The sequence below is a fragment of the Rhodococcus sp. DMF-1 genome, assembly GCF_021441945.1.
In the GTDB taxonomy this organism is placed as follows: Bacteria; Actinomycetota; Actinomycetes; order Mycobacteriales; family Mycobacteriaceae; genus Rhodococcus; species Rhodococcus ruber.
In genome coordinates this window covers 3258479-3373821 of the sequence record NZ_CP090442.1, presented here as the reverse complement: position 1 = coordinate 3373821, position 115343 = coordinate 3258479, and the positions used below count along the sequence as shown (strand labels likewise).

The following is a 115343-nucleotide window of genomic DNA, read 5'->3' as shown; positions in this document are numbered from 1 at the left end:
GGCGTTGCGTGACAATCGGAGCGAGCGCAGTTCCTGATCCATGGCGCGGACGATCCACTGGTGCGTACGCAGTAGGGCCATCGTAGTGGCGAATTCCAGTTCGCCCGAATCCCGCCGTTCCGTCCACTCGGCGCGCATCCAGTCGATCACGTCGCGGCTGTCGTCGGCAGGGGCCGGCCGTTCACTCGCCACTGCGCGTCCTCTCGTCGTCGCCGAATCGCGTCTCGGACCGACAGCCGGTCGTATCGGGATTCGATGATAGCGACATGGGCATGGACTGCCGGCGTGCGAACGGCTCTCAGCTGTTCGAGAGAACGATCTTCCCGAACCCGCTTCCCTGTTCGAGGTGCTTGTGTGCGGCGGCCGCTTCGGCGAGAGGGAACACCGCGCTGATGGGCAGTGGGGGAACGGTTTCGGCGTCCAGCAGACGTAACAGGCCCCTGAAGTCGTGCGGGCTGCCCATCGTGGTCCCGATCAGTTCGTACTGCCCGAAGTAGAACGGGCGGACGTCGAGGGTGGCGCGTTCGCTGCGTGATGCCCCCAGCACGACCAATCGACCACCCGGCCGCAATGCTGCGACGGACTGTTCCCACGTCCCGACGGAATCCAGGACGAGATCGAAGCCCCGGCCGCGGGGTGAGAGTCGGCGCGCGGCGTCCGGCCATGCCGGGTCGGTGTACAACACGCCGTTCGTCGCACCGAGCTCTTGCGCCTGCGCGATCTTGGAGGTGGACGAGGAGGTGACGGTGACGCGCGCACCCACGGCGGCCGCGAGCATCACGGCCATGGTCGCGACGCCGCCACCGGCGCCGAGAACCAGGATGTTTTCGCCGGCGCGGAGTCGGCCGCGTGTGAACAGGGCGCGGTACGTGGTGAGTCCGACCAGGGGCAGTGCAGCGGCCTGCTCCCAGGTGAGGTTGCGGGGCTTGGGAGCGACGCAGTCCTTCGGGACTCGGACCAACTCGGCGTAGGTGCCGCGCTGGTGATCCCCGAGGATCTCCCACTGCGCCCCTGGGGCCGCTTCACGATCGCCCCACCACAGCGACGGGAGCACGAGGACGTCCTCGCCGGTGTCCGTGCGGATACCCGCGCCGTCCGCGCCGAGAATGTGGGGCAGGGGTGACGAGTATTTGCCCTGTCGCACCAGGACGTCGTGCCAATTGAGTGCGGCGGCCTTCAGTCGGACGGTGACCCACCCCGGGCCGGTTGTCGGATCGGGGACCGACTGCCACCTCAAGACATCGGGTCCCCCGAACTCCTGCATCACCACGGCGTCCATAAAGATCCTTTCGGTCGTACCATTTGCACGATACTGCACACCCCTGCGTTGTGGCGACGGGCAGGCCGCGCTCCTCACCGGCGCCGATCCGAGGGACGAGCCGGTGGGCGCCGTCGGGATCGGTTCGTTCCGGCCTCACCCCCGCTGGCTACGAGGATCTCCACAGCGGTCGTCGGTGTCGCTTGCGGTCGATCTCGGTCAGGCCGCCCCAGATGCCGTACTGCTCGAAGTGGGCCAGTGCATGCTGTCGACATCGGAGAAGCACGGGGCATGGCTGACACACGCGCTTCGCCTCGGTTTCGCGCAGCGCTCGTTCGTGACCGGATTCGTTCTCCGGTCCGAAGAACAGCGAGGGGTCCGCATCCCGGCAGCGGCCGTCCCGCTGCCAGTCCGCGACGGCGACGACGACCGAGGCTGTCATGAGCACTCCCTGGGGCTGTTGCGGGTCGGAAGGGGTGTCCTCCGCCGGTCAGTGGACCGCACTGCAGGTGATGGTGGCGGTGGTGCACGTCTTTCCGGCTGTGGTGCGACTGGAGACCTCGACGATCCCGAGGCTGCGACCCCGGTGCGCAACCTTCGGCGCGAAGGTGACGGGTTCGTCCGACGGACACGGGCGCAGATACGAGATGTGGATCGAGGTGGTGCGGAACTCCGCGTCGGTGGGTAGCGCGGCCGAACCCGTGATCTCGGAGGCGCACAGGAGCACACCGCCGTGGATGTTGCCCATCGGATTCGCGAGCGTCGGAGACGGGCCGAACTCGATCCCATTGGCCCCCCGCGCGTGCTCTGCCCCCAGCAGGTCGATGATCGAGTGGGCACGGAGTCGAGAGTCCAGGTCGTCGGGGGAGACCACGGGTGCGCCCGGTGGGTCGGTGAGCGGCACGGTCTGAAGGCGGGTGGACCCGCACGCAATCAGACGGCCGTGCGCGTCGACGACCCGACCACCGGCCAGCCCCGTCTGCGCCCCTCGATCGAGAACCCAGCTCTCGGCGCGGAGAACCGATCCGTCGACCGGTGGGTCCGCTACGAAGTCGAGATGGATTTCGGTGCTCACGGCCCAGAATCCTTCGGGGGTCATTCCATTGACGAGATGTCCCATCACGTCGTCCATCGCGACACCGAGAGTTCCTCGGCACGGTCGTCCGAGTTCGTCGGCAAGCCATGGCCCCGTGACCATTTCGGTGTACCCGTTGGTGTCGTCCCCGGTCACGTCGGCGACTCGAAACAGTCTTTCGGCGCCGGTGGAAAAGAATCGGAGCGCGGTGGGGTTGTCGGTGGTCATGGCTCTCCTGACGGACGTGCGGTGTCGCCGAGTGCGGGAACGCGCCCGAGGGCCTGACCGCCGGAGAGTGGTCTCCGGCGGTCAGGCCCGTCGGGGTGGGAAGCTCAGACGCCGCGTTGAGCCTTGGCGGTCTCGCTTGCGGCCTTACTGCGTTCGCGTGCGGCGGCCCAGTCCGCGTCGGTCATGGAGGTCAGACCGGCGAAAGTGCCGGGGCCGGCGAGCATCTGGCCGCCGTCCATGGCGATGGTCTGGCCGGTGAGGTAGTCGCAGGCGTCGGACAGCAGGAAGATCGTCAGGTTGGCAAGTTCCTCGATGGTGCCCATCCGCCCCATCGGGACCTGGTCGGCCTGAGTGGCGCCGACCGCGCTCTTGTCGGTGGGGTTGAGCATCTCCCAGGCATAGTCGGTGGGGATCGGACCCGGGGCCATAGCGTTGAGGCGGATTCCGTAACGCGCCCATTCGACCGCGAGGGACATCGTCATCGAATGCACGGCCGCCTTGGCCATCGCGGAGGGGACGACGAACGCCGAGCCGCTCCACACCCAGGTGGTCAGCGTGGACAGGACCACGCCTTTGGTGCCGCCCTCGATCCAGCGGCGACCGGCGGCGTGGGTGGTGTTGAACGACCCGTTCATCACGGTGGAGGTGACGGCCTCGAAGGCTCGCGGGCTGAGTGATTCGGTGGGGGCGATGAAGTTGGCGGCGGCGTTGTTGATCACGCCGGTGAGCGGGCCGTGCAGGGTCCAGATCTCGTCCATCGCCGACGACACCAGGTCGGCGTTGCGGACGTCGACGGTCTGCCAGTGGACCGAGCCGGGTCGCGAGACGGACGCCTCGGTGGCGGCTTCTTCGAGGACGGCGGGCCGGCGACCCCAGAGGTGGACGTCGGCGCCGTGGTCGACCAGGTGGCGGGCGACGCCGCGACCGAGGCCGGTTCCGCCGCCGGTGATGAGGATTCGCTTGCCGGCGAGAGCCTCGGACGTGAACGGGGAGGTGGTCATGCCAGGGGTCCTATCGGTCGGGGGATCGGGAATCACAGTCCCAGGCTCTTGCTGATGATTTCGCGCTGGATCTCGTTGGTGCCGCCGTAGATCGTCGGTGCGAGGGATCGACGCACCTGCTCCTCCATCCCGTATTCGCGGGTGTAGCCGTAGCCGCCCATCATCTGCATGGCTTCGAGGGTGGTCTTCTTCGCGATCTCGGTGCACTTGAGCTTGGCCATCGAGCCCTCACGGTTGAGATTGTCCTCCTCACCGGCGTCGATGCGTTCGGCGACCTCGTAGACGAAGGACTTCGCGAAGGCGATCTCGGTGGCGAGGTCGGCGATGCGGTGACGGATCGCCTGGAAACTGCCGACCTTGCGACCGAACTGCTCGCGTTCGGTGACGAACGCGATGACGTCGTCGAGCGCGCGTTCGGCCGCACCGAGCGACATCGTGGCGATGATGAGCCGCTCGACGCTCAGGCCGCGCATGAGGTGGCGCCACGCCTGGTTCGGAGTGCCGACCACTGCGGTGACCGGGACGGCCACGTCGGTGAAGTAGAGGTCGTTGCAGGTGCGGGCCTCCATGGTGGCAATACCGTGGATCTCGAGGCCCGGAGTATCGGTGGGCACCATGAACAGGGTCAGACCCTCGTGCTTGGAACCGGAGGAGTCGGTGCGGGCGAGCAGCAGGACGTGCTCGGCGACGTGGGCTGCGGAGATCCACGTCTTCTGGCCGTTGATCACGTAATGGTCGTCGACGAGTTCGGCCTTGATGCGGACGCCGCCGAGGTCGGATCCCGCCCCGGGCTCGCTCAGGGCGATCGCCTCGAGCTTGCCCGCGGCCATATTCGAGACGATCGTGCGCTTCTGCTCCTCGGTCCCGTAGCGCAGGTACGTCTGGGCGGCGGTCAGGCCGGTCGAGTAACCGGTGATGGGGGCGAGGCCGCGAGAGGTCTCCTCAAGGAAGATGCACTCCTCGATCATCCCGGCGCCGCCACCGCCGAATTCCTCGGGCAACGACACCGCGAGCCAGCCGAGCCCCGCAAACTTGTCGAGGATGACCTGGCTGTTGGCCACGGTGCCGTCCGCGGTGAGAGCATCGCGTTGTTGAAGAGTTTTGCACTCGGCGTCGCAGAACTCGCGGACCGCGAGTGCAAACTCCTGTTGTTCTCGGCTGAAGCGCATGTCGACAACTGCTCTCTGTGAAGGACCGGGGAGGACGACAGAATCGGGAAGGTAGGTCACCGGGCGGCGGGACGGTGGTGTCCCGCCGCCCGGGAGCTGGGGGCGGTCAGGCGCCGCGGAACTTCGAGAAGTCGGGCTTGCGCTTCTCGTTGAACGCGCTGATGCCCTCGAGTGCCTCGGCGGACTCACCGAACAGCTTGAGCGTGGAGTAGGCCATGTTGCCCTGGGCGATGAAGTGCTCGGTGTCGGCGTTGAGCGACTGCTTGAGCACCTTGAGCGAGGTGGGGGAGAGCTGCAGGATCTCGTCGGCCCACGCCCGGACCTCGGCGCGGAGCTGGTCGGCGGGCACGACCTTGTTGACCAGACCCCATTCCAGGGCCTGCTGGGCGCTGTAGCGGCGGCACATGAACCAGATCTCCCGCGCCCGCTTCTCGCCGATGGCGCGGGCCAGGTAACCGGTGCCCAGGCCGGCGTCGAAGGATCCGACCCGCGGGCCGTTCTGTCCGAAGATGGCGTGCTCGGCGGCAATGGACATGTCGCACAGCAGGTGCAGCACGTGTCCGCCGCCCACGGCGACACCGTTGACGGCGGCGATGACGGGCTTCGGGGTGTCCCGGATGACACGGTGCAGGGCCTCGACCTCGAACAGGCCGCTGTCGGACGGGCCGTAGTCACCGGTCTCCATGCGCTGCTTCTGGTCGCCGCCCGAGCAGAAGGCCTTCTCGCCGGCGCCGGTGAGTGCGACGGCGCCGACCTCCGAGCTGCCCCAAGCCGCCTTGAAGGCCTTGACGAGCTCGTCGACCGTGCGGGCGCGGAAGGCGTTGTAGCGATCCGGCCGGTTGATCGTGATCCAGGCGAGCCCGTTGTCGACCTCGTACGTCACGTCCGTGAATGCGGTGAAATCAGTCATCGACCTGCTGGTCCCTTCCTGCTCTGGTGGCTCGCCGTCGCCGCGAGAACAGGTCGCGGGGACGGGGTCGTCGGGTTTGGTCCGACCGTATGACAAATGTATCCGCGTTAACGATCGTTTTCAAGGGGTGGGTTGCGAGCTGCGGCCCGAGGCCGAGGGGGGGAACCGCGCAGTATGCCCACGGCTGAACCGGGGCGGAGGACGATCCCGGTCGAATCCTCGCGGGAGTTACCTGCAGGAATCGACATTCGCGACCGGTTCGAGGTGCGTCGCGGGGGACCGACCGACCGTAGGGTTCGCTCGTCGCTGTGCTCCCGACCGGGCGCGTTCCGCCATGCCCTCATCCACGGAGAATGAACTTCATGGAATTCGACGTCACGACACTGCACGCCCGCTACGCGGATCAGCGTTGGAATCGGATGGCCGTGGGCGACCTGCTCGACCGGCGGGTCTGGCCGCCGGCGAACGCGTTCTGCTCTACTACGCGAACTCCGTCGAGGCTGTGGTGACGATGTTCGGTATCGCCAAGGCCGGTCTCGTCGTGGTGCCGGTCATCGACCGGCTCGATTCCGCCGCGACCTGATCCCCATCACTCCGCACAGCGGCGCCGGCCAGCCGACCTCCTCGGTGGCCGCGAGTTCCCGATCGACTGCCTCCGCGACGTCCGGGGCGAACGGAACGACGCGCCGGGTGGTGAGGTCGACATGGGGTGCGACGACCTCGAGTGTGTTCGCCAGCGCCTCGGCCGTGTCGTCGACGAGCAGGGCTATGCCGTGGATGATCTTGTCGGAGCGTTCGACGACCCGGAAGTAGGCCGAGATTCGGTGGCCGACGTGCACTTCCGCGTAGTACTTCAGGTGATGCTCCGCGGTGAAGAAGCCCTGCCTGCGTGTGGCCCGGTAGTCGTCGGTGAGACCGATCCTGCGGAACGCGGTGTCGATCGCTTCGGCACCCAGATCCAGGTAGTGCCGGATGTTCATGTGACCGTTGGCGTCCTCGAAGTCCGGCGGGACGACGAACGGGCCGTACTCGCGAGGAAGACGAACGACCTGGTCGTAGGTGGGCAGGGTGACGGTGGCGGTCATCGGTCTCCTGACGGGTGCATCCTGACGGCGGTCGGTTGCCGGCGCGTCCATGCCTTCGAGGCGCGACCGTCGGCATGCGCCGTCCCTGTCGCTCGGCCCGCGTCGCACGGCCGGAAGCGTTCCCGCAGTATAACGATCGTTCACACATCGTGCTAAACTCGGCGAGTGGACAGGAGCCGGAAGATTCTTGACATCGCCGCAGAACTGTTCTACGAAAAGGGATTCCACGGAACGAGCGTTGACGAGCTGGGTGCTCGTGCGGGACTCACCGGGCCGGCGATCTACCGGCACTTCTCCGGCAAGGACGAAATCCTGGCCACCCTGTTCGACGAGGCGATGGACGAGCTGATCCGCGCCGCGGAGCCCATGGACGAGGACGCCGACAGCGACTTCGAGCGTCTGGTCCGCCATCATGTCGAGTTCGCGATCCGGCACCGACACCTGGTCAATGTGACCCAGCGTGAAGACCGGTCACTCGTGGACCCCTGGCGCCGCAAGGTCAATCGCCGGCGCAAGCTCTATGTCGGCTGTTGGGAAACCGCGGTGGCCCGGTGTCTCCCCCGGGCGACACCGGCGGAGGTCGCCGTGGCGACCCAGACCTGCCTGGGCACGATCTTCTCGATCGCCTACTGGCCGACCAAGGTCAGCCGCACCCCCGGGCTGGCCGACCTGATCGTCCGTCTCACGAACGAGGGGCTCGACGCCTTCCGTGGCTGACCACCGTCGCTGCCCGACTCCCTGGGGCCGATGCTCGTCGGCGATCGGCGCGGTGGTCGGCGAGGTGGTTCCGCCGCCGAACGATCACGTTGTCACGGCGCTCGTATCTTTGTCGTCCAGGTCGGCTTCACCGACGAACTGCGCTGCGAGGCGGTGTGTGCGGAGTCGGATCCCGAGGTGCGGCGATCAGCTCTCGACGAGCAGCTTCCGCACGGCGGCGGCGTGCTCGACGGATGCCTCCATCGAGGTTGCGGCGGGGATGAGCGTGATGCTGTCCGCTCCTGCGTCGACGAACGGGCGCAGCCACTCGGCGACCTGTTCGGGCGTGCCGGCCGGTGCCAGGTGCCGGAACTTGTCCCGGGGAAGGTGGTAGAGGGCCTGCATCTGCTCGCCCACCAGGCGGTCGGCCGTGGCGGCGTCGTCGTCGAGTCCGCACCACACGTTGACTCCGAAGGTGCTCAGCGTGCGGTTCTCGCGGGCGGCAGCGTCGAGAATCGCGGTGCGTGTCTCGCCGAATCGGCGGGGCGTCGAAAAGATGGCGAGCCATCCGTCGCCGTACTTCGCGGTTCGACGGATCGCGGCGTTGCCTCGGCCGCCGATGACGATCGGCACGGTCGGTTGGGGCGCGGGCAGGATCCGGGCACGGTCGAGGGTGAAGAACTCTCCGGTGTGGGTGACCTCTTCGCCGGACAACAATGCCCGGAGAACCTCGAGTGTTTCGTCCAAGCGGCGACCCCGGGTGCGTGGGTCCACTCCGGAGTTGGAGATCTCCGATCGGTCCTCGCCGCCGACTCCCGCGCCGAGGATCAACCGCCCTGGGGCGAGCTGCGCGATGGTCGAGATCTGTCGAGCTGCGAGCATCGGATGCCGCAACCCAAGCAGGTAGACGCCGATGACGACGGAGAGCGTGTCGTGGGCTGCGAGCACCGAGGTGGCGGAGACCGTCCCGTCGAAGCCGGTACCGCCGTGGAAACTGATGTGATCCCCGACCGTGATGTGGTCCAACCCGGCATCGGCGACGGACGCGAGCAGTCGTCGCCGGGCGAGCGGGTCGGGAACCAGTATGGAATCTGTGATCGACAAACCGACTTGGACGGTCACGCGACCCCCTTCCGAAGTATTGGACTGACCATAGGTCCGAAATCGTCGAGTGGCAAGAGGGCGCCTCGCGGGTGTCGATCGACGTGTCGATCCCCGGCTCGGCATCAGCGCGGTTCGACAGGAGCAAGCACTGCGTGCCGACCGATCGCCGTTCCCGACGCTGCGGCCGAACTTGTCCGCCCCTCCGGCATCCGCACATGGCCTGGCGTGGGCCGATTCCGAAGATGCGAGCAAGTCCGCGCGCCCCCTATTGCCTCACGTCAAGATGCGCGCGAGGTGCGCTTCGTTGACTCATTCAAGGATGCGCGCCTGGAGGAGGGCTCGACGATGGGGGTACGCCCCGGGCCGGCCTTGGCGGTGGTGAGCGTGAGCAGCTCGGCGGTCAGGGCCTGAATCTGCCGCTGGATCGCTGCCGGGTTGAGCGTGACGTAGGTGCCGGCGAGGATCGCCTTGTCCTCGGCGGTGACGGCATCGTGCCGCTCGACGCGACGATGCGGAGTGGTCGCGGTGTCGTACTTCTTGGTCACCTTCGCCCCGTCACGTACCTTCGATATCAGCTTCTGCTGCGGGCAGAAGAAGTTCGACAGACTCGATTGAAGAACCCAAATACCGTTGAGCACCAACAACTCTGCCGATGTGTCGTAGCGGTGGTAGCCGACCACGGTCCGTACAATCGCCCAGTTCTTCTGCTCGACGTGCGCGCCGTCGTTGGAGTTGCCGGGCCGGGACCGGGTGAAGGTGATCTGCCGCTGCGCGCACCAGGCGAGCAGGTGATGGTTGATGAACTCGCTGCCGTTGTCGGAGTCGACCCCGCGGATCGGGAACGGCAGGATGCCGGCGATCTCCTCGAGGGCGGCGAGCACCCACTTGCGCGCCTTGTTCGGCACGCTCCGGTTCTCCGTCCACCCGGTGGCGATGTCGGTGACCGTCAACGTGTAGGCATGGTCGCCGACCGCGTTGCCGCCCTCGTGCCCGACCAGGTCGATCTTGCGCGTTCCCGGGCACGGCGTCGCCCCACTGCGCCCACGTGCGGATCGGGATCTGCGACTCGAGCACCCGACCCCGGCTTGGTGTGCGCTCTGCCTTTCGGATCGAGCCTGCGCCGGTCCTCGGCAAGCCGGCGGTCGATGGTCGCCGCCGACATCGACACCAACAACTCTGCGGTGGCGTCGTCGATGCTCAACTCGCCGAACCGACGCAGGATCGGCACCAGGTCCGGCAGCACCGCCGCGAGGCGCTTGCCCGCCGGCGCACCGAGCACCGCCCAGCAGAACCGCAGCGCCGCAATCACGTCGGAGCCGTACTTCGGTGATCTCGGGGTGCGTCGCCTGACCGCGGTGGGCCGCAACGCCTGCATCAACGCCTTGCGGGCGTGATTGCGGTGCCAGCCGGTCGTGGCACACAACTCGTCGAGGATGACACCCTTGGTGGCCTTGTCGGCCCGGGCGTACCGCGTCGCGATCGTCTTGGTCACGGCCTTGCGTTGACTCATCGACAGCCCCATCGTCCGGGCCTACCGCCCGGCCCAGGCCGGACACGGCAGGCGCACCGTACGCGCGCATTCTCATTTGAGGCAACGACTACCTCTACGCGCGCATTTTGGATGAGTCAACGCGCGCCCTTGACACCCTCCGTGCCCCGCCCTCAAACTGACAACGTGCGTAGTCAAACTGAGCTCGTGCCGCTCGGGCCCGACAGCCTGACGTGGAAGTACTTCGGTGGCTGGCGCGGAATGGTGTTCGGGCCGTGGGCCGGGTCGATGCAGAACATGCACCCCGGTCTCGGCGCGGCCGTGGAGGAGCACTCGCAGTTCTTCGACGAGCGGTGGGAACGGCTGTACCGCTCGCTGTACCCCATCTACGGGGTCGTCTTCGACGGGCCGCGCGCCCCGGAGACCGCCACGCGGGTGCGCGGCTACCACGACACGATCAAGGGGATCGACAAGCAGGGCCGGCGCTACCACGCCCTCGACCCCGACACGTTCTACTGGGCGCACTCGACGTTCTTCTACAGCCTCGTCGTCTCGATCGAATGGTTCGACGGCCCGCTCCCGCTCGCCGACAAGCACCGGCTGTTCGACGAGCACGTGCAGTGGTACCGGCTCTACGGGATGTCGATGCGGCCCGTCCCCGACAGCTGGGAGGACTTCCTGCGCTACTGGGACCGCATGTGCCGCGAGGTGCTCGAGGACAACAAGGCGACCCGCGACGTGCTCGACCTCTCGCACCTGGGCCGGCCGCCGTTCCTGCGGTGGATGCCCGCGAGCGTATGGGCGGTGCTGCGGCCGCCGGTGACCCACGGGTTCCTCTGGCTGACGATCGGCCTGTACGATCCGGCGGTGCGCGACCTGCTCGGGTATACCTTCTCACGCCGGGAGCAGCGCCTGCACCGCCTCGTCGGCCGATCGATCGGGCTGGGGGAGAAGCTCGTTCCCCGGCGCTACCGCTACCATCCGCGCGCTCGCGCCGGCTGGGACCGGGCCCGGGGCCGCGTCCCGGCGGACGCACCCGTCGTGCACACCCCCGACCGCAACCTGCCGCCGGCGCACCTGTTGGACAGCCCCATGTACTACACGGGGACACACGAGACCGTGGGCAGTGCCCGGCACTGACCCGCAGCGCCCGACATCCCCGCTCGGTCTGGTGCTCGGCGCCCCGATCACCCTCGTCCTGCGGTCGGTGTCCCCGGCGCGCGGCCGCACGATCGGCCGCGTACTGCGCTCCTCGCCCGTGCACCTCGTCGCGAATCCCTTCGTCGCCCTGGCCCTCAACGTCGGCGGTCTGGCGGTTCTGTACTTCTCGCCGCTCTACGTCGCGACCACCCGGAACGAGTTGCTGCACGTGCTCGTCCACGTCCACTTCCTGCTCGCCGGCTGCCTGTTCGCGTGGGTCGTCGCCGGCCCGGATCCCGCCCCGCGCCGTCCCTCCGTGCCGGTGCGGCTCGTGGTGCTCGGTCTCGCGATCACCGCGCACGCCGTCATCTTTCAGGTGATGTACGCGGAACTGTTCGTCCAGGTTCCGGTTCCCGCGGCGCAGCTGCGGGGAGCCGGCGAGCTCATGTACTACGGCGGGGACATCGCTGAACTGCTCCTCGCCGTCGCGCTGCTGTTCACGTGGCGTCCTCGGCCGGTTCGTGACGAGACGGCACGCGCCGTCGATCCTGACGGACGTCAGCCCTTGCCGACCCGGTCGGTCCTCTCCGTGCGCGCGCCCTCGGCGCGAAGATTCAGCACCCGCCACAACTGATTTGGTAAAGTGCAAGTAATGCACCAATGGCACGCGCTCGACACCACCGCAACGCTGGATCGTCTGGGCACCTCGCCGACCGGGCTGAGCTCGGACGAAGCGGAGCGGCGGCTGACCGAGCACGGTCCGAACGAGCTGCCGCGTCCCCCGTCGGACCGCTGGTGGTGGCGGCTGCTACGGCAGTTCCACAACGTCCTGCTCTACGTGATGCTCGGCGCCGCGGTCATCACCGCGTTCCTGCAGCACTGGATCGACACGGCGGTGCTGCTCGCCGCCGTCGTGATCAATGCGCTCCTCGGATTTGTGCAGGAGGGGCGGGCCGAATCGGCGCTCGACTCGATCCGGGCGATGCTCGCACCCCGCGCCCGCGTGCACCGGGACGGACGGATCGTCGATCTCCCCGCGGCCGACCTGGTGCCCGGCGACGTCGTCCGGCTCGTCTCCGGAGACCGGGTGCCCGCCGACCTGCGGTTGATCCGCGTGCGCGAACTCCGAGTCGACGAGGCGGCCCTGACCGGGGAATCCGTCCCGGTGGACAAGACGTCCCGCCCGGTGCACGCGGACAGCGAACTCGGGGACCGCCGGTCGGCCGCCTACGCCGGAACCGTTGCCGTGTTCGGGCAGGGTGACGGCGTGGTCACCGCCACCGGTGTCCACACCGAACTCGGCCGCATCAATGCCCTCCTCGCCGGAATCCCGAAGACCACGACGCCGCTGCTGCGGCAGATCGGCCGGTTCGCCCGGTGGCTGGCCGTGGTCATCCTGGTCGTCGCTGCGGCGACGTTCGTACTCGGAATCGCGTGGCGCGGCGAATCCCCGGCGCAGATGTTCACCCTCGTCGTCGCGCTCGCCGCCTCGGCCATCCCCGAGGGGCTGCCGGCGATCATGACGGTCACCCTCTCGCTCGGGGTGCAGCGGATGGCCCGGCGCAACGCGGTGATCCGGCGACTACCGGCGGTCGAGACGCTCGGTTCGGTCACCGTGATCTGCTCCGACAAGACCGGCACGCTCACCCGCAACGAGATGACCGTGCAGAAGGTGTTGTGCGCGCACCACCGCATCGACGTCGGCGGGATCGGCTACGCCCCGGTCGGGGCGCTGACCGCCGGCGAAGGCACCGTCGCGGATCGGGCATCCGTCCCCCCGCTGGATCTGGCCGTGCGGGCCGGTGTGCTGTGCAACGACGCGCGCCTGCTCGACGTGGACGGGGCATGGCAGATCGAGGGCGACCCCACCGAGGCGGCGCTGCTCGTACTCGGACGCAAGGCGGGGCTGACTCAGCAGGACGCCGAGCACGCCTGGCCGCGTCTGGACGTCGTGCCCTTCGAATCCGAACACCGATTCATGGCCACCCTGCACCGCGCCGACGACGATGTGCACGAGCGGATCTTCCTCAAGGGCGCGCCGGAGAAGGTGCTCGCGGCGTGCACCCATCAGCTCGAGAAGGACGGCTCGCGGACCGTCGTCGACACGGCCTACTGGAGCACCCGCGCGACGGAGACCGCCACGCAGGGACTGCGCGTGCTGGCCCTGGCCTACCGGGACCGCGACGCCGTCGGTGCCACCCTCGACTTCGAGGACGCCGAGCACGACTTCACCCTGCTCGCGCTTGTCGGGATCATCGACCCGCCCCGCGAGGAAGCCGTCGTCGCGGTCCGCGAATGCCACCGGGCGGGCATCACGGTCAAGATGATCACCGGCGATCACGCCGACACGGCCGCTGAGATCGGCACCCAGATGGGACTGGGCATCGGCTCGCGGCCCGTCACCGGCGCCGAGATCGAAGCACTCGACGAACCTGCGCTGCGGCGCGTGGTCGCCGACACCGACGTGTTCGCCCGGGCCAGCCCCGAACACAAGTTGCGCCTGGTGCGGGCACTGCAGGAGAACGGCCACGTGGTGGCGATGACCGGCGACGGCGTCAACGACGCCCCGGCCCTCACCCGCGCCGACGTCGGTGTGGCGATGGGTGCCGGCGGCACCGAGGCCGCCAAGGAAGCCGCCGACATGGTGCTGGCGGACGACAACTTCGCGACGATCGCCGCGGCGGTGCGCGAGGGTCGCGGCGTCTACGACAACCTCAAGAAGTTCGTGCTGTTCATGCTGCCCACCAACGGCGGCGAAGCACTCGTGGTGATCGCCGCGATCCTGTTCCAGCTGACGCTGCCGCTCACCCCGGCCCAGGTGCTGTGGATCAACCTGGCCACGGTCAGCACCCTGGGCCTGGCACTCGCGTTCGAACCGACCGAGGCGTCCGTGATGCGCAGGCCGCCGCGTCCGCCCACCGAGTCGCTGTTGTCGGCGTTCTTCGTGTGGCGCGTGGCGATGGTGTCGGTGCTCATGATGGCCGGCGCGCTGGGGCTGTTCCTGTGGGAGCTGGAAGCGGGTACGACTGTGGAGGTGGCCCGCACGATCGCGGTCAACGCGATCGTCGTGGCCGAGATGTTCTACCTGATCAACAGCCGCCGCATCGAGGGCTCGGTCCTGAACCGGGAGGGGCTGTTCGGCAACCGCTACGTGCTGGGTGCGATCACCGCCTGCATCGGGCTGCAGCTGCTCTACACCTACACGTCGTTCTTCCAGACCGTGTTCGGCTCCGCGGGACTGACGCTCGTGGAGTGGGCGAAGGTGCTCGGCGTCGGGCTGACGGTCTTCTTCGTCGCCGAGGCGGAGAAGTGGGTGGTCCGCCGCATCCGTGCCCGACGTGCCGAGTCGTGAGCACGATGGACACGTCCCCTCTTCGGCACATCCTGGTCGCCACCGACCTGTCCGACGGCGCGGCCGACGCGGTGCGCCGCGCTGCACAACTCGCCCGCGAGCACCACGCGCAGCTCACCGCCGTGCAGGTCGTGCCGTCCCCGGCCGCACCGGAAACAACGCGGCGCGCGCACACTCTCCTGACGGACCATCTGCGCCGCTGCGGCGGGGACATCGAGGGCGTGGTCCGGGCCGGTGAGGTCGCCTCCACCGTCGGCGCCCTCGCCCGGGAACGCGACACCGACCTGCTGGTCGTCGGCGCGCACGGAGCCCGCCGGCTCGCCGGAGCGTTGCCGGGCAGCACCGCCGAACGTCTCGTCGGCACCAGCACCGCGCCCGTACTGGTGGTCAAGAATCCACCGGCCGGCCCCTACCGGACCGTCCTCCTGGCCGTCGACACCTCTCGTGCCGCCACCTCGGCCGCCCACACCGCCGCAGCCTGGACCCCCGAGGCCGACCACGTTCTCGTACACGTGTCCGTCGTGATGGGCGAACAACTCATGCGACTGCACGGCGCCGACGACGCCGCGCTGGCGCAGCTGCGGCACGTCAGCACCGAACAGATCCGCCTCCACCTCGACGAACTCGCCGCGACCCTGATCCCCGAGCCCGCCGACACCCGCATCGAATCCGGCCATGCGCCCTCGATGATTCCGGAGATCGGAGCCGAGCATCGCGCCGAGCTGATCGTCGTCGGAACCGGGGAGCGTTCCGCCCTCGAATACGCAGTGCTCGGCAGCGTCGCCCAGCACGTGCTGCGACACGCCACCACGGACGTCCTGGTGGTGCCGGACACCGGTGCTCGCGCCAGGTGATCGGGCCCCGTCCGTAGCGTTGGCGCCCAATGTTCCGGCAAGCGTGCACTTCTCGTGCCACCGCCCGGCGTGTCGTCACGAGAAGTGCACGCTCGGGCGCGGGGGGCGCGCCCAGCCTCACACAGACGCGAGCACCTCGTCGAACAGTGCGGCGTAGCGTTCCTGTGCGGCGCGGCGCCGCGTGGGCACGTGCTCGGTGGGAATCCGGTCGGCCGGCGCCTCGTAGTCACGCAGGATCAGCTTGGCGACGGTGTCGCGGTGCACCTCGTCCGGGCCGTCGTAGAGCCGCGCGGCGCGCGCCGCGCGGTACATGAAGTCGAGCGGCAGGTCGGAGCTGTAGCCGAGGGAGCCGTGGGTCTGCACGGCGCGGTCGATGATGTCGTGCAGGATCTTCGCGCCGAAGTACTTGATCATGGCGATCTCCTTGCGGGCCGCCTTGGTGCCCTGGGTGTCGATCACCCAGGCGGCCTGCAGCGTCATCAGCCGCAGTGCCTGCATCTCGGCGGCGGAGTCGGCGATCCAGTTGCGCACGGTCTGCTTCTCGCCGAGGACGCTGCCGTGCGCGAAGCGGTAGGTGGCGCGTTCGCACATCATGTCGAAGGCGCGGTTGGCCTGGCCGATCCACCGCATGCAGTGGTGAATGCGGCCGGGGCCGAGCCGCTTCTGGGCGATGAGGAAGCCGTCGCCGGGATTGCCGAGCAGCGCGTCGGCACCGACCCGCACGTCGCGCAGGGTCACCTCGCAGTGCGAGCCGTAGGTGTTCTCGCGCGGCGACGGGTTCTCCATCGAGGCGATGTCGCGCACCACGTCCAGGCCGGGGGTGTCGATGGGGACGATGAACTGTGAGGCGCGGCGGTGTCGCTCGGCGTCGGGATCGGTGACGGCGACGACGATGACGAAGTCGGCGGTCGAGGCGTTGCTGATGAACCACTTGTCGCCGCTCAGCACCCAGTCGTCGCCGTCGCGGACGGCGGTGGTCTGCAGGTTGGTCGGGTCGGCGCCGGCGTTGTCCGGTTCGGTCAGGGCGAAGGCCGAGTACTTCTCACCGGCGAGCAGCGGGTCGAGCCAGCGGCGCTTCTGGTCGTCGGTGCCGACCGCGGCGAGGATCTCCGCATTGCCGGAATCCGGTGCCTGGCAGCCGAACACGATCGGACCGAGGGGTGACGAACCGAGGATCTCGTGCATCAGACCGAGCTTGACCTGGCCGTAGCCCTGTCCGCCGAGTTCGGGGTCGAGGTGCGCGGCCCACAGCTGCTGCGTCTTGACCTTCTGCTGCAGCGGAGCAATCGCGGTGAGCAGTTGCGGCCAGGTCAGCTCGAGGGTTTCGAGCGGACGGATCTCCTCGCGCACGAAGGCGGTCATCCAGTCCAGCTTCTGCTGGAATTCGGGTTCGGTGGAGAAATCCCATGCCATGTGTGTCTACCTCCGGGGTCGGCGGGTCAGTCGAGGAAGCGCAGGGTGCGCTCGAACAGGTGGAGGGCGTACCGGTGCAGCCGGTCGCCGACCGGGCGGGGGGCCTGCCCGGAACAGGCGCGGGCGTAGGTGCCTTCGAGGATGATGCCGAGTTTGAACGCGGCCAGCGCGGTGTACCAGTCGAGGGCGGCGAGATCGCGGTCGGTGTTCTCGGCGTACCGCCGCACCAGTTCCGCACGGGTGGGCAGTCCACCGGCGTCGGCGAGGCGGCTTTCGAGCAGGTCGGGCTCGCCGTCGGTCTCGGGCCAGATCGCGAGCATCCAGCCGAGGTCGAGCAGCGGATCGCCGACGGTGGCCATCTCCCAGTCGACGATCGCATTCACCGTGGGGGCGATCCGATCGAACATGACGTTGGAGACGTGGTAGTCGCCGTGCAGGATGCCGGGTGTCCACTGCCGGGGCCGGTTGTCGTCGAGCCACGACGCGAGGCGGTCGACGCCGGGCAGCAGCACCGTGGGATATCCGGACAGCAGCGTGTAGGACTCGAGTTCGCTGGTCCAGCGGCCCACCTGCCGTTCGAGGAACCCCTCCGGGCGTCCGAATCCCGTCAGACCGATCGCGGCAGGGTCGACCCGGCCGAGTTCGGTGAGCGCGTCGACCATTGCCAGGCCCATGCGACGGCGGGTGTCCCGGTCGGCGGCGTGGGCGGGGGACAGGCTCTCCGCTGCGTTGTAGCCGTCCACAGCGTGCATCAGATAGAAGACGGCGCCGAGGACGTCGGTATCCTCGCACCCGGCGATGAAGCTCGGGTGCGGCACCGCGGTCCCGGCCAGGGCACGCAGCAGGGTCATCTCCCGCAGCATCATCCGGTTCGAGTGCGGGCGAAGGTGTTTCGGTCCGCGGCGGAGAACGTAGCGGGTTCCCGCCCGCTCGAACGCGAGCATGATGTTCTGCGTTCCGCCGCCGATCGGGGAGACCTCGGTGAGGTCGCCGGCACCGAGGCCGCTTGCGTCCATCCAGTCGCGCAGCGCGGGGAGATCGATCCCCGTCAGTTCGCTGTCTGTCGTATCGGTCGGCATACCACGACGGTATCGGCCGGGTCCGGTGGGGGCAGTGCGGCTTTCGTCGCTCGTTGTGGGTTTCCACAACCGCCGTGGGAGTAGGGTCCGCGCTGGTCAGCGGCCGGAGAAGTCGAGGATCTGGAAGGCGAGCCGCGCCGAGAGCATGACGTCGAGACTGGCCGGATCGAGCCGGGTCAGTTCCTTGATCTTGCCCATCCGGTAGCGCACCGTGTTCTCGTGCACGTCCAGCGTCTGTGCGGCGCCCTGGACCCGCCCCTCGGCGGTGACGAACGCGCGCCACGTGTCGAGCAGGACGCCGTCGTCGGCCGTCTGCACGGCGTGCAGGTACTCGTGCGCGAAGTGCACCGCCTCCTTGACCCGGCCGGAGCTGACGACCAGCCGGAACAGTCCGAGCTCGGTGACGTCGAGGACCCCGGCGGACCATTCGAACGACCGCGCGATCTCGGCGACCTCCCGCATCTCCCGGGCGGCCTGCGAGAAGTCGGTGACCTCCCGGCACACACCGGAGATGACGGTGGCGCCGGTCGCCAGCTGCGGCTGCAGCGACGCGCGGATCCGCGACACCGCGTCGCGCACCCGCTGCAGTTCCTCCGCGCAGCCACCGTCGGGCAGCGGCACGAGGACGATCACGCTGCCGGGCAGTTTCACCGCCGCCGGCTCGTCGATCCCGAGCACCTCCTGGAAGCGGCGGGTGACCAGACGCTGCGCGGCGGAGGCGGACATCCGCTGGTTCGCCGCGAGGGTGAACCGGACCAGCACGTGCGGATACGTGAGGTCGATACCGAACTGCGGGCCGCGCCGCACCAGGTGTTCCTTGTCGCGGGTGTTGCGCAGCAGATCCGACAGGTAGTCGTCGCGGGCCTGGCCCTGGGTCTCGATCTGCCGGCGTTCGGAGAGGATCTGCAGGGACAGCACCGTCGCGCCGTGTTCGGCGATGTTCGCGTCGACCTGCTCGAGCGAACGGCCGACCTCGACGATGCCCAGGTAGCCGTTGGGTTTGCCCTCGATCATCAGCCGGCACAGCAGATGCCGGCGGCCGAGGCCGACGGACAACGTGGGCGGCACCACGGCCGACGGCCGGTCCGGGCTCAGGCCGGCGAGTTCGGCCTCGACCGAGGGCATGCGCCGGATCTGCTCCGAGATCACCGGGGCGCGGTCCAATCCGAGGGTGACCGGCGCCGCCCAGGCGAGTACCCGGAAGTCCTCGTCGTAGAGGACGACGGGCTTGGTCGACAGGTCGCTGAGCAGCCGCACCACGCGCTGGATGTCGGCGCCCTCGAGCACGGCGTTGGTGAGCTTGCGGTGCACGTCCGCGAGGTAGGCGAGCGTGTTGCGGCTGCGGGTGATCTCCGAGGCCTGTGCCCGCAGCCGCGAGTTGAGCATCGCCTGGGTGAGGAACAACGCGCTGAGCTGGGCGAACATCTCGGCGATCTCGATGTCCTCGGCGGTGTAACGGCGGGGAAGATCCTTGTTGTCGACGAAGAGCAGGCCGATGACCTCTCCGTCGAACACCAACGGCACCCCGAGCATGGCGCGGACCCGCCAGTGCTCCATGGTCCGGCGATGGGGGCGCGGGTCGTTGGGGACGTCCTCGATGAGCACCGACCGGGCGGTCTCGATGATCTCCCGGCTGAAGTGGTCGCCGGCGATCCCGGATTCCTGGCGCTTGACGGCTTCGGTGATGTCACCCTCGTCGGCGCAGTGTCCCGCGGCGCCGCGGAACCGGCCGTCGGGGCGTCTGAGGTAGAGCGAACTGCGGGACACCCCGAGCACGGTGCACAGTTTCACGCACACCGAGCGCAGCAGCTGTTCGAGGTCGGCGTCGCCGATGGCTTCCCCGGTGATCTCGGCGAACGCGGTGATGACGTCGCGTTCGCGGGGCCGGGTCGCGGGGTGGGCCACCAGGGTGGGCGCGTGGGCGGCGGTCGGGACCGTCGCACGGGCGGGGCCGTGCTCAGGCGTCGTCGGCTCGACGTTCCCGCTCGGCAGCGCCATGCGTCTACCTCATCTCCCGGCGCCCGAGGGTGCGGCGCCGCCACGTGTCGATGTTGTTCATTATCACAATCTACGGGAAATCAGGTCGCGATCACAGTCGCCAGTGCGCCGTCGAGCTCGTGGCCCATCCGGTCCCGCTTGGCCCGCAGGTAGCGCACGTTGTGTGCGGTGACGACGGTCGGCAACGCCACCCGGCCGACGATCTCGATCGAATAGCCCTCCAGCCCACCGAGTTTGCCGGGATTGTTGGTGATCAGCCGCATCCGCCGCACGCCCAGGTCGGCGAGAATCCGGGCGCCCACCCCGTAGCTGCGCGAGTCGTCGGGCAGACCGAGCGCCCGGTTCGCATCGACGGTGTCGAGGCCCTGCTCCTGCAGCGAGTACGCGCGGATCTTGTGGGCCAGCCCGATGCCCCGGCCCTCGTGGCCGCGCAGGTACACGAGCACCCCGCACCCTTCCCGGGCGATCTCGGCGAGCGCACGCTCGAGCTGCGCCCCGCAGTCGCATCGCAGCGAACCGAGGATGTCGCCGGTCAGGCACTCGCTGTGCACCCGCACCAGCACCCCGTCGGAGGTGCGTCCGGCGGCGGCGACGTCGCCCATGACCAGCGCGAGATGCTCGGTGCCGTCGAGCACCGACCGGAACGCCACGGCCCGGAACTCCCCGAACTCGGTGGGCATCGTCGCCTCGGCGACGAGCTCGACGAACGGCTCCGTCGCAGCCCGGTATCGCACCAGGTCGGCGATCCGCAGCAGGGGCAGGCCGTGCTCCCGGGCGAACGCGACGAGATCGGCGCCGCGGCGCATCGAGCCGTCCTCGGCGACGATCTCCCCGATCACCCCCACGTCTCCGGCCCCGGCGAGACGCAGCAGATCCACGGTCGCCTCGGTGTGCCCGGCGCGGGCGAGCACCCCGCCCTCGCGGGCGCGCAGCGGGAAGACGTGGCCCGGCCGGCGCAGATCCGCAGGTTCGGTCGTGTCGTCGGCGAGTGCCCGCACGGTCGCGGCCCGGTCCTGCGCGCTGACCCCGGTCCCGGTGGAGACGTGGTCGACGGTGACGGTGAACGCCGTGCCGTGCGCGTCGGTGTTGTGTTCGACCATCAGCGGCAGGTCGAGGGTGTCGGCGCGGTGCGCGGTCATCGGCGCGCAGACGATGCCGGTGGTGTGCCGGACGATGAACGCCATCTGCTCGGCGGTCATCGTGGCGGCGGCCGCGACGAGGTCGCCTTCGTTCTCCCGGTCGTCGTCGTCCACGACGACGACCATGCCGCCGGCGGCGAGGGTCTCGACCGCGAGTTCGACGTCCTGAGCGGGGCTGGTCCGTGGCATGGCGACTACTCCTGTTCTGCGCTGTGGGTGCCGAAGGTGCGCCGGTGGTACGTCAGCGGCGGATGGTCGACGCGGGCGGCGGCTTCGACGTGCCCGAGGACGACGACGTGGTCGCCGCCGTCGACGAGGTCGGCGACCCGGCACGCCAACCACCCCGGCGCCGCGTCGACCCGCGGCACCCCGGCCGACAGCGACCAGTCGACCCCGTCGAACTTGTCGGTGCCCTTGCGGGCGAACGTCAGGGCGAGGGCGTCCTGGCCGTGGCCGAGGACGTTCACCCCGAAACGTCCTCCGGACCGCACGACCGTGAGCAGGTCGGACCCGCGGTCGAGGGCCACCAGGACCATCGGAGGATCGAGCGACAGCGAGGCGAAGGCGCTGACGGTGGTGCCGTGCGGGCGGGCACCGTCGAGTGCGGTCACCACCGTCACCGGGGTGCACACACTGGCCATCACGTCCCGGAACTCGGCGGTGAACTCTTGGGCGGCAATTGGATTCATCTCGTCCTCCGACGGGGTCGGCCGGAGCGGTGCCCGACGGGACCGGGCACCGCCCCGAACGGCTCAGGCGTTCGCCGGAACCGGCGCCTTCATCTTGTGGAGCTCGGGGACGACCTTCTCGCCGTAGAGCTTCAGGGCCTTCTCCGCCTGCTCGATCGGCAGGCCGCCGAACGCGAACGCCGCATTGGCGAAGAAGTCGCCGATCATCTCGTGCCGGGCGGCGTACTTCTCGACGATCTGCTCGGGCGTGCCGTACACGTTGGCCTCGACGTACGCGTCGGCCGCGGCTTCCATTCCGGCCTCGCGGATCATGTCGGCGCCGACCTGGTAGGTCTCGTAGCCCTTCGTCTCGCGCCAGTGCTCGCCGGCGAAGTCGTAGTGCTTGATCACCGACAGGAAATACCGCGCGACGTGCTCGTAAGCGAGGCGACGGGCCTCCTCCGCGTCCTCGTGGCAGATCACGAAGTCCTGGATAACCGGCGGCAGCGGCTCGGTGTTCCAGCGCTCGCGGTACAGGTCGCGCCACCGATTGATCGCCTCGGCGTGCTTACCGAACTCGAACTGCATGAACGTCATCATGCGGACGCCGAGATCGGCGATGACCGGAACCGAGTCGGGCGACATCGCGGCGCCGAACAGGCGGTCGCGTCCCCACTCGTAGGCCGGGTTCGGGGCCGGACGGATCTCGACGCGCTGCTGCGGGTAGAACTCGCCGTCGGGCTGGTCCACCACACCGGTGCGCAGCCCCTCGATCGCGAGGTTGGCGGCTTCGATGAACCGTCCACGCGCTTCGTCCATCGGGATGCCGAACGCGTCGTACTCCATCTTGGCCAGTCCGCGGCCCATGCCGAACAGGGCGCGACCCTCGGACATCATGTCGAGCATCGTCATCTTCTCGACGACGCGGACGGGATTGTTCCACGGCAGGATCACCGCGCCGGTGCCCAGCTTGACGGTCGACGTGCGGGCCGCGAGGTACGACATGATCTGCATGTTGTCCGGGCACATCGAGTAGTCGTCGAAGTGGTGTTCGGCGGACCAGACGGCATCGAAGCCGTACTTCTCCGCGGCGACGCCCATCTCGAGTTCGCGGACGAACACTTCCTGGTCGCTGACGTTTTCGTGGTAGTTCTGGAACACGAGCAGCATGCCGACGTCCATGGACGTAACTCCTTGCGTGAGGGGGGATGGAGGGAGACGGGAAGCGGATCAGGGTGCGAGGAACACGGCCCGGGTGTGTTCGGTGTCGAGGTACTCCTTGACCGACTGGATCAGGCCGTCCCGGATCTCGAAGACGAAGTGGTAGAGGTTGTTGTAGACGCGGCCGTTGGCCATCTCCGAGTACGACTCGGTTTCGACGGCGACCCGGTCGCCCTCGGCAGTCCATGCCCGCGGGGTCAGGGCGATCGCCCCGGTCCTGGTGGTCGCGGACAGGCCCGAGAGCATCTCGCGGAACTCCTCCTTGGTCTTGGTCCCGGAGATTCCGTCGATGGTGCCGGCCACCCACCACGTGGCGGTGGGGGCGAGGTAGCCGAGGATCGCCTCGACGTCGCCGGAGGTGAACACCTCCATGAACTCGGCGACGAGCTTCTTGTTGGCCGCTTCGAGGCTTCCGGCGGTCGCGACGTTGTCCATCTGAGCTCCTTCGAGTGAGGACTTGGACGAATCAGGGAGCGGGGGAAGAACTTCCCAACTGCTGCCTCCGACGGTATCCGGAAGACTGTGGTATGGGTCACGCCGGTTTTCCGGTCGTTGTAGGCCGCTACAACGACCGGACGGTCACGCCCGCGAGCTGAACGAGGACATCAGCCCACCGTCGGTGGCCACCACCGAGCCGGTCATGTACGGCGCGTCCGCGACACCCACGACGACCTGCGCAATCTCCTCGGGGCGGCCCGTTCGGCCCATCGGGATCGCCGCGACGACCCGCTCCCGGGCCCGGCCCGTCAACGCCGAGGTCATGTCGGTGTCCACGAAACCGGGGATGACGAGATTGACGCGGATGTCCCGCGGTGCCAGCTCGACGGCGAGCACCTGGGTCAGCCCACTCAGCCCGGCCTTCGCCGCACCGTAGGCGACGTCGCCCGGGAATCCCCGGAAACCCACCACCGCACCGACATTGACGATCGCCGCCCCTGCGGACAGCCGCGGGACGACGGTCCGGGCCACCTCGAACGCGCCGGTGAGGTTGGTGGCCAGCACCTCGTCCCAGTGGGCGCGGGGCAGATCGTCGATCCGGCCGCCGCGGTGCACACCCGCGGCGTTGACCACGACGTCGAGCGCCCCGAACCGGTCGAACACCGCGTCCACCCCGAGCCCGACCGACGCCGCATCGCTGATGTCGGTGTTGATCTCCACTACCCGGTCGGGGTGCGTCCACGGCGCCGTCGCCGGCTTCCGGGCGAACACCGCCACGTTGTCGCCGCGGGCGGCCGCGGCCTCCGCCACGGCCCGCCCGATGCCCCGGGAACCGCCGGTGACCAGCCACGTCCTGACGCCGCTCATCGGTTCAGGAATCCTGTCAACGCGGCGAGGTAGCGGTCGCGCTCCTCGAGGAACGGGGCATGCCCGCTCGACGGGAACTCCACGACCTCGGCGCGGTCGTTGAGCGCCGGCACCGCCTCGGCGCCGGAGAACGGCACGAACGCATCGAGCCGCCCGTGGAGCAGCAGGATCGGCACCTCCAGCGCCGCGATCTCCTTGCGCAGATCGATCGTCGCCAGATCGCGCAGCGAGTCGTCGCCCCGCGGACCCATCGACATGAACATGTCCCAGATCGACTCGAGCACGGCCTCGCCGGGATCCTGGGCGCACACCGCCGCGGCGACCCCGCGGAACGTCTCGGCCCGGTTCGCGGCGGCGCCGGCGAGCACACCCTCGACGTCGGCGACCGTCCCCCCGTGCGGCCAGTCGTCGGTGGCGGTGTACCGCGGCGACGCCCCACCGGTGAGCACCAAGGCCGACGCCCGCTCCCCGAGCTGCGCGGCGGCCGCTGTCGCCACCGCCCCGCCGAGCGACCAGCCGTTGATCACCGGCCGGTCCAGGTCCAGGTGCTCGACCAGCGCCACCACGTCGGCGGCCAGCGCGGCGATCGACACGTCGTCGAAGTCCTTGTCGGATCGGCCGCAGCACCGCAGGTCGAGCGTCACGACCTCGTTGCCGTTGGCGCGCAGCGCCGGCAGTGTCGTGTCCCAGGCGCGGGCCGTGGCACCCCAGCCGTGGATCAGCACGATCGGCCGACCCTCCCCGCGGTGGTGTTCGAAGTAGATCCGGCGGTCGTTCTCGACGGGCAGATAACCCATGATGTCCTCCTGTGCGAGTGGGGAAGTGGGATCGAGCGGATGGGAAAGCAGAGGGGTGGCCGGGTCGGGCCGCAGGGCCCTCGGCACCACGGCCGGGCGATCCCGGAACCGGGGCATGACGTGTTCGGCGAACAGCTCGAGCGACCGCATCACCTTCTCGTGGGCCAGGCCGCCGAACCGCATCCAGCAGATCAGGTGCTGCAGGCCGGTCTCGTCGTGCAGCGACTCGAGTTGCCGGGTCAGGCCGTCGGGATCACCGACGTACACGACGCCGCCGTCGCGCAGCCCCTCGACGGTCATGCCGCCGGCCTCGTCGGCCGCGGCGACCAGCTCGGCGTAGCGTTCGTAGGTCGCCGGCACGTCCGGGCCCTGCGGCACCGCCGCGAGCGCCGCATCGAAATACCAGGTCAGGGCGTCCCGCGCGTTCTCGACCGCGACGTCCTCGGTGTCGGCGAGGTGGATCTGCCAGTTCATCGGGAAATCCAGGCTCAGCACGTCCCGGCCGAGGTCGCGCAGCCGTCGTTTGGCGTCGACGACGAACGCGTTCAGCTCCGGCATCGTCATCAACGTCGGCGTGACCAGCATGTTGTAGCCCTGGTCGGCCGCCAGATCCAGGGTCTCCGGGCTGATCGAGGCAATGTAGATCGGCGGGGTCGGCCGCTGCACCGGGGTCGGGCGGCAGTCGACCTTGTCGAGGTCGAAGTGCTTGCCGTGGTAGGAGAACGGCTCGCCGGGCTTCTTGCTCCACAGGCCCCGCACGATCTCGAGCGCCTCGACGAACACCTCGCGACTCTCGCCCTGCAGATCGGCGACGCCCATGTTGTGGAACTCGTCCGGCTGGTAGCCGCGCCCCACCCCGAAATCGAGGCGGCCACCGGAGATGACGTCGACCATCGCGTAGTCCTCCGCGATGCGCACCGGCCAGTCGAACGTCAGGTTGCTCACCGCGATGCCGATCCGCATCCGTTCGGTGCGGGCGGCGATCGCCGCCGCCGCCACCTGCGGCGACGGCATCGACCCGTAGTCGCTGCCGTGATGCTCGGCCAGCCACACCTCGTCGAAGCCGAGCTGCTCGGCGTAGGCGATCTGTTCGAGCATCTCGCGGTAGGCCCGGGAGAAGTCCCGGTCCGGGCATTCGAGGACGTAGAAGATGCCGAACTTCACGGTGTGCCTCCTCGGGACGACGCCTCCGGCGGGGCCGCCCGCACCGCACCGGTGGACCCGACGCTAGAGCGGTGCCCGGTTCAGGCGGGGAATCTGGCTCCGCCGCCGTTGTGGGAGTCCACAAACACCGGGGCGTCGGCGGTGCTGCGCAGGCGTTTCTTGTCGACCTTGCCGACACTGGTGCGCGGCAACGACTCGACGACCACCACCTGCTCGGGCACCCACCAGCGGGGTGCGAGGTCGGCGAGCGCGGTACGCACCGCCTCCGGGTCGAGAATCTGCCCTTCCTCGGCGACGACGAACGCCAGGGGCCGCTCCTGCCACTTCTCGTGCGGCACCGCCACGACCGCGGCGTCGGCGACGTGCGGGACCTGCGTCAATGCCTGTTCGAGCGCCATCGAGCTGATCCACTCGCCGCCGCTCTTGATCAGGTCCTTCGCCCGGTCGACGATGGTGAGATAACCCTCCCCGTCGATGGTGGCGATGTCGCCGGTGCGCAACCAGCCGTCGACGAACGCCTCCGGGTGCTCGTCGCGGAAGTACCGTTCGGCCACCCACGGGCCCCGCATGAGCAGCTCGCCCCGATCGACACCGTTGTGGGGAACTACAGCGCCGTCGTCGTCGACGAGCTTCCACCGCAACCCGGGCAGCAACCGCCCCTGCCGGCGGATGTACTCGTAGCGCCTGCCCGGATCGTCGTCGGCGGCGCGGGGAGGCCGGGCGAACGTGCCCATCGGCGACATCTCCGTCATACCCCAGCCCTGATAGGCCGGCACCCCGAGGTCCTCCTCGATGCTGCGGATCAGTTCCGGGGTCGGGGTCGAGCCGCCGAGCACCAGTGCGCGCAGACTCGTCAGGTCCGCTCCCGTCGCCAGGGCGTGGCGCACCAGCTCGACGGCGACCGTCGGCACCATCCCGACATAGGTGACGCGTTCGGCCTCGAGGATCCGGGCGATGTCCGGCACCGCGGGGTGCGGTCCCGGCAGCACCTGGTTCGCGCCGGTCATCAACGCCGCGAACGGAATTCCCCACGCATTGGCATGGAACATCGGCACGACGTGGCAGACGGTGTCGCGCTCGCAGATCGCGTGCCCGTCGGCCAGGCACGCGGTGAACGTGTGCAGGTACAGGCCGCGGTGCGAATACCCCACCCCCTTGGGGAAACCGGTGGTGCCGGACGTGTAGCACAGTGCCGCGAGGTCGTTCTCGTCGCGGGGAACCGGCTCGGTCAAGGGTGCGGCGGCGTCGGTGAGTGCGTCCTGGGCGGGCAGGTCGATCCCGTCGCCGTCGGTGGTGACGACGAGCATGCCGGGCCGCCGGGCGCGGGCGGTGTCGAGCAGCGGCAGCAGCGCGGTGTCGACGAAGATCATCCGGTCGTCGGCGTGGTCGACGATGTAGGCGATCTCGTCGGCCTCGAGCCGCAGGTTGACGGTGTGCAACACCGCACCCGCCAGGGGCACCGCCAGGTACAGCTCGAGGTGCCGGCGATGGTTCCAGGCCAGCGTCGCCACCCGGTCGCCGGGCCGCACCCCGAGTTCGATCAGGGCCGCCGCCAACCGGAACACCCGGTCGGTGTAGTCGCGGTACGTGTACCGCGAGATCGCCCCGCCGTCCTGGTACTGCGTGATCGTCTTGGCCGAGAACAATTCCCGCGCGCGATACAGGAAGTCGGTGATCACCAGCGGGCTGCCCGGAGACGGGGTCATGCAGGCACCTCCTGCCGGGCGGCGGCCACCGCCGACCGGACCTCGGGCATCACCTTCGAGGTGAGCAGCTCGATCCGGGCCGAACCGCTGTCGACGGATTCCCCGGGCAGCTGCGCCCAGAAGTGCACGTCCTTGACCTGCGGCCGGGCCACGAGCAGGGCGGTGAGTTCCCGCACCGCGGTCGCCGCGTCCCACAGCTGGAACGCCCCCGCGTCGACGAGTGCCTGCGGCGAGTCGAACAACGGGGTGGACTCCGGCGGCCCGAACGCCCCCATCCGGATGTAGCCGTTGATCTGGTACAGCGCGTGCTCCCCGATCCGGGCCCATTCACGTTCCGGATCGTCGGCGATCACCGCCCACTGCCCGGCGTAGATGCGGCCGGCGTCGCGGGGGCGCCCGTGCCGCTCGAGTGCGTCGAGGTACGTCTCGTGGTGCGCGTTCTGGGTGCTGAGGAACCCGTCGGCGATGCGTGCCGCCCGGTCGATGGCCGGGTCGGCCATCGCGCCGACGAGCACCTGCGGGGTGCGTTCCGGCTGCGGCGTCACCGGCAGTGCCGGGAAGTCGAAGCGGCTGCCCCGGAACTCGACGCAGTCGCCGTCCCACGCCTGCCGGATCAGCGCGATGCCCTCCTCGAGCAGGCTCGGGCGGTGCCGCAGCGAGCGACCGAACGCTTCGAACTCCGGCTGCCAGTACCCCTGCCCGACTCCCAGATCGAAGCGGCCCGCCGTCAGGAGCGACACGGTGGCCGCGTCCTCGGCGAGCCGGATCGGGTTGTGCAGCGGGGCGACGATCAGATTGGTGCCGATGCGCAGCTGCTCGGTGTGCGATCCGATCGCGGCGGCGAGCACGAACGGCGACGGGGTGTAGCCGTCCTCCATGAAGTGATGCTCGGTCAACCACACCGAGCCGATCCCACAGCGTTCGGCCCAGGCGATCTGTTCGAGGCTCTGCCGGTAGAAGTCGGTGAAGCTGCGCGGCCATCGCGTGGGGTTGCGGAAGTCGTACCACAGGCCGAAAGTGCAGTGCTCGTCGTTCACGGTGCGCGTCCTTCGAGTCGGATCGGGCTATGTCGCAGATCACACCCTGGTGGCATGAGGCCCGACGGTGAAGAGGGGAATGGGAGGGCGATTGTGGGTGAATCCAACCGTGCTGCCGGATCCACCCACACTCGCGCGGCGGTCCGTCAGAAGTTGCCCTTGGCGGCCCACCCGCCGTCGACCGGGTAGATCTCGCCGGTCAGGAAGCTGCCCTCCCGCATCAGGTAGGCGACCATCGACGCGATCTCCTCCGGCCGGCCCAGACGCCGGACGATGTGGGCGTTGGCGTTCGCGGCGCGCATCTCGTCGGTGATGTCCGCCAGGATCGGGGTGTCGATCGTGCCGGGGCAGATCGCGTTGATGAGGACGTTCTTGTCGCCGTACTCGAACGCTGCCTGCTTGGTGAGGGAGACGACGCCGCCCTTCGCCGCCGAGTACGAGGCGAGGTTCGGCAGGCCGCGCAGCGCCGCCATCGACGCGATGTTGACGATCCGGCCGCCGCCGCGCTCGATCATGTTCGGGATCACCGCCTGCATCCCGAGCCACACACCCTTCAGGTCGGTGCCGATGACGTGATCCCACGCCTCCTCGGTGAGCCCGACGACGCTGTCCTCGCTGATCATGTTGACGACACCGGCCACGTTGGCGAGCAGGTCGACGCGGCCGTGCCGCTCGATCACCTCGCGGACCGTGTCGGCCCAGCTGCTCCGGACGCGCACGTCGAGGGCGTGCGCTTCGGCCTTGCCGCCGGCGGTGAGGACGGCGTCCACGGTCGCCCCGGCGTCCTGGATGTCCGCCGCGATCACCGTCGCGCCTTCGGCGGCCAGTCGCTGGGCGGTGGCTGCGCCGATTCCCTGCGCGGCGCCGGTGACGATCGCGATCTTCCCGTTCAGTGTCATCGTCGACTTCCTTCTGTTCGATGGAGGCCCGACGTCCTCGGTGTGATGCAGGACACGTCGGTGCCGCCGACAGTAGGGATCGGATGTCCCCGGCGACACACCGTTGCGGGGAGGTGTTTGGAGGCATGCACAACGGACGGGTCCGGGGGCTGCGAGCGCGCACGCCACCGAACCGCACGGCGAGTGAGCACTTCTCGTGCCACTGCCCGGCGTGTCGTCACGAGATGTGCGCAGTCGGCGCTCGCGTCAGTCCGGGTGAGCCTCGTGCCACGCCTGCCACACCTCGGGGCGGAGCCGGCCGCGGTCCGGCACGGGTAGGCCCTGCGTGCGGGCCCATGCTCGCACCTCGGCTGTCGACGGTGTCGTGGGGGCGGGTGCGGCGATGCGGGCGATCGCCGGGCTCTCGGTCTCGGCCCAGACGTACGCGGCCGCGAGGTACCGGTAGGTCCACTGTTCCGCGAGGGCGCGGGTGTCGCAGAACACGATCGGCACGTTCGGCCAGCGCACCTGCAACTCGGCCAGACCGTCGGCGACGGTCGCGGGCCGCACCCGGTCGAGGGCGAAGATCGCCGAGTAGCGGTCCTCGACGACCACCGCGGCGCGCGGCAGCGCGGCCAGCTCGGCCAGTGCGTAGCGCAGCGTGCCGTTGGTCAGGCTGCCTACCAGGTCCGGCACCGACTTGCGCTCGACCGAGGCCACGAGTCGGTCGTCGTGGAAGACGCCGTAGTCGCCGCACGGCAGCGCCCGCTTGGTGAGGACGACCTGCTGGTCGGCGAACCGGTAGGCGTAGCGCTCGTGCGAGTCCACGACGATCGGCAGGTCGGCGACGCCTGCGGCGCGGGCGGTGGGGGTGCGCACATTGGGGCGGGCCTGTTTGCGGGTGCGCGGGGACTGCCAGAACACGACGTCGCGTCCGCGGGCGGTGGTGTACACGATCTGCGACCGGTTCTCCCGGCCGCGGTCGAGCACCAGGTCGATCGCCGCGCCGCGGCGTGCGCACGACCGGACGGCGACGCGTTCGACGACCTCGGGGTCGGCGGGCCATTCGTCGCTCGGCACGGGGTGGCAGTAGAGCGCCTTCGTGCGCGGCCAGGTGCCGGAGGTGCGGAACACCAGTCCGCCGTCGAGGGGCACGCGCAGCAGGTAGCCCAGCTTGGACGCCGGGTCGGGGTTCACCGCGATCACCATCTCCACAGGTGTCAGGTTCTCACTCCGGGCGAGCACGCGGAGATGTTGCCTGCCGCTTCGGCCACGCTCTTTGCTCCGAATTCGAGCTTCCGACTCGGCCGCGACTGCGCAGTTGTCGTCGCCCGCATCGGCGTGGCGCCACGACAACTGCGCAGTCGGCGAGCGATCAGTGGGTGGCGAGCGCGACCCGGCGGCGGTCGTCGGCCCGCACACCCCCGCCGGGGGGAAGATCGATCCGGACGTGATGGAGCGTTCCGGTGAACGCGAACCGGCCGAACTCGGCGGTCTCCTCCGCGACCGGGCTTTCCGGGACCACTGCCGCGTAGAGGGGGACCAGCGCCGTGACGTAGACGGCGAGGAACGAGCACGACTTCGTGCCGTCCTTCGGCCGGAGCACGACCGCCGAGCGCCTCGAGCAGATGAGGGAGCAGTACCCGCCGGTGCTTCCCGCACCGGCGCGTGATGGAGCGGGTGTCGATCCTCGGCGACGTTCCGCGCTGACCCCCGGCACTGCGAGGCCGGTGACCGCGATGCCGGTCACCGGCCTCGTCACATGTTCGGGCGCACGATGCAGCGGAAACCGATGTGGCACGTGGACGTCTCGACCGACTCGCCCTGCCGCGCCGCCGGGCGGTAGCGGAGGCAGTAGTTCGGCGCGCACAGGTGCGACCCACCCTTGATCACGCGCCGCGGGTACGGGCCGGACTCGGCGCCGGCACCCGTGCGGGGATTGCTCGGGATGCAGCAGGCATGCGCGGGGGCGGTGTCCCGTCCGTCGGCGCCGTGGTGCGCGGTGTAGTGGTCCGTCGTCCACTCCCACACGTTGCCGGCCACGTCGACCAGTCCGTACCCGTTGGGACGGTAGGACCCGACGGGCGAGGTCCCCACGAAGCCGTCCTCGCCGGTGTTCTCCCACGGGAAGCGGCCCTGCCAGGTGTTGGCGCGGTAGCGGCCACGCGGAGCGAACTCGTCGCCCCACACGAACCGCGCCCGATCCAGGCCGCCGCGCGCGGCGAACTCCCATTCCGCCTCGGTCGGCAGCTCCTTACCGGCCCACTGCGCGTAGGCGAGCGCATCGAAGTACGACACGTGCGCGACCGGGTGACGGTCGCGTCCGGCCACGGTGCTGCCGGGCCCCTCCGGGTGCCGCCACTGCGCGCCCGGCGTCCACGCCCACCAGCGGCGGTAGTCGTCGAGCGGCACCGGCCCGGGCGGCGGCACGAACACCAGCGACCCGGGCACCAGCAGGTCGGGTTCGGCGTCGGGGTAGTCCTTCGGATCGGGTGCCGTCTCGGCGGTGGTGACGTGCCCGGTGTCCTTCACGAACCGCCGGAACTCGGCGACGGTCACCGGGTGCTCGTCCATGAAGAACCCGTCGACCCGGACCTGGTGCACGGGACGCTCCTCGGGATAGAACTCCTCCGACCCCATCCAGAACGTTCCGCCGGGGATCCAGGTCATGTTCTTCGGCGGGGCGGACGTCGCTGGGTGAGTGGCCATGCACTCCAGGTTCGCAGAGTTGGACGCAGAGTGGGCGGGGGTGTCCCGCCGGCAGGTACTTCGCACGCCCTCACGTGACGCTGTAACACCGAATCGGACAAACCGATACACCGGCCGGTGCCAGATATCCCCAGCCGGCATCGCCTGTGGTTGTGCGAAAGGACATGTTCGTGATTCTTGCTTCCACCTTCCGGCCCTGGCTGCGTCGTCTGGTCACAGTCGGTACGGTCACTGCCGCGGCGGTCGGCCTCGGGGTGCTCGGAGCGCCGGCCGCATCCGCCGCGACGTTCACCCCGACGGTGGGCTTGTACGACATTCCAGGCATCCTCACCGGGCAGAGTGGGTCGGCCGCCAACATGTCCCCGTTGATCAACGCCTCGGTGTTCGTCCGCACTGATCCCGATTCGCCTGAGATTCCTCCTTTTCTGGGTATCAGCGTCGACTTCTGCCCGTGCACGGTGCACTGGCGCAACGAGACCACCGGAGCCGGTGGCACGACCAAGCCGTACACCGATCTGCTGCCGTCGCAGACAGGTTCGGGCACGATCACTGCGAGGGTGACCATCGACCGGGTCAGCGTCACCCTGCAGTCGGGCACCGCGACGTGGGTTGCCCCCTGAGGCTGCACTCCGCATGTTCGGCGGCGCCGGTGCCGGGCCGCACGGACTCGGTCCCGTCAGGCGGGAGGCTCCCACGGATCGGCCTGCAGTAGCACGGCAAGGTGACGGAGTTCGTCCTGGACCTGTCCTGTGAGTCCCTGAACGTGATGACGGAGACGCTCGGAGCCTGCACCTGGTGCGGGGGCGGCGTCAGGTATTGCGTCCGGCGCCACGGTCGGGGGCGCTCGTGCCCCGGTTCCGGATATGCCGTGGGCGAGCGCGCAGGGGCACGGTGCCCGTCGGGCCGGCAGTGTGAGGGGTGAGGTTGGTGGGCGCCGCACCGGTCGGATCCGGGCCGAGCCGGCCCAGGAGAGAGGGCCGACTGCGGGAGGCCGCGTACTTCGGGACGCGGTCCACGAGCGTGGTGCGTTCCTCTATCGCGGTCGGCTCAGGCTCGCAAGGACGGCCTTCGCCGCTCGCTCTCCCGATGTGGCTGCGTCGGCGAGCGACGGCAGATCGAGCTGGTAGTCGCCGGCGAGATGAATGGCTTCGAGCGGATCCCGCAATACCGGAAGGGTATTCCTCCGCCCCGGCGCCCAGAAGGGGACGACCCGCCGGTGCCGCCGCACGATGCCCTCGCCCAGTTTCCCCTCCAGCTCGGGATACACGACGAGCAGGTCCTTCGCGAATCGCGACACGATCTCCTCGTCGGACAGGTCGAACAACGCGTCGGCCCGAGCGCCGCCGGCGAAACAGGCCAGTGCTCCGCGCGGCTTGCGCTCGCCATCGCGCCGCATCGCCGCGGCGTGGTTGAACATCGCCTGGAACGACAGCTGCGGAGTCGAGACGGCGAAGTGGTCGTCCCAGCGCTGCGGCCCGACTTCGTCGGTGAAGAATCCGACGATCACGTACCGGCCGTAGGTGATGTCGTTGAAAGCGTTCCGGTACTGCTGCGGGAGGTCCGGAATGATGCGCTCGGCGATGTCGGCGGGCGCGGTCACGATCGCGCGCTTCGCCCGCAACCGCACCGGCCGTTCACCGTCGTGGTAGTCGACGACCACACCGTCACCGGTCTGCCGCACCGACTGCACCACCGACTCGAGCCGGATCCGGCTACCGAGATCCTCCGCCAGGACGTCGGTCAACGTCTGATTGCCGCCCACCGGCAGTGAGAAGTTCGGGATTTTCTCCGGGTCGGCCAGCGCGAGGCCCACCGAGGTGACGAACTGGGTGGCGGCCGTCTCCTCCACCTCGCATCCCATCCACTGCGCAGACCATGACCGGACGATGGCCTGGGCCAGCTCCGACCGGACACCCTTCAGTAGGTACGACGCGAGCTTGGTGTCGAGCTTGTCGCGAACCCGTTGTGCGATACGGCTCTGCGACTCGAGGAACGGCATGACCGAGAGGATGCGCGCACCGACGACGGCCATCCCGAGACGGTCCATCGTGGTCATTCGCGTCCGGAACATGAGCGCGACGGGGTTCGAGGTGTCGACCACCCCGCCGTTCAGGTACAGCGCGACGCTCTTGCCTGCGAGCGAGTCCCTCTCGATGCCGTGGCGGTCGAGGGCATCGATCAGTGTGCCGGTGCCCTCGGTGAACTGGGTGCCGACGTTGATCCAGTAGTCGCCCTGCCGGACGGTCTCGACCCGTCCGCCGATGCGATCGGTGGACTCGAGCACAACCACACCGGTCTCTGGCGCCAGCGTGGTTGCCGCCGTCAATCCCGCCATTCCGGCACCGACGACGACCACCTCGGTGGTTTCTTCCTGCATTTCGTGGGTTGTCATTTTCGTTTCCTGGCTGTAGAGCGGCGGGAGGGAAGGGCCGGCGAATCGCGGGACGACTCAGGCCGTGACGGGAGCGCCGTCGTCGACCGCTTGGGCGTCGACACGCTTGTTGTATGCGTCGAACGCCCGGTAGGCACGGTAGTAAGCGAACATCTGCAGGCCCCACGTGGACAGCGCGAAGATGTAGAAGATCGTATGCTCCGCATCGTCGCCCGGGATATGGACGAAGTCGTAGGTCGCGGCTATGACGAATCCGCATGCGGTGGCGACGGCAGCCCACACGGCATGCCCACGCTCGCCGATGCCCCACAGGCGCTTGACGAAGTAGATCAGGAAGATCGTGGTGAGCACGTTGACTACGATGTAGAAGATCTTGCCGGCGGTGCCGATCTCCTCGGCGAACCGGCTGAGGACGAAGCCCGCCACGGCCGCGAGAGCGAACGCGCCGACGTCCACCGCCACGGACGGCCTGTATCGGTGGGTGACCTTCATCAGCCCGAGGACCAGGATCAGCGTGATGCCGATGGATCGGGAGAAGGCGTCCAGGAAGTACGCTGCGGCGTACATCGGACTGTCGTGACCGGCTTTGACGAGGCCGTAGATCAGGAAGTTCGTACCCGACGTCGCGACGATGATCCACTCGATGCCGAGCAGATAGTTCTTGTAGTTCCGAATGAACTTGACCCCGTAGGTGAATCCGACGGCGATCATCCAGATATCGGCGACCGCGAAGAGCAGTTCTCTCATGGACATGATTGCTCCTTGAATGGTGCCATCGGCCGACCGGCGGCGATGGTCATCTCGTGAAGGCCGCCAGGCGATCGGAGGCGCGATCGGCGAGCCAGCCCGCATACAGGGCGGGTCCGCTCACGAAGCTGCGCCGGAAGCGCTTGCGGCCGCGCCAGATCGCTGCCAGGTCGTCGTGCAGCGGCGCGCCGCCGATCCGGTCTGCCAGCAGGTGGCCCACGTACTGAGCCTGGGCGAAACCGTGGCCGTTGCAGGCGAGCGAGTAGAGCACGTTGTCGGTAGCTTCGCCGGCGACGGGCAGCCACGTGGAGCTCATGCCGATCCAGCCGCCCCATGCCTTTTGCGGTTCGATGTCGCGCAGGCCCGGGAATCGCTCGTGGAATCCGCGGACGAGGTCTGCGGCGACGCGCCGGTCGGGGGTGCGATCGGGCAGCGGGTTGCGGCCGGTCTGTAGGCGGCGGGTGCCGAACACGATGGTGCCCCGTGGGGTCACGCGGTAGTTCTCGAGGATCATGTGCAGTGTGACCATCGGGGCGCGGCTGGTCCAGCCGATCTCGTCGAGCCGTTCCGGTGCGACGGGTTCGGTCTCGACCAGAGAGGTCCACACCGGAGTGGCGAGATTCGTCGGCGCGATGGACAGGCCTGCGCTGTGGGCGTTGGTGGTCAGCAGCGCCTTGCGAGCCCGAACCCGACCCTCCGGGGTCTCGACGGTGACCCCGCCACCCCAATCGGTGACGTCGCGGGCGGGAGTGTGCTCGTGAACGCGCACGCCGGCCGCGATCGTCGCGGCCCGCAGGCCGAGGACGAACTCACCCGGATTGAGGGTGCCGCCGATGCCTTCACGCACTCCGCCCAGGAAGCCGTCCGGAAGGCCCGCCTCCCGGCCCTCGACGAATTCGGCCGACGATCCGGCTTCGGCCAGGACCTTTGCGTTGCGGCGCGCGCGCCGCAACTGCCCATTGGACACTGCGGCCATCACGATGCCGGCGTGCTGGTAGCCGCAGTCGATCCGGTGGTGGGTGATGACGTCCTCGGCGAAGTGCACCGCGTTCTCGGCGTACCGGTACAGGGAGCGCAGCCGCTCGGACTCGAGCAGTAGTCCGAGTAGCTCCGGATCGGCGGCGACCGAGTTCGTGATGTATCCGGCGTTGCGGGAGCTGGCGCCCCAGCCAAGGGTCTGTGCCTCGAGGAGGACCACGTCGGCGCCCTTCTCGGCGAGGCGGAGTGCGCCCGACATACCGCCCCCGCCGCCTCCGATCACCACGACATCGCAGTCGATGTCACCGGTCAGGGGTGGTTCGACGGTGGCGGGCGGTGGGGCCCAACCCGTCTCGTGGATCAGTTTCATGACGCTCGCTCCTTCCCGGCGGGGATGACCGCGGTGCCGCGAGCGCGCACCGCGACCAGCGGCGATTCGAGGACCTCGGACCGGCCGGAGTCGTCCGCCGCGCGGCAGATCACCCGGAGCTCGAAGTCGACCGTGCGGCTGCGGTTGCCCTTCTTCACCAGCGTGGCCTCGGCCTCGACGACGTCGCCGCCGCGGACCGGGGCGAGGAACTCGACGGACGAGTAGCCGGCGAACAGGCTCTCGTGGCCGTCGATCTCGATCGACAGGTTCGTGCCGACGTCTCCGAACAACTTCAGGGCAAAGGCGCCGTCGACCAGATTGCCCGCGTAGTGCGCGTCGGAGAAGGCGACGTAGCGCCGGTGGACTGCCGTGGTCATGAGATCTCCTGGTGGATGGGGCCCAGGTGGCGGGACTGTGCTTCGCCGTCGAGCTGGACGCCGGGGTAGCCGCGTTTGGCGATTTCGGTGCACATGCGGCGGTACTTGCCGACGCCGCCCACGTAGCCCATGAAGGTGTCGGGCTTGCCGTCGACATTGGAGCCGCGGTACCAGGAGTCGGTGGTGACGTAGAGGGTGGGGGCGACGGTCGCCTCGGTGATATGCACCCACTCTTCCTCGGCCTCGGCGGTGGCCTCGATCACCGCGGCGTCGTTGTCGCGAGCGTGTTCGAGCAGCTCGGCGATCCAGTCGACGGCCTGCTCGATGGTCACCACCACGTTGCTCACCAGCGCAGGGCTCAAGGGGCCGCCGATCATGAAGAAGTTCGGGAAGTCCGCGGCCATCATCCCTAGGTAGGAGCGGATGCCGTCGCGCCAGGAGTCCTGCAGCTTTCGGCCGGAAGCGCCAGTGAGATTGAGGCCGTAGAGCGGGCCGGTGAAGGCGTCGAACCCGATGGCAAGTACCACGGCGTCCGCCTCGTAGGTGCCCTTCGAGGTGACGATCGAATTCTCGGTCATCGTCTGGATCGGCTCGTCGCGCAGCGACACCAACGACACGTTGGGTCGGTTGTAGGTCTCGTAGTAGTCGGTGCCGAAGACGCTGCGCTTGGCGCCCAGGGGGTGGTACTTGGGCACCAGTAGCTCTGCGGTGGCCGGATCCTCGACGATCTCGCGGATCTTGTCATGGATGAACTCCGATGCGGTCCGGTTCGCCTCGGCGTCGGTGAGCAGGTCGGCGAACTCGGCGCCGACGCCGTTGAAGCCACTGCGTTCGTAAGCCGCTTCGTAGCGCCGCTGCCGTTCCTCGTCCGAGACGTCGAAGGCGTTGTCGGTCACCGGGTAGTCGGGGATGCCTCCAGGGGAGTGTCGGCATTCCTCACGGATCGTCGGGTAGTCGTTCTTGATGGAGTCGATCTGTTCCGTCGCGAGGGCTGCGTTGCGGGCGGGCATCACATAATTCGGGGTCCGTTGGAACACGGTGAGGTGTTCGGCGACCTGTGCGATCAAGGGGATGGCCTGCACGCCCGACGATCCGGTGCCGATCACGGCGACGCGCTTGCCCGCGAGGTCGTCGAGAGAGATATTCCACCGGCTGGTCGACACCTGGAGGCCGGTGAAGTTCTCGAGCCCCGGCACGTCGAAGTCCTTGGGAGTGGACAGACCGCCGGCCCCCGAGACCAGGTAGCGGCTGCGGCGGGTTTCACCGCTGTCCAGCTGCACCTCCCACAGCCGGTCGGCCGCGTTCCAGGTGGCGCCGACCACGCGGGTATCGAACGTGAAGTGCTTGCGCAGGTCGAAGCGGTCGGCGACGTGGTTGATATAGCTGAGGATCTCGGCCTGCGGGGCGAACCGCTGGCTCCACGTCCATTCCTGCTGGAGTGTCTCGTCGAACGAGTACGAGTAGTAGATGCTCTCCACGTCGCAGCGGGCTCCCGGGTAGGTGTTCCAGAACCAGGTACCGCCCACATCGGGGCCGGCTTCGAAACCGGCGAAGGTCCACCCGGCGGTGGTGAGCCGGTGTGCGAGGTAGAGGCCGGAGAAGCCGGCGCCGACACCGATGACATCGACGGCCGCCGTAGCTGGGGTGGAGAGGGAGGGGGAGTTCATCGCAGGTGCCGCTTTCGTTGAGTCGATCAAACGACTGAGTCAATTGACCTAGTAGTAGACCAGTGGTTCCGGTCACAGTCAAGGGGTGTTGTCGGGGTGGGAGCGATCTCTACAGCGGAAGATCCGGAGAATCGACGCCGACCACGCGGTCACCGCAGAACACCCGGACGGACTCGCCGGGGGCATGGCCGCCGACGCCGGAAGTGCCCCAGAAGCTCTGCGCCGAGCCGTCGGCGAGATCGGCGATCTTGGCGCCGTTCACGCGCACCTCACCCGACAGCAACCGTGAGCCGACGTCGATCGCACGCTCCAGATCCCCGCCGAACACGTACGCGTCCAGACCCGACGGGTGAGCGTTGGCGACGCGCAAGGCGTCCTCGTCGGACTCCACGGCATGCAGGCTGATCACCGGCCCGAACAACTCGGCGGTGGCCACCGACGCGTCGACTCCCGAAGCGATGGTGGGGGACAGGAAGAACCCGGCGAGTGGGGGTAGCTCTGCGGGCTGATGGATGGTCGCACCGTGAGCCCGCAGCTCGTCGATCCGGCTGTGCAGCGTGGCGAAATGCGGGGCGTTCGAAATCGGGCCCAGCTGCGTGCTCTCGTCGAGCGAGTGCCCGATGTCGATGCGGGAGAGGCGATCGAGCAGCGCGTCCAGAAGTGGTGCGACGAGGCTCTTGTGCGCCAGCACCTTTCCGGGGCCCTCGCACCACTGACCGTTGAGCTTGGTCATCCCCTCGAGGATGCCGTCGGCGGCCACGTCGATGTCGGCGTCGTCCAGCACAAGAGCCGGGTTGTTGCCGCCGAGTTCGAGCTGGAGCACCTTGAAGTCCTCCGCAGCCGCACGGGCGATCGCGCGGCCGGCGTTCGGACCGCCGGTGAACGAGACGATCTTCACCCGGTGATCGCCGGTGATTGCCGCGCCCACGTCGCCCGCACCGTGGACGAGCTGGAGAGCACCGTCGGGAAGACCGGCCTTGACGAAGCACTCGACGATGATCTGGGCGCTGCTCGGCGCATGCTCCGATGGCTTGAGAATCACCGGGCAGCCGGCAGCGAGGGCGCTCACCGTCTTCGCTGCGGGGATGAAACTCGGCCCGTTCCAGGGGGTGAGAATGGCGGCGGGGCCCCACGGGACCTTGTACAGCCGTACATCGCGGCCACCGGCCTCCAGTGTTGTGCGACGCGGGATGGTTCGCAGTTCTGCAGCGGCCGAGCGAATTCGGGACGGGAGGAACTGCGCGACCATCCGAGCTTTCGCGATCGGAACGCCGCTGGTGAGGGCATCGGTCGTGGCGATGTCTTCGATGCGGGTCTCGACGATGTCGGCGGCACGCTCGAGGACGGCCGCCCGTTCTTCGCTCGCTGCGTCGTCCCAGCGCTCGAAGCCGTACGACCGCTCGGCATGCTGCAATGCAAGTTCCACGTCGTCCGGACTGGTGGTGACGGCGGCGTGGACAGGTCGGCCGGTATTGGGGTCGAGATTCCACGCGTCCGGAATCGTTCGACACTCGGACCAATCGTCGGCAATGTAGTTGATCGGTGGGGGGAGTTGCGGGTTGGACATCACAGCTTCTTTCGGTGCGTAGGTGGAGGGTGAGGTCACACCGTGAGGTCGGCGACGATGCGGGTCACGTCGCCCGACTTCATCGCCTCGAAGCCCTTGTCGATCTCGCGGAACGGGATCACATCGGTGACCATCTCGTCGAGCAGCAGGCGGCCCTGCAGGTACAGACGCGCGAACTGGGTGATGTCCTCGTGTGCTTGGCCCGAGCCCATGTACGAGCCGATGAGGCGCTTCTCCTCGAAGAAGAAGTCCGAGGCGGGCACAGTGAGATCGGTGCCGTCCGGTGCGATACCGACCAGGCACGCGGTGCCCGTGGCTCGCAGGATCGACAGTGCGGTCGCCGCGGTACGCGCGGAACCGACGGCCTCGAACGAATAGTCCACGCCGTCGCCGAGCATCTTCCGGATCTCGGCAGGGACGTCGGCTGCCCCGTCGACGACGTGGGTGGCACCGTAGACCCGTGCCGCCGTGAGGCGGGCCTCGTCGAGATCCACGGCGACGATCGCCGAGGCGCCGGCGAGCCGCGCCCCTTGAATGATGGCCGATCCGACCCCGCCGCAGCCGATCACGGCCACGGTGGCGCCAGGACGTACCTGCGCGCCGCGGAAGACGGCGCCGACGCCGGTGATGATGCAGCACGACAGCAGGCACCCGACGTGCAACCCCACCTCGTCGGGCATTTTCACCAGCGCGTTCTCCCGCATCAGGGTGTGGCGGGAGAACGCGCCGACGTCGCCGAGTCGCTCGACCACCTGGCCTCCCGGCAGCTGGAATGCCGGGCGGGTCCGCTGCCGGATCTGCGCGACGCGCTGGCACTGTGTCGAGTGCCCGGCCTGGCAGTTGCGGCACAACCCGCACGAGGGCGTGAGGGCGCCGACGACGCGGTCGCCCGGACGCAACGCGGTCACCGCGGAGCCGACCGACTCGACGATGCCCGCCACCTCGTGCCCGACCACTACGGGCAGGTCGGCGTGCACACTACCGGTCATGTAGTGCAGGTCGCTGTGACACAGACCCACGTTCGAGACCGCGACGCGAACCTCGTTGGGCTCGGGGTCGTCGACCTGGATCTCGGTGAATTCCAGCGGCTCGTTCACCGTGGTGAGGACTGCTGCTTCGGTGGTGATCATCGTCGTCTCCGATCTGAACTGTTCGTTGCGGGCGTCGTCGGCGCGTTCTTCGATGCCCAGAAGCCTTCGACGCCCTCGGTGAAGGCGCCGGACTCCCACGACTGACGGGCGGCTTCGTCCTCGCGGGCGAACGCGGCCTCGACGTCTTCGGGGCGGGGCCGCAGCAGCCCCAGGTGCAGTGCGGTGATACGGGGATCCGAGCTCCACCGCCGGATCACCTCGATTGCGCGATCCACCAGTGCCTTCGGGGCCACGATCTCGTCGAGCAGCCCGATCCGCAGCGCTTCGTCCGCACCGATCCGCTCGGAGCCGAGGATGATTCGCATCGCGTGGTTGCGTACCAGGCGGCCCATCAGGAGGCTCGAGGCGTTCGAGATGACGATCCCGCGGTGGTTCTCCGGCTGGTAGTACACGGCCTCGGGGGTGCCGATCCGGGAGTCGCAGCACAGCGTGATCTCCGAGGCGCCCCCGACCGCGATCCCGTTCACGGCTGCGATCACGGGGACCGTCGTCTCGAGGATCGCCCGGGTGATGTCGTGGAAGGTCGCGACGGCCTCACGGATCTCGTCGTAGCTGGTCGGCACCGTCCGCAGGTCCTCACCGGCAGAGAACGCCCGCCCGGTGCCCGTGAGCACGATTCCGCGGACGAGGTCGCCGGTCCCGAAACGACGGATCGTCTGCGCGAGCTGCACTCGCGTGGCCACGTCCATCGCATTCAGCTTCGCCGGTCGGTTGAGCATGAGCACCGCGACGTCGTCGTCGATGTGGGTGTTCAGGTAGTTGTCGGTCATGTCCGGCTCCTCAGTTGCCGTTGCCGGCCGTGCGCGGCGGCTGCAGGTCGTACGTGGTGCCGGGGCGTTCGGCCGAGCGTGCCCTGAGCGCCGGCTTGGACACCCGCTCGGACGGGGTGCGCGGGAATTCGGCAACGAACTCGACGTAGCGTGGAACCTTGAAGCGTGCCAATGCCATTCGCGCGGAGTTGATGATCCGCTCTGCGGTCGCGCGATTCTGATCGACCCCGGGGGCCAGCTGCACGAAGGCCTTGACCTCCTCGCCGAACAGTTCGTCCGGGACGCCCACCACCGCCGCCGCGACGACGGTGTCGTCGCGTTCGAGGACGCGTTCGACCTCGGCGCTGGCGATGTTCTCCCCGCCGCGGCGGACCATGTCCTTGATCCGGCCCACCAGGCGGTAGCCGTCCGCCTCACAGACCGCGAGATCGCCGGTGTGCAGCCAGCCGTCGCGCAGGACGTGTGCGGTGTCGCCGGGACGGTTCCAGTAGCCGAGCATCATCGGTCTGCCGGAGGTGATCAGCTCGCCGGGTTCTCCGGCGGCCACGTCTCCACCCTGCGGATCGACCACCCGGACCTGCTTGGTGGGAACCGGCTGCCCGAGTCGTCCGCTGCCGACGTCGGCAGCGCTCTCGGGCAGGCTGACCAGGTCGACCCCGCTTTCGGTCATCCCGAAGATCTCCCGCCACGGTGCGCCCCAGCGCTGTTCGAGCTGTGCGTGCAGCGCAACCGGGATTGCCGAGCACAGCACGAGGCGCAGGTCGTTGTCCCGGTCCTGCGGGCTCGGCGGCTGCTTGAACAGCAGCGTGGGCATCGAGCCGAGCACGTAACAGAACGTGGCCCGGTGCCGGCGGACGTCCGCCATGAAGCCCGAGGCGGAGAACCGGGGCAGCACCACCAACGGCGCGCCGATCGTGAGGCACAGCGAGGTGTTCCACTGCGGGTCCATGTACGAGAACGGTTGTGAGGTGAGTACGACGTCGTCGGTCCCGAGGCCCGCCGCGCCCGCACAGACCCAACCCAGCCGGATCCAATAGTCGTGGGTCAGCATGCACGCCTTCGGGAATCCTGTTGTTCCCGAGGTGTACTGGAGGTTCGCGAGCGTCTCGCCGGAGATCGCGACCCGCGGCCGGTCCGCCGGATACTGCGCGAGTTCGTCGCGCGACGGGGCTTCGACGATCCGGACGTGTGCCAGATCGTCGCTGGCGGCACACACCTCTTCGGCAAGCGATGTGTGCGCGCCATCGGTGATCAGCACCCGAGCGCCGGAGTCTCGGAGCACGAATTCGAGGTCTGCGCGCTGATACGACGAGTTCACCGGCACCGTGACGCCGCCGGCCTTGAGGATCGCGAGCCAGGCGATCGGCCACTGCACCACGTTGGGCAGCATGATCGCGACACGGTCACCGACCCGGACAGCGTCATGGTCGATCAGTCGGTGGGCCAGTCCGGACGTCCACTCCTCGACCTCGCCGAAGGTCCAGGACTTGTCGCCGAACCGGAGAAACTCCCGGCCGGTGGAACGCTCGGCTCGATCCGTGAGGAGGTCGACGAGGTTGTCGATCGGCGGGTCCTGCACCATCCAGGTCGGTGCCGGAACACGTTCCGGTCGAATTGGTTCGGCTCCGGTCATGGTCATCCTCTTCAGGCTTGGCTGGCGTGATGCGGCGCTGATGTGGGCGCAGTTCGCGATCTCGTGTCGTGACGGCCCATCCGCGACGGGCTCGTGGCCCGTGACCCCCGATCGCCCATGGCGCCGGACTGTGGGTTCCGTCATAGCCTAGAAGAACATGGTCATCTGATCAAGTCGTATGGCCGATTCAACGCCCGGAACGGCCGAACGGTGACGCGGCGGCCTCGAATCGGCTGGTAGCGTTGAGATCGACTTGATCAGTTGATTGCATTCGATTCACCAGGAGGCCCCGCATGGCTCGCATTCCCGCCGCCGAACGTCGCGCCGAACTGGTGACCGCGGCCGTCCGTACGATCGCCGCCCACGGGGTGGACGGCGCCACCACACGCCGCATCGCGCAGGAGGCGAACGCTCCGCTGGCCACACTGCACTACTGCTTCGCCACGAAGGAGGCGCTGTTCGCGGCGGTCTTCGAGCATGTCGCCGGGCAGTATCGAGAAGTGTTGACCCGCAACGATGTCCATAGCGACGTGGCGACCACCGCGCGCGCCCTGTTGCGCGGCCTGATGGAGTGGTACCTGGCGAATCCGGAATTCGGTGCGGCGATCGTCGAGCTGATCAGCTGGGCCCAGCGCCAGGAAGGCATGCAGGCCGAGATGGTGTACCGCGAGGCATTCGCGACCATGCGGCCGATCCTCCAGGCCGCCTCGACCGCTGCGGGCCAGTCGATCGACCCCAATGCGCTCGACGAACTGACCTACATCGTGTCCGTTCTGTCCGACGGATTCGCGCTCAACTGGCTGTCCGCCGACCGCACTACGGCGAAGCCGCACATCGAAGTCGTCCTCGGCGTGCTCGACGCTTGGATGACCGCCAACCTCGGCGATCTCTCGAAGCGGCCGACCCCGCCCTCGCAGGCTTCATCCGAGGAAGCCATGAGCTCGCTCGTGTCCTGGGTCAGGATGGAGTGATACCGCCCGACATGGCGAGGCAACCGTCGGCCGCCACCTTGTCGGTGACGGCCGACGGCCTTTCGGTGGTGTCAGGTCCGCCGGTTGCCTTCGGCGACGATCCAGTCCAGGGTCGGATCTTCGCGCTCCATCCACTCGGGATGCCATTGGACACCGAGTACCGCCGACCCCGGCAGCTCGACCGCTTCGACGACGCCGTCGGCCGTGCGGCCCGTGACTACCAGGCCGGTACCGCAGCGGTCGACCGCCTGGTGGTGCCAGGAGTTGGTGACAGCGCTGGCGCCGAACAGTCGTTCCGCGATCGAGCCGGGCGCGAACGTCACCTTGTGGTCGTCGGCACCGTCGGTGAGCGGACCGGAACCCGACAGGTGCTCGACGGAGCCGGACGGAAGGTCGGCGATCAGCGTGCCGCCCAGAGCGACGTTCAGGATCTGCAGGCCCCGGCACACCCCGAGCACCGGGATGCCTCCGGCGAGTGCGGCATGCACGAGCGCGATCTCGTACGCGTCCCGGTCGGGATCGTGGACCATCGGATCGTCCCGCGGATCCACGTCGCCGACCACCGACAGATCCCCACCCCAGAACCGGGGGTGAACGTCCTGGCCACCGGTGACGACCACACCCGCCAGCCAGTGGCACAGTGCCTCCGGGTCGGCATCGTAGGGCAGGTTCACCGGAACCCCACCGGCCCTGGCGATGCGGTCCGAGAAGTCGGACATGAAGGCATCGGCGAACAGATGACCGTAGCGCTTGTCCAGTCCGTCGACCAGCCCCAGCCGGAACCGTCGGCCGGTGATGCCGATCAGCGGCCGACGGGTGCCCGGCGTCGCGTTCCCCGCCGTCACGGGAACTCGAAGTATCGCGCCGACTCCCATGCGGAGAGCTCGGCGAACGGATCACCGCCCGTGGTGTGGAACTGCATCCACTCCCACCGCCGCGTACCGACCCAGTAGTCGACGAACTCGTCCCCGAGTTGTTCCCGCAGGATCGGGTCCGTCTCGAGTGCAGCGGCCGCCTTGGTGATGGTGTCCGGCAGCCGCTCGAGGTCGGGCACACACCACGCCATGTCGGCGACCGGCTCGGGCGGCTCGATCGCACCGTCGAGGCCGGCGATCACCCCGGCGAGAATGGCCGCCACCGCGAGGTACAGGTTGGCGTCGGCACCGGGAACGCGGTACTCGAGGCGGGAGTACGCCGGGTGCCCGCACACCGCGCGTACGGCGGTGCTCTTGTTGCTGATGCCCCACGTGACCGTCGTCGGCGGCCCACTCAGGTCGACCAGACGGCGGTAGGAGGTGATCTGCGGCAGCATGATCGAGGTCGCACCCCGCATCGTCGCGAGGAGCCCGCCGACCGCGTGCCGCATCGTCGGCGACGGCCCGTCCGCGGCGTAGAACGCGTTGGTCCCGGCGCTCTGCAAGGACAGGTTGACGTGCGAGGCCTGGCCGTACCCGGCCGTCGGCTTGGCCATGAAGGTCACTGTGTGACCGAGTTCGAACGCCACCTCGCGCATCACCTGCCGGGTGCGCGCCCAGGCATCGCAGACCGAGATCGGGTCACCGGGAACCAGGTTGAGTTCGACCTGGCCGGCTGCGTCCTCGTCGCTCCACGCTTCCCACTCGATACCGATCTCGTCGAGGCGACGGGAGACCGCCGACATGTAGTCGATCCAATCCTTCGATTTCGCCAGGTGATACGCGGTTCCGGCGCACCCGCCGAGCGGGGCCAGATCGCGATATCCCTTGGCGCGGGCCTCGTGGATGGACTCCTGAAACAGAGTCGCCTCGATCTCGACCGCCACGGTGGCCGTGAAACCGCGCGTTGCAAGTCGGTCGACCAGCTTCCGGGCCAGATTTCGCGGACAGGACCCGACCGGAGTGCCGTCCGCCTGCCAGTAGTCGCCGATCACGGACTGCAGGCCCGGCTCCCACTGCACCAACGTCGACATGTCGGGTCGGAACTGCAGGTCGGCGAGGTGCCCCCGCCAGTCGGGGTAGGCGAATCCGAAAGTCGGCGCGTTGCCCAGGTCGAGACCGAACAGCAGATCGGCGAACGCGAAGCCCGAGTCCGCGCTCGCGGCGAACTTGCGGATCGCCACGTTCTTTCCGAGAAACGAGCCCTCGTGGTTGGTGGCCTCGAGTCGGACCGTGTGGACGGCGGCGTCGCGTTCCGTTGCAGTGGCGGTGATTTCAGACATCGTAACGAACCTTCCAGGATGCAGCGACCAGCACCGACAGCTGAGAGAGCGTGCCGCGCACGCCGATCAGGCCGGTGGACAGGGCGGCGATCAAGTCGTCGGCGCCCGAGAAGATGCCGGCCAGCAGCTCCGGGGGACCGGCGACCACATAGTGCGTCTCGCCCTCGCCGACGACCAGCTGGGCCAATCCCCCGGGGCCGTCCGCGATCGCGACGAGCACATCGGGGATCCCCGGCACCGACCGGGCCGTGGCCCAGAATTTCTCCGCGGCGACCCGCCAGTCCGGCAGCGGCGGCGACAGCAGCGTCAGCGCCGTGGCGGCGAGATCATCGTCGCCTGCGAGAGCAGGCTCACCGACCAGCGCGAACCGTGCGTTCAGGTCGACAGTCAAGGTGAGGTCGGGCTCGACGAGCACACCGCTCGACACCACGACGGTGTCGTGGGAAATGCTGATCGTCGCAGCTTGCGGGGTGTCGTGGGAGCGGACCGCGACCGTTCCCTCCATCGCCGTCATGACGGAGTCCGCGCCGTCCCCACGGACGGAATCGGTGATCGTCCGAGCGATCAGACGGACGATCGGACTCGCATCGTCCTCGATCCGAATGTCGACCCCGCCGACCGCTTCGTCCCCGCATGTCGCGGGGCCGATCGTCGTTTCGGTCATCCCTCTGTCCTTTCGACTCGACGAGATCGTGTGCGCGGTACACCGTCGGCAGCGGATCCCGGTTGGAACGTGACCACTCATGGTCAAACGTCTTGGTCAATTGACTATGATGATGAGGCACGGATCACTTCTTGTCAAAGACTCGCGAGGTTCCCGAGATGAACGACAACACACCCGCCTGGTGGAATCTGCTCGACGACGATGCCCAGGCCGCGGCCCGGATGATCACCCAGGTCCTGCAGAAACCCATCCGGCACATGCGGCCGGAGCAGACCCGGGCGCTCTTGAACACGGCTCCACCCGACGAGCCGATCACGCCCCTGGACCAGGTCCGACAACTGATCGTGCCGACCCGCGCAGGTACGATCCGGGCTCGCCTGTACCGCGCGGACCGGGTCGGCGGCGACGGCAGTACTCCTGCCCTCGTCTACCTGCACGGCGGTGGTTTCGTCCTGGGAACCCTGGACGGAGCCGGCGAACTGTGCCGCGCGATCGCCGCCGGATCCGGATGGACGGTCGTGTCCCTGGACTACCGTCTGGCTCCCGAAAACCCCTACCCGGCAGCGCTGGAAGACTGCATCGACGGCTACGAATGGCTGATCCGGACAGCACCGGAGCTCGGCATCGATCCGGGGCGCATCGCGGTCGGGGGCGACTCCGCGGGCGGCAATCTTGCCGCCGCCCTGTGCCTGTATCGACGCGACGAGCGCAGCCTCCCCCCGGTCGCCCAGGTGCTCGCCTATCCCGCCGTCGACGGGACGTTCACCGCCCCGTCGTGGTCGGACTTCGCCGACGCGCCGCTGTTGAGCACCGCGGACGCGCGCTGGTGCTGGGACCAATACATCGGCCCGGAACATCGGACGGACGACCACCTCGCGGCACCCATGCGCGCCGAGTCGTTGCGCGGCCTGCCGCCTGCCCTGGTCCTGACCGCAGAGGTCGACCCGATCCGGGACGACGCTGAGGCGTACGCGGTACGACTGCGGCGCGACGGCGTCCCCGTCTCGCTGACCAGGTATGCCGGCGTCTTCCACGGATTCTTCACCGAGATCGGCGTGTTCGCGCAGGCGAAGCAAGCGGTCGACGAGGTGTGTCGGTACTTGCGCGAGATCGCACGGGCGTAGCTCCGCACCGTGGGGCGGTGGCGACGCTGGAGAGCCGGGATCGCGCCCCGCCAACGCAGATCCGGGAGCGGGCGTCGACGACGGGAAGAAGGCCGGCTCCGGCCGTGTTCCGCAGACGGTTCGGTCCCGCTTTCACCACCGACGAACGGTCACCACTGCAGAACGGGACTGCGGCATCGCCGGTTGGGGTGATGGTGAAAGCGCTCGTCGTCGGTCATGTCAGGGCCTGGTAGCAGCGGCGACCGGCTAGCCTGCTCCGGATGAGATTCCTGGTCGGCTGTTCCTACGTCAGCGTGGTGTGCGCACTGTTGATCGCAGGGTGGATGCTTCCCCAGTTGGTGACGACCGGGTACATCTCTGTCGGCGGCTCTCCGGCATTCGAGCCGTTGTTCGTTTATCCCGGGCTGGTCGGGTTCGTCGTCTGCATCATGGCCGCTGCGGCGTCGCTGATCTTGTTCGTGCGCCGCCGGCTCACCTCGGCAGGGCACCGCCTCATCGCGACCGGCCAGGTGGCAACGGTGGCGTTGTTCGTCGCGTGCATCGCATCGTTGTGGCTGCCCTCGGCGACCGGGTGGGAACTCGTGGCGCTGCCCGGAACAATGCTGATCGGCCAGACGGTAGTAGGGGCCGGCCTCGTGGTGTCGAGATCAGCGGAGCGGTCCTGACTCACGCGCTGTGGTCAGGACCGCTGCCGCACCTGATCTCTTCGCTCCGGTCGAGTAGTGGGTCGAGCAGCACGATCGGTACGGCCGGCAACCGTGCCGAGAGAACGCCTCCCAGGTCGGGTGGGTAGGCGGTCGTGCCGGCACTGGTAGAGGTTGCGCCGAGGCCCACCATGCCGCCGATAGGTGCTGGTTGTCAGACCGGCGCGGCCGCCGAACGTCCCTGCAGGGCCGACTCGACCAGATTGCTCGTGGGCAGCGTCGCGCCGGACTTCACGGCGGCGATCCACTCGGAGGTCGTGGTGACCGCGGCGAAGTTGGACTGCAACAACACCATCAGCGTGGCGTGCAGGGACTGAGCGGAGACCTGCCCCGCCTGATTGGCGAGATGGATCGCGCCGGTGGCGTCGGAGAGGATCTCGGTGGCGAATCCGAGCGCCTCGGCTTCCGCGGCGGTCGCGAGGTCGCAGTTGTTGGTCATGAAGCCGACGATGGTGACGGTGTCGACCTCGCGGGCACGCAGCCACTCGGCCACGTCGGTGCCTGCGAAGACGCTCGCGTACTGCTTGTCGACCCGCTTGCACGCCGGGTCGATGCGCCGCTCGATCTCCGGATGCAGCGACCACCCGGTCGAGCCCTCGACGAAGACGGGGGCGCCGTCGGGCATGCGGTGCTGGACGACGACGATCGGCACGTCGTGGGCCGCGGCGGCGTCGAGAGCGGCGGCGATGTTGGCGAGCGACTCCTCACGCGGCGGATGCTGGATCTCGAGCGGGCCGTCGAAGTATTCCTGCTGGACGTCGACGACGACGAGGGCGCGGCGGGGTGCGGTCACAGTGTTCTCCCGGGTGTTCGAGGGGGTTTCGCGCCCCGGCGGGGCGCCTCCCGTTCGATTGTTCCCGCGCGCTACCCTGACCGTGAGTGGCACTAATGCACACTTTCGATGAAGTCGGGCCAATTCGGGAGGATCGGATGCGCATCGCCGTCTACGCCTTCGACGGCATCACCATGTTCCACCTCGCCGCACCGCTGATGGTGTTCGGCGAGGTGAGCCGGCTCGATCTCGCTCCGGACTGGCAGACCCGATTGTGGAGCGACCGGGCCGGGTCGGTCCGCACCGCCGAGGGGTACCCGATCGGAGAGGTCGCCGGGCCGGAGGCGGTCGACTGGGCCGACATCGTGATCGTCCCGTCGTGGTCCCATCCCCCGGAGCCGGTCGGGGACACCTTGAAAGAGATTCTGTACCAGGCACATGCGCGGGGCGCCGTGATCGCCGGCTTGTGCCTGGGCGCCTTCGCCGTCGCCGAGGCCGGACTGCTCGACGGTCGCTCGGCGGTCACCCACTGGGAGGCGATGCCGCTGCTCGCCGAACGCTGCCCCGGCACGGAGGTGGACTCGTCGGTGCTCTACATCGACCACGACGACGTCCTGACCTCCGCGGGGACCGCCTCGGCGATCGACGCCTGCCTGCACCTGGTGCGCAAGCACCTCGGCTCGGCGATCGCCGCCCGCGTGGCCCGGCACCTGGTCGTGGCTCCGCACCGGGAAGGCGGACAGGCGCAGTACATCGAGCGTCCCCTCGCCCGGCCCGCCACCGACACCGCGATCGCCGAGGTGCTCGAGTGGGCGCTGACCCGGCTCGACGAACCGCTCACGGTCGACCGTCTCGCCGACCACGCGAAGATGAGCCGGCGCAGCTTCGTCCGCCACTTCCGGCAGGCCACCGGCACCACACCGGCACGCTGGATCCTCGAATGTCGCCTGCAGGAGGCGCGCGTTCTGCTCGAGACGACCGACTGGAGCATCGACGCCGTCGCGTCCGCGTGTGGCTTCCCAAGTCCCGTCACCTTCCGGCAGAACTTCGGTGCCGCCTTCGCGGTCACCCCGACGGCCTATCGGAGGCAGTTCGCATCGACCCCGCCGGTGCGCACGAAGTCACGGCTGTGACACCGGAAACCGATCCGCCGTCACCGCGGTGAGCCGGCCGCCGTTCGTCACCCGCACGATACGGCGGCTCGGAACGGTGGTGGGGGAGCGGCGACCGGAGAATACTCGAAGGTGTGCGGCTCGGAGTCCTCGACATCGGCTCGAACTCGGCGCAACTGCAGATCGTGCAGGCGCTGCCGGGGGCCCCACCGCTGCCGATCCACGCGGTCAAGACCTCCACGCTGCTGGGGGAGGCGATCGGCGACGACGGCTGCCTGGAGGAGGCCGGTATCGAACGCGTCTGCCAGGCCGTGAGCCGCACCCTCGCGGCGGCGCACCGGTACGAGGTGGAACAGCTGTACCCGTTCGTCACCGCGGCGATTCGTGACGCGGCGAACCGGGATGCGGTCCTCGAACAGATCCACGCCGAATGCGGGATCCGTCCGCAGTACCTGTCCGGGTTGCAGGAGGCCCGGTTGACGTATGTGGCGGTGCACCGCTGGTACGGATGGTCCGCGGGCCGAATCCTCATGCTCGACATCGGCGGCGGATCGATGGAGATCGCGTTCGGGCGCGACGCCGAACCGGAGTTCGTCCTGTCGCTGCCGCTCGGCGCCGGGCTGCTCACCCGCACCTATCTCCATTCCGACCCGCCGCGCCGGCGCCAGGTCAGGGAGTTGCGTCACTTCGTGCGCGACACGCTGAGCGAGTCGGCGGAGCGGCTGCGCTGGGAAGGAGAGTTCGGACGGGTGGTGGGCACGTCCAAGACGTTCAAGCAGCTGGCCCGGCTGACCGGCGCGGCGCCTCAGCGACGAGGCCCGTTCGTGCGCCGCACCCTGCGCCGCAGCGACGTGCACCGCTGGGCGGGACGGCTGACGCAGCTGCCGACGAGCGAGCGGGCGCGGCTGCGCGGCATCTCGCCCGCACGGGCCCGGCAGATCCCGGCCGGTGCGATCGTCGCCGACGAGGCGATGCGCGCGCTCGACGTCGATCTGCTCGACGTGAGTCCGTGGGCGCTGCGCGAGGGCGTGATGCTGCAGCACCTGGCGACGGTGACCGCCCCGGACGCCGCGTTGCCGCTGCAACCGCTGGTGCCCTCCGAGCCGGAGAAGGCGCAGCTGGTGTCGTTGCCGACGGAAGCGTCGAGGCGAACGGGATTCGCGTGACGGGACACTACTCGCGGAGCATCGCCCACGTGCGCGGCCCGTCGCCGGGCAGGTCCACCGCCCCGACGACGTCGAACCCGAGCCTGCGGTAGAACGCGACGTTCCGCTCCGACGACGTCTCGAGATACGCCGGTACCCCCGCCCCGCGGGCTTCCCCGAGGCCGGGACCGAGGACCGCGCCGCCCAGACCCGAGCCCTGCCGGTCCGGATCGACGGCGACGGTCGCGAGGAACCACGCCGGCTCGGTGGGCCGCAGCGGCGCCAGCGCCTCCTCCGCGGCCGCCGCCGCGCCGGCCCGATCGCCGGACAGTTCGGCGACGCGGCCGGCGATGCGTGCGAAAGCCTCTGGCATGCCGGTGGATTCGGGGATGGTCCACACCGCGACGGCCGAGGCGTCGTCGGACACCCACACCCGCCCGCAGCGCAGACCGATCTCGGTCAGGTACAACCGCTGCAACTCCTCGACGCGGCGCAGGTGGTCGCGGGCATCGACGGTGTGGCGGGTGAAGGGATAGTCCGCGAAGGCGCGCGCCAGGGTGCGGGTCGCGCGGTCGACGTCGGCGGGCTCGGCGGGGCGGATCTCGGTCATCGCGCCGAGCGTAGAGGCACGCCTGCGACGCCGCGAGTTCTTTTCAGTTCCTCACAGTCGCGTGACGGGGTGCTTTCCGGTCTCCGGCCGCTCGGCATCGCGTCCATGCCGGAGCCGTGGGGACACGCCCTGCCCGGCCCCGACTGATCGCACCCGACTCCGCGGATCGCATCATGTGCACCAGTCATACTTCGGTCATGCTTGCAGTATGACCGTCAAGTTCACGATCAGTCTCCCGGACGAGGATGTCCACGTCCTCGACGAGTACATCCGGGATCACGGGCTCCGCGGCCGGTCGGCGGGAGTCCGAGCCGCTGTCCGCCTGCTCGCGGCAGCCGGACTCGAACGGGACTACGCCACGGCCTTTGCAGAAGTCGACACAGACGACGCGTGGGACGTCACCACGGCCGACACCGAATGATCCGCCGAGCGCAGATCCACTGGGTCGATCCGGACCCTGTGCAGGGTAGCGAGGCGGCCAAGCGTCGGCCGGCAGTGGTGGTAAGCAACGACCGCGCCAACGCGACCGCCGAGAACCTGGGCAGAGGAGTGGTCACCGTCGTTCCTCTGATCGCCAGCACCTCACACGTCTTTCCGTTCCAGGTACTCGTGGAACCCGACGAGTCGGGTCTGGCCAGAGCGTCGAAAGCTCAGGCAGAACAGGTACGTTCGGTGTCCGTGCGCCGCCTGGACGCCGAACCTGTCGGAAAACTCGGGGTGAGAACACTCGCAGCGCTCGACGAAGCGCTACGGCTGCATCTCGATCTGCGCTGACGGCCACGACGTCTGGCCGGGCGATCGCGGGGAGTTGCGGTCGCATTGCCGGTCGAGGTCCGTCACCCTGGTTCTCATCGCCTGACCGGGGCAGTGGGGCGGATCTCGAACCGCTCGGGGATCCGCAGCCATGCGGTGCTCACCGTCGACCAGTCCCCGACGCCGGGCCACGGCCCGGACTGGCTGTGCCGGTAGCCGCCCGCCTCGTACCGGTCGTACGGCACTTCCGACAGCCGCGGATGGGCGCACAGCAGGCCGAGGGCCGACAGGTGCACCGCGTCCCACCGCTCGGCGATCGACGGCCAGTCCGGGACGTGCGCGCCGCGGTAGTCGAGCGGATGCGCGGCGATCAGCTCGGCCCAGTCGTCGGCGGTGTCGATCCGGACGATCCGCGCGACGTCCGGGTCGAAGTGCACCGTGTAGCGGGCGGGGTCGGTCGCGCTGCGCAGGTTCTCGCCGCTGGCGCCCCACGTGTCGGATGTCCCGTCGTCGAGGGGTGTCGCGGTCCAGAACGCGCCGTCGGGCAGCGCGCCGGGCCGCGCGCGGTTGCGCACCCGTGGCACGCTCAGTTCGGTGACGGCGCCCTGATGCACCTGCGGGCTGACCAGCGTGTCGCGGCTCGGCGCGCGCAGGGCTGCGCAGATCGCCTCGCTCATCTCACGGACGGCGGGGGAGGCGACGGGCAGATCCAGGATCTCGTTGGCGCCGTTGCCGTAGAGGTATTCGCCGATGATCCGCAGCGTGTCCTCGACGAAATCCTCCAGCGAGCCGGCCTCGACGAACTCGGTGACGGACGTCTGCGGATCCGCGGTGCGGTCGGCACGTAGATACCACTGGACGAGCATGCGGCCCGGCACCGTGTCGAGCAGGTTCGCCGCCACATCGGAACACATGATCGACATGGTGCCGCATCGGTCACGCTGTCGGCGCAAATCGATCGGACCCCGGACGCCGAGGCGGAGCGCCGTGGGTTTCGGCGCGTGTCACACCGTACGCGTCGGAGGGTCCCCGGCGGTCCTGGCGGAGACGCCGGGCTGCCGGTTCCTGGCAGCGACGCCCACGGTCCGGCGCGAACCGGACGAGGCCCTCGTCGTCGAATGGCCCGCCCGATGCGTCTTCGATACGGACGAACAAACCTGACAGAAGGTGTCAGGGTAAACGACGTGGTCTACTACCGGCTTCATCCGCACTGGATGACCGTCTACGCCGCCGACATCACGAAGCTCACCGGGGCGTCCCGGTCCTGATTCGGACCGGCCCTCACCTGCCGTCGACAGAGCGGACGGTCTTCCTGCCGGGTCGGCAAGAGGCTACCGTTCGCGCATGCGTGCAGCCGTGGTCGTCGCCTGTCTGATCGCGGCGACCGCATGCGCGCCACCACCGCCACCCGAGGCGCCGGAGCCGCCGCCACCGGCGCGCGTCGCCGTCGACCACCGCGGCCTGACCCTGGACGGAAAACCGTGGTGGCCGGCCGGGCTCAACGCGTACCAGCTCGCGTCCGACTGGGACGTCAACGGCGGCTGCGGCGCGCAGGTGGACCTGGATGCGTACTTCTCGTCCCTGCCCTCGACGTCGCTGACCCGGTTCAACGCCTTCCAGGCGCTCGCCCTGAACCGGGTGACGGGGACGCTGGACTTCTCCGCGATCGACGCCGTGTTCGCCGCGGCGGAACGAAACGGGCAGCTCGTGATGCCGGTGCTGTCCCCGCAGGACGGCGCGTGCGGCAACGAGCTGTACAAGGACCGGGCCTGGTACGAGCACGGCTGGACCACGCGTCGGGCACCCTTCGCGGTGAGCTTCGCGGACTGGGTGCGGCTGGCAGTGGACCGATGGCGAGTCTCACCCGCGCTCGCCGCGTGGGACCTGCTGGGCGAGCCCGAGCCGGGCGTGTGCGGCGACGAGGCGTGCAGCCTGCCGCGACGTTCGTGCCCGGCCGACTCGGCGCAGCTGCTGCGGTCGTGGACCGACGCGGTCGGCCGCATCGTGCGCGAGACCGATCCGCGGCACCCGATCACCCTCGGCCTGATCGGCGGGGACCAGTGCGGCAGCGCCGGGGACGGCTACGCGCAACTCGCGCAGTCGCCCTACCTCGACGTGCTGCAGTACCACGACTACGACGACGCGGCGTGGCTGCCGGTGCGCCTCGGCCAGGTCACCAAGCCGATCCTGGTGGCCGAACTCGGCATCGAAGCCGGCAGTTGCCTGTCGCTCACCGAACGTGCCCGGCGGGTGGACGAGGTTCTGACCGGCTACCGCGAGGACGGTGCCGCCGGCGCGTTGCTGTGGGCGTTCGTGCCCGATCCGCGCACCGGCGAGTGCACGTACGACATCGGCCCCGGCGATCCGGTGCGTGACGTGCTGGCGCGGCACGGGAGCCGCTGACCTGGCCGTCGAGTCGTTTGTCGAGTCCGGGCGGTCAACCACTCGAGGTTTGAAGAGGCTGCTCCGGAGGCGAATACAGTTGATCAGCGCAATGCACTCGACAGCGAGCGCGCTTCGTTCCTGGCCGGTCGTCGTGGCGAACCCGCATTCCTCCTGCAGCGGTCCGGCTACTTCACGGAGGACGGAACTTGTCGTCTCTGGGGAGCAGGTCCTGCCGGTCTCCGTCCCGACCGTTCGGCCTCCACGAAGAACCGGAGAACCAGCGCCCCCGCGTGTGCGACACCGGGGTCGACCCGGATCCGCGCAGAGCCGGCCTCGATCCGACAGCGGCCCCGGCGTCCGGTGCGGGACGTGCTCCCGGCACGGATCCGCTGAAATGCGCCGTGTCGTCCCACGAGTGCACGGACGTGCGCCCGACCGTCGTCTAGCATCGAGCCACCGTGCGCCGGGTCGCTCGAACGGACGTGTCCGCCAGACGGATACGACCGAGACCCGGGACGGCGAGCCCGCGGCCGCGGTGCTCCGGCGAAGGGGAGGAACTGCGGTATGAGGCGATCCCGGGGGTTCTGGTCGGTGGCGACGTTCCTGGCGGTGTCGATGTCGGCGTGCTCCACCGAGTCGCCGCCGTCCGAACCGGCGGCGCCCGATTCCGCGCCGGCGCACCTCGCGTCGGCGCCGGTGGAGGCCGGCGGGGTCGAGCTCACCGCGGAACTACCGGAGGGGGCGGTCACGGTTGAAGGGGCGGCCGGGGTGGCGCCGGTCGGCACCGAGCTGGTCGTCGATGCGCTCGACCCCGTCGACACCGGCGACGACGCGGCACTGCGCTTGAGTCGGCCGGCCGCGTCGATCACCCTCGGAGACGGGCAGCAGCCCGAGTCGGCGCTGACCGTCCGATTCCGGATTCCGGACGGTGACGACACGTTCGACGGCCTGACCGACGATCAGCAGCCCGTCGTGGTCGCACGGAGTGATCGCAACCCGGACGTCTCCGAGCTGCTGCCCGCGACGTGGGACGAGGCCACCCGGACACTCTCCGCCGAGACGACGCACCTGTCGGAGTTCCGTGGCGGACTCGTCGACTTCTCCGAGATCCGGCAGACCGTCGAGGAGAACGTGGAGGGCTTCTTCGGCACGTCGATCGACGAACCGGCGTGCCACGGTCAGCCGGTGACGATCGGCGAGGTCACCTACGATGCGATCACCCCGGGTGAGAAGGTCGTCTACCCGTGCCTGGCCGAGGAGAACGGCAAGCTCGTGGTGTCGCTTCACTCGAACTCTTCCCTCGGCTGGATCGCCCGGTCGACGCCGTCGCCCACGGAGCGGGCGGAGACCACCGAACTGTCGGTGGGTGCAGCCGGTAACTCGATCGTCTACGGGTCGATCCTTGCGTCCGACGTCGGCGACGGCGCGTTGCTGCACCCGCTGGGCGTCACCGATCTGGTGTACGACACCGCCGACGTGCCACGCACGATCGACCTGCGCGTGCACGCCGCGATGTCGCTGGTCGACGCCGCCGCGCACGGCCTGTCGATGGTGTGGGGTGGGAACACACTGCTCGAGATGACCAACCCAGGTGACATCGTCGCCACCTTGGACTGCATGGGCGACCCGATCACGATGGAGGGCATCGTGTCGGCAAGCGACCGGGAGGCAGGGGACCTGAGCCGCAAGGCGATCGAGTGCACCACCACCGCCGGTGGGTGGGCCGTCAAATCGCCCAGCTTCTCGCCGGCCGGCACCGCGCGGGAGGCGTTGGGCAGCTTCGTCACCGGGATCGGTTCGCTGCCGAAGAGCGCCGGCTTGCTGGGGTCGATGGTGCAGGGGCTCGGCGGCGAATTCACCGGCCGCAACTCGGCGACGGTCGTCCTCCGCGCCCGCGGCGGCGATGCGGTGGACATGTCGGACGTGCCCGAGGAGGTGTACGCCATCGACCGTTTCGAACTCGACAACCAGATGACCGAACCGGTCCGCGCGGGCCGCAAGATCGGACCGTACCTGTATCAACTGTCGACCGGTGCGGACCCGGCCGTCGAGGTGTCGTACGGGTGGTCGGCCCGCACCGGTGACGATCGGTACAGCGGGGAGCACTGCCAGATCACGGTCACTCTCACCGGCCCGGACGGGGAGCGTCACGAGGACCACAAGTCCGCCCGCTGCTCCGACGGGTACGCGTCGTCGTTCGGTGGACTGACGAAGTTCCGGGTCACCACCCCGGGTCAGTACACGCTGCGGCTGCAGGATGCCGTCACCGGTCTGAGCGCGGAGTCGACGTTCAGTGTGGAGCGGTGAGACGGGCCGACGCACTCGACGCGACGGCTCGGGTCAGCTGGACGGTTCGCTCGCCGGGTGGGCCGGCAGGTGCGTCGCGGCCCAGCTGGCGAGCAGCTTGAGCCGGTCCTCGGAGTCGGTTGCGGGTTCGGCGGTGTAGATGGTCAGGTCCAGGACCCAGTCGTCGTCCGCGGCCAGATCGAGGGAGTGGTAGACGAGGTCGAGCGTTCCGACCACGGGATGGTTGAACTGCTTGTTCCCGGCGTGGTGGATGCGGACGTTGTGGGCCGCCCACCGGGTGCGGAATTCCTCACTGAGCGTGGACAGTTCGCCGACGAGCTGGCGCAGGTCCTTGTTGTGGGGATCGCGGCCGGCTTCGGCGCGCAGCAGCGCCACGGTGACGCTGGCGGCGCCGTCCCAGTCCGGGAAGTAGTCCTGGGCGCCCGGGTCGAGGAACTGGAACCGGGCGATGTTGGCGGGTCTGCGGTCGTCGGTGAACAGCGGCGAGTACAGGGCACGGCCGAGCGCGTTGGTGGCGAGGATGTCCATGCGTCCGTTGCGGACGAATGCGGCGGAGGCGGTCATCGAGTCGAGCATCCACTGCACCCGCGGCCGCACCTGGGCCTGCTTGCGGGCGCGGGGTGCGCGGTGGGTGGGCCGGGCGGCGCGGGCGAGGTCGAACAGGTAGGTGCGTTCGGCCTCGTCGAGCTGCAGTGCCCGGGCGACCGCCTCGAGGACGTCTTCGGAGACGCCGCCGATGTGACCCTTCTCCAGGCGGGTGTACCACTCGGTGCTCACCCCGGCCAGCACGGCCACCTCCTCGCGCCGCAGCCCGGGGACCCGGCGGCGCCCGCCGCCGGCGGGCAGCCCGACCTGCTGCGGGGTCAGCCGGGCCCGCCGGGTGGCGAGGAAGCTGCGGATGTCGGCGCGGTTGTCCACGCCGTCCACGGTACGTCCGGTGCGTCGCCGAGGGAGGTTGCGCTTGTACCCCCCATGAACGCGACCTCCCGCGCGGGCGGTGCACGGGGTTTCATGGAAGTCGGCCCGGAGACATGCCGGACCTCGAGTTCGACCATCAAGGAGCACCGTCATGCGAGGAGCAGTCCTGCACGCCCCCGGCGACGTCCGCGTCGAGGAACGCGACCGTCCGTCCCTCGTCGAACCCACCGACGCGATCATCCGGCTGTCCGCGACCTGCGTGTGCGGCTCGGACCTGTGGCCCTACCGCGGGGTCGAGACCTACGACGGCCCGATCCCCATGGGCCACGAGTACGTCGGCGTCGTCGAGGAGATCGGCGAGGACGTCACCAGCATCGAGGTCGGCGACTTCGTCGTCGGGTCGTTCTTCGCGTCCGACAACACCTGCGAGATCTGCCGCGCCGGCTATCAGAGTTCGTGCGTCCACCGGGTGATCATGGGCATGCTCGGGTCCCAGGCCGAGTTCCTGCGGGTTCCGCTCGCGGACGGGACGCTGGTGGCCACACCGGGCATGCCCGACCCCGACCTGATCCCGTCGCTGCTGGCTGCCTCGGACGTCCTCGGCACCGGATGGTTCGGTGCGGTCGCCGCCGAAGCCGGACCGGGCAAGACCGTCGCGGTCGTCGGCGATGGCGCCGTCGGCCTGCTCGCGGTGCTCGCGGCGAAGCAGCTGGGTGCCGAGCGGATCATCGCGATGAGCCGCCACGAACCGCGCCAGCGGCTGGCCCGCGAGTTCGGTGCCACCGACATCGTCGTCGAGCGCGGCGACGCGGGCGTCGCCCGGGTCAAGGAGCTCACCGGCGGGCTGGGGGCGCACTCGGTGATCGAGGCCGTCGGCACCCAGGAGTCGATGATGCAGGCCATCCGGTCCACTCGGCCCGGCGGGCACGTCGGCTACGTCGGCGTCGCGCACGACGTGCAGCTGCCCGGCGACGAGCTGTTCTTCTCCCACGTGCACCTGCACGGCGGTCCGGCCCCGGTCCGGCAGTACCTGCCCGAGCTGATCGACCTGATCTGGAATCGAACGATCGATCCGGGCAAGGTGTTCGACCTCGAGTTGCCCCTCGGGAAGGCCGCCGAAGGCTACAAGGCCATGGACGAGCGAAGCGCCATCAAGGTCCTGCTCCGCCCCTGACCCCGACCGCCACCGACCGGCGGCCACCACCTCGAGTCTGCCGCACGGCCGACTCACAACTCATCAGGAGCCGTTCGTTCATGCCTGCCTCCCTGACCTCGGACCGCCACGACGACCACCGGGTCGCCGTGGGCAAGGTCGGCAGCGTTTCGGGCCCCGGAACCGGAGGTCGGGCGCTGGGCGTCGTGCTGAGCCTGCTCACCGTCTTCGGCCCGATCTCGATGGACCTGTACCTGCCGGTCCTGCCCGCGCTCACCGCCGACCTCGGGGCGAGCACGTCGGCCGCGCAGCTGACCGTCACCGCGTGCCTGCTCGGGCTCGCGCTCGGGCAGGTCGTCGCGGGTCCGCTCTCGGACCGGTTCGGCCGCCGTCGCCCGCTGCTGCTCGGCGTCGCTGCCTACATCGTGGCGTCCGCCTGGTGCGCGGTGAGCCCGACCATCGAGATGCTCGTCGCGGCGCGCCTGGTGCAGGGGTTGACCGGCGCGGTCGGCATCGTCATCGCCCAGGCCGCCGGCCGGGATCTGTATTCCGGCGTCCGGCTGCTGCGCTACTACGGCCGGCTGACGATCCTCGGCGGCCTGGCCGCCATCGTCGGCCCGGTCATCGGTGGACAGCTGGCGACGGTCACCGACTGGCGGGGCACCTTCGTGTTCCTGGCCGTCGTGGGCGTGGCCATCCTCGTCGCGAGTGCCGTTGTGCTGCGTGAGACGCTGCCGTCCGGCAGCCGGCGAACCGGTGGCCTGGCCGACACCGGGCGGGTGTTCCGCCGGTTGCTGGCCGACCGGGTGTTCCTCGGCGCAGTCCTCGTCACGGGGTTCGTCAACGCCGCACTGTTCGCCTATCTCAGCGGCGCCACTTTCGTGCTCCAGGGCATCTACGGCCTGTCACCGCAGGGCTATTCGTACGCTTTCGGTCTGAACTCGTTGGGATTCATGGTCTTCGGCTTCCTCGCCGGACGCACCGCGGAGCGGTGGTCCGTCCGGGGCACCCTGGTCGCCGGTCTGATCATGGTGGTGGCCGGCGCCGGTGGGGTGTTGCTCACCGCCGCTGCGGATCTGCCCCTGGCCACGATGGTCGTCTCACTGCTCATGATGGTCAGTGGGGTGGCGGTCACGACACCACCGTCGACTTCCCTTGCACTGGAAAACTATCCCGACGTCGCCGGTTCGGCCGCCTCACTGCTCGGGCTGGCCCGCTTCGCATTCGGCGGCCTCACCGCACCCCTCGTCGGCCTCGCCGGTCCGGGGACCGCGGTGCCGCTGGGCGTCGTCACCGTCACCGCGGCCCTGCTCGGGGTCGGCGGCTACGTCCTGCTCCGCCGACCGGCAGCCGACGTGCCGGAACGCGCTGCGTTCACCTGACCCTTCAGCCTGCCCGGCGTCACCGCGATCCTCAGCCCGGGACTACAACCCTGTGCCGTCCCGCGACACCTGAGCGCGTACCGAGACGCACTCGAACAACCCACCTATGGAGGCCCGGTGAACACGCGCAGCCGTCGCCGGGACGTTTTCATCTTCGGGCTGGTCATCGTCATTCTCGCGGTGACGACATACCTGGACCCGCCGTACGCGTAACCGCCGGCCTATCGAGCAGGTCGGTGATCGGCACCCGAGGGCGCGACGTGAGGCGTAGGAGAATTGGAAAGCTCGGCCGCGAAAGAGTCTCGGTTGGTGCACACCAGTGTCGACTCTTTGCCTGAGCGTCACCCCGACTGACGTCAGATCCACCGCTTGTACTGCTCCACCGGCATCAACTTCGGGAAGAACTCACGTCGCAGATCCTTGATCAACGATGCATAGTTCGAGTCTTCAGTCTTTGCGGCGATGTCCAAACAGTGGAACGCGGCATTCAACGGATCAGGCTTCACCGCTGTGGAAACAACGTGCATCCCCCGTAGAGCGGCAGATATCTCGGCATTCTCGACATCGTTGCCGGTGACGGTCGTGTCGATAGCCGGATCGTCGTCGAATGCCTGCCGCAGTGCCTGGGACTCGTGTTCCCCGAAAGGGTGCGGTAATGGCTCGTCCCGATCCAAGGCGGCCAGTGCCGGGCGAATCCATTCGATCTCTGCGATGCCTGCAGTGGTATATACCCGGCGTGCTGCCCAGGCCGCGATGCGACGCAGTTTCGGGGACCGAGCACGGGTGATCGCATCGGCCAGGGGGCGGTCGAGACCGGCGATGCCCATCGCGTAGTAGTTGGCGCGGAGCTTGTCCGATGGCGGCCGCCCACCCCATCGGATGGCTTCGTCCTTCGCCCACTGGGCCATCCGGTCGTATCCGTACTTGACATAGAGAGTGGCGTCGCCGGCCGGATCGGGATCCCACCAGTTGCGCTCGGGATGGGTGACGATGCTCTGGTCCCACGCGGCATCGCACTTGTGCAACCGCGCCATCTCTCGCGGTTGCGTCGTCTGCCAAACCTGAACCAGGTAGTCTTCCGTCGGTTCGGTGACGGATTGCCCGGTGTAGGAATCACGTCCGCGGCCGAAAACCCGGAATCGATGCGGACCTCGTTTGATCGGCAGTTTCCGGAAGTCCGGAGCTTTCATTCCTTCCAGGGTGAGCACGTGTGCCGAGGCGGTGAACTCGACTGTGGCTTCCTCAATGACGCCCCATCCTTCGATACCGACCGGGGCCTCGGGTTCGCTGTCGAGGACATCGACGGTCAACCGGACCGGTCCCGAGGCGATGCCGGTCATAACCGTAGCGAAATTCGGGCCAACTTCGATGACGCTGCCGGTTTCCTCCGGCAGGTACGTTTCTCCGGTGGGTGTGCCGAGCACGAATTGGTGGTGGTCCGCGATGACGATTCCGTGTTGGATCACGACGAGACCGTATCGCGGGTGGTGACGCCCACGATTCAGGCGAGGTGTACTCGTTGCACCGTATTTCGTGACGATGGATCGACCAGCCACATCCCACCTGCGACGATCCACATTCGTCCTTCGCCGTCGTACGACACCTCCGGGTACGGCGAGAAGACAGCCAGACGGCACTTCAATGCAAAGGTGACCGGGTCGAGCACCGACAGCAGGCAGTGCCAATCACTGAGGGGGTTCGGTTCGACACTCAGGTCACCCCCGGGATGCACGACCCATACCCACGGCCCGGCCGTTCCGCCCACAGATCCCCTGATCGGAACACTCTCGACCTCACCGGCTGTCAGATCCGGCCGGATCGGTACCTGTCGTCCTCGCGGGTCGACCAATCGTCGCGGATCGTTCCCGACGAAGAACGTGCCCGTCAGCCGGGTGAGCGGGGGGCCGAGTCGGGTGCGCCCGTCCGCATCGATGACGAACAGCCTCGAGAAGTCGCCGTCGGTATCGGTGTCCGTTCCGGGGTGCAGCACACCCATAAATCCGTCTCTGCCAGGGTCCACGGCGCCTATCCGGCCGTCGAGCGGCTCGAGCTCCTGATGCCGTCCACCGGGCCACTGCAGGCTCACCGAGGTGTGCTCGCCGGTGCGTCGCCATGACAGCAACACTCCGTTGTATGCGGCAGAGCCGATGATTGGTTGCTCGTCGATCCGGACGACGGATCCGTCGAGACTGCAGCGGAAGATTCCGTCCCGTCCGACCACCCAACATCCGTCGTCGTCGGCATGTACCCAGCGGGGGCGGTGTGCAAGCCCGGCCAGAATCGCACCCGGAAAGCGGTATTCGCGCACAGTGCTCGGTTCTCGCAGTCGGATCACGGTGGGCAGTTCACGATCGACCACCCACACATCACGGTCATGGGCGGACACTGCGGCCGGGACGATGGTCGGCCGTACCGGTGGTGGCGGCACATCGTCGAGATCGAGGTCGACCAGCACCCCGCATTCGCGAACCGCGTCCTCCGCGGGTGACTCGGCTGCCGTCGGGTTGGTGTCGTCGCGGAACACTCCGGTCGCCGCCTCCACTTCCCGGAATGTCCGGGTGCCGGGGATCGGGATCCACCGTGGGTGACGTTTCGGTTCGGTGGGAGGCTGTTCGAACATCTGGTAACTGTCGGAGACCACTCGTGCTCGAAGGATCCGGCCCGTGGCGGAGCCGGTGGTGGCATAGCCGAGATCCCCGAACAACCGGCCGGTCAGTCGCTGCCTGCCGACCGTGGGGCGTCGGCTGTACCAGGTGGCCGTCCACCCGTCACCGCGTAGGAACAGTCGCCATTCCCACCACCGTTCCTCATCGGGAAATGCCGGCGAGGGAGCGGGTTGTCGTAGCGGGACACCGTCGTCGAGTGGTTCGACGTCGACCTCGACGGTGACGATGCTCGGATCTCCTGCGTCCGGTGGTGTCTCGGCGAACAGCAACCAGTACTGTCCGATCTCCCCGACTTCAGGTGGCGCGACCTCTCCATCGCAGATCGCCAGCTCTGTCACCAGCACCGACAGCGTCCGGTGCGGACGGACGGGCCCACGTGATGTCGGCATGCGGCCAGTGTGCCATCACACCCAGGGCCCGGACCGCAACGAACGAGGCGCTTCGGATCGAACTCCCTGAGCCGCAACAGCTCACTACCCCTCCACGTCGTCCTCAGTGGCAGGTTCCGCGTGTCCGGCAGGGTCGAAAATTCTCCCACTACTGAGTGTTGTCACCTACCAGTACTCAGTGTTACTTTGTACCGGTAGTCAGCGACACCAGGTACCGGGAGAGAGTGATGGGTAAGCAGGCGACCGAGATGCTCAAGGGAGTCCTCGAGGGCATCGTGCTCGCGATCCTCGCGACACGGCCCGCCTACGGGTACGAGATCACCACACAGTTACGCGAGCAGGGCTTCACGGACATCGCGGAGGGCACCGTCTACGCCCTACTCGTCCGGGTCGAGCAGCGAGACCTCGTCGACGTGGAAAAGGTTCCATCCGAGAAGGGCCCGCCGCGCAAGGTGTACACCCTCAACGCGCGGGGGCGAGACCAACTCAGCGAATTCTGGAGGAACTGGAGCTTCCTCGCAGAACGTATCGAACAGCTGCACGAAGGAGAGAAGTGATCATGGCCGCCAGATGGATCGAATTCCTCACCGGATCACTCGAGCAGAAGAAGCAGTTCAGGCGGTACAAGGCTCGGATCGAGAAGCTGCCGGAACCCTACGCAAGCACCGCGAAGGCCTTCCAGCGGTACCTCACCTACTACGGTGGCCTCACCGACGGCGGCACCCTCGTGACGATGCTCGGCGACTCCGCCGACCTGTGGGAGCGCGCCGCGGCCGACGGAACTCCGCTCCGGGAGATCGTCGGCGAAGACCCCGTCGAGTTCGCCGAGACGTTCGCGCAGGCCTACACCGGCGCGCAGTGGATCGACAAGGAGCGTGCTCGATTCACCAAGGCGATCGAGGACGCCGAACGTAAGGAGCAGCGATGACCACCGCGATCAGCGTCAAGGGCGTCGAGAAGTCGTACGAGCAGTTGCACGTGTTGCGCGGCGTCGACTTCGAGGTCGAGGCGGGCAGCATCTTCGCGTTGCTCGGCTCGAACGGCGCCGGCAAGACCACGCTCGTGAAGATCCTCGCCACGCTGCTGAAATCGGACGCCGGGCAAGCCGCCGTCGCCGGCTTCGACGTTGTCGAGGACGCCGCCGACGTACGCGAATCGATCAGCCTCACCGGCCAGTTCGCCGCCGTGGACGAGATTCTCAGCGGCCGGGAAAACCTCGTGCTGATTGCCAAACTGCGTCATCTACCCGATCCGCGGGTGGTGGCCGACCAGCTGCTCGAACGCTTCTCACTGACAGCAGCCGGGGACCGAAGGGTCTCGACGTACTCGGGAGGCATGCGCCGGCGCCTCGACATCGCGATGAGCCTCATCGGCAACCCGCCGATCGTGTTCCTCGACGAACCCACCACCGGGCTCGATCCGCAAGCGCGCATGGAGGTGTGGCAGGTCGTTCGAGACCTCGCCGCACGCGGCACGACCGTCCTCCTGACCACGCAGTACCTGGAGGAGGCCGAGCAGCTCGCCGACCGGATCGCGATCCTGCACGAGGGCCGGATCATCGTCGACGGCACCCTCCCCGAACTCAAGCGCCTGCTTCCCCCCTCGAAGGTGGAATACGTCGAGAAGCAGCCCACCCTCGAAGAGGTCTTCCTCAGCATCGTCGGTGGCGGCGCCGGCGTCGAAAATCCCAGTGCCACTGATGGAAAGGAACCGAAATGACCACCCATGTCGTCGCCGACACCGCGGCCCTCACCGGACGATCCCTGCGCCACATCACCCGCAGCCCCGACACCATCATCACGACCGCGGTCACGCCGGTGGCCATCATGTTGCTGTTCGTGTTCGTCCTCGGCGGCGCCATCGACACCGGCGCCGGAACGGGCACAGCCGCGTACGTGAGCTACCTGCTGCCCGGCATCCTGCTCATCACCGTCGCCTCGGGTGTCGCGTACACCTCGGTGCGACTGTTCGACGACCTGCAGGGCGGCATCGTGGAACGATTCCAGTCGATGCCGATCTCCCGGTCCTCGGTGTTGTGGTCACACGTCCTGACCTCACTGGTCGCCAACCTGACCGCACTGGCCATCGTCGTCGGGTTCGCCGTCCTCATGGGGTTCCGTTCCGGGGCAAACATCCTCGAATGGCTCACGGTCGCCGCAATCCTCACCCTGTTCACGCTGGCGCTGACCTGGCTCGCGGTCATCGCCGGCCTGTCGGCGAGCACCGTCGACGGCGCGGGGGCATTTGCCTACCCGCTCATCTTCCTGCCGTTCGTCAGCTCCGCCTTCGTGCCCACCGAGTCGATGCCGGGCCCGGTGCGGGCATTCGCCGACAACCAGCCCGTGACGTCGATCGTGAACGCGGTCCGCGACCTGCTCACAGGCCAGTCAGTGGCCGGCGACCTGTGGGTGGCCCTCGCCTGGTGTGCCGGCATCCTGGTCGCCTCGTACACCGCAGCGGTCATGATCTACCGACGCAGATTCTCCTGACCGTCATCACGCCGGAACAGTTGCAGCTCGCCCCCGTGACTCTCTCCACCTGACGCCGCAACTCTCAGACCGCTCGACCAGCCCCGATCGACGCTCGAATCGCCGCGCTGCACGCGGTCCAGAGAGCGGATCCGCATCTTCCGCCGCCCGCGCGCGAGGTGTTCTCGTACTCACTCAGCCTCCTCGAGGCGGAAAGGACGTGGCTCGCAGCGCGAGTCCAGGTACCGAATGACGGAGAAGACTGATTTCAAGAGGACGCTCGACGCCTATCAGGCACGACGGGGCAAGTTCCGCCTGGTCGACGTACCGACGATGCAGTACCTCATGATCGATGGTCATGGCGACCCCAATACCTCTCCCGACTTCGATCGGGCAGTCCGCGCACTGTACCCCGTGGCGTACAAGCTGAAGTTCGCCAGCAAGCGCGATCTGGACCAGGACTACGTCGTTCCGCCACTCGAGGGATTGTGGTGGGCGGACGACATGGATTCGTTTACCGCGGCGCGGGACAAATCACGATGGGACTGGACCATGATGATAATGACGCCGGACTGGATCGACCACGCGATGTTCGCCGCGGCCGTCGAACGCGCCGGAGCCGAGAATCGGCCGCAGGGCCTCGACGACGTCCGCCTCGAGACGCTTCACGAAGGCCGATGCGTGCAGACACTGCACGTCGGCCCCTTCGACGACGAAGCTGACGTACTCGCGCAACTTCACGAAGAGTTCGTCCCGGACAACGAATTGCGCCTGACCGGAAAGCATCACGAGATCTATCTCACCGACTTCCGCAGGACCGCGCCCGACCGACTGCGCACCATACTCCGACAGCCGGTCGCCCCAATCCTCTGACACCGAACGAGAGCACGATCTCGTCGAGTCCGGTCAGCCGGCGCTGCCGCCGGTGCCACTCCGGCATCGGTCGGCGATGAACCGGAGGCGGCGCTTCCGGCCTGCAAGTGGGAGGGGGCCGCCTGACGCTCGTTCGTCCACAACGATTCGGCAATAACTTGTGCGGCGTCGCGATGAGTTTTGCCCTCCGGGGCAGTCTGATCTGCATGGGCAAACTCATCTATGGCTTCAACGTGTCGGTGGACGGGTACATCGCCGATGCGCAAGGGAACATCGACTGGAGCGATCCGAGCGAAGAACTGCACCAGTACTGGAACGACTTCGAGCGGGAGACCGCCCTGTCGTTCTACGGGCGGCGGCTCTACGAACTGATGGCTGCCTACTGGCCGACTGCCGACAAGGCCCCGGACGCCACCCCTCTGATCGTCGACTTCGCCCGCATCTGGCGCGACATGCCCAAGGTCGTGTTCTCGCACACCCTGGAGTCCGTCGAGTGGAACTCCCGCCTGGAACGCGGTGACCCGGTCGAGGTGGTGACGAAGCTGAAAGCCGAAACCGACGGGACGCTGGAGGTGGCCGGCGCGACGCTGGCCGCACCGATCGTGCGGGCGGGACTGGTAGACGAGTACCGGCTCGTGGTCGCCCCCACCGCCGTGGGTGGCGGCACCCCGTTCTTTCCGACACTGCCGTCATGGATCTCGCTGCGACTGTTGGAGAACCGCACCTTCCCGGGTGGCACGGTCCTGCTGCGCTACGAGGCGAAACACGACTGATCGGCCATACACCGCCAGGCGAGGTGCGGATGCACTACGCGATACACGACTCGAGCGGCCCGCAATTACTGCTGCTGGACGGCGGCCGCGCGGAGTTACGAGAACGCTCTGGCGAAGTCGTTCTTCCAGAGCCTGAAAGACCGCTACGCCAGTCCGATCGGCGAGCCTCGGCGGGCCGGTGGACGCGAGGTCAGCGGGCGAGGGTCAGATGTTCACGAGCGTCGAGTCCGCCGGCGCTTCGGCACTCGGCCGATCCATCGCCGTGGCGATCCGCAGCACGACGAGGCCGGCGGCTGTGACGACTGCACCCATCCAGATCGGGGAGGTGAAGCCCAGGCCGGCTGCGATGGTCAGTCCGCCGAGCCAGGCACCGAGGGCGTTGCCCACGTTGAAGGCGGCGATGTTGGCGCCGGAGGCCATGGTGGGGGCGGCGGAGGCGTAGTTCATGATTCGCATCTGCAGGCCGGGAACTGTCGCAAAACCGAAGGCGCCCATGAGGAACAGCGAGACGATCGTCATGGTCCGGTTGTCGGCGGTGGCGGCGAAGACGACCAGGACGGCGGTCACCAGGACGAGGATCCAGGTCAGCGCCGGGGTGAGGGCTCGGTCGGCTGCCTTGCCGCCCAGGTAGTTTCCGACGAACAGGCCGGAGCCGAAGACGATGAGCAGCCACGGCACGCTGGACGTGGCGAAACCGCTGACCTCGGTCAGGGTGAAGGCGATGTAGGTGAAGGCGCCGAACATGCCGCCGTAGCCGAGGACGGTCAGCGCGATCGAGAACCAGACCTGCTTGTTGCGGAACGCGTGGAGCTCGCCGCGCAGGCCGCCGTGCGTGGCGGCAGGGGGAGTGGCCGGCACCAGGGCGGTGATACCGACGAGCGCCGCCACGCCGATTGCGGTGATCGCCCAGAAGGTCGAGCGCCACCCCAGTTGCTGACCGAGCAGGGTGCCGAACGGAACTCCGAGGACGTTGGCGATGGTGAGGCCGGCGAACATGATGGCGATGGCGCCGGCGCGCTTGGAGGGTGCGACCATGTCCGCAGCCACGACCGATCCGATGCCGAAGAACGCGCCGTGGCACAGGGCCGCGACGATGCGTCCGCCCATCATGACCTCGTACGACGGAGCGAGGGCCGACAGCAGGTTGCCGACGATGAACAGCACCATCAGGGACAGCAGGGCCCGTTTCCGGTCGAAGCGGGTGAGGGCGGCGGTGAGCAGGATCGCGCCGAGGGCGACCGAGAGCGCGTACCCGGAGATGAGGTAGCCGGCGACGGACTCGCTCACGGCGAAGTCCGCAGCGACCTCCGGTAGTAATCCCATGATCACGAATTCGGTGAGGCCGATCCCGAATCCGCCCATGGCGAGGGCGATGAGGCCTGAAGGCACGTCGAGTTCCTTTCGAAGGTCTGCGCGTCAGCGCATAGAGCGCGTGTGCAGTAGTTGCAGACGCCTTATAAATAGTTGCACGCGCTCTATACATGCGCAAGCGGGTAGTATCGGGGAGGGCAGGAAGCAAGGAGGCGACGTGGGCATTGCGGACGACGCGGTGGAGATCCGCGCGCAAGGTTGGCGCACGCTGGCCGCACTGCACGGGGCACTCGACACCGAGCTCGAACGTGCCCTCCAGCAGCAGCACCAGCTCTCGGTGGTCGAGTACACCGTGCTCGACGCGCTGAGCCGGCAGGACGGCTGGCACATGCGGATGGCGCAGCTCGCCCGTGCGGCCGCGTTGAGCAGCAGTGCGACGACCCGGCTCGTCAATCGTCTCGAGAAGCGCGGGTTGCTCACGCGGATCCTGTGCGAGGACGATCGCCGCGGCATCTACACCGAACTGACCGCCGCCGGGCGCGAACTGCTCGACAGTGCGCGTCCGACGCACGACGCCACGCTCGAAGCCGCCCTCGGCGAGGCGTGCGAGATCCCGGAGCTGGCGCCGTTGGTGCGCGCATTGCACGAGCTGCCGCCGAGTCCGCGCTGATCCCGGTGCTGTAGACCCGGCACTGGGGATCCGTGCCGGTGCGCGTCGCCGGATCGAGTACACGTGTTCGGGCGCGGCAGAGAAGATTTCGGGACGGCAAAGCAGACGGAGACCCTTCGGGTCCCTGACTCGTCGGCCCCTTCCCCAAGCAAACCCACGGACCATACCCCGATACCGCGTCTCGGCCAGCACGTGTGGCCGCCTGCCGAAAAGGCAAGCGGCTGAGCTGGACCCGGTCGGACGTGTCGACCCGTACTCGATCGGGTGCCCGGTGCCGTTCACCGGGACGAAGGATTGCCGGATGCGGTTGGTTAGCGTCGGACCCGCACGGAAAACGACGTGACCGCGTGCGCCTCGGTCACCGGAACGGCCCTCGCACGCACGCAGGGAAACACCGATGGCCCCGGACCCGGCGGTCGGGTGCGGGGCGGGGTGCAGATCAGGTCGTCGGCGGGCTCGCGCAGGTCAGCGCAGCGGACGACGCCACGTCGGGGCGTGTGGCACGCGGCCACTTGCGGGGATACGCGCCGGGAATCGGCATGTGGATACAATCCACCTCACGGTGCATGACAGCTCCATCTGTCGTGTGCCCAGACCCCGGTTCGGTGTTGGCGCACCGGCCGGGGTCGCCCCGTTTTCGGGGTCGGTGCAGCGATGGTGGCACGCTGCCCGCCGCGCGTCAACCGATCCGGTACAGACGCCAGGTCGGCTGGTTGTCGCCGTCGTTGGGGATCTCCAGATCGAGGGTCGCGATGTCGGCGCCGTTCTCGAAAACGGTGGGGTAGCGGCGGTTCACCGCATCCGACACGCCGCGGCCCTCGTTCGGCACGGTCAGCAGATAGCGCACGCCGTTCGCGGCGGGATCGTTGAGGATGCGGGTGAAGTCGGCGTCGGAGGGGACGACGAACTGCTCGGGCCGGTCGGTGGCGGTGAGCACCGCGAACCCGTACACGGTGTCCATCACCACCGAGCCGTCGGGCAGGTCGAGGTCGTCGAGATAGTCGGCGACGCGGCGTTCCGTGCCGAACGAGGCGATGATCCGGTTCTCCTGGTCCCGCAGCTCCGACGTGTCGTCCGGGTCGGGAAACAGCACGGTGCGCAGCGCATGCTGCTCCTGCGAGAGGTTCGCATCGCCCATCGCGACGAACGTGACCGGCACCGACACCGCGAGCGCGAGCGCCCCGACCGGCGCGAGGGAGCCGCGGTCCTGCGGGCGCACCGTCGCGTGGGCGCCGAGCCGCCGCGCCCGCAGCTGCCCGCGACGGGGCGCGAGCTGCACCACCCACATCGCCGCCAGCGGCACCGCGGCCAGGTAGAACCGCAGGAACGGGAACGTCATGCCCCGGAAGTACGACAGGGCCGCGAACGCCAGCACCGCCCCCAGCACCACGAACGGCACGACCGGCTCGAAGTCCCGGCGGCGCCACGCCAGCACCGCGACGACCGGCGCGAGCAGCGGCAGCGCCGGCCCCAGCACCAGGATCTCGGCGACGGAGAACGCCAGCGCCGCCAGACCCCCGGCCGAACCGCCGCCGCTCTGCTCGAGGATCGCCGCGTTGCCATACGACGACGAGAACTGCTGCAGCGCTTCGCCGGTGATCAGCCAGCTCGTCGCCGCCCACACCAGGAACGACAACGCCACCGGCGACGCGACGAGGATCGCGTCGAGCAGCGCCGGACGCCAGCCGCCCGTGCGCCACCGCGTCACCGCGACGACGAGGACGGTGACGGCCGCGCCGACGGCGAGCGCGTCGTACCGCGCCAGATACGCCAGGCCCACGGCGATCCCGGCGACGGCGAGGTCGTGCACGTCGTCGGTGCCGATCCACCGCACCAGCCGGCGCGTCGCCCAGCACAGCAGCATCAGGAACGGCGCCTCGCTCATGCCGTTGGCGCCGTAGTACACGATCATCGGGTTCAGCGCGAACAGCACCGTCACCGTCCACACCAGCCACGGCGACGCGCCGCGGTCGCGGGCGAACAGGTGCACCTGGGTGACCGCCCCGGCCATGAACGGCGCCGACAGCGCCACCGCCGTGATGCCCCACCGGGTCAGCGCGGGCCACCAGTCCGACAGCGCCACCAGCGGCAGCTGCAGCAGCGCCGTCAGGGGAGTGAACACGAATCCGATCGCCGCCAGGTGCGGGTCGCGGCTGTGCAGAGCGCTGCGCGCGGCCGCCACGCGACTGAGCGAATCGCCTTGGAAATAGGCCACATCCAGCGCGAGGTACAGGCCCACCGCGGCGTACAGCAGGCAGGACAGCCAGAACACCCGGGCGGCGCTGCTCCTCATGAGGACAGCCCGTGGAAGGTCTTCTCCCAGTAGGAGGGATTGCGGATCAGCTGGTAGGTGCCCTTGATCGCGGCGACCGACATCATCAGCCAGTACAGCGGCACCGTCAGGCACGCGAGCCACAGCGCCGAGTTGCCGGTCTCCCGGCACGCGACCAGGTTCATGTACAGCACCGCGGAGTTACCGAACACCAGGGAGATCAGCGCCGGGAAGTACACGTACCAGGGGAAGATCTCCTCGACCAGGAACGGCTGGCCCAGCAGCCAGGAGATGGTGATCAGCCAGAACACCATGTTCAGGCACGCGATGATCGGCGTCCCGGCGAGCAGGGTCGTGAACCGGAGCATCCCCACGGTGCCGATGCCCCGCCACAGTTGTACGGGCCGGCGCACGTGCACCAGCCACGTCTGCAGATAGCCCTTGTACCAGCGGGAACGCTGCCGGATCCAGTTGATCGGATCGCTGTTGGCCTCCTCGAGCGTCGTCGAGTCCAATACGGCCGTACGGTAGCCCGACTCGGCGATGCGCACCCCCAGGTCGGCGTCCTCGGTGACGTTGTACGGATCCCACGCGCCGATCTCGTCGAACACGCTGCGCCGGATGTGATTCGACGTACCGCCCAGCGGAATCGGCGAATTCGAGCGCATGAGCCCGGGCAGCACGAAGTTGAACCACAGCGCGTAGTCGGCGGTGAACCACCCGGTGAGCATGTTCTGGGTGCCGTTGTGGAACGCCAGCTTCGCCTGCACGCACGCGACGTCGTCGCCGAGCCGGTCGAACGCCACCGCCACCCGCCGCAACTGCAACGGATCGGGCAGGTCCTCGGCGTCGAAGATGGTGACGACGTCGCCGGTGGCGAAGTGCAGCCCGTAGTTGCACGCCTTCGGCTTGGTCCGCGGGTCCGCCGCCGGCACCAGCAGGATCTACACGATCTCGCCCAGGCCCGCCTCCCGCGCCGCGGCGATGGTGACGGCGTCGTCCTCCTCGAGCAGCAGCAGCACCTGCAGCTTCCCGGCCGGATAGTCGATCGCGGTCATCGCCGCGATCAGGTCGCCCACCACCTCCGGCTCGTTGTAGGCCGGCACCAGCACCGTGTACGTCGGCAGGTCCTGCTCGGGCACGGCCCGGGCCTCGTCGTCGTCGACGGTGAAGATCGCGTCGCGCGCCAGGCCGCGGGAGAACAGCAGCAGCCGGTCGGCGAGCGTGGCGATGTACCCGGCCGTGCACACCGCCGTGAGCACGGTCAGCGTCGGGATCGTCGCGAACACCAGCGCCAGGATCACCACCGCGACCAGGCCCAGCGTCAGCCACTTCTGCCACGGCACGAACGCCACCGACGCCGACGACAGCGGCCGCTTCTCCCGCAGCCCGTACACCGCGTCGTGCAGCGCCGCGGCCTTGAACTCCTCGTCGACTAGATGCCGCGCCACTGCGCCTCCACCAGTTCACGGCCCACCTCGGTGAGCATGTCCAGGTCCTTGTACTCGGGGTCGGAATCCTCCACCGACGCCCGGCCGCGCAGGAACACCGACAGCAGCGCGCTCGCGTTCGACGCCATGTTCGGGGTGGGCTGGGGGAACGGGGCGTCGAGCTCGTGATTGTCGACGGTCATCAGGCTCACCCGCTGCGCGAGGGCGTCGCCGCGCGTCCACACGAAACTCATCAGGCTCCACGTCAGCAGTAGGTCGTCGTCCACGACGGTGAAGAAGTCGGCCTGCACACCCCGGCCGAGGTCCACCCGGATCTTCGGGCTCACCCGCGCCTGCCCGAGGTCGTACATGGTGTGGACCGGATACACCTCGAACACCCCCACCCGCCGCACCTGCAGGGTCTGCACCGCGACGGTCCGCGGGCGCGAGAGCCGGTCCCAGTCGGCGCGCGGCTCGACGGCGCGGATCATCTGCCGGCGCAGCTGCGCCGTCGACCCGAAATACCGTCGCGGCCAGTCGTAGTCGACGGACCCGATCTGATACCAGCCGACGGGGACGACCTGGCTGACGGTGCCGCTCGGCGGCGGACCCACCGACACGGGCGTGAGCTGCTGATCGGGCAGCGGCGCAGCGGCCAGCACGACGGTCGCGGGCACGATGAGCAGCAGCGCGCGGGCCGCCTCCCGCGGCGACACCGGGTTCGGCGGCAGGGTCCGCGGCGCCAGGCCCCGGTACCGGTACAGGTAGAACGCGGCGCCGACGACGAGCGCGGCCACCGCCGACGGCACGATCTGCGCGACGGCGACCCGCGCATCCGGGTAGCGGGTGGTCACCACGACCAGCAGCGCCAGGCCGAGCAGCATCGTCGCGCCGAAACCGATCAGCGCGCGGCGCCGGGTGCGGCCGACCGCGACGGCGATCGCGACCGAACCCAGCAGCACCATCAGGAACCCGGCGGCGAACTTGCTGCCCCCGAGCTGCACGAGCACCGCCCGGTAGGCCAGCGGCGAGGTGCCCAGCAGCAGCAGCCACACCGGCCAGTAGCGGGAGGTCACCCGCAGCCCGAACAGCAGCACACACATGCCGATCACGAACAGCCACGCGGACAGCACGTCGAGGTGCATCATCTGGTAGTTCGGCCCGTACCGCGGCAGCAGCAGCCACTTGACCGCGATCGCGATGAGCAGGACGGCACCGCCGACGATCCGGTCGGTCTGCCGGTCGTGGATCGGCAGCTCGCCGCGCCGGCGCCGGGTGACGCCCTCGGCGGCCAGCACCGCGAACGGCGGCACGAGCGCCACGTAGCCGCCGCCGGTGCCGCGGGCGACCTCCTCGGACAGCGCCAGCCACGTGGTCCGGTAGCCGATCAGGGTCGCGGCGACGATGATCGCCCAGCGGGCGCTGGTGTGCGCGAACAGTGCGGCGCGCTCGGTGGTCGTCACGGTGCTCATGGCGGGTCCGATCAGTGCGGGCGCGGCCGGCCGCGACGCCATCGCAGCGCGCCGATCACAGCCGCGGCGAGGCCGGCGGCAAGGACGATGCCGCCCCCGACGAGCACCCACGTCGTCGACGCGGCGAGGGACTGCTGCGAGGTGGACTCGGTGGCGGGGTCGGTGAGCGCGAGTTCGACGGGGTCGCGGTCCGCGGTGGTGAACAGCACGTCGCCGTCGAGCTCGGCCCAGCGTTGCGGCTGCGCGGCGAGCCAGCCGAGGGTGCGGTCGAGTTCGGCGGGCACGTCGGTGGCGGCGGCGACGAGGACGGCGCGCTCGCCGTCGCGCGCCACCTGCAGCGACGCGAACTCGACGTCGGTCGGGAAGGTGACGGTGGTGGCGTCGCCGGTGGCCGGGTCGACGAGGTCGAGGGTGCGGCCCTGCGTGCCGGTCAGCGGCAGTTCGAGCTGCTCGGGGACGCGGCCGTCCGCGGCGACGACGATCGCGGGGGTGCTGCCGGTGGCGGCCTCGTCGAGGCTCACCCACTCGGGGTCGAGCGGCACCGACGTCAGACCCTGCAGCCCGGCCACGAGCGCGACGGCCCGGGCGGTGTCGGCGACTCCGGCCTCGGTGGCGGCGACGTTCACCTTCGGCAGCAGCGCCTGCGGCAGCGACCGGAACCCGCCGGGCTGCGGCGGATCGGCGGGTTCGGTGGTGACGCGGCTGCCGGCGTCGACGGTCAGGGTCATCGGCTGCTGCAGGCCGCACTGGTGGGTGCCGCCGGTGGAGCGCAGCGACACCACCACGTCGGTGACCCGGCCGAGCACGGTGTCCGGCACGGTGATCCACCGATCCAGCCGGCCCGTCGCGTCGGCGGGCCACGAGTCGACGACCGTGTCGCCGACCGTCACCGACACCAGGCCGCCCTCGGTCGTGGGCAGCGGGGTGTAGGAGCCCTGCAGGTTGATCCGCAGATTGTGGGACGGCCGTCCCAGACGGGTCTGGTCGATGCCGAGCGGCACCTCCACCACGCCGACGCCGGTGTCGGTGAGGGCCCCGAGACCCAGTTCGCCGAGGGTCGTCGCGTCGGGGGACAGCCGCGGCGGCAGACCCAGCGTGCCGACGGTGGCGGCCGAGGCCACCGCGACCGACGAGATGTCGCTCGTGACGAGGCGGGCCTGGTTGCGCAGCGCGTCGGCGTTGCCCGTCACCGCCAGGGCCGGGACGCCGCCGGGCACGTCGACGAGGGCGGCGGCACCGGCGCCGTCGGTTTCGACGATCGCGATCTGCCGGGTGAACGGCCCGGCCGGGGCGGGCGGCACCGCGTCGTCGCCGGGCAGGGGCTGCACCGTCACCCGCAGCGGCCGACCCGTGTACTGGGCGGTGACGGCCGCGGTGAGATCGAGTGCGGTGGCCGACTCGGCCGGGGTGGGGTCGGCGGGCAGCGACAGTTCCAGCGACTCGAGGATCGGCGGCAGGAAGTCGGCGACCACGGCCGGCGGGGTCGGGGCCCCGGTGTAGCGGACGCGCCCGTCGCGCAGCACCACCGACCGATCCGTCCAGTCCTCGGGGCAGATGCCGTCGAACGGCAGCAGATGGACGGTGAGGGTGACGGTGACGGCCCGGTCCATGACCGGTGCCGCCTCCAGGGGCAGCGAGACCGGCACCAGGGTTCCGGCGGCGGGCAGGTCGATGCGGGCGAGCAGCAGGCCCTGCGACTGGACGTCGATCCAGCCGCGGGAGACGTTGGCGGGCATCTGCACCGTCGTGTCGAACGCGGCGGGCCGCAGCCCGTCCGGCACCGGGACGGTGAGGGTCGCGGTGTCGCTGTGGCCGCGGAAGGCGACGGTGTCGCCGAATCCCAGGGTCTGCGTGCCGAAGACGACGTCGCCGGGCGGGTCGACGGGGTCCTGCGCGGCGGCAGGAGCTGCGGCCAGCACGGTCAGCGCGGCGAGGGCGGGAACGAGGAGTGCGTGTCCGGCACGGCGAATTGTCTGGGTCGGCACGTCGGGGACTTTACGGTTGATCGGTACGAAATGTGGGACAAGTGGAGCAACATCGCGCTTGGGCGTGTTTCTGACGGAGACCTACGACAGCAGGTCTCGTGTCTTCTTGCGGAGGCATTCGTAAGGTGCTCGACCGGCCAGGGCACGGTGGACTCGATCGTAGTTGTAGTGGCCCCACACTGTTGGAGGCGCTCGGCGACCAGGTTCGCGTCATAGATGACCTCACCCCCGAGGAGTCGGTAGAACTCGTCGGAATCGACGCGGTGAGAACTCTTGACCGTCTCATTTGAGACTGGGTGGCAACATTTCGGCTAGTCTCACCGAAATGAAGTGGGGTCGAACCGGTTTCCGGGCAGTATTGGGCGCCGCGCTGTGTTCGTTTCTCGTGATCTCCGGTTGCTCGGGCAAACCCGAGGTCGAGAAGATCGAGGTCTCGCCGGAACAGCAGACGACGTGGCGTTCTGTCGATGGCGGCGTGACGGTCGAAATTCCAGGCTCCTCGGTCGACTCGGACGGCGAGCTGCGCATCGACGCGGCCACCACGCCGGACGGCCGCAGCGGTTGGTCGATCGAACTCGACGGGGCCGAGCTGACCGGTGACGCTACCCTGCGTTTTCCGGTGGGCGAACTCGAACCAGGTGAACCGGTTCCGACGGTCACCTATGCCGAGAGCCCGGAGTCCGAACCGACCGTGGCTACCGCCGTGCGCTATGAAAACGGCGAAATCATCGTCACGACCGATCATTTCTCGTTCTGGCTGGTCGACCGCTGGAACGACGTGCGCGCGTCGGCGGCTACGTGGCTGCGCGGACGATTCGACGACATCGCGAGCCTCGGATACGGGTCACCGCCCACATGCCCCGGCGAGAACGAGGTCCGTAAGGCAGGCTTCGATGTGACCAGCGATCAGGGCAAGCGCGTGTACTGGTGTCTCGGCCAGGACAAGGAGTCGCCGCTGTTGAAGGCGGTGAATGCGCGCGGTTACGGCGTCTCGGTGGAATACACTCCCGGCCTGGAGTTCACCGGCACGGACCGTAAGGACTGGATCGGGCACGCCGCCGACTTGCTACGTCCCGCACCGAGCCGATTGGGCAATCGCGTCGAGCTGCTACCCGCGGGCAGTGAGATCGAGTTCGACCTCGTCGGGCGCCGGGCATCCGACGGGGTGATGATCAAGCCGGACCCGGCGAGCTACCTGCTGACTGCGCTCGACTTCGGCGTCGGCACCTACGCGATGGCGATCGAGCGGGTGGGCGGGCGCGCCGGCGCCGAGAAGTTCCTCGAGGCGATGAAGGGCGCTACCTGCTTGAGCTCGTTCAGCAAACTGGCGGCCTCGGATCCCGCCGGTGCGGGCGAGCTGACGCAGTTCTTCGCCACCGCATTGAACATGGCGCTGGACTGTGCCGAACTTGCACTCGAGGAAGCGGATCTGGGCCCGATCCTGTCGACCATCGTAGCCCCGGTCCTGTGGGTGGTGGACGGGGTGCGCACCGTCATCGATGGCATTGTCGGCGCGGTGGAAGGCATAGATCACAACGGCTACCAAATCATCGTGAGCCGTCCGGTGGCAGACACGGAGGTCATCGATGTCGTTGCCGTCGACCGCACCGGTACCCCACTGCCCGGGTGGAGCGCGCGCAACCCGCGACGGACGGTCATCGACTGCCAGTACCCCTATCCGTCGGTATCCTCGCGCGGCGCCGATATCGTGTCCTGCGGTTCCACTGCAGACAGCGCACACACCTGCTGGATCCATCCAGACCGCAGATCTCTGACCTGCGGGATCGACGTATGGAAGCAGGAGTTCTTACAGTACCGGCTCGAAGAGCCCCTCGGCCCAGTGCCTGCCGCGACAGATGTGGCGCCCGAGTGGATCGAACTCGACGACGGCACCCACTGCTTCCGCAGACACGGCGGCGCGTGGGGCGGGCGAGCCGACGGTATGGTCGGCGCGTATCACTGCGAAGGCGCGGATTATTACGTCCTCGCCGCAGATGGCCCCGCGGTCGACACCGGAACCCGGCAGTGGACCGTCAAGGTAGGGGGACTAGGCAACCCCGACGAGGTTTTCCCCGCACCGAACGTGGTCGGGGTCGTGCGGGCATACTTCACCACCTCGCCTTAGGCGACGCAATATCGGTCACACTTGCGTCCGCGTTACCCATCGGCGACGAACTTCGTACACACTGGGTGTATGTGGTGGTGGGTTGCGGCGATCCTCGTCGCCTGGCTGATCGTCTCGGTGGCGATCGGCCTGGTGCTGGGCAAGGTGCTGCGCGTGGCCGACACCGAGGAATCCCTCGTCGAGATCCAGCGCGCCGAGCGCGAACGCGACCGTCACAGCGCCCAGTCCTGACCCGCGGAACGGCCCCGACCGGCACAAGATCATTTGTACTCGCGAGTAACTATCTATCGGACTAGTGTCTCTGTGTCGCCTTCCTGTCCCCCCTGCGAAGGCGACAACTCGCGAGCCGGTTACCCCCCATCACCGGCTCGCGTCGAGGCCCCGCCGATTCGCCACCACGGTCGGCGGGGCCTCACCTTCTTCGAGCGGCCGGCCGATACGCTCGGGCGGTGACCGAGCCGCGCACCGCCCCCCGCATCACCATCACCTACTGCACGCAGTGCAACTGGCTGCTGCGCGCCGGGTGGATGGCGCAGGAACTGCTCAACACCTTCGGCACCGATCTCGGCGAGGTCGCCCTCGTGCCCGGCACCGGCGGGATCTTCGTCGTCACCGCCGGCGACCGGACGGTGTGGGACCGCAAGACCGACGGCGGCTTCCCCGACATCGTCACGCTCAAGCAGCGGGTGCGCGACGTCGTCGATCCCGGGCGGGATCTCGGGCACGCGGACCGGGGGAGCGGAGCGTAACAAACGGTCACCCGAGATCCTTGATTCCCGTTACCGCTCTTGTGGTTTCGGGCGGGTGGATCCGAGGCCGAAGGTGCTGCCGTGCCCTGGGAACTCTGCGCGGCTTCTTCTTCGCCGATGTAACGTTTCGGGGATTTGCCCGATTCAACCGACCGTCAGGTCTTTTCCTCTTCGAATCGAGGTCTTCGTGAAGCGTCTTCTCGCCGGCATCCTGGGCTGTGCCGCCATCACCGTCGCCGTGCCGGCCACCGCAAGTGCGGCCACCGGAAGTACCGATCTGCTTCCCTACATCCTTCCCGCCGTGATCTGCTCTCTCACGTCCGGGTCCAGCCAGTGCGCGCTGGTTCCGCTTCCCGCGCCGGGCGGCGTGATCGGCGCTGCCGACCCGGCGCCCCTCGCCGTGGCGGAATAGGACCAGACGCAGCTGCCGCGGACGTGCTCAGACCCTGACCGGGGCCCGGACGATCGTTTCGGGCTTGGTCGGCGCGGCGGGCGCTTCCGCGGCGCGCGTCGGGCGGGACCGTTCCTCCCGGAGCCGGACGGCGTCACCGGCCACGACCGCGACCAGCACCGACAGCGCTGCCCACAGAACCAACAGGCACAAGACGATGTCCATGCGTCGAACCCTAAACGATGCCGGCCGAGTCCATCGTTTCGTCCGCGGCGACGGGCGCGGGCTGGAATAGTCCGCTGAAACGACACCGAGAGTGCAGATTGGAGGCGGGCGTGCGGGCGCGCGGGGCGCCGCCGGAAACAGACCGACCGACTCGCATGTGAGGCCGCCTCGGGTTACGGTGTCCCAGAACATTCCGACCGGGGGGTCGAAGTGGACGCCGCGACTTCTCGCGGAGACGCCGTACTCGAGGGAGCTTTGATGCAATCCGTTCTGAAGAAGACTGCCGTGACCGTGGCCGGGGTGGGAGCACTGGCGCTGTGCGTGCCGGGGACCGCGTCCGCCGCAGGCAATCCGAACGTCTCGGCCTCGGGCACGCCGGGCTCGATCACCGTCGACTTCGACTTCGCCGGGGTCGACGTGTCCGCCGGCGTCACCTGCGTGTCGTACGTGTCGACCAAGCAGAGCGGCCTCGACGCCGCCGACCCGTCGGGCCGCGCGGACGCGCAGGCCCCGGGCTCGAAGTTCTCCATCGAGAACACCAGCACCTCCGCGATCACCTTCGTGCAGGACGGGCAGCCCGTCTCGCAGGGCCCGCAGCCCATCGCCGCCGGCACCTACTACGTGTACTGGGGTTGCCAGGACGCCGCCGGCACCCAGTGGGACAACGTCGGCCTCCGCTCCGGAGCGCCGTTCCAGGATCCGATCGTCGTGAACATCGCCGGCGACGGCGCTGCGCCGGCACCCGCGGCCCCGGCCGCCCAGTCCGCGCCGACCAAGTCGGAGGGCACCGTGCCGCAGGCCGAGACCGAGGACGGGCCGAGCACCGACGACATCATCGACACCCCCGAGGAGTTGATCGGTCTCGTGATCGATCTCTTCGGCGGACTGCCGGACCTCTCGCAGAGCTGATCCCGAGCGCCCGCTGGCGGCATCCCCGACGGGATGTCGCCACGGCGTGCTTCCGGGACGACGACTTCGTGCGCGCACGCCTCGCTCGTGCGTCGCACCGGGGGAATCATGAATGCAGAACACGCACCGGATGCGGTGATCCTGGTCGGAGGCAAGGGAACACGACTGCATCCCCTCACCCTGTCGGCTCCCAAGCCCATGCTGCCCACCGCCGGCGTGCCGTTCCTGACCCACCTGCTGGCTCGGATCAGGGCGGCCGGCATCACTCACGTGGTGCTCAGCACCTCGTTCAGGGCCGAGGTCTTCGAGGAGCACTTCGGTGACGGCACGAGCCTGGGCCTCGAGATCGAGTACGTCACCGAGACCGAACCGCTCGGCACCGGCGGCGGAATCCGGAACGTGCTCCCGCAGCTGCGCGCCGACAACGTCATGGTGTTCAACGGCGACGTGCTCGGCGGCAGCGACCTGCGCGAGATCCTGCACACCCACGAGACCAACGACGCCGACGTGACGCTGCACCTGGTGCGCGTCGCCGATCCGCGCGCCTTCGGGTGCGTGCCCACCGATTCGGAAGGACGGGTCACGGCGTTCCTGGAGAAGACGCAGGATCCGCCGACCGATCAGATCAATGCGGGCTGCTACGTGTTCCGCCGCGAATGGATCGAGAAGATCCCGGCCGGACGTCCCGTCTCGGTGGAGCGCGAGGTGTTCCCGTCGCTGCTCGTGGACGGCGCACGCGTGTTCGGCCACGTCGACACCGGCTACTGGCGGGATATGGGCACACCCGGTGACTTCGTGCAGGGCTCGTCCGACCTGGTGCGCGGCATCGCGCCGTCGCCGGCGCTCGCGGGGGAGTGCGGCGAGTCCCGCGTGCACCCCACCGCTCGGGTCGCGCCCGGCGCGATGCTGATCGGTGGGACCGTGATCGGCCGCGACGTCGTGGTCGGCGGCGGTGCCCGCCTGGACGGTGTCGCGGTGTTCGACGGCGCGCGCATCGACGCCGGGGCGGTGGTGGAGCGCTCGATCGTGGGGTTCGGGACCCGCATCGGGCCGCGCGCACTCGTCCGCGACGCGGTGATCGGCGACGGCGCCGAGGTCGGTGCCCGCTGCGAGCTGCTGCGCGGGGCCCGGGTATGGCCGGGAGTCGTGCTGCCGGACGGCGGCGTCCGGTTCTCCACCGACGTGTAGTGACGTGCAGGACAAGCTGATCCGGTTCCGGGGAGGAGTTCGATGTATCCGCTTCGCGGGACCGTTCGACACTATTCGTGGGGTTCGCACACCGCGCTGGCCGAGCTGACCGGCCGGCCCGCGCCGACCCAGGAGCCGGAGGCCGAGCTGTGGCTCGGCGCCCATCCGGTGGCCCCGGCGACGGTGGACGCCGGGGATGCCACGGTGCCGCTGTGTGATCTCATCGCGCGCGACCCCGAAGGTCAGCTCGGGCCGGACTGTGCTCGGCAGTTCGACGGCCGGATGCCGTTCCTGCTGAAGGTCCTCGCCGCCGAGCAGCCGCTCTCGTTGCAGGCGCACCCGAGCCGGGCTCAGGCCCGGGAGGGGTTCGCGCGCGAGAACGCGGCAGGAATTCCGCTCGACGCCCCGCACCGCAACTACCGCGACGACAACCACAAACCCGAGATGGTCGTCGCGCTGAGCCGATTCGAGGCGCTGGCCGGCTTCCGGCCACCGGCCGAGACGGTCGAGTTCCTCCGCGACCTCGGGGTGTCGGAGGTGACGCCGTACGCCTCCGAACTCGGGGACAACCTTGATGCGACAGGACTGCGCGCCCTGTTCACCGCATGGATGACACTGCCGACCAAATCGCTCGTGGGCCTGACGGACGCCGTCCTCACGGGCTGTGGGCGCTACCTCGAGGCCCGGTCCGGGTCGGAGGACGAGTTCACCGCCGCGGCGCGGACCGCCCTCGAGCTCGGTCTCGCCTATCCGGAGGACCCGGGCGTCCTCGCCTCCCTCCTGCTCAACCGGGTCAGCATGGAACCGGGCGACGCCCTGTTCCTCCCCGCGGGCAACCTGCACGCGTACCTGCGGGGCACCGCTGTGGAGATCATGGCGAGCTCGGACAACGTGCTCCGCGGCGGGCTCACGTCCAAACACGTGGACATACCGGAACTGCTGCGCGTGCTCGACTTCGACTCGGTCGGTGTGCCGTGGGTGCGCGCCCGCCGCGACGGACACGAACGCCTGTACGCACCGCCCGTGCGCGAGTTCGAGTTGTGGCGGGTGGCGCTGGACGAGGCGGGAACGTCGGGACCCGCCACCACCCGGATCGGTGGTTCGACCCCGCGGATCCTGCTGTGCGTGCAGGGAACAGTACAGCTGCGGTGCGGCCACCGGGTGCTGAACCTCCAGCGGGGGGAAGCGGCATGGGTTGCGGCCTCGGACCCCGAACTCGTCGTGCAGGCCGCGAGTTCTGACGCGACGGTGTTCGTGGCGACTCCGCCGGCTCGGACCTGGTCGGTCTGAACCGGCCGACAGCGCCAACTCTTCATGCACTGTTGGTTCAGCCCTCAGCGTGCATCGGTGTGCTGAACACCCGTACTGGGTACCTCTGGGAGCATGCGCTGCACAGTCTTCGGCACGGGATACCTGGGCGCCACTCATGCCGCCTGTATGGCAGAACTGGGGCATGACGTCCTGGGCGTCGACATCGACGCCGGGAAGATCGCGAAGCTGACGGCGGGGGAGGTGCCCTTCTTCGAGCCCGGACTCGACGAGGTGCTGCGGCGCAGCCTCGAGAGCGGACGGTTGCGTTTCACGACGTCCTACGCCGAAGCCGCCGACTTTGCGGACCTGCACTTCATCGGCGTCGGCACCCCGCAGAAGAGCGGCGAGTTCGCCGCGGATCTGTCTCAGCTGCATGCGGTCGTCGACGCGCTTGCCCCGCTTTTGACCCGTCCGTCGTTGATCGTCGGGAAGTCGACCGTGCCGGTCGGCACGGCCGAGCAACTGGCGGAGCGTGCCCGGAGCGCCGCGCCGGCCGGCGACGACGTCGAGGTGGCGTGGAACCCCGAGTTCCTGCGCGAGGGGTACGCCGTGCGCGACACCCTCACCCCGGACCGGTTGGTCGTCGGGGTCGACCGCAGTCGCGGAGGGCAAGCCGAAGCGACGCTGCGCGACTTCTACGCGTGCCAGATCGCCGACGGCGTGCCCTTCCTGGTCACGAACATCGCCACCGCCGAACTCGTGAAGGCCGCCGCGAACGCGTTCCTGGCCACGAAGATCTCCTTCATCAACGCCGTCGCCGAGGTGTGCGACGCGAGTGGCGCGGATGTGGTCGAGCTGGCCGATGCGCTCGGCTACGACGCCCGGATCGGACGGCGATTCCTCAATGCGGGACTCGGATTCGGAGGTGGGTGCCTACCGAAGGACATTCGGGCGTTCATGGCTCGGGCCGGCGAGCTCGGCGCCAACAACGTTCTCCACCTGCTCCGGGAGGTGGACGGCATCAACATGGGGCGCCGCAGCACCATGGTGGAGATGACGAGGGAAGCGTGCGGCGGATCCCTCCTGGGCACCCGGATCGCAGTTCTGGGCGCGGCCTTCAAACCCGACTCCGACGACGTCCGGGATTCCCCGGCGCTCAACGTGGCCGGCCAGCTCCAGTTGCAGGGCGCAGCCGTGACGGTCTTCGATCCGAAGGCAATGGAGAACTCTCGACGGCTGTTCCCCACTCTCGCCTATGCGGCCGACATCCCCGAAGCGTGCAAGGGTGCCGATGCGGTGCTGGTGCTCACCGAATGGCAGGCCTTCAAGGACCTGGATCCGGAGGAGATCGGCACAGTCGTTCGAGCACGCACCGTGCTGGACGGGCGCAACTGCCTCGACGCCCAGCGCTGGCGCTCCCACGGCTGGCGCTACCACGGCATGGGCCGGTAGAAGGGACCGACAGGTCCGCGGGTGGCCGACCCTTACTGCAGGGCGTCGGGCGCGGCGTCGGGATCGATCTGCTTGAGCCGGTCCGTCAGCCATGACCGCAGCATCGGGCCGTACTCCGGGCTGGCAAGGGCGGAGTCGACACAGGCACGTAGATAGCCGCCGGGATTGCCGAGGTCGTGCCGCGAACCACGGTGGACGACGACGTGGACGGGGTGGCCCTCGTCGATCAGCAGTGAGATGGCATCGGTGAGCTGAAGCTCGCCGCCCACCCCGGGCTTCACGCGGCGCAGCGCATCGAAGATCGCGCGATCGAGAAGGTAGCGGCCGGCCGCTGCGAGGGTGGAGGGCGCGTCCTCCAGTTTCGGCTTCTCGACCATGCCGAGCACCTTCATCACGTCGGGGTTCGCGACACCGGGAACCTCCTGGACTTCGAAGATGCCGTACGAGCTGACCTGGGACTTCGGCACGTCGATGGCGCAGAGGACGGTACCGCCGCGCTTGGCGCGCACCCGGGCCATCACCTCGAGGACGCCGCAGGGCTGGACGAGGTCGTCGGGAAGGAGGACTGCGATGGCGTCCTCGTCGTCGTCGAGGGCCTGTTCGGCGCACCCGACGGCGTGCCCGAGTCCGAGTGGCTCGGCCTGCACGACGGATTCGACGTCGAGCAACCTCGGTGCCTTGCGCACCTTTTCGAGCAGGTGGTGCTTGCCCTTCGCCTCCAGGTGATTCTCGAGGACCAGGTCTTCGACGAAGTGCGCGACCACGCCGGCCTTGCCCGGCGCGGTGACGATCACCAGGCGGCCCGCACCAGACTCCGCGGCCTCCGACGCGACCAGTTCGATACCGGGGGTGTCCACGACCGGCAGGAGTTCCTTGGGGACCGTCTTGGTGGCGGGCAGGAACCGCGTGCCCATACCGGCAGCCGGCACCACCGCGGTCTTGAATACGCACGGATTCTCGGCGATCAATTCGCCCATGGCGACACCTCGTCTCTCGAATGGGACAAATCGGATATCCGTCGGTGGGAGGTACTCATGTCATAACGAATATCGCTCGGAATAGGCACGCACCGAGCCGTTGCGGGGCGGGGGAGTCACCGCAGGAATGCGCGATTGTGCGAAGTTTAACCCATCGGGCGAAATTCGCGACTTCGCTCGTACGACTCAGGGGGACGTCAGGACTGACGCCCGCGCTCCGTCGAAGGCTGCTCCGGGTCAAGGCAAGTCGGACGTGCCAGCCGGCGTTCGCGAAGTCGCCTCGCGCGGCCGTGCCCGGGAATGGGCCAGGACCATCCGCTGAAAGATCCGAAATCCTGCACGACCAGTACCAGTTCTGTATCAGATTTTGACCCTACCGTCTGTACGTTCTTGCGAATTGGTCGTGCGTCCAACTCGTCGCCCGCCCGGCGGTGCGGAATAGCTGTGTGTGATATTTCACACTGTAACGAAGAATTGGTTGCGGTCGAACGGCCGACCCGCCTCGGCAGAGAACATACCGTCTGACCTGGTATTTGCTGAGAAGTTACTGAGAAGTAGCAGGTTCTCGCAGGTCAACGGTCGACAACACTGGTCCCACTCGTGTCCTGATCGAGATGCACGCCGCTGCCGAATGCCCCAAGATGTTCCATACCGAGGGCGATACAGGTTTGCGATGCGTGCGGTACGGGGAGGTACTCGCACGCCATCGATGCCGAATGTGTGTTCCGCCCGAGGTGATCGCACCAGTACGGGCACCTCGCCCGTGTGGGGCTCGGGGAGGGAACGGAATGAAATCAGCAGTGGACCAGTCGGACCGGGTGCAGACCACCACGGCCGGCGCCGCAAGGGAAGCGCCGGCCAGGCGCACTCCCTACCTGGTCGGAGACCGCTCCGGCAACACCCGGTGGTCGTGGCAGAGCGCGTACGTCCGCCGACTCTTCTGGACCGACAACGTCATCGTCGTCTTGGCAGTCGTCCTGGCACACGTCGTGCGGTTCGGGCACGCCGATCTGCTCGCGGCGACCTCGTTCAGCGAGTTGAACTACGCCGTCGTGTCGGTGTGCCTGGCTGCGGCGTGGATCGGGACTCTCGCACTCTTCCGCACCCGGTCGCGCCGCGTCATCGGCAGCGGGTACGAGGAGTACCAGCGCGTAATCTCCGGAACGCTGCGGCTTTTCGGTGCCATCGCGATCGTCTCGCTGGTCTTCAAGCTCGACTTGGCCCGCGGCTACCTCGCCATTGCACTGCCCGCCGGACTCATGATGCTCATCTTCAGTCGATGGATGTGGCGGCGCGTCGTGGCACGAAAGCGGAGCCGCGGCGAGTTCCAGACCTCGGTCCTCGTCGTCGGTGGAGAGCACGCGGTACGCCTCATGACGCGGACATTCCAGCGCGAAGCTTCCGACGGCTACCGAGTCGTCGGTGTCTGCGTTCCGCGCTATGCCGGCGCGCGCGGTGAGTCCATCGAGGTGGACGGAAGCCGGATCGCCATCTACGGCGACGAACGATCGGTCGTCGACGCCCTGGCCGAGTCGGGCGCGGACACAGTTGTAGTGACGGCCACCGAAACCCTCGGCCACGAGGGCATCCGCGACTTGGTCTGGGAACTCGAACCGTACGAGGCGGACCTCGTCGTCGCCACCGGCGTCGTGGACGTTGCGGGTCCGCGCATGGAGATGCGACCCGTTGCCGGCCTGCCGCTCATCCATGTGGAGAAGCCCAGCTACCACGGCGCCAAGCGAAGCGGAAAGCGCGCGTTCGACTTGGCCTTCTCGCTCACGGCTCTCTTGCTCTTGGCTCCCGTGTTCGCTCTCGTGGCGCTCGCCATCAAGCTGGACAGCAAGGGCCCGGTGTTCTACCGCTCCGAACGCATCGGTCTCGACGGCGAACCCTTCGGCATGATCAAGTTCCGGTCGATGGTGACCGACGCCGACAAGCAGGTCAATGCGCTCCTCGATCGAAACGAGGGAGCCGGGCTCTTGTTCAAGATGCGTGACGACCCGCGGATCACCCGTGTCGGCAGTTTCATTCGTCGATACAGCATCGACGAACTCCCGCAGTTCATCAACGTCGTCCGCCGGGAGATGAGCGTCGTCGGACCGCGTCCGCCGCTGCGCCGCGAGGTCGAGAACTACGACGGCATGATCCGTCGCCGGCTACTGGTCCGGCCGGGCGTCACAGGACTCTGGCAGGTCAGCGGACGTTCGGACCTGTCATGGGACGAGTCCGTTCGCCTGGACCTGTCGTACGTCGAGAACTGGTCGATGGTCAGCGATGTGCTGATCATTGCAAAAACCGTCAAAGCCGTCGCTGCCAGCGATGGCGCGTACTGACACCTTGATGTTGAACGGGCGATTTCAATCGGCCGATGCAACAAGCATTGAGTGCTTCATTGGAATCCGCCAGCCTAGCGGTCACGTGGCCGGGAGGGTGTGCGGACCACCTCGACGGTGAGTCGGTGGCGTTGTTGGTGTTCGCGATCGTGGCGTCGGTAATCAGGTTGGATTCGAAGGGCCCGGTCTTCTACAGGGCCGAGCGAATCGGTGTGGACAGGGAGCCGTTCGGGATGATCAAGTTCCGGTCGCTTATGGCCAATGCCGACACGTTGGTCGCCACTTCGATGGCGCAGAACGACGGAGCCGGCTTGTTGTTGAAGGTGAAGGAGGGTCCGCGGGCCACACGCGTCGGCCACATCTTACGGCGGTTGAGTATCGACGAGTTGCCGCAGCTGATCAACGTCATTCGGGGTGATATGAGGATGGTGGATCCACATCCGCCAATGCGGCGGGAGGTGGAGGCCTACGACGCTCGGGCCCAGCGTCGGTTGTTGGTGCGTCCGGGTACAACGGGTCTGTCGCACCTCAGTCGTCAGTCGGATCTGTCGGGGGATGAGTCGGTGCGTCTGAATCTGTTCCATGTGGAGAACCGGTCGAGGATCTCGGATGTGTTGATGACTGGAAAGACCGTCAAGGCGGTGCTGGTACGCGGTGCCTACAAATATCGACACATTAATTGCGGAAGGGCGCTCGGCAGCTCGTTACGAGAGGGTGCAACGGATAGCGAGCGATGAACTAGTCAACTCGACGTAAAGCACCCATTGTCGAATTGCAGAATTCGAGCGCAATCAAAGTTTCTCAGGCAAAGATCGTGAAAGGGTAGGAAATGCTGCGGAGTGGAACCGACCCAGTCTCCATGCGCATTCGGGGTGAGCAGATACCATTCGCCCGCAGGACATTGCAGGACGTTGTTGAAGAGATCACTCAGAGCGACTCCGATGTGTGGCGGGTCGTTATTACCCCAAACTTGCATCACATCTACTTGTTGCGGCAGGATGAGTCGCTCGTCCGCCTTTACACCTCAGCTGACCTCCTGCTTCCCGACGGATGGCCAGTTGCTTGGATGCTCTCCCGAGCGTCAGGAATGAGTGTCGACCGCATAGCGGGATCGGATCTGCTGGAGGTCATTCTTGAAACTGGCGGGGAGGGTAGGCCCCTTGTCCTCGTCGGAGGCGTGGACCGCGATGCCCTGTCAGCTGTAGCGGACAGGGCACGTCGCTCGTCGTGGAAGGTCTTCGAAGAACCCGCACCTCGTTCCGAAGTCGATGATCCACGATCGAGAAAAGCTCTGGTTGCTCGTGTGGCTTCAAGCGGGTCTGGTGGCCTCGTAGTGCTCGGCTTGGGTGCACCGAAGCAGGAGCGTATCGCGCACGAAATTCGAGGAGAATGCGGCGCGGGACAAATCCTTTGTCTTGGAATGGCAATCAATTTCAGTGCCGGAAGAATTCGTAGATCCCCGGTATGGATGCAGCGAGCCGGAATGGAATGGGTGCACCGAATCATTACCGAACCGGGGCGTCTGCTGCCTCGGTACGCCCGTGATGCCACGGCATTTATTCCCACCTTCGTTGAGAACATGGGGCTCAAGAAGTGAATAATGACGCTACCTCGAGATTCGTTTCTCATGGGCATGCATCCATCCCACCGTCCTCACGGTCCGGCGTCTATACCCCCAAATCTGTTCACATCTATTGGATATCTGAAGTCGTTTCCCGGTGCCGGGGTGCTGCGTAATGGCTACTCGTGAAAGTGCCCTAGATGCAGCGACTCCCTCAGGTTCGGGGAGGCCCCAATGTGATCGCAAGGTCGTTCTGCAGGTTGGTCCCGCGCCTGGAACCTCCGGAGGCATCGCAGCCGTAATCGAAGAAACGATGAAGTTCGATTCACCATTTTTCGAGCAACGGCTTTGCCCGTCATGGCTACCGAACGGCAAGTTCTCCTCCTTCCCAACTGCAACTCGTGCCGCAATCAAAATGTGTCGGAGTGTGGGGCGGTGGAACATCGCTCATGTTCATCTGAGTGAGTACGGAAGTTTCATCCGAGAGGGGTCTTTGCTCTTGCTCGCGAAACTTCTGCGCAAGCCGGCTGTGGTGACGCTCCACGGTGCTGATCTGACTCGCCACGTGGCGAAGTATCCAGTACTTACCCGGTACGTACTGAACTCGGCTGATCTTGTCCTCTGTCTGGGTAAGAATCATGCATACGTCGTTCAAGCGATCGCAGGAACTCCAACTCAGATCATCGCTAATCCGCTCGGCCCAGAGTCATTTCCGTCCGATTCTGACACACCGCCGCGGGTAACTACGTCGCCGACCTTTCTCTTCGCGGGAGAAGTAGGGGCAAGAAAGGGTCATGATCGATTGATCGAGGCGTGGCCAACTGTCCAGTCTCGATTCCCAGACGCAAGGCTGCGCATCGCCGGCCCGGTGGCGGACGGATACTCGCAGTCCGCCCGGTCCCGCGTCGACTACCTTGGAAACCTGAGCAGAACGAGGTTGCAAGAGGAAATCGCGGCAGCAACGGCCATCGTACTTCCGAGTCGCGCAGAGGTACTTCCTATGGCTCTCATCGAATCGCATGCTCAAGGCACCCCTACTGTCTACACGAAGGTTGGGGAGTGGCAGGTGTTTCAAGATGCACCGGGTATAAGGCTCGTTGACGTTGACGCCAAGTCGGAGGAGGAGATCGTGGCGTCGTTGGCCGATGCGATGATCGATTGCGCTTCCGATCACCACGATTACAGCTCCGAGCTGACAGCCTGGACGAGAAGAACATTCTCCACCGATGTGGTGGCTGCACAGCTGGACAAAGCGTATCACCGAGTCTTGAGCAAGCGTGCCGATCAGGCTGGCCGATTGACCAAGTCGCAGACGAACAAGGCAGCGAAGCTACCGGTGACCGATCCGCAGAACTGGATCGCCGAGGCAACGGAGAATCAGTGAAGAGAATCGGCATCCTGACGCGCCATGTATACCCCAACTACGGTTCGCTTCTCCAATGTCGTGCACTCGAGGGTGCACTGGCTTCGCTCGGTGCTGCACCTCATGTCATCGACTACTTTCCTCATACGGACCGACCACTCAGGTTGGCGGCATCCCGCCTCAGGGAGTCCCGAGTGCGAAGCTCCGCCGCAAAAAGTGCCGTCTATCTGGCAGTTCAGACGCCCAACATGGCGACGATGAGTCTTCGGTTCCGGAAATTTCAGCGTCGGTATCTGACGCTTACCCCGACCTGTGAAGACGAGACGGGTGTCCTGAGCCTTTCGGACGACGTTGACCTCGTGCTGACAGGGAGCGACCAGGTTTGGAACTCGGTCCATGGACAACTGGACCCTGTGTACTTCCTGGATGGTCAGAAGCCTGACAAGAAGCACAGTTACGCAGCGAGTTTCGGTTCGAACGCGCCGTCCTGGGCGGATGCCCATCGCGTGGCCTCATGGCTTGAGGACTTCACTTCGGTATCTGTTCGAGAGCGTTCGGCACAGGCTGCTCTGGAGGCAATGGGAATACCCTCTCGCGTCGATGTCGATCCGGTGCTTCTTCATGGCAGAGAATATTGGACCGAATTTTCGAGTTCTTACCCGCCGGTGGGGAGTCGGTACATCCTTGTCTACCAGCTTCACAACACGCCTGGCTTCAAGGAGAAGCTGGCGGCAATTCGAAGGCGTCACAACCTACCGGTCCGTCGGGTCACACCCGACGCCAAGATGCTGATGGAGAATCGCGCATCCGACTACCTAGTTGACCCGGCGAAGTTCGTTGCCCTCTTCCGGGACGCCTCCTACGTCGTCACGGACTCATTTCACGGGACGGCGTTCTCGCTAGCCTTCGGAAGGCCGCTCTATGCATTGCTGCCCCAGAGCAACTCGACACGCAACGAAGACCTCCTGGCGTCCGTCGGTCTAACGCGGCTTGCGTCGGCCCTCGACGACGTTCCGGTGGAAGACCCACATTATGACGCCGATGACATTGCAGCACAATTGCTTACGCACTCCGGTGATTCGTGGTCTCATCTTCGAGAACTGGTGAGGACGGGTGGACGCCCATGAGCCACACTCTCGGGGCCACCACGACTGGGCGCGTCGGACAATCACGCCCGATACTAGTCGTTGACTATGTCCAGTTGGCACTATTTGCCGCATACGCGTTCAGCTACGCCCTCTACATAGCAGGACTCCTTCCAGGAGCGGTGTACTATCTGTGTCTTGCTGCACTGGTCTTGTTTGCCATGCTTCGGGTCGTGGGACTGATGCTCAAGGCGCGGCCTGGATCGGCACTCATCTTCGGATGGTCGGCGGCCGCGCTGGCATCCGCGTCCGGTGTCCTCGTCCTGTTGTCGGTGATCAACGAGATCGTCGAACACGGAGATTTCACTTTCACTAGCTTCGGAGCCGTTGGGTACATCCTTGTACCGACCGTCATCGCAGTGTGCGTCGCCAACACCGTTTCGCTGCGTCTGGCTGACGTGTATATGACCCTCTTGCTGGCGCGTTACGTGGTCTATTTCCTCGTTTCAGGTGAGTTCAGTCTGGCCGCCCTCAGTGCGATCAGTTGGTCGGCCTCTACGTCGCCGTTCGAGTCGTCGTTCTCGCACGACATGTTGGTGTTGGTGATGTACTTCGTTGTCCGCCAGAAGGCGGTGCGGAGCGGAGCGTCGACCTTCTTCACAATGATTGCCTTGAAGCGTGCAGCCTTTATCTCTGCCCCACTGTTTTGGGTGTTCCGTCGTTGGATCCGGAAAGACGCACCGCCTAGGCGGCGTGCTCTTGTTGCGCTCCTCGTAGCCGGAGCAGCCAGTCCGTTCATCGTGCAGGCGGCGTACTCCGCAGAATTCTCACGCTCGTTCTACAACTACTTCGGTATCGATTTCGATGATTTCACCAGCGGCCGGGTCTCTATATACAGACTCGCAGTACACTGTGCCGATTCGTCCCAGGCGTTCGGATCCCTCAACGAGTGTCTCGCCGACACTGCTCTGCGGGTGAGCGGAACATCCTGGAACAGTCTTCTCCATAACGACACTCTACGTGTGTACATGGAGGTGGGGATTCTCGGCGTCGCGGTCTATCTCGGTGCTCTCGTGTTTGTCGGCAGGACAAGTCGTCCCGCGTTCATTCTCATGACGTACACGTTCTTCGTGCTGATCACTTCGAGGTTGATCACGCATACGAGCTACTGGATCGTGCTGTTCATCGCGATCGCGCTGCTCGATCTGCACTACTCCACGAGGCGTTCACTGGTCCCGGACGAGAGCCGTACTGCCAGTGACGTTGTTGAGAGCCAAGGAACTGACAGGGGTACGGAGTGAATTGCGCTACCGGGAGAATTGGCATTCTCACACTCACTCAGTCGGAGAACTACGGGACGGTGTTGCAGGCATACGCAACCTACCAACTGTTCGCCACTGCAGACGCAAGGGGCAGTTATTCCCTCGTCCCGACGGACGTCGGACACGTTAGAAGGCGGCGTCTCGCGTCGGTGCTCAATCCCAAGAATCCGAGTTTCGGTCTCACCAGAGCGCGGAACTTCGCGTCCATGCGTCAATTCGTGAGTCCGTACACGCACAAGCCGGTTGGGAAGCGGTGGATAGACATTAGCGACCGTAACGGGACGCTCGACTACCTCGACTCCCAGTTCGACGGATTCGTGACAGGATCCGACGAGGTCTGGAATCTGGCATTTCTCGGTGACAAGAGCATTTATTACGCCCCCGAATCTCTCGGTCGGGTTCGAGCAAGTTTCGCGACTTCAGCCAACAGGCTCGACATCTCGGGGCTTTCGGCGGAGAGTCGAGAGATCCTCCGGCGTTCACTCGCGTCGTACACTTACATTTCCGTGCGGGACGCAAATACGTACTCCTTCGTCCAGGAACTGCTGGGTGAGTCCGTAGGGATCGACGAAATCCTAGATCCGACGCTCATTCATGGGCTACCGGAGTTCGTTGTTCCCTACTGCGCGGCTTCTCGAAGCGGTCGGAAGAAGATCTTGCTGATGGTGCGCGACCGAACGGTAGGCGAAGGCCTGATTTCGAGTCTTAGCGGCTCGGTGGACATCGACACGGTGTTCATTCGGTATCCCGGTGCCCGATTCCTTCAGTTGGACCCCGTCCAGTTCGCAGGTGCCTTCGGCCAGTACGACTGCGTGGTCACCGACTTCTTCCACGGAACCTGTATGAGTACGCTGAGCCAGGTTCCATTTATCAGCTTCGACAGCGAGTGCCTCTACTCGAAGTACGAGAGCAAGATCAAGAATCTCCTCGTCAAGCTCGGACTACAGGACCGCTACGTGGATCTGACCGAGGCGGGCACTGCCGGCGATCACCGCGTACTGCTCGCCGCAGTCGAGAAGATGATCGCCGAACCGCCGGCCTGGACTGCGCAATCGGCTTTGGACCGCGAACGGGACCACGGTCTTGCCGTCTTGGCCCGGATCAAGGAAGCAGTCGGAGAAGGTCTTGCCGACGCCCGATAAGACCAGGGGAGTCGCTCGACGCTCCCTCATCTACGCCGTAGCTTCCATTCTGCAGAAGCTCTCGTCGCTGATCCTTCTGCCGGTCTACACACGACTTCTCACCCCTGAGGAGTACGGGTACTTCAATCTCATCGTCACCCTCTTATTGCTTGGGGGAGCGATCGCGTCGCTGGGTATGGAGTACGCGGTGGTGCGATTCTGCCACCCGTCCTTCGAGGCCGAGGACGGTGTGGACGGCTCGGGTACGGCGCTCCACCGAAGCCAAGCCAAGTTCTATACGGCCGCCTACGCGACGGTGCTGTCCGCCGCGGTGGCCCTCACCGTGGTTCTGACACTATCCGGACCCTTGTACTCGCCCTTGGTGTTTCCCGAATTCGATTTTTACCCGGTCATACTGGTGGCGTTGGCGTCGTTGCTCTTCCAGCCGTTGACCACTGTGTATCTAGCACTGCTGCAAGCACGATCGATGGCCAGGTCCTTCGGTCTCTATTCGCTGGCGCTGTTCGTTTCCAATGGTGCACTAACCGTCCTTTTCCTAGGACCACTGAAACTCGGGCTTTTGGGTGTGGCGCTGGCGTTGGTGGTAGCCAATGGGTCCTTTGCGCTTATCGGAACAGTCCGAGCAATGAGGATGGGCATGCTGTGGGTACGCTTCGAGCAAGCGGATGCTCGTCGTCTGCTCGCATACGCGCTGCCCATGCTTCCTCATACACTTACCCTGCAGGCGACTTCACTGGCCACGAGAGTGATCATCTCGCACCTTATCAGCGTTGCGGCCGCTGGCTTGTTCAACATCGCGATGTATGCGGTGAACTTCATCGACGCGATTCAGACGGCGTTCCACCGGGCCTTTCTATCGTGGTACTTCACACAAGTGGATGGGAAACCTCCCGGCTGGCAGAGCCGTGTACGCGGCGTGATCGCCACGTTTGTGGGGGCCTCCGTAGTCATCTCGTCCTCGGTAGCACTCTTCGCATCCGAGCTCCTGAGGTTGATGACACCGGAGAGTTTTCACGCCGCGGCCAGTATCGTCCCACTACTTTCACTCAGCATGATGGTGAAGTCGATCTACTATCCGTCGTTGTCCTCCCTGCTTTACCACGAAAAGGGCACACGTGCGGTCTTGATTATCTCGGGCACATCGAGCGTCATCTCGATCCCATTGGCTGTACTGGGTGCAGCCCAGTTCGGCCTGATGGGTGTGGCCGCGGCTCAACTGGTGCAACGCATCATGATGAGCGCAATGGCAGTCTGGTCGTCCAGACGACTGGACACCCCGGGAATCCCCTGGTCCCGCGTAGCGAGGTTGCAGTCCGGTGGCCTCGTCGCGGTGTGCTTCGTGATGGTGGGCGACCATGAGTCTTGGTGGGGCCTGGAATTCTGGTCGGTTCTGTTCGTCAAAGTTCTCGTTTGGATAGTCCTTGTCGCTTACCTACTCGTTTGCGACCCCAATCTCGTCAAGGCAGCAAGGAGCGTGATTCGTCGTGAGTCTGAAGAAAAGGCTGAAGTCCGTTGACTCGCTACGGCAGTTCGTGAAGCGGATCAAGATCCATCGGGAGTATTTCTACGATGCCCGGTTCATGTCCAGTCACCTCTTGGACGGTGGGCGTGCATCGAGTCATGAACAGTACCGAATAATGTTACGAGTTCATTCCCTGGAGAAGGGAATGGCATACCGCACCCCCAGGTCTTTCGGTGCCGCTAAAGCACTCGCGCTTGTCCACATGCTTGAGAACGCCAGCGCGGAGACTCGGACGTCGACCGCGTATCGGATGGGGGAATCCGTCCTGCGGGCATGGATTGACTTTCACTCCGATCGCGATGACAGAAATCAGGACGCGTACGAGACGGTTGACCGGTTCCTGGACAGTGCCAATGACCCGGACGTGGAATGGTGCGAAGCCGGTGTGAAGACCATCTCGGAGCGAGACCCGGAAGCTTGGAAGGAGATTCCGTTCGACGAGTTCGTTGCCTCACGCCACTCGACACGGCGCTACACAAACAGCAAGGTTGCGGATGAGGTCCTCGACGAGGCTGTACATCTGGCAATGTTGTCTCCCTCGGCATGCAATCGCCAGATGGTCCGATTGCATGTGATCGACGACCCTCAGGGCAAGCGGTTGCTCTACGACACTCTGCACGGTACCGGTGGCGTCGACTACGAGAATTGCCGAATCGGTTTGATCACCTATGATTCTCGCAGTTTGGAGTTCTACGGAGAGAGAAACCAGGGTTATCTCAACGCCGGGTTGTTCGCGATGACGTTGGTGTACGCGCTTCATTGGAAGGGGGTGGGGGCGTGCCTGTTGCAGTTCGGAAACACTGCTGCAGAGGAACGAGCCCTGATCCGAAACCTGGGCATCCCAGATTACGAACGAGCTGCCGTGGGAATTTCCCTCGGCTACCTCGAACCCTGCGACGTCGTCCCCGCTAGCGTTCGGCGGAATGTCACCGAGGTGTTGAGACGCGACGCATCGGACCGTGTCGCCATTGGTGCGCCGGACGAGGTCACCGCGGCCCGCACGTAGGCCGACTGACAGACGCATCGAACATGTCGGTGAACAGTCTTCCCGTTCTACGACATGGTTGGGCGGAAGATGGGGAATCGGGTCATCGACGGCTCGACGAACGGATTTGGGCGTCTGCAAACGCTGCGCGGCTGGTTCTTCGAACGATTTGGTGAACGTGAGCCGTCCGGCCTCGAGGTCGGCTGAAGGACTTCGAGATGTTCGGGCTCGAGGAGCGGAACCTCGCCGGCTTCGAGTTTGCGATCTTGTCCGCATCGATGTCGGTGCCGAGCACCCTGTGCCCGAGTCCGGCCATGCAGACCGCGCGTATGGCTCGGGGTAGCCGGTTCGGAAATAGCACAACGCATGGGAGATTCATACATCTCCGGATGACCATGCCCCATACCTGTGGCCATAGCCGAAGGAGAACGTCACGTGTACATCTCTAGCTACCCGATTCTGTCATGAGCCACCCGGGCGCGGTGCCTCATGATCCAGCCACGCTTCGAGCAGGGAAGGTGAGACCGCCAGTACCGGCCGAGACCGCAGGTAATAGGTACGAACACATCGACGGGATGCGAGCATTCGCTGTTCTCCTCGTCATCGTGGGGCACGCCGGACTCGGCCACATTGTCCCTGGGGGCGCTGGTGTCACAGTGTTCTTCACGATTTCCGGTTTCATCATCACGACTCTTCTGCTGAAGGAGTGGCAGAGGACAAGAAGTTTCGACATCAAGGCGTTCTACGTGCGTCGAGCGGTGAAGTTGGTTCCTCCGCTCCTCCTCGCTGTTGCTGTTCCCACACTGATTTACGCGGCGTTCGGTGGAACGATCAGTTTGAACGCTTTCGCGGGTCAATTGCTCTTTTACTTCAACTTGCTGGATGCCGACAAGTCAGGAGTACTTCCAGGCTCCGGAGTCGTGTGGAGTCTTTCGATCGAGGAACAGTTCTATATCGTCTTTGCAATATTGTGGTTGTGGATGGTGAAGAGCCCTCGGGCGATTCCATGGTTGACTGCTTCGGCGATCGGAGTCGTTGGAGCCAGTACAGCGGCTCGGGTTCTTCTCGTCGATCCGGGAAACCAACAGATCGCTGATCGCATCTACTATGGCTCCGATACGCGTGCCGACAGTCTTGCCTGGGGCATCTTGGTCGCCATTCTTCTGTTCGGTTGGCAATTCGGTGGGGGAAAGCCAGGCCGTCTGCAGAGATCAAGCGGCCGCGCAACTGCACTCGCAGCAGCGGTCATGGTTTTCCTGGTCAGTTTGGCGATTAGGGACGACTGGTATCGGCAGACGATTCGGTACTCGCTCCAAAGCATCGCGACGTGCGTAGTGCTCCTCTACGGATTTACGGCTCCCGACGGAAGAGCGCGGGACCTCTTTACTGCTTTCTGCCGAAATCGGGTCGTCAAGATGATCGGTCTCGCAAGCTACAGCGTCTATTTGGTTCACCTTAGTCTGATCATGTGGGCCCAGAATTATACCGATGATCATCCATTGATCGTACGAGTGTTGATTCACTCAACGCTTGGCGTTGGCGTAGGCGTATTGATGTACCGATGGATCGAAATCCCTGCCCGGCGAGCTTACGAGGCGGTCCGGGATCGTCGGGCTGAAAGGGAGGTTCAGCAGCGCGCGTGAGAGTGGTCTTGATCGTCGAGAAATCGCGGGTGTTAGGCTGTAACGGCGCTCTTGTCCAGTGCGATTTCCTCGCGGCCGTTAGGGTTGAAGCTCATCGCATCGTATGCAGCGTGAGATCAGGGGTGCACGATCGTCAGTCCGGACATCTTCCATGCTCTAGTTTTCATGTGCTCACTGTTCGCCGCGTCCGCATGGTGCCTGGCACGTCCGAATGTTCTGTCGAGCACGGCTGTTGCGGTGGCGTCCTTCCTGTGGCTCGCGCTGAGCGGTCCCCTCGAAGGCCGGGTGCTGTACGTGTTCAATCCTGGCCACGGCCTGACCGAGTCCGACCTTCTGTCCTTCGTCGGATTCGGTATCGCAGCATGGGGCTTCTGGGCGTCCCACCGCCGTTACAAGCGCGGTGGTCCGGGCCGGTGGCTGTAGGACGCCCAGTTGGCCTCAGCCGCAGGCCGGCACGTCGACGCTGAGTTCGGGCTCGTCGACGAGCGGTTGCATCGGGATGCGGGCTTCGCCCTCGACGACGGGTTCCGTCAGCTCGAAGACGATCTCGGCCGTCTCGCCGCGTGGAACCGGAAGCTGCACGCTGTAGACGGGGTGGCCGAGTTCCTTGCCGGTGAAGTTCATAGCCGGGCGGCCGTTCACAGTCACCTTGTCGAGCCTCGCGCCCTGGGTGGCGACCAGTGACAGATCGGTCAGGTTGGCGCCGAACGGGGCACCCACTGGGTTGTCGAACATGCCGGCCACGTAGTTTGTGAAGTCACCGGCAGGCAGGTCGTTGCTCAGCCGCACCGTGACCGTCGAGGTCCGGGTATCGCCGTCGCAGGAGCTGGCGGTGTACTCGATCTCGCGTCGCAGGTAGTAGTCCAGCTTGTTGCCGCCCAGGTTGTTGACGACCACGCCCGCGTACGGGGCCGAATCCTCGGGAACGGTGTGGCCGAGCGGTGTTCCCGCAAGAACGGCCTGCTCGTCCGGGTTGGCGCTCCACACCGCGAGTCGCCCTTCACTTGCCGCACGGCCGAGGGCTTCGAGCAGGGCCTGCGGCCGGCTGATGCTCCCCGTCATCTTCTGGACGACCGCCGACGCGACGGTTTCCAGATAGCGCTTGCGGGCGGCCTGATCGTCGCCGAATCGCGAGTACGCCGTGGATTCGGTCAGTTCGACGACGTTGTCGGCCGTGATCTTTTCTCCGCCGGGCAATGTCACCGGCCCGACCACCTCGAGGACGTAGCTGAGCGCCACCGGATCCGTCGCGACGGCCCCGTCGACGCGTTCGCCCGACTCCTGCTGCCAGATCGACTGCCAGATCTGTGCCGCGTACGGGAAGTGCGAGCTGACGTTGCTGTTGCGGAAGTCCACCGTCGGCCGGCTGTGCCCGTAGGTGCGGGCGAAGTCCGGCCCGAGATCGAGGGGCTGGTAGTTGGTGCGCAGTTCCCGGTTGCTCGCCAGGTCGTCGACCCGGACCGCGCCGTCCGCGGCGCGCACGATGCCGAACCCGCCGAGCAGGCCGCCTGTGCCTCGCGCCTCGGCGTTGGTCTGGAAGCCGATGAAGTAGCTGCGCGGCCCGTCGGCGCCCAGCATGGCCGGCGCGATTTCGGCCGCGAGGGAAGTGTTGTGGAGCAAACCGGACAATTCGCCTGTCTGGTCCTGCAATTGGGTGCGTGCGTCGTCGATCAGGCCCAGGTAGGTGCCGTCGATGTCCCGCGCCCGGGCGTCCAGCTCGGCGGCCGCGGCCGCGGTGGTCTCGAGGACCGGTGCTGCGTCACGCAGGGCAGCGAGGTTGATGCGGGCGCCGTCGAGAATCAGCTGATCGGGGGAGACGGCCGAGCCGGCGTCCACGGCGGGCACCAGAACGTCGGATGTGAGACCCGTCACAATGTCGCTCATCTGCTGGCTCGAGGCGAACGGGCTGCCGAGCCACGGGATCGCCGCGGCGATGCTCCACGGCAGCGAGCGGGTGGAGTCCTGCGCCTGCTTCGCGTACTTGTCGGCGTCGCCGGCGGTGCGCAGCGCCGTCTCGGTATCACCCGCCAGCAGGGCGCTTTTCGAGCTCGTCGCGTACTCCCGGGCCTGCTCGAGACTCGACTTGGCCTGCAGCCCTTCGTAAGCCAGCCAGACGCCCATCCCGACGACGACGACCGCTCCTGCGGTGCAACCGATCGCGACGTTCCGGCGCCTCCGGCGCTCCTGCGCGATCTGCTCGTCGGTCTTGCGCCGGCGCACCCTGCGTCGGCCTGGTTCCGGCGAAAGTGACTCGTCGGTAACATCGTTCACGCGGTCCTGCCCCCTTCGATTCCTCCGGGGTGACCATAACCGAGAAACGGGTCAGCTGGTCGGTTCGAGTGGTGAGTAACGCCGGGGATCGTTAGGGTCGATGTATTCGACGGTGATGGATGCAGGGAGGCGTCCACGTCGTTGTCGATCGATGGGTCCCCACTGCACGCCCGTCGATCTCGAGGGAAACACGAGGGGGTGCGGTGCCGTCATTTGCCATGTCCACGAGTCAACGTGGACTGTGGTTCGCTCAGCAGCTCACCCCGGACGTCCCGTTCACCATCGCCCAGTACCTGGACCTGCACGGCCCGCTCGACGCCGACCTGATCCGCGCCGCCTGCAACCAGGCCGCCCGCGAGGTCGAATCCGGAACCCTGTTCCTCGAGCTGGTCGACGGCGAGCCCCGCCAGCGGGTGATCCCCGACGTCGACGACTACCCCGGCTACCTGGACCTGCGCGGCCACGACAATCCCGAGGCCGAGGCGCGACGGTGGATGGACGAGACATACACCCGTCCGCTCGACCCGCTGCGCGACCGGCTCATCGCCACCACCCTGATCCAGCTGGCCGACGAGCACTTCTACCTGTTCACCTACATCCACCACCTCGCCCTCGACGGGCACGGCGGCATGGTGATGCTCGGCCGCAGCGCCGAGTTGTACACGGCGTGGGCGCGCGGGGAGGAACCGCCGCCGATCCGGGCGCTGAGCCTCGAGCAGATCGCCGAGCACGAGGGCGCCTACGTCGGCAGCACGCGGCAGACCGCCGACCGCGAGCACTGGGCGCGGCGTCTGGTGGACCTGCCGCCGCCCGTCACGCTCGCCCCCGGATCCGCCGCGCCCACGATGCCGTGCCGGCACGTCGGCGCGGAACTCACCGCCGAGGTGACCGCCGCCGTGGCCGACCTGGCCGGCAGCGCCAACTCCACCGACGTGCCGATCGTCGTCGCCGCCTTCGCGGCGTACCTGGCCCGCATGAACGCCGCCACGGACGTCGCGCTGAGCCTGCCGGTCTCGGCCCGCACCACCGCGCCGCTGCGCCGCTCGGCCGGCTCGATCTCGAACATCGTGCCGCTGCGGGTGCGCGTGGAACCCGACGTGACCGTCGCCGACCTGGTGCGGCGCGTGCAGGTGGAGCTGACCGGGGCCTTGCGGCACCAGCGGTACCGGTACGAGGACATGCTGCGCGACCTGCACGCCGTCGGTGATCACCGGGAGACGCGCAGCGCGTTCGGGCCCGTGGTGAACCTGATGATGTTCAACCCGGAGTACGCGTACGGCGACATCTCCGGCGAGTACAACCTGCTCTCCACCGGCCCGGTCGACGACCTGTCGGTGAACGTGTACGCCGGGATCGCCGGGCGCAGCGTGCGGGTGGACTTCGAGGCCAACCCGCGGCTGTACGGCGACGAGACGCTCACCCGGCACCACCGCCGCTTCCTGGACTTCCTCGGCGCGTTCGCGCGGTCGGCCGAGCACGCCGTCGGGGATCTGCCGCTCGCGACGCCCGACGAACTCGCCGGCCTCGTGCCCGCGCGCGGCCCGCAGGCCGAGGGAGGGTGCCTGCTGGCCGACGTGCTCACCGCGCACGCCGGCTCGGACCGCGTCGCCGTGCGCGACGGCGTCGTCCCGCTCACCTACCGGGAACTGGACGAGCGTTCAACTGTGCTCGCGCGCAAGCTCATTGCCACCGGCGTCGGGCCCGACGACCGGGTCGCGGTGCTGCTGTCGCGCTCGGCCGCCTCGGTGATCGCGCTGTGGGCCGTCGCCAAGGCCGGCGCCGCCTACACCCCGATCGACCCGGGCACCCCGGCGCTGCGGCTCGCCGGACTGCTGCGCGACGTGCCCGTCGCGGTGTGCGGCGACGACGTCGCCCTGCCCGACGGCGTCACCCGCGTCGATCCGGGCGACGGCGAGACGTCGTCGGCGCCGTTCGAGGTGGGGGAGCGGGTGCGTCCGCTGCACCCCGAGCACCTCGCGTGGGTGATCCACACGTCGGGCTCCACCGGCACCCCCAAGGCCGTCGCCGTCAGCCACCGCGGACTCGCCGGACTCGTCGCGACGCTGCGCGCGCGGTATGCGGCCGACGCCGACTCGCGCGTGCTGCACCTGGCCGCACCGAGTTTCGACGCGTCGCTGCAGGAACTGCTGCTGGCCTTCGACGCCGGCGCCACCCTGGTGATCTGCCCGCCCGACGTCGTCGGCGGACCGGACCTGGCCGCGCTGCTGCGCGAGCAGGCCGTCACCCACGCGATCACCGCGCCCGCCGTCCTGGCCGTCACGCCCGAGAACGACCTGCCGGCGTTGCGGATGCTCGACGCGGGCGGGGAGGCGCTGCCGGTCGACGTCGCCGACCGGTGGTCGCGCGGGCGCACGATGCTCAACGCGTACGGGCCTACCGAGACCACCGTCCTCGCCACGCTCAGCGACCCGCTGCGCCCGGGTCGGGGCGTGCCCATCGGTGCACCCGTCCACGGCGTGACGGCGCTCGTGCTCGACGCGCGGCTGCGGCCCGTGCCCGTCGGCGCGGTCGGCGAGCTGTACCTGGGCGGGCCGGCCGTCGCGCGCGGCTATCTCGGCGACCCGGCGCTGACCGCGGCCCGGTTCGTCGCGTCGCCGTTCGGCCGCGTGTACCGCACGGGGGACCTGGTGCGCTGGAGCCGTGCGCGTTTCTGGTCGTCGGAGCTACCAGAAACGCGCACGGGTGGCGGGGGTGCGCTGGAGTTCGTCGGGCGCGCCGACCGGCAGGTCAAGATCCGCGGCTACCGCATCGAACCCGGCGAGGTCGAGGCGGCGCTCACCGGGCTCGACGGGGTCGCGAGCGCGGCCGTCGTCGTCCACGGCGACACCCTCGCGGCCTACGTCGTCGGCGACGCCCTGCCCGACGACGTGCACGCCCGGCTCGCCGAACGCCTGCCCGCCTACCTGCGGCCCGCGACGATCACCGTGCTCGACGCGCTGCCGCTCACCCCGGGCGGCAAGATCGACCGTCGCGCCCTGCCCGCCCCCGCCGTCGACACGGCCACCGGCTCGCGGGCGCCCGCCGGACCCACCGAGACCCTCGTCGCGCGGCTGATGTGCGAGATCGTCGGCGTCGAGACGGTCGGCGCCGACGCGAACTTCTTCGCCCTCGGCGGACATTCGCTCGGCGCGGCCCAGCTCGCCGCGCGGCTCGGCGCCGCCCTCGGCCGCGACGTGCACCTGCGCGACGTGTTCGACCATCCCACCGTCGCCGCGCTCGCCGCCGCCGTCGACGCCGGACCCACGGCGACCGTGCCGGCCCCGTCGCGCTCGGCCGACGACACGCCCGCCCCGCTCGCCCCCGCGCAGCGCCGGCTGTGGCTGCTCGCCCACGGCGACACCGCCGCCTACCACCTGCCGTTCGCGCTGCACCTCGACTGCACCCTCGACACGGCCGCGCTGCGCGCCGCGCTCGGCGACGTCCTCGGCCGGCACGAGATCCTGCGGACGGTGTTCACCGAACCCGGCCCGCGCCAACACGTCCGGCCCGTCGCCGGGGTGCTGCCCGACCTCGACGCCGAACCCGTCGACCCCGCAGATGTGGACGCCCTGATCGCCGAGTGGGCCGCCGCGCCGTTCGACCTCACCACCGACATCCCGCTGCGGGCGCGCCTGCTGCGGGTGGGACCGGACCGGCACGTGCTCGCCGTCGTCGCCCACCACATCGCCATGGACGGCGCGTCGTTCGTGCCGCTGACCCTCGACGTCGCCGCCGCCTACACCGCCCGCGCCGCCGGGCACGGGCCGCGGTGGGAGCCGCTGCCGCTGCAGTACACCGACTACGCCCGCTGGCACCGCGCCCTGCTCGGCGACGAGGACGACCCCGACAGCCTCGCCGCCCGCGAACTCGCGCACTGGACCACCGCGCTCGCCGGGCTCGGCGAGGCCCCCACCCTGCCCACCGACCGTCCCCGCACCGGCAGCCCCGGACCGGCCGAGTCCCTCGAATTCGCCGTCCCCGCGGCACGGTTCGAGGCGCTGCGCCGCCTGGCTGCCGCGCACGACGCCACCGCGTTCATGGCCGTGCACGCCGCCGTCGCCGTGTGGCTGTCCACGTGGACCGGCGGGCGCGACGTCGCCGTCGGCTCCGGCACCGCCGGCCGCGAACACCCCGACCTCGACGCCCTCGTCGGCATGTTCGTCGGAACCGTCGCGCTGCGGCTCGACGTGGACCCGGCCGCGTCGTTCACCGACCTGCTCGCCGCCGCCCGTCGCACCGACCTCGACGCGTACGCGCACGCGACGGTGCCGTTCGACCGCGTCGTCGACACGCTCGGCTTCGCCCCGTTCCAGGTGATGCTCGCCTACGACAACGTCGCCGTGCCCGACCTCGACCTGCCCGGCCTGCGGGTGCGCGTCGAGGAGATCCCGTCCGGCCGCGCCCGATTCGACGTCGAGCTCGCGGTGCGGGAGCTGCCCGACGGCTCGCTCGCCGGTCGGGTGATCTACGACGGCGGGCTGTTCGAACGCGCGACGGTCGCCGCCGCGGTGGCCCGGCTGCACGCGGTGCTCGACGCGGCCGTCGCCGCGCCGGATGCACCCGTCGGCGATCTCGACGTCGGGGCCCCCGAGATCGTCGTGGCCCCGGCCGGGCCGGTCGCGACGCTGCCGGAACTGCTCGCCGCGCACCCGGTGCACGTCGTCGCACCGGGCGGTGCGCCGATCGAGTTGATCCCGGCCGCAACACCGTTGGCGTGGCACCTGCTCGAGCGCGGGCTCGGTCCGGAGGACCGCGTCGCGATCCTGCTGCCGCGGTCGGTGGAGTCGGTGCGCGCGGTGGCGGCCGTCGCGCTGACCGGGGCGGCGTTCGTGCCCGTCGACCCCGTCCAGCCCGCCGCGCGCATCGCTCGCCTGCTCGCCGACGCCGAGGTGCGGCACGCCGTGGCCCGGCCCGGCACGTCGCTGCCCGACGGCGTCGCCCGGATCGACCCGGACGCCGGAGCCGCGCGGTCGGGGGCGATCACCGACGCCGACCGGGTGCGTCCGCTGCGGCCCGACCACGCCGCGTACGTCGTCTACACCTCCGGCTCGACCGGCGCGCCGAAGGGCGTCGTCGTCACCCATCGGGGGCTCGCGCCGCTCGGCGCGGCGCTGCGTCGTCGCATGGACCTCGACCCGCAGGCGCGGGTGCTGCACTTCGCGTCGCCCGCGTTCGACGCGTCGGTGCTCGAATACCTCCTGGCTGCCGCGGCCGGCGGCACCCTCGTCGTCGCGCCGGCCGACGTGTACGGCGGCGACGAACTGCTGGAACTGCTGCGCGCCGAACGCATCACGCACTGGTTCTCCACCCCCGCGGTGCCGGCCCTGCTGGACCCGGCGGGGCTGGACGCGCTGCGGGTGCTCGCCGTCGGTGGGGAGGCGTGGCCGGCCGAGACCGCCGCCCGCTGGGCGCCCGGTCGCACCATGCTCAACGTGTACGGGCCCACCGAGACCACCGTCCTCGCTACCGCCAGCGCGCCGCTGGTGCCGGGGGAGCGGCTGACCATCGGCACCGGCCTCGACGGTGTGACCGCCCTCGTCCTCGGCCCGCGGCTGCGGCCCGTGCTCGTCGGCGTGGTCGGGGAGCTGTACCTGCTCGGGCCGGGCGTCGCGCGCGGCTATCTCGGCATGCCCGGGCAGACCGCAAGCCGGTTCGTCGCGTCGCCGTTCGGCGGTGGTCGCATGTACCGCACGGGCGACCTGGTGCGCTGGAGCGGTGCGTCCTTTGGGTTGCCAGGGCAGCCCAAAGGACACACCGGCGGCGGAGCCACCCTGGAGTTCGTCGGGCGGGTGGACCATCAGGTCAAGCTGCGCGGGTTCCGGATCGAGCTCGGCGAGATCGACGCCACCCTCACCGGGCACCCGGCGGTCGCCGCCGCGGTCACCGTCGTGCGGGGGGACGCGCTCGCCGCGTACGTGCACGGACCCGACACCGCCCGCCTCGACCCGGCGGAGCTGCGGGAGTTCGCGGCCACGCGGCTGCCGCGGCACATGGTGCCCGCCACCGTCACCGTCCTCGACGCGCTGCCGCTGACGAGCACCGGCAAGATCGACCGCGCCGCGCTGCCCGCGCCCGTCGTCGCTCCCGGCACCCCGGCCGGATACCGCAGTGCCGCCGAGGAACTCGTCGCCGGGGTCGTCGCCGATCTGCTCGGGCTGCCCGCCGTCGCCGCCGCCGACGACTTCTTCGCGCTCGGCGGCAACTCGCTGCTCGCCACCCAGCTCGCCGCGCGGCTCGGCACCGTCGCCGGCCACCGCGTCGGCGTGCGGGAGATCTTCGAGCACCCCACCGTCGCCGGTCTCGCCGCCGCCGTCGCCGATCCGCTCAGCGGCGAACGCCTGCCGCTGCTGCCGACCGGCGACACCGGGCCGGTGCCGCTCGCCCCCGCCCAGCAGCGGATGTGGCTCGCCAACCGGTTCGACGTCGCCGACGCCGCCCCCGGCGACCACATCGCGTTCGTCGTCGACCTCGACGCCGGCACCGACCTCGACGTCCTCGCGGACGCCGCCGCGGACGTGCTCGCCCGGCACGCCGTGCTGCGCACCGTGTACCCCGACGGCCCGGACGGCCCGGCGCAGCAGGTGCTGGAGCGCATCGACCTCGACCTCGAACCGCACGCGGCGCCCACCGATGTCGACGCCGCCGACCTCGACGTCGCCGACTTCGCCCGCGCCGGTTTCGATCTCACCGTCGACCCGCCGCTGCGCACCCGCCTGTACCGCACCGCCGCCGGCTACACCCTCGCGGTGGTGCTGCACCACGTCGCCGTCGACGGCCTGTCGCTGCTGCCGCTCGGCCGCGACCTCGCCGTCGCCTACGCCGCCCGGCGCGACGGACGCAGCCCCGCGTGGCCGCCGCTGCCGGTCACCTACCGCGACTTCGCCCGCTGGCAGCACACCCTGCTCGGCGACCCCGCCGACCCCGACAGCCTCGCCGCCCGGCAACTCGCCCACTGGACCCGCACCCTCGCCGGCGCCCCGCCGCTGCTCGCCCTGCCCACCGACCGGCCCCGCGGCGACGGCGACTCCACCGCCGGGCGCGTGACCTTCTCGGTGCCCGCCGAACTGCACGCCGCCGTCGACAAACTCGCCCGCGCCCACGACGCGACGACGTTCATGGTCGTGCACGCCGCGCTGTCCGTGCTGCTCGCGACGCTCGCCGCCACCGAAGACGTCACGGTCGGCACCGCCGTCTCCGGGCGCATCGACCCGATGCTCGACGACGTCGTCGGCATGTTCGTCGGCACCGTCGCGCTGCGGCTGCCCGTGCCGGCCCGCGCGACGTTCGCGGAACTGCTCGCCGACGCCCGCCGCGTGGACCTCGACGCGTTCGCCCACGCCGACGTGCCGTTCGACCGGGTCGTCGACGCGCTCGGTGCCTCGACCGCGGGCCACCATCCGATCTTCCAGGTGATGCTCGCCTACGAGTCCTTCGCGCTGGACGGGCTCGACCTGCCCGATGTCACCGGTGTGCGCGAGCTGTCCACCGGCACGGCCCGATTCGACCTCGAGGTGACCGTCCGCGAGAACCGCTCCGACGCGGGCACCCCCACCGGACTCGACGGGGTGCTGACCTACGACCGCGGCCTGTTCGACCACGACACCGTCGCGGGGTGGGCGCCGTTCCTGCTGCGCATCCTCGACGTCGTCACCGCCGACCCGGCCGCCGCGATCGGCGACATCGACCTGCTCGGCCCCGACGGCGACACCTCCGCACCCCGGACGGCCCCGGCGACGGCCACGCTGCCCGCGCTCGTCGCCGACCAGGCCCGGCGCCGGCCCGACGCGATCGCGCTCACCCACGGCGACGACACCCTGACCTACGGGCAGCTGCACGCCCGCTCCGGGGCGCTCGCCGCGCTGCTCGCCGAGCGCGGACTCGGCGTCGAGGACGTCGTCGCCGTCGCGCTGCCCCGCTCGCTCGACCTGGTGGTGGCGATCCTCGCCGTCGCCCGCGCCGGCGCCGTGTACCTGCCGCTGGACGTCACCCACCCGCCGGCGCGGCTGCGGGCCCTGCTCGACGACGCCGCCCCCGCCGCGGTGCTGTGCGACACGAGCTTCGCGGTCGACACGGACGCGCCTGTGCTGCACATGGATTCGCCGGACCTGCGGGAACGTCTGGACGGCGGCGGGGGATACGACGCGACCGTCCCGGCCGGGGCGGGCGCGTACCTGATCTACACCTCCGGCTCCACCGGCACCCCCAAGGGCGTGCTCGTGAGCCACGAGGCGGCCGCCGCGGTGTTCGCCGCCACCGCCGAGTTCGGGTTCGGGCCCCGCGACGTGTGGACGCTGTTCCACTCCCCGGCCTTCGACTTCTCCGTGTGGGAGATGTGGGGCGCGCTCACCACCGGCGGCCGGCTCGTCGTCGTCGACCACTACACCGCCCGCGACCCCGGCGCCTTCGCCGCGCTGCTCGACGGCGAGGGTGTCACCGTCCTCAACCAGACCCCCACCGCGTTCCACCAGCTCGCCACCGTCGACACCCCGCTGAACACGCTGCGGCTGCTGATCTTCGGCGGCGAGGCCCTCGACCCCGAGCAGGTCCGGCCGTGGCTCGCGGACCGGCCCCACGTGCGCGCGGTGAACATGTTCGGCATCACCGAGACCACCGTGCACGTCACCCGCGGACCCGCCGACCGGCCCGGCGTGGGCCGGCCCCTGCCCGGGCTCGACGTGCAGATCCTCGACCGGTCGCTGCGCCGCACCCCGCCCGGCACCGTCGGCGAACTCTACGTCGCCGGAACGCAACTCGCCCGCGGCTACCGCGACCGCCCCGCCCTCACCGCCGCGCGGTTCGTCGCCGCGCCCGGCGGCACCCGCCGCTACCGGACCGGCGACCTCGGCCGCCGCGGCCGCGACGGCGTGCTGCACCACCGGGGCCGCGCCGACGACCAGCTCGAACTGCGCGGCTACCGCATCGAACCCGGCGAGATCGAGGCCGCGCTGCTGCGTTGCGACGGCGTCACCCAGGCCGTGGTGGTGCTGCGCGACGACCGGCTCGTCGCCTACCTCGTCGGCGGCACTCCCACCGCGGCGCTGCGCGAGCTGCGCCGCACCCTGCCCGACTACCTCGTGCCCGCCGCCGCCGTCGCGCTGGACGCGCTGCCCCGCACCGCCAACGGCAAACTCGACCGGGCCGCGCTGCCCGCACCCACCGTCGCACCCGGTGGTGGCCTCGCCCCGCACGGGCCGCTCGAGGACCTCGTCGCCGAGGTGTACCGGGAACTGCTCGCCGCCGGACCCGTCGGCGCCGACGACGACTTCTTCGACCTCGGCGGCAACTCGCTGCTCGCGACCCGCCTCGCCGGGCGCCTCGCCGACATCGCCGACGTCGACGTCACCGTCCGCGACGTGTTCGCCGCCCCCACCGTCACCGACCTCGCCGCCCTGCTCGCCGCCCGCGCCGGCACACCCCGCCGCCGCGCCCCGCTCGTCGCGGCCGGCGACGACACCCCCGTGCCGCTGTCCCCGGCGCAGCAGCGGCTGTGGTTCGTCAACCGGCTCGACCCCGAATCCGGCAGCTACAACCTGCCGTTCGCGGTGCGCCTCGACGGCCGGCTCGACGTGGCCGCGCTCACCACCGCCGTCGCCGACGTCCTCGGCCGGCATCGCACCCTGCGCACCGTCTACCCCGACCCCACCGCGCAGGTGGTGCGGCCCGCCGCGCGACCGGCCCTCGAACCCGTCGCCGTGCCCGCCGACGGACTCGACGAGTTCGTCCGCGAGTTCGCCGCCCCCGGATTCGACCTCACCGACGAGCCGCCCGTGCGGATGCGGCTGTACCGGCTCGCGCCGCGGCGGCACGTGCTCGCGGTGGTGGTGCACCACATCGCCGCCGACGAATGGTCGCTCACCCCGCTGCTGCGCGACATCGTCGACGCCTACACCGCCCGCCTCGCCGGGCACGAACCGCGGTGGGCGCCGCTGCCCGTGCAGTACACCGACTTCAGCCGCTGGCAGCGCGCCGGCGTCGACGCGCAGCTCGAACACTGGACGAGTGTGCTCGCCGGCCTGCCCGACGAGGTGACCCTGCCCGGGGACCGGCCCCGGCCCGCGCGCCCCACCGGGCGCGGCGCCACCCACCGCACGACGGTCGATCCCGTCGTCGCCGAGGGGGTCTCGCGGCTCGCGCGGGAGGGCCGCGCGACGACGTTCATGGTGCTGCACGCGGCGCTGGCGGTGCTGCTGGCCCGGCACGGCGCCGGGGGCGACATCGCCGTCGGCACCGTTGTCGCGGGGCGCGGCGACCCGCAGCTCGACGACCTCGTCGGCATGTTCGCCGGCACCCTCGTGCTGCGCACGCCCGTCGACCCGGACGCCGGCTTCGCCGACCTGCTCAATGACGTCCACGCCCGGGACCTGGCCGCCTACACCCACCCCGACGCGCCGTTCGAGACCCTCGTCGAGCGCCTCAACCCGGCCCGCAACCCCGCCCGGCACCCGCTGTTCCAGGTCGCGCTGTCGCTGCGGCGCCCCACCGTCGACGCGTTCGAGCTGCCCGGCCTGACCGCGCGGGTGCTGCCGGTGGCCGACGAACACGCCAACTTCGACCTCCAGCTCGTCGTCACCGAGACCGGCACCGACGTCGACCTCGAATTTGTCTACGCCACCGACCTGTACGACGCCGGCACCGTCGCCGCGTTCGCCGACCGGTACGTCGCGATCCTGCGTGCCGTCGTCGCCGACCCGGCCGTGCGGATCGGCGACATCGACCTGCTCACCGAGCCGGAGCGGGCCGCGCTCGTCCCCGCCGCCGGGCCCGAGCCCGCCCCGGCGCGCACGCTGTGGCAGTGGCTCGCCGACGGCGCCTCCCGCGGCGGCGGCGGTGTCGCCGTGCGCGACGGCGACACGGACCTGACGTATCCGCAACTCCTCTCGCGCGCCGAGGCGCTCGCCGCGAGGCTGCACGCCGCCGGCGTCCGGCCCGGCGCGGCCGTCGCGTGCGCCCTGCCCCGCTCGCTCGACGCCGTCGTCGCCGTGTGGGGGATCGCGCGGCTCGGGGCCGCGCCGATGCTCGTCGACCCAGCCCAGCCCGCCGCGCGGCTCGCCGGAATGCTCGCCGACACGAGGGTCGGCGTCACCGGCGCCGCGCACCTCGGGTCGCTGCCCGCCGCCGTGACCTGGCTCGACGTCGCCGACACCTGCGACGGCACCGTCGCGGTGGCCGACCCGGATCCGGGCGCGCCCGCCTATCTGGTGTTCACCTCCGGTACCAGCGGAAACCCCAAGGGCGTCAGCATCACCCACCGCGGCGTCAGTGCCCTCGTCGAGGACCTGACGGAGCTGTTCGCCGCCGCGCCCGGCGACCGCATGCTGCACGTCGCGTCGCCGAGCTTCGACGCGGCGATGCTCGAGCTGCTCGTCGCCGGGGCGTCCGGCGCGACCCTCGTCGTCGCCGGGGCCGACGCCTACGGCGGCGACGCCCTCGCCGACCTGCTCGCGGGTGAACGCATCACCCACGCCTGCCTGACCCCGTCGGCGCTGGCGACGGTGCCGTCACGCGCACTGCCCGACCTGCGGGTGCTCATGCTCGGCGGCGAGGCCGTGCGCGACGAGCTCGTCGCGCGGTGGGGCGCGGGCCGTCGCCTCTACAACGGGTACGGCCCCGCCGAGGCGACCGTCTTCGCGACCTGTTCGTCGCCGCTGACGCCCGGCTCGGACGTCGTGATCGGCAGCCCCGTGCGCGGGGTCGAGGCCGTCGTGCTCGACGAGCGGCTGCGGCCCGTGCCCCCCGGCGTCGCGGGGGAGCTGTACCTGGCGGGGGAGCGGCTCGCCGACGGCTACCGCGGCGATCCCGGCCGCACCGCGACCCGGTTCGTCGCCGCGGCCGGCGGTCGTCGCCGGTACCGCACGGGCGACCTGACCCGCTGGGCCGGTGTGTCCTTTGGGCGGCCAGGGCAGCCCAAAGGACACACCGGCGACGGAGTCGCCTTGCGGTTCGTCGGGCGCAGCGACGATCAGGTCAAGCTGCGCGGGGTGCGGATCGAGCCGGGGGAGGTCGATGCCGCGCTGCGCGGGGTGGCCGGGGTGCGGCAGGCGGCGACCGTCGTGCGCGACGGGGCGCTCGTGTCCTACGTCGTGCCCGCCACCGTCGACGCCGACGACGCGCGCCGGCAGCTGCGCCGCAGCCTGCCCGCCCACCTCGTGCCCGTCGCCGTCGTGCCGCTCGACGCGGTCCCGCGCACCGCGCACGGCAAGCTCGACGTCGCGCGGC

Annotated in this window: 94 protein-coding genes and 2 pseudogenes (2 of these 96 running past the window's edge); 45 read left to right on the top strand and 51 right to left on the bottom strand. The window is 68.4% G+C overall.

Going from position 1 to position 115343, the window contains the following annotated elements; translation table 11 throughout:
* The 7 genes from LZP97_RS15285 to LZP97_RS15255 form a co-directional block, all read right to left on the bottom strand.
* Positions 1-192 carry the start of a MarR family winged helix-turn-helix transcriptional regulator gene (locus LZP97_RS15285; protein WP_010593353.1) on the bottom strand. Its footprint begins 336 nt before the window's first position, so 192 of the gene's 528 nt are visible here — the first part of the coding sequence; the start codon lies at positions 190-192; the stop codon falls past the left edge of the window.
* A gap of 106 nt (positions 193-298) precedes the next feature.
* Positions 299-1279: a quinone oxidoreductase family protein gene (locus LZP97_RS15280; protein WP_010593352.1), complete on the bottom strand. Its 981-nt coding sequence runs from the start codon at positions 1277-1279 to the stop codon at positions 299-301.
* A gap of 148 nt (positions 1280-1427) precedes the next feature.
* Positions 1428-1700: a WhiB family transcriptional regulator gene (locus tag LZP97_RS15275; RefSeq protein ID WP_010593351.1), complete on the bottom strand. Its 273-nt coding sequence runs from the start codon at positions 1698-1700 to the stop codon at positions 1428-1430.
* A 48-nt stretch (positions 1701-1748) separates the two neighbouring features.
* Positions 1749-2561: a PaaI family thioesterase gene (locus LZP97_RS15270; protein ID WP_234574734.1), complete on the bottom strand. Its 813-nt coding sequence runs from the start codon at positions 2559-2561 to the stop codon at positions 1749-1751.
* A 104-nt stretch (positions 2562-2665) separates the two neighbouring features.
* A complete protein-coding gene (locus LZP97_RS15265; protein WP_010593349.1) occupies positions 2666-3562 on the bottom strand; it encodes an SDR family oxidoreductase in 897 nt (298 codons plus the stop codon).
* Positions 3563-3594: 32 nt separating this feature from the next.
* Positions 3595-4731: an acyl-CoA dehydrogenase family protein gene (locus tag LZP97_RS15260; RefSeq protein ID WP_010593348.1), complete on the bottom strand. Its 1137-nt coding sequence runs from the start codon at positions 4729-4731 to the stop codon at positions 3595-3597.
* Positions 4732-4837: 106 nt separating this feature from the next.
* Positions 4838-5641, bottom strand: a complete 804-nt coding sequence (locus LZP97_RS15255) for an enoyl-CoA hydratase-related protein (RefSeq protein WP_010593347.1) — start codon at positions 5639-5641, stop codon at positions 4838-4840.
* Positions 5642-6050: 409 nt separating this feature from the next.
* Here LZP97_RS15255 and LZP97_RS15250 point away from each other — a divergent pair, with 409 nt between their 5' ends.
* Entirely contained in the window at positions 6051-6224 is a 174-nt protein-coding gene (locus tag LZP97_RS15250) for an AMP-binding protein (RefSeq protein WP_202637488.1), read from the top strand.
* Here LZP97_RS15250 and LZP97_RS15245 read toward each other — a convergent pair.
* Positions 6193-6726: a thioesterase family protein gene (locus tag LZP97_RS15245; RefSeq protein WP_010593346.1), complete on the bottom strand. Its 534-nt coding sequence runs from the start codon at positions 6724-6726 to the stop codon at positions 6193-6195. The genes LZP97_RS15250 and LZP97_RS15245 overlap by 32 nt on opposite strands.
* Positions 6727-6891: 165 nt before the next feature.
* Between LZP97_RS15245 and LZP97_RS15240 the strand changes: the two genes are divergently transcribed.
* On the top strand, positions 6892-7443 hold the full coding sequence (locus tag LZP97_RS15240) for a TetR/AcrR family transcriptional regulator (protein ID WP_010593345.1): 552 nt from the start codon (positions 6892-6894) through the stop codon (positions 7441-7443).
* Positions 7444-7629: 186 nt separating this feature from the next.
* Here LZP97_RS15240 and LZP97_RS15235 read toward each other — a convergent pair whose 3' ends face one another.
* Entirely contained in the window at positions 7630-8544 is a 915-nt protein-coding gene (locus tag LZP97_RS15235) for an LLM class flavin-dependent oxidoreductase (RefSeq protein ID WP_234574732.1), read from the bottom strand.
* Between the two features lie 260 nt (positions 8545-8804).
* A pseudogene (locus LZP97_RS27280) lies at positions 8805-10048 on the bottom strand (integrase catalytic domain-containing protein).
* Between the two features lie 174 nt (positions 10049-10222).
* Between LZP97_RS27280 and LZP97_RS15220 the strand changes: the two are divergent.
* The 4 genes from LZP97_RS15220 to LZP97_RS15205 are packed head-to-tail and all read left to right on the top strand — an operon-like array spanning position 10223 to position 15361.
* Positions 10223-11155, top strand: coding sequence for an oxygenase MpaB family protein (locus LZP97_RS15220; protein ID WP_102031476.1), 933 nt, complete (start codon positions 10223-10225; stop codon positions 11153-11155).
* A complete protein-coding gene (locus LZP97_RS15215; protein WP_017679948.1) occupies positions 11142-11789 on the top strand; it encodes a cytochrome c oxidase assembly protein in 648 nt (215 codons plus the stop codon). The genes LZP97_RS15220 and LZP97_RS15215 overlap by 14 nt, the downstream gene beginning before the upstream one ends.
* A gap of 18 nt (positions 11790-11807) precedes the next feature.
* Positions 11808-14507, top strand: a complete 2700-nt coding sequence (locus tag LZP97_RS15210; RefSeq protein WP_010593339.1) for a cation-transporting P-type ATPase — start codon at positions 11808-11810, stop codon at positions 14505-14507.
* A 5-nt stretch (positions 14508-14512) separates the two neighbouring features.
* Complete coding sequence (locus LZP97_RS15205) at positions 14513-15361, top strand: universal stress protein (protein ID WP_225223195.1); 849 nt, start codon at positions 14513-14515, stop codon at positions 15359-15361.
* Between the two features lie 117 nt (positions 15362-15478).
* Here the strand turns inward: LZP97_RS15205 and LZP97_RS15200 are convergent, their stop codons facing one another.
* From LZP97_RS15200 to LZP97_RS15130, 15 genes are all read right to left on the bottom strand, one after another.
* Positions 15479-16774 carry an acyl-CoA dehydrogenase family protein gene (locus LZP97_RS15200; protein WP_048773972.1) on the bottom strand — a complete coding sequence of 432 codons (1296 nt, stop codon included), beginning with the start codon at positions 16772-16774 and terminating at the stop codon, positions 15479-15481.
* Between the two features lie 26 nt (positions 16775-16800).
* Positions 16801-17853 carry a phosphotransferase family protein gene (locus LZP97_RS15195; protein WP_040270257.1) on the bottom strand — a complete coding sequence of 351 codons (1053 nt, stop codon included), beginning with the start codon at positions 17851-17853 and terminating at the stop codon, positions 16801-16803.
* A 96-nt stretch (positions 17854-17949) separates the two neighbouring features.
* A complete protein-coding gene (locus LZP97_RS15190) occupies positions 17950-19851 on the bottom strand; it encodes a helix-turn-helix domain-containing protein (protein WP_053085926.1) in 1902 nt (633 codons plus the stop codon).
* A gap of 80 nt (positions 19852-19931) precedes the next feature.
* A complete protein-coding gene (locus LZP97_RS15185; RefSeq protein ID WP_040270261.1) occupies positions 19932-21179 on the bottom strand; it encodes a bifunctional 3,4-dihydroxy-2-butanone-4-phosphate synthase/GTP cyclohydrolase II in 1248 nt (415 codons plus the stop codon).
* A 5-nt stretch (positions 21180-21184) separates the two neighbouring features.
* Positions 21185-21679 carry a flavin reductase family protein gene (locus LZP97_RS15180; protein ID WP_017679952.1) on the bottom strand — a complete coding sequence of 165 codons (495 nt, stop codon included), beginning with the start codon at positions 21677-21679 and terminating at the stop codon, positions 21185-21187.
* Positions 21680-21742: 63 nt separating this feature from the next.
* Entirely contained in the window at positions 21743-22840 is a 1098-nt protein-coding gene (locus LZP97_RS15175) for an LLM class flavin-dependent oxidoreductase (protein ID WP_017679953.1), read from the bottom strand.
* Between the two features lie 48 nt (positions 22841-22888).
* The gene (locus LZP97_RS15170; protein WP_017679954.1) at positions 22889-23314 is read right to left on the bottom strand and encodes a nuclear transport factor 2 family protein; all 426 of its coding nucleotides are present in this window, start codon (positions 23312-23314) and stop codon (positions 22889-22891) included.
* Positions 23315-23458: 144 nt separating this feature from the next.
* Positions 23459-24184 (bottom strand): SDR family NAD(P)-dependent oxidoreductase, encoded by a 726-nt coding sequence (locus LZP97_RS15165; protein WP_017679955.1) that lies wholly within the window; start codon positions 24182-24184, stop codon positions 23459-23461.
* Positions 24181-26145 (bottom strand): LLM class flavin-dependent oxidoreductase, encoded by a 1965-nt coding sequence (locus tag LZP97_RS15160; RefSeq protein ID WP_082061212.1) that lies wholly within the window; start codon positions 26143-26145, stop codon positions 24181-24183. The genes LZP97_RS15165 and LZP97_RS15160 overlap by 4 nt, the downstream gene beginning before the upstream one ends.
* A gap of 80 nt (positions 26146-26225) precedes the next feature.
* The gene (locus LZP97_RS15155; protein WP_082170427.1) at positions 26226-27851 is read right to left on the bottom strand and encodes a long-chain-fatty-acid--CoA ligase; all 1626 of its coding nucleotides are present in this window, start codon (positions 27849-27851) and stop codon (positions 26226-26228) included.
* Complete coding sequence (locus tag LZP97_RS15150; RefSeq protein ID WP_017679957.1) at positions 27848-28888, bottom strand: LLM class flavin-dependent oxidoreductase; 1041 nt, start codon at positions 28886-28888, stop codon at positions 27848-27850. Before LZP97_RS15150 ends, LZP97_RS15155 begins: the two co-directional genes overlap by 4 nt.
* 146 nt (positions 28889-29034) lie before the next feature.
* Complete coding sequence (locus tag LZP97_RS15145) at positions 29035-29787, bottom strand: SDR family NAD(P)-dependent oxidoreductase (RefSeq protein WP_040270267.1); 753 nt, start codon at positions 29785-29787, stop codon at positions 29035-29037.
* Positions 29788-30033: 246 nt separating this feature from the next.
* Positions 30034-30981, bottom strand: coding sequence for an ERCC4 domain-containing protein (locus LZP97_RS15140; protein ID WP_017679959.1), 948 nt, complete (start codon positions 30979-30981; stop codon positions 30034-30036).
* Positions 30982-31141: 160 nt separating this feature from the next.
* The gene (locus LZP97_RS15135) at positions 31142-31372 is read right to left on the bottom strand and encodes a hypothetical protein (protein WP_017679960.1); all 231 of its coding nucleotides are present in this window, start codon (positions 31370-31372) and stop codon (positions 31142-31144) included.
* 152 nt (positions 31373-31524) lie between these two features.
* A complete protein-coding gene (locus LZP97_RS15130) occupies positions 31525-32436 on the bottom strand; it encodes a formylglycine-generating enzyme family protein (protein WP_200903474.1) in 912 nt (303 codons plus the stop codon).
* A 209-nt stretch (positions 32437-32645) separates the two neighbouring features.
* On the opposite strand from LZP97_RS15130, the gene LZP97_RS15125 reads away from it, so the two are divergent.
* Positions 32646-33095 (top strand): hypothetical protein, encoded by a 450-nt coding sequence (locus LZP97_RS15125; RefSeq protein WP_048774045.1) that lies wholly within the window; start codon positions 32646-32648, stop codon positions 33093-33095.
* A gap of 413 nt (positions 33096-33508) precedes the next feature.
* Here LZP97_RS15125 and LZP97_RS15120 read toward each other — a convergent pair whose 3' ends face one another.
* The 9 genes from LZP97_RS15120 to LZP97_RS15080 all read right to left on the bottom strand — a co-directional run bounded on the left by LZP97_RS15120 (position 33509) and on the right by LZP97_RS15080 (position 44271).
* Complete coding sequence (locus LZP97_RS15120; protein WP_048773975.1) at positions 33509-34867, bottom strand: flavin monoamine oxidase family protein; 1359 nt, start codon at positions 34865-34867, stop codon at positions 33509-33511.
* Between the two features lie 57 nt (positions 34868-34924).
* On the bottom strand, positions 34925-35620 hold the full coding sequence (locus LZP97_RS15115; RefSeq protein WP_048773977.1) for a hypothetical protein: 696 nt from the start codon (positions 35618-35620) through the stop codon (positions 34925-34927).
* Between the two features lie 43 nt (positions 35621-35663).
* A complete protein-coding gene (locus tag LZP97_RS15110) occupies positions 35664-36962 on the bottom strand; it encodes an NAD(P)/FAD-dependent oxidoreductase (RefSeq protein ID WP_048773979.1) in 1299 nt (432 codons plus the stop codon).
* Positions 36959-37339, bottom strand: coding sequence for a hotdog fold domain-containing protein (locus tag LZP97_RS15105; RefSeq protein WP_048773981.1), 381 nt, complete (start codon positions 37337-37339; stop codon positions 36959-36961). The genes LZP97_RS15110 and LZP97_RS15105 overlap by 4 nt, the downstream gene beginning before the upstream one ends.
* The gene (locus LZP97_RS15100; protein ID WP_048773982.1) at positions 37336-39006 is read right to left on the bottom strand and encodes a flavin-containing monooxygenase; all 1671 of its coding nucleotides are present in this window, start codon (positions 39004-39006) and stop codon (positions 37336-37338) included. Before LZP97_RS15100 ends, LZP97_RS15105 begins: the two co-directional genes overlap by 4 nt.
* Before the next feature lie 109 nt (positions 39007-39115).
* Positions 39116-40573: an aldehyde dehydrogenase family protein gene (locus LZP97_RS15095; RefSeq protein WP_048773984.1), complete on the bottom strand. Its 1458-nt coding sequence runs from the start codon at positions 40571-40573 to the stop codon at positions 39116-39118.
* Between the two features lie 35 nt (positions 40574-40608).
* Complete coding sequence (locus LZP97_RS15090) at positions 40609-41703, bottom strand: Zn-dependent alcohol dehydrogenase (protein WP_048773986.1); 1095 nt, start codon at positions 41701-41703, stop codon at positions 40609-40611.
* On the bottom strand, positions 41700-42494 hold the full coding sequence (locus LZP97_RS15085; protein ID WP_048773987.1) for an enoyl-CoA hydratase/isomerase family protein: 795 nt from the start codon (positions 42492-42494) through the stop codon (positions 41700-41702). The genes LZP97_RS15090 and LZP97_RS15085 overlap by 4 nt, the downstream gene beginning before the upstream one ends.
* A 10-nt stretch (positions 42495-42504) precedes the next feature.
* Positions 42505-44271, bottom strand: coding sequence for a class I adenylate-forming enzyme family protein (locus LZP97_RS15080; RefSeq protein ID WP_234574727.1), 1767 nt, complete (start codon positions 44269-44271; stop codon positions 42505-42507).
* Positions 44272-44420: 149 nt separating this feature from the next.
* Between LZP97_RS15080 and LZP97_RS15075 the strand changes: the two genes are divergently transcribed.
* Positions 44421-45098 (top strand): TetR/AcrR family transcriptional regulator, encoded by a 678-nt coding sequence (locus tag LZP97_RS15075; protein ID WP_048773991.1) that lies wholly within the window; start codon positions 44421-44423, stop codon positions 45096-45098.
* Between the two features lie 71 nt (positions 45099-45169).
* Here LZP97_RS15075 and LZP97_RS15070 read toward each other — a convergent pair whose 3' ends face one another.
* Genes LZP97_RS15070 through LZP97_RS15060 form a run of 3 tightly spaced genes read right to left on the bottom strand, consistent with a single transcriptional unit; the run spans position 45170 to position 47959 of the window.
* On the bottom strand, positions 45170-45943 hold the full coding sequence (locus tag LZP97_RS15070; protein WP_048773993.1) for a gamma-glutamyl-gamma-aminobutyrate hydrolase family protein: 774 nt from the start codon (positions 45941-45943) through the stop codon (positions 45170-45172).
* Entirely contained in the window at positions 45940-47295 is a 1356-nt protein-coding gene (locus tag LZP97_RS15065) for a glutamine synthetase family protein (RefSeq protein ID WP_048773995.1), read from the bottom strand. The genes LZP97_RS15070 and LZP97_RS15065 overlap by 4 nt, the downstream gene beginning before the upstream one ends.
* Positions 47288-47959, bottom strand: coding sequence for a hypothetical protein (locus LZP97_RS15060; protein ID WP_048773997.1), 672 nt, complete (start codon positions 47957-47959; stop codon positions 47288-47290). The genes LZP97_RS15065 and LZP97_RS15060 overlap by 8 nt, the downstream gene beginning before the upstream one ends.
* A 158-nt stretch (positions 47960-48117) precedes the next feature.
* On the opposite strand from LZP97_RS15060, the gene LZP97_RS15055 reads away from it, so the two are divergent.
* Positions 48118-49083, top strand: a complete 966-nt coding sequence (locus LZP97_RS15055) for an alpha/beta hydrolase (protein WP_048773998.1) — start codon at positions 48118-48120, stop codon at positions 49081-49083.
* 260 nt (positions 49084-49343) lie between these two features.
* Positions 49344-49748, top strand: coding sequence for a hypothetical protein (locus LZP97_RS15050; protein ID WP_048774000.1), 405 nt, complete (start codon positions 49344-49346; stop codon positions 49746-49748).
* 193 nt (positions 49749-49941) lie between these two features.
* Here the strand turns inward: LZP97_RS15050 and LZP97_RS15045 are convergent, their stop codons facing one another.
* Positions 49942-50580, bottom strand: coding sequence for an isochorismatase family protein (locus tag LZP97_RS15045; RefSeq protein WP_048774002.1), 639 nt, complete (start codon positions 50578-50580; stop codon positions 49942-49944).
* A 137-nt stretch (positions 50581-50717) separates the two neighbouring features.
* On the opposite strand from LZP97_RS15045, the gene LZP97_RS15040 reads away from it, so the two are divergent.
* Both LZP97_RS15040 and LZP97_RS15035 read left to right on the top strand, forming a co-directional pair.
* Positions 50718-51692, top strand: coding sequence for a GlxA family transcriptional regulator (locus LZP97_RS15040; protein WP_017679963.1), 975 nt, complete (start codon positions 50718-50720; stop codon positions 51690-51692).
* A 113-nt stretch (positions 51693-51805) separates the two neighbouring features.
* Positions 51806-52837, top strand: coding sequence for a Ppx/GppA phosphatase family protein (locus tag LZP97_RS15035; protein WP_040270287.1), 1032 nt, complete (start codon positions 51806-51808; stop codon positions 52835-52837).
* 7 nt (positions 52838-52844) lie between these two features.
* Here LZP97_RS15035 and LZP97_RS15030 read toward each other — a convergent pair whose 3' ends face one another.
* Positions 52845-53426, bottom strand: coding sequence for a GNAT family N-acetyltransferase (locus LZP97_RS15030; protein ID WP_040270289.1), 582 nt, complete (start codon positions 53424-53426; stop codon positions 52845-52847).
* Between the two features lie 208 nt (positions 53427-53634).
* Between LZP97_RS15030 and LZP97_RS15025 the strand changes: the two genes are divergently transcribed.
* Entirely contained in the window at positions 53635-53847 is a 213-nt protein-coding gene (locus tag LZP97_RS15025) for a ribbon-helix-helix protein, CopG family (protein ID WP_040270291.1), read from the top strand.
* Entirely contained in the window at positions 53844-54200 is a 357-nt protein-coding gene (locus LZP97_RS15020) for a type II toxin-antitoxin system PemK/MazF family toxin (protein ID WP_048774004.1), read from the top strand. Before LZP97_RS15025 ends, LZP97_RS15020 begins: the two co-directional genes overlap by 4 nt.
* A gap of 74 nt (positions 54201-54274) precedes the next feature.
* On the opposite strand, the gene LZP97_RS15015 is transcribed toward LZP97_RS15020, so the two are convergent.
* Positions 54275-55093, bottom strand: coding sequence for a hypothetical protein (locus tag LZP97_RS15015; protein WP_234574725.1), 819 nt, complete (start codon positions 55091-55093; stop codon positions 54275-54277).
* A gap of 430 nt (positions 55094-55523) precedes the next feature.
* Here LZP97_RS15015 and LZP97_RS15010 point away from each other — a divergent pair, with 430 nt between their 5' ends.
* Entirely contained in the window at positions 55524-56582 is a 1059-nt protein-coding gene (locus LZP97_RS15010) for a beta-mannosidase (RefSeq protein ID WP_048774008.1), read from the top strand.
* A gap of 546 nt (positions 56583-57128) precedes the next feature.
* Positions 57129-58871, top strand: coding sequence for a hypothetical protein (locus LZP97_RS15005; RefSeq protein ID WP_059174979.1), 1743 nt, complete (start codon positions 57129-57131; stop codon positions 58869-58871).
* A 33-nt stretch (positions 58872-58904) separates the two neighbouring features.
* Here LZP97_RS15005 and LZP97_RS15000 read toward each other — a convergent pair whose 3' ends face one another.
* On the bottom strand, positions 58905-59798 hold the full coding sequence (locus tag LZP97_RS15000; protein WP_040270298.1) for a helix-turn-helix transcriptional regulator: 894 nt from the start codon (positions 59796-59798) through the stop codon (positions 58905-58907).
* A gap of 142 nt (positions 59799-59940) precedes the next feature.
* Here LZP97_RS15000 and LZP97_RS14995 point away from each other — a divergent pair, with 142 nt between their 5' ends.
* On the top strand, positions 59941-60963 hold the full coding sequence (locus tag LZP97_RS14995; protein ID WP_048774012.1) for a zinc-dependent alcohol dehydrogenase family protein: 1023 nt from the start codon (positions 59941-59943) through the stop codon (positions 60961-60963).
* 80 nt (positions 60964-61043) lie between these two features.
* Positions 61044-62324: a multidrug effflux MFS transporter gene (locus LZP97_RS14990; RefSeq protein WP_048774013.1), complete on the top strand. Its 1281-nt coding sequence runs from the start codon at positions 61044-61046 to the stop codon at positions 62322-62324.
* A 356-nt stretch (positions 62325-62680) separates the two neighbouring features.
* Here the strand turns inward: LZP97_RS14990 and LZP97_RS14985 are convergent, their stop codons facing one another.
* Both LZP97_RS14985 and LZP97_RS14980 read right to left on the bottom strand, forming a co-directional pair.
* Entirely contained in the window at positions 62681-63790 is a 1110-nt protein-coding gene (locus tag LZP97_RS14985; protein ID WP_048774015.1) for a hypothetical protein, read from the bottom strand.
* A gap of 35 nt (positions 63791-63825) precedes the next feature.
* Positions 63826-65379, bottom strand: a complete 1554-nt coding sequence (locus tag LZP97_RS14980; RefSeq protein ID WP_234574724.1) for a hypothetical protein — start codon at positions 65377-65379, stop codon at positions 63826-63828.
* Between the two features lie 227 nt (positions 65380-65606).
* On the opposite strand from LZP97_RS14980, the gene LZP97_RS14975 reads away from it, so the two are divergent.
* The 6 genes from LZP97_RS14975 (at position 65607) to LZP97_RS14950 (ending at position 69493) form a co-directional block, all read left to right on the top strand.
* Positions 65607-65936 carry a PadR family transcriptional regulator gene (locus LZP97_RS14975; RefSeq protein WP_040270325.1) on the top strand — a complete coding sequence of 110 codons (330 nt, stop codon included), beginning with the start codon at positions 65607-65609 and terminating at the stop codon, positions 65934-65936.
* 2 nt (positions 65937-65938) lie between these two features.
* Positions 65939-66307, top strand: coding sequence for a DUF1048 domain-containing protein (locus tag LZP97_RS14970; protein ID WP_040270327.1), 369 nt, complete (start codon positions 65939-65941; stop codon positions 66305-66307).
* Positions 66304-67098 (top strand): ABC transporter ATP-binding protein, encoded by a 795-nt coding sequence (locus tag LZP97_RS14965; RefSeq protein ID WP_048774019.1) that lies wholly within the window; start codon positions 66304-66306, stop codon positions 67096-67098. Before LZP97_RS14970 ends, LZP97_RS14965 begins: the two co-directional genes overlap by 4 nt.
* A complete protein-coding gene (locus LZP97_RS14960) occupies positions 67095-67868 on the top strand; it encodes an ABC transporter permease (protein WP_048774021.1) in 774 nt (257 codons plus the stop codon). Before LZP97_RS14965 ends, LZP97_RS14960 begins: the two co-directional genes overlap by 4 nt.
* Positions 67869-68096: 228 nt before the next feature.
* On the top strand, positions 68097-68720 hold the full coding sequence (locus LZP97_RS14955) for a GyrI-like domain-containing protein (protein WP_048774022.1): 624 nt from the start codon (positions 68097-68099) through the stop codon (positions 68718-68720).
* A gap of 206 nt (positions 68721-68926) precedes the next feature.
* Complete coding sequence (locus tag LZP97_RS14950; protein WP_029539935.1) at positions 68927-69493, top strand: dihydrofolate reductase family protein; 567 nt, start codon at positions 68927-68929, stop codon at positions 69491-69493.
* 204 nt (positions 69494-69697) lie between these two features.
* Here the strand turns inward: LZP97_RS14950 and LZP97_RS14945 are convergent, their stop codons facing one another.
* Positions 69698-70882: an MFS transporter gene (locus LZP97_RS14945; protein ID WP_010593310.1), complete on the bottom strand. Its 1185-nt coding sequence runs from the start codon at positions 70880-70882 to the stop codon at positions 69698-69700.
* A gap of 139 nt (positions 70883-71021) precedes the next feature.
* Between LZP97_RS14945 and LZP97_RS14940 the strand changes: the two genes are divergently transcribed.
* On the top strand, positions 71022-71474 hold the full coding sequence (locus tag LZP97_RS14940) for a MarR family winged helix-turn-helix transcriptional regulator (RefSeq protein ID WP_040270333.1): 453 nt from the start codon (positions 71022-71024) through the stop codon (positions 71472-71474).
* Between the two features lie 679 nt (positions 71475-72153).
* Here the strand turns inward: LZP97_RS14940 and LZP97_RS14935 are convergent.
* The 4 genes and pseudogenes from LZP97_RS14935 to LZP97_RS14920 form a co-directional block, all read right to left on the bottom strand.
* A complete protein-coding gene (locus tag LZP97_RS14935; protein ID WP_234574722.1) occupies positions 72154-73767 on the bottom strand; it encodes an ArnT family glycosyltransferase in 1614 nt (537 codons plus the stop codon).
* Positions 73764-75197: pseudogene (locus LZP97_RS14930) on the bottom strand (glycosyltransferase). The gene LZP97_RS14935 and the pseudogene LZP97_RS14930 overlap by 4 nt, the downstream one beginning before the upstream one ends.
* Complete coding sequence (locus LZP97_RS14925) at positions 75182-76690, bottom strand: archaeosortase/exosortase family protein (protein ID WP_326491657.1); 1509 nt, start codon at positions 76688-76690, stop codon at positions 75182-75184. The pseudogene LZP97_RS14930 and the gene LZP97_RS14925 overlap by 16 nt, the downstream one beginning before the upstream one ends.
* Positions 76660-78633 carry a cellulose biosynthesis cyclic di-GMP-binding regulatory protein BcsB gene (locus tag LZP97_RS14920; protein WP_234574720.1) on the bottom strand — a complete coding sequence of 658 codons (1974 nt, stop codon included), beginning with the start codon at positions 78631-78633 and terminating at the stop codon, positions 76660-76662. The genes LZP97_RS14925 and LZP97_RS14920 overlap by 31 nt, the downstream gene beginning before the upstream one ends.
* A gap of 325 nt (positions 78634-78958) precedes the next feature.
* Here LZP97_RS14920 and LZP97_RS14915 point away from each other — a divergent pair, with 325 nt between their 5' ends.
* From LZP97_RS14915 to LZP97_RS14900, 4 genes are all read left to right on the top strand, one after another.
* On the top strand, positions 78959-80758 hold the full coding sequence (locus tag LZP97_RS14915) for a hypothetical protein (RefSeq protein ID WP_234420107.1): 1800 nt from the start codon (positions 78959-78961) through the stop codon (positions 80756-80758).
* 69 nt (positions 80759-80827) lie between these two features.
* Positions 80828-80989, top strand: a complete 162-nt coding sequence (locus tag LZP97_RS14910) for a hypothetical protein (protein WP_017681462.1) — start codon at positions 80828-80830, stop codon at positions 80987-80989.
* 218 nt (positions 80990-81207) lie between these two features.
* A complete protein-coding gene (locus tag LZP97_RS14905) occupies positions 81208-81507 on the top strand; it encodes a SelT/SelW/SelH family protein (protein WP_010593303.1) in 300 nt (99 codons plus the stop codon).
* A gap of 187 nt (positions 81508-81694) precedes the next feature.
* Complete coding sequence (locus tag LZP97_RS14900; protein WP_017681461.1) at positions 81695-81919, top strand: hypothetical protein; 225 nt, start codon at positions 81695-81697, stop codon at positions 81917-81919.
* 27 nt (positions 81920-81946) lie between these two features.
* Here LZP97_RS14900 and LZP97_RS14895 read toward each other — a convergent pair whose 3' ends face one another.
* Complete coding sequence (locus LZP97_RS14895) at positions 81947-82123, bottom strand: hypothetical protein (protein ID WP_017681460.1); 177 nt, start codon at positions 82121-82123, stop codon at positions 81947-81949.
* A gap of 258 nt (positions 82124-82381) precedes the next feature.
* Between LZP97_RS14895 and LZP97_RS14890 the strand changes: the two genes are divergently transcribed.
* The 4 genes from LZP97_RS14890 (at position 82382) to LZP97_RS14875 (ending at position 86923) form a co-directional block, all read left to right on the top strand.
* A complete protein-coding gene (locus LZP97_RS14890; protein WP_017681459.1) occupies positions 82382-83032 on the top strand; it encodes a hypothetical protein in 651 nt (216 codons plus the stop codon).
* 108 nt (positions 83033-83140) lie between these two features.
* The gene (locus LZP97_RS14885; RefSeq protein ID WP_059174986.1) at positions 83141-84220 is read left to right on the top strand and encodes a sugar phosphate nucleotidyltransferase; all 1080 of its coding nucleotides are present in this window, start codon (positions 83141-83143) and stop codon (positions 84218-84220) included.
* A 42-nt stretch (positions 84221-84262) separates the two neighbouring features.
* Positions 84263-85510: a mannose-6-phosphate isomerase, class I gene (gene manA / locus LZP97_RS14880; protein WP_119700001.1), complete on the top strand. Its 1248-nt coding sequence runs from the start codon at positions 84263-84265 to the stop codon at positions 85508-85510.
* A 93-nt stretch (positions 85511-85603) separates the two neighbouring features.
* Positions 85604-86923, top strand: a complete 1320-nt coding sequence (locus LZP97_RS14875; RefSeq protein WP_119700000.1) for a UDP-glucose dehydrogenase family protein — start codon at positions 85604-85606, stop codon at positions 86921-86923.
* Between the two features lie 32 nt (positions 86924-86955).
* Here LZP97_RS14875 and LZP97_RS14870 read toward each other — a convergent pair whose 3' ends face one another.
* Positions 86956-87900, bottom strand: a complete 945-nt coding sequence (locus tag LZP97_RS14870) for a UTP--glucose-1-phosphate uridylyltransferase (RefSeq protein WP_119699999.1) — start codon at positions 87898-87900, stop codon at positions 86956-86958.
* Positions 87901-88688: 788 nt separating this feature from the next.
* Here LZP97_RS14870 and LZP97_RS14865 point away from each other — a divergent pair.
* From LZP97_RS14865 to LZP97_RS14815, 11 genes are all read left to right on the top strand, one after another.
* Positions 88689-90233 (top strand): sugar transferase, encoded by a 1545-nt coding sequence (locus LZP97_RS14865; protein WP_234574718.1) that lies wholly within the window; start codon positions 88689-88691, stop codon positions 90231-90233.
* A 125-nt stretch (positions 90234-90358) separates the two neighbouring features.
* Positions 90359-90970, top strand: a complete 612-nt coding sequence (locus LZP97_RS14860) for a sugar transferase (protein WP_234574716.1) — start codon at positions 90359-90361, stop codon at positions 90968-90970.
* A gap of 122 nt (positions 90971-91092) precedes the next feature.
* Entirely contained in the window at positions 91093-91830 is a 738-nt protein-coding gene (locus LZP97_RS14855; RefSeq protein WP_157179995.1) for a WecB/TagA/CpsF family glycosyltransferase, read from the top strand.
* A 139-nt stretch (positions 91831-91969) separates the two neighbouring features.
* Entirely contained in the window at positions 91970-93178 is a 1209-nt protein-coding gene (locus tag LZP97_RS14850; RefSeq protein WP_326491656.1) for a glycosyltransferase family 4 protein, read from the top strand.
* Positions 93175-94284: a polysaccharide pyruvyl transferase family protein gene (locus LZP97_RS14845; protein ID WP_010593293.1), complete on the top strand. Its 1110-nt coding sequence runs from the start codon at positions 93175-93177 to the stop codon at positions 94282-94284. Before LZP97_RS14850 ends, LZP97_RS14845 begins: the two co-directional genes overlap by 4 nt.
* Positions 94281-95543, top strand: coding sequence for a hypothetical protein (locus LZP97_RS14840; RefSeq protein ID WP_157179993.1), 1263 nt, complete (start codon positions 94281-94283; stop codon positions 95541-95543). Before LZP97_RS14845 ends, LZP97_RS14840 begins: the two co-directional genes overlap by 4 nt.
* Complete coding sequence (locus LZP97_RS14835) at positions 95540-96706, top strand: polysaccharide pyruvyl transferase family protein (protein WP_083846941.1); 1167 nt, start codon at positions 95540-95542, stop codon at positions 96704-96706. The genes LZP97_RS14840 and LZP97_RS14835 overlap by 4 nt, the downstream gene beginning before the upstream one ends.
* Positions 96690-98222 carry a lipopolysaccharide biosynthesis protein gene (locus tag LZP97_RS14830; RefSeq protein WP_010593291.1) on the top strand — a complete coding sequence of 511 codons (1533 nt, stop codon included), beginning with the start codon at positions 96690-96692 and terminating at the stop codon, positions 98220-98222. The genes LZP97_RS14835 and LZP97_RS14830 overlap by 17 nt, the downstream gene beginning before the upstream one ends.
* On the top strand, positions 98191-99234 hold the full coding sequence (locus LZP97_RS14825) for a nitroreductase family protein (RefSeq protein WP_157179991.1): 1044 nt from the start codon (positions 98191-98193) through the stop codon (positions 99232-99234). The genes LZP97_RS14830 and LZP97_RS14825 overlap by 32 nt, the downstream gene beginning before the upstream one ends.
* Positions 99235-99677: 443 nt before the next feature.
* Positions 99678-100856: an acyltransferase family protein gene (locus LZP97_RS14820; protein WP_083846935.1), complete on the top strand. Its 1179-nt coding sequence runs from the start codon at positions 99678-99680 to the stop codon at positions 100854-100856.
* A 237-nt stretch (positions 100857-101093) separates the two neighbouring features.
* Complete coding sequence (locus tag LZP97_RS14815; protein ID WP_102031441.1) at positions 101094-101279, top strand: hypothetical protein; 186 nt, start codon at positions 101094-101096, stop codon at positions 101277-101279.
* Positions 101280-101294: 15 nt separating this feature from the next.
* Here the strand turns inward: LZP97_RS14815 and LZP97_RS14810 are convergent, their stop codons facing one another.
* A complete protein-coding gene (locus LZP97_RS14810; protein ID WP_234574714.1) occupies positions 101295-103076 on the bottom strand; it encodes a DUF4012 domain-containing protein in 1782 nt (593 codons plus the stop codon).
* A 269-nt stretch (positions 103077-103345) separates the two neighbouring features.
* Between LZP97_RS14810 and LZP97_RS14805 the strand changes: the two genes are divergently transcribed.
* Positions 103346-115343, top strand: the 5' portion of a protein-coding gene (locus LZP97_RS14805) for a non-ribosomal peptide synthetase (RefSeq protein ID WP_234574713.1). 6857 nt of this gene lie beyond the right edge of the window; 11998 of the gene's 18855 nt are visible here — the first part of the coding sequence; its start codon is at positions 103346-103348; its stop codon lies beyond the right edge, outside the window.

Excerpts from the sequence above, each read along its gene's own strand:
- LZP97_RS15280 (WP_010593352.1), bottom strand. The coding sequence starts at position 1,279 with ATGGACGCCGTGGTGATGCAGGAGTTCGGGGGACCCGATGTCTTGAGG.
- LZP97_RS15275 (WP_010593351.1), bottom strand. The coding sequence starts at position 1,700 with ATGACAGCCTCGGTCGTCGTCGCCGTCGCGGACTGGCAGCGGGACGGC.
- LZP97_RS15270 (WP_234574734.1), bottom strand. The coding sequence starts at position 2,561 with ATGACCACCGACAACCCCACCGCGCTCCGATTCTTTTCCACCGGCGCC.
- LZP97_RS15265 (WP_010593349.1), bottom strand. The coding sequence starts at position 3,562 with ATGACCACCTCCCCGTTCACGTCCGAGGCTCTCGCCGGCAAGCGAATC.
- LZP97_RS15260 (WP_010593348.1), bottom strand. The coding sequence starts at position 4,731 with ATGCGCTTCAGCCGAGAACAACAGGAGTTTGCACTCGCGGTCCGCGAG.
- LZP97_RS15255 (WP_010593347.1), bottom strand. The coding sequence starts at position 5,641 with ATGACTGATTTCACCGCATTCACGGACGTGACGTACGAGGTCGACAAC.
- LZP97_RS15245 (WP_010593346.1), bottom strand. The coding sequence starts at position 6,726 with ATGACCGCCACCGTCACCCTGCCCACCTACGACCAGGTCGTTCGTCTT.
- LZP97_RS15210 (WP_010593339.1), top strand. The coding sequence starts at position 11,808 with ATGCACCAATGGCACGCGCTCGACACCACCGCAACGCTGGATCGTCTG.
- LZP97_RS15205 (WP_225223195.1), top strand. The coding sequence starts at position 14,513 with ATGGACACGTCCCCTCTTCGGCACATCCTGGTCGCCACCGACCTGTCC.
- LZP97_RS15200 (WP_048773972.1), bottom strand. The coding sequence starts at position 16,774 with ATGGCATGGGATTTCTCCACCGAACCCGAATTCCAGCAGAAGCTGGAC.
- LZP97_RS15195 (WP_040270257.1), bottom strand. The coding sequence starts at position 17,853 with ATGCCGACCGATACGACAGACAGCGAACTGACGGGGATCGATCTCCCC.
- LZP97_RS15190 (WP_053085926.1), bottom strand. The coding sequence starts at position 19,851 with ATGGCGCTGCCGAGCGGGAACGTCGAGCCGACGACGCCTGAGCACGGC.
- LZP97_RS15185 (WP_040270261.1), bottom strand. The coding sequence starts at position 21,179 with ATGCCACGGACCAGCCCCGCTCAGGACGTCGAACTCGCGGTCGAGACC.
- LZP97_RS15180 (WP_017679952.1), bottom strand. The coding sequence starts at position 21,679 with ATGAATCCAATTGCCGCCCAAGAGTTCACCGCCGAGTTCCGGGACGTG.
- LZP97_RS15175 (WP_017679953.1), bottom strand. The coding sequence starts at position 22,840 with ATGGACGTCGGCATGCTGCTCGTGTTCCAGAACTACCACGAAAACGTC.
- LZP97_RS15170 (WP_017679954.1), bottom strand. The coding sequence starts at position 23,314 with ATGGACAACGTCGCGACCGCCGGAAGCCTCGAAGCGGCCAACAAGAAG.
- LZP97_RS15165 (WP_017679955.1), bottom strand. The coding sequence starts at position 24,184 with ATGAGCGGCGTCAGGACGTGGCTGGTCACCGGCGGTTCCCGGGGCATC.
- LZP97_RS15155 (WP_082170427.1), bottom strand. The coding sequence starts at position 27,851 with ATGACCCCGTCTCCGGGCAGCCCGCTGGTGATCACCGACTTCCTGTAT.
- LZP97_RS15145 (WP_040270267.1), bottom strand. The coding sequence starts at position 29,787 with ATGACACTGAACGGGAAGATCGCGATCGTCACCGGCGCCGCGCAGGGA.
- LZP97_RS15130 (WP_200903474.1), bottom strand. The coding sequence starts at position 32,436 with ATGACCTGGATCCCCGGCGGAACGTTCTGGATGGGGTCGGAGGAGTTC.
- LZP97_RS15120 (WP_048773975.1), bottom strand. The coding sequence starts at position 34,867 with ATGACAACCCACGAAATGCAGGAAGAAACCACCGAGGTGGTCGTCGTC.
- LZP97_RS15115 (WP_048773977.1), bottom strand. The coding sequence starts at position 35,620 with ATGTCCATGAGAGAACTGCTCTTCGCGGTCGCCGATATCTGGATGATC.
- LZP97_RS15110 (WP_048773979.1), bottom strand. The coding sequence starts at position 36,962 with ATGAAACTGATCCACGAGACGGGTTGGGCCCCACCGCCCGCCACCGTC.
- LZP97_RS15105 (WP_048773981.1), bottom strand. The coding sequence starts at position 37,339 with ATGACCACGGCAGTCCACCGGCGCTACGTCGCCTTCTCCGACGCGCAC.
- LZP97_RS15100 (WP_048773982.1), bottom strand. The coding sequence starts at position 39,006 with ATGAACTCCCCCTCCCTCTCCACCCCAGCTACGGCGGCCGTCGATGTC.
- LZP97_RS15095 (WP_048773984.1), bottom strand. The coding sequence starts at position 40,573 with ATGTCCAACCCGCAACTCCCCCCACCGATCAACTACATTGCCGACGAT.
- LZP97_RS15090 (WP_048773986.1), bottom strand. The coding sequence starts at position 41,703 with ATGATCACCACCGAAGCAGCAGTCCTCACCACGGTGAACGAGCCGCTG.
- LZP97_RS15085 (WP_048773987.1), bottom strand. The coding sequence starts at position 42,494 with ATGACCGACAACTACCTGAACACCCACATCGACGACGACGTCGCGGTG.
- LZP97_RS15080 (WP_234574727.1), bottom strand. The coding sequence starts at position 44,271 with ATGACGGAACCCACAGTCCGGCGCCATGGGCGATCGGGGGTCACGGGC.
- LZP97_RS15075 (WP_048773991.1), top strand. The coding sequence starts at position 44,421 with ATGGCTCGCATTCCCGCCGCCGAACGTCGCGCCGAACTGGTGACCGCG.
- LZP97_RS15065 (WP_048773995.1), bottom strand. The coding sequence starts at position 47,295 with ATGTCTGAAATCACCGCCACTGCAACGGAACGCGACGCCGCCGTCCAC.
- LZP97_RS15060 (WP_048773997.1), bottom strand. The coding sequence starts at position 47,959 with ATGACCGAAACGACGATCGGCCCCGCGACATGCGGGGACGAAGCGGTC.
- LZP97_RS15055 (WP_048773998.1), top strand. The coding sequence starts at position 48,118 with ATGAACGACAACACACCCGCCTGGTGGAATCTGCTCGACGACGATGCC.
- LZP97_RS15050 (WP_048774000.1), top strand. The coding sequence starts at position 49,344 with ATGAGATTCCTGGTCGGCTGTTCCTACGTCAGCGTGGTGTGCGCACTG.
- LZP97_RS15040 (WP_017679963.1), top strand. The coding sequence starts at position 50,718 with ATGCGCATCGCCGTCTACGCCTTCGACGGCATCACCATGTTCCACCTC.
- LZP97_RS15030 (WP_040270289.1), bottom strand. The coding sequence starts at position 53,426 with ATGACCGAGATCCGCCCCGCCGAGCCCGCCGACGTCGACCGCGCGACC.
- LZP97_RS15025 (WP_040270291.1), top strand. The coding sequence starts at position 53,635 with ATGACCGTCAAGTTCACGATCAGTCTCCCGGACGAGGATGTCCACGTC.
- LZP97_RS15020 (WP_048774004.1), top strand. The coding sequence starts at position 53,844 with ATGATCCGCCGAGCGCAGATCCACTGGGTCGATCCGGACCCTGTGCAG.
- LZP97_RS15015 (WP_234574725.1), bottom strand. The coding sequence starts at position 55,093 with ATGTGTTCCGATGTGGCGGCGAACCTGCTCGACACGGTGCCGGGCCGC.
- LZP97_RS15010 (WP_048774008.1), top strand. The coding sequence starts at position 55,524 with ATGCGTGCAGCCGTGGTCGTCGCCTGTCTGATCGCGGCGACCGCATGC.
- LZP97_RS15005 (WP_059174979.1), top strand. The coding sequence starts at position 57,129 with ATGAGGCGATCCCGGGGGTTCTGGTCGGTGGCGACGTTCCTGGCGGTG.
- LZP97_RS14995 (WP_048774012.1), top strand. The coding sequence starts at position 59,941 with ATGCGAGGAGCAGTCCTGCACGCCCCCGGCGACGTCCGCGTCGAGGAA.
- LZP97_RS14990 (WP_048774013.1), top strand. The coding sequence starts at position 61,044 with ATGCCTGCCTCCCTGACCTCGGACCGCCACGACGACCACCGGGTCGCC.
- LZP97_RS14980 (WP_234574724.1), bottom strand. The coding sequence starts at position 65,379 with ATGCCGACATCACGTGGGCCCGTCCGTCCGCACCGGACGCTGTCGGTG.
- LZP97_RS14975 (WP_040270325.1), top strand. The coding sequence starts at position 65,607 with ATGGGTAAGCAGGCGACCGAGATGCTCAAGGGAGTCCTCGAGGGCATC.
- LZP97_RS14970 (WP_040270327.1), top strand. The coding sequence starts at position 65,939 with ATGGCCGCCAGATGGATCGAATTCCTCACCGGATCACTCGAGCAGAAG.
- LZP97_RS14965 (WP_048774019.1), top strand. The coding sequence starts at position 66,304 with ATGACCACCGCGATCAGCGTCAAGGGCGTCGAGAAGTCGTACGAGCAG.
- LZP97_RS14960 (WP_048774021.1), top strand. The coding sequence starts at position 67,095 with ATGACCACCCATGTCGTCGCCGACACCGCGGCCCTCACCGGACGATCC.
- LZP97_RS14955 (WP_048774022.1), top strand. The coding sequence starts at position 68,097 with ATGACGGAGAAGACTGATTTCAAGAGGACGCTCGACGCCTATCAGGCA.
- LZP97_RS14950 (WP_029539935.1), top strand. The coding sequence starts at position 68,927 with ATGGGCAAACTCATCTATGGCTTCAACGTGTCGGTGGACGGGTACATC.
- LZP97_RS14935 (WP_234574722.1), bottom strand. The coding sequence starts at position 73,767 with ATGAGGAGCAGCGCCGCCCGGGTGTTCTGGCTGTCCTGCCTGCTGTAC.
- LZP97_RS14925 (WP_326491657.1), bottom strand. The coding sequence starts at position 76,690 with ATGGCGTCGCGGCCGGCCGCGCCCGCACTGATCGGACCCGCCATGAGC.
- LZP97_RS14915 (WP_234420107.1), top strand. The coding sequence starts at position 78,959 with ATGAAGTGGGGTCGAACCGGTTTCCGGGCAGTATTGGGCGCCGCGCTG.
- LZP97_RS14910 (WP_017681462.1), top strand. The coding sequence starts at position 80,828 with ATGTGGTGGTGGGTTGCGGCGATCCTCGTCGCCTGGCTGATCGTCTCG.
- LZP97_RS14895 (WP_017681460.1), bottom strand. The coding sequence starts at position 82,123 with ATGGACATCGTCTTGTGCCTGTTGGTTCTGTGGGCAGCGCTGTCGGTG.
- LZP97_RS14890 (WP_017681459.1), top strand. The coding sequence starts at position 82,382 with ATGCAATCCGTTCTGAAGAAGACTGCCGTGACCGTGGCCGGGGTGGGA.
- LZP97_RS14885 (WP_059174986.1), top strand. The coding sequence starts at position 83,141 with ATGAATGCAGAACACGCACCGGATGCGGTGATCCTGGTCGGAGGCAAG.
- manA (WP_119700001.1), top strand. The coding sequence starts at position 84,263 with ATGTATCCGCTTCGCGGGACCGTTCGACACTATTCGTGGGGTTCGCAC.
- LZP97_RS14875 (WP_119700000.1), top strand. The coding sequence starts at position 85,604 with ATGCGCTGCACAGTCTTCGGCACGGGATACCTGGGCGCCACTCATGCC.
- LZP97_RS14870 (WP_119699999.1), bottom strand. The coding sequence starts at position 87,900 with ATGGGCGAATTGATCGCCGAGAATCCGTGCGTATTCAAGACCGCGGTG.
- LZP97_RS14865 (WP_234574718.1), top strand. The coding sequence starts at position 88,689 with ATGAAATCAGCAGTGGACCAGTCGGACCGGGTGCAGACCACCACGGCC.
- LZP97_RS14855 (WP_157179995.1), top strand. The coding sequence starts at position 91,093 with ATGCGCATTCGGGGTGAGCAGATACCATTCGCCCGCAGGACATTGCAG.
- LZP97_RS14850 (WP_326491656.1), top strand. The coding sequence starts at position 91,970 with ATGGCTACTCGTGAAAGTGCCCTAGATGCAGCGACTCCCTCAGGTTCG.
- LZP97_RS14840 (WP_157179993.1), top strand. The coding sequence starts at position 94,281 with ATGAGCCACACTCTCGGGGCCACCACGACTGGGCGCGTCGGACAATCA.
- LZP97_RS14820 (WP_083846935.1), top strand. The coding sequence starts at position 99,678 with ATGAGCCACCCGGGCGCGGTGCCTCATGATCCAGCCACGCTTCGAGCA.